Origin of the sequence: Caballeronia humi, assembly GCF_001544475.1 — a bacterium.
Classification (GTDB): domain Bacteria; phylum Pseudomonadota; class Gammaproteobacteria; order Burkholderiales; family Burkholderiaceae; genus Caballeronia; species Caballeronia humi.
This window is the reverse complement of the sequence record NZ_FCNW02000004.1, coordinates 56,264-171,069: the sequence shown is the minus strand read 5'-3', so window position 1 is coordinate 171,069 and position 114,806 is coordinate 56,264. Positions and strand designations below refer to the sequence as shown.

Below are 114,806 nucleotides of genomic sequence, written 5' to 3'. Positions count from 1 at the left end.
TTACGCTGTGCGTTTTGATCGGCAACCAACCCAGCATGCCGCGACGAATCCTGTTTCAAGCGGCATGCGACCTTCGGAGAGAGCAGTGTTCAATGCAACGCACACGATCGACGAATTCGACCCTGAACTCGGTTCTGCGATGGCGCGCGAGCGGGAGCGTCAGGAGCGTCACATCGAACTGATCGCATCGGAAAACTATGTGAGCCGGCGCGTCCTGAAAGCCCAGGGCTCCGCGCTCACCAACAAGTATGCGGAAGGCTATCCGGGCAAGCGGTATTACGGAGGATGCGAGCATGTGGACGTTGTCGAGTCGCTCGCGATCGACCGTGCGCGCAGGCTTTTCGGCGCAGCTTATGCGAACGTGCAGCCGCATAGCGGGTCGCAGGCGAACGCTGCGGTGTATATGGCGCTGCTCGAACCGGGCGATACGATTCTCGGCATGAGCCTCGCACACGGCGGGCACCTTACGCACGGCGCGAAGGTATCGTTCTCCGGGAAGCTGTATCGCGCGCTTCAGTATGGGATCGATCCGCGAACCGGTTCGATCGATTACGACGAAGTGGAACGGCTCGCGCTCGAGCACAGGCCCCGGATGATCATCGCCGGCTTCTCAGCCTACTCGCGCGTGCTCGACTTCGAGCGATTTCGCGCGATCGCGGACCGGATCGGTGCGTACCTGTTCGTCGATATGGCACATGTGGCGGGGCTCGTCGCAGCGGGCCTCTATCCGAATCCGATAGCGCATGCCGATGTCGTGACGACCACCACGCACAAGACGTTGCGCGGACCTCGCGGCGGTTTGATTCTGGCGCGCGCGAACCCGGAGATCGAAAAGAAGCTGAATGCGACAGTGTTCCCCGGCATTCAGGGCGGCCCGCTCGCACACGTCATCGCGGCCAAGGCTGTAGCGTTCAGGGAAGCGCTTGATCCGTCGTTCGTGCGCTATCAGGAACGGACGATCGCGAACGCACGGACGATGGCATCGGTATTCAAGCAGCGCGGCTACGATATCGTCTCGGGCGGCACCGATAACCATCTCTTTCTCGTGAGCCTGATCGGTCAGGGGACCACCGGAAAGGAGGCGGACCTCGCCCTCGGCCGCGCGCACATCACCGTGAACAAGAATGCGGTCCCCAACGATCCCGAGTCGCCGTTCGTTACGAGCGGCATCCGCATCGGTACGCCAGCGATCACGACACGGGGCTTCGGCGAGGCGGAAGCGGCAAGCACGGCATCGCTTGCCTGCGACGTGCTCGACGCAAAAGGACATGAGCCCGTTGTTGCGCGTGTGCGTGACGAAGTGGCTGCGCTGTGTGAACGCTTCCCGGTCTACGAGCGAGGAGGCGCAAATGCTCAAGCGATCTGAGCATCCGGCGCTGCGTCGTGTGGCGGTCACGGGTCTGGGGCTCGTCACGCCGCTCGGAGTCGGCGTCGAGCACGTATGGTCGAAGCTCGTCGCGGGGAACTCGGGCATCGGCGCTATCGATCGATTCGATACGTCGGATCTGCCGTGCCGCATCGCGGGCCTCGTTCCGCGAGGACGCTATGCGGACGGCGGCTTCGACGAAAGCGAATGGCTGCCGGCCAGGGACTCGCGCAAGATGGACCTGTTTGCGAAATATGCGATGACAGCCGCGGCCCAGGCACTCGACGACGCCGGTTGGCATCCCGCGACGGACACCGATCGCGAGCGCACGGGCGTCCTGATCGGTTCCGGTATCGGTGGGTTGCCGGGCATCTCGGAGGCCGCTGTCGCCCTTCACGAGAAGGGTCCGCGAGCGATCTCTCCCTTCTTCATTCCGTCGAACCTCGTCAATCTCGCTGCGGGACATGTGGCGATCCGGCATGGCTTGCGCGGACCGACGCACGCGGTGGCGACCGCTTGTGCAAGCGGGGCGCATGCGCTGGGCGATGCGGCGCGCATGATCATGCTCGGCGACGCCGACGTGATGATCGCAGGCGGCGCCGAAGCGGCCGTATGCCGCCTCGGCATGGCGGGTTTCTGCGCGGCTCGAGCGCTCTCGACCTCGTTCAACGACGATCCACGCGCGGCATCGCGTCCGTGGGATGCGCAACGCGACGGATTCGTGATGGGCGAAGGAAGCGGCATTGTCGTGCTGGAGGACTACGAGCATGCGCTGCGGCGCGGCGCGCGCATTCACGCCGAACTGATCGGGTACGGCATGTCGGGCGACGGCCATCACATCGCCGCACCGCGTGCCGACGGCGACGGCGCCGCTCGCGCGATGTCGATGGCGATCGGGCGCGCGGGCATCGAACCGTCTGCCATCGACTACGTCAACGCGCACGCGACATCGACACAAGCCGGCGACGAAATCGAACTGAAGGCGATCACGCGTGTATTCGGCGGGCATGCGACGCAGGGGCTTTCCGTCTCCTCGACGAAAGGCGCGCTGGGGCATCTGCTGGGTGCGGCGGGAAGCGTCGAGGCGATCATCAGCATCCTCGCGATGCGCGCGCAAATCGCGCCGCCGACGCTCAACCTTTACGAAGCGCCTCAGCAATTTCGTGACATCGATCTCGTGGCGCTTTCGGCGCGGCCGCGTCCGATCCGTTACGCCCTGTCGAATTCCTTCGGCTTCGGCGGAACGAACGCGGCGCTCGTGTTCGCGAGACCTCAATAGAACGCTGACCGATTTGCAACTTGACGATTCGATGACTTTCCCGGGGAGAACGGCATGAGCGAGAGCGCATGGCAGGGAGCAGTGTTGGAAGATGAAGCGCGGCCCCATTCGCAAGCGACGATCGACGCGACGTATCGCAAGATCACGCTGCGCCTGATTCCGTTTCTTTTCATCTGCTACGTGGCCGCGTACCTTGACCGGATCAACATCGGATTCGCGCAGCTTCAGATGCGCAGCGACCTCGGGTTCAGCGACGCCGTCTATGGGTTGGGCGCGGGTATCTTCTTCGCCGGATATTTTTTGTTCGAGGTTCCGAGCAACCTCATCCTCGAACGCATCGGCGCGCGCAAGACGCTGATCCGGATCATGCTTCTGTGGGGATTGACCTCCGCGGGCATGATGTTCGTCAAGTCGCCCGTCGCGTTCTACGTGATGCGCTTCATGCTCGGCGTATTCGAAGCCGGGTTCTTTCCGGGCATGATCTTCTACCTCACGTACTGGTATCCGTCCGCGCGGCGCGGCCGCGTCATGGCGCTCTTTCTCACTGCTGTCGCGATGGCCGGCGTCCTGGGCGGCCCGGTGTCCGGCTGGGCGCTTAATCATCTCGATGGCGTGCATGGACTGCAGGGCTGGCAATGGCTGTTCCTCGTGGAGGGGCTGCCTTCGTGCGTGCTAGGGATCGTCGCGTTCTTCTATCTCGACGACAACCCGCGACAGGCACGCTGGCTGACCGACACCGAGAAAGCCGTCGTCGTGCATCAACTGCAAAGGGATCGCGATGCTTCGTCGCTCTTTGATCAGCACACGTTCGGCAGCGCGCTCAGGAGCGCACGCGTCTACTCGCTCGCGTTCGTCTGGTTCACGTTCATCTGCGGCGTCTATGCGATCAGTTTCTGGCTGCCGACGCTGATCCGCGCGGCAGGCGTAACCGATGCCTACTCGGTCGGCATGCTGTCAGCCATTCCGTACGGCGTTGCGGCGGTCACGATGGTGCTCGTCAGCCGTCACTCCGACCGATCCCGTGAGCGCAGACGGCACACCGCGAGTTGCGCGATCATCGGAGCGATTGCAATCTCGGCGATCTCTCTCGCAGGCAACGATCTCAAGCTGGCACTCGTTTTGATCAGCGTGGCGACCGCGGCGATCTTCACGTTGCAGCCGCTGTTCTGGGCGATCACGACCGATTTCCTGGCCGGCACGCGAGCGGCGGCGGGGACGATCGCGTTCATCAACAGCCTCGGCCTGCTCGGCGGATTCGCGAGTCCCAGCATGCTCGGTTTCGTCAAGACGATGACGGGGAGCCTGACAAACGGCCTGTACGTCGTGTCGGCACTGCTGGTGGTGGGCGCACTCATCACGCTCCGATCGGCCAAAGCGCCGGTAAGATGAAGGCTCGTCGCGGAACCTGCACGGAACGATTCCGGCGACGCTAACTCACGAGCACACGGCGGCGGCACATGCGAATCGACGTTCATCACATCCGGGCTTTCCTGGCGGTCGCCGAGGCGCTGCAGTTCAGCGTAGCCGCCGACCGTCTGCACATGACGCAGCCGGCGTTGAGCCGCATCATCAAGGCGCTCGAGGAGTCGGTGGGCGCGGCGCTCCTCGCGCGCACGACGCGACGCGTCGAACTGACCAACGCGGGGCGCGTGTTCGCCGAGCACTGCCAGCTCGCGCTCACGCATATCGATCAGGCGGTGACGCTCGCCCGGCGCGCGGAGGCGGGTAACATCGGGCATCTGCGCATCGCCTACATGGACTTCGCGATCAACGGCACGTTGCCCGGTATCGTCGAGTCGTTCGGCAAGAAGTTTCCGTCGATCAGCATCGATCTCGTGCACATGCCGAGCACGGTGCAGAAGGAAGCGATGCTCGATTCGACCATCGACGTCGGGTTCATGATCGGACCGTTTTCGGCGCCGAACGTCGAGACGCGCGTCTTCGGGCGCGAGCCGATGGTGGCGCTGCTGCCCGCCGCTCATCCACTTGCTGCGAGAAAGACGCTGCGGCTTGCCGACCTTGCTGAAGAGCGCTTCGTGCTCGGCGCGCCGCATTCGTGGGAAGCGTTTCGCCATCACTTCTTCTCCATCTGCCATCGCGCGGGATTTTCTCCGACGATCGCGCAGGAAGCGTCCACCAGCGACGGGATCATCGGCCTCGTCGCGGCGAACACGGGCGTCAGCATCTATCCCGAATGCATCCGGAACATTCAGCGCAGCGGACTGTGCATCCGGCCGCTTGCGGACAAGGACACGGCGATCGATATGGTCGTCTGCTGGCGTGCGGATACGCGCAATCCGTCGGTCGAAACGTTTGTCAGCGAGTTGACGATGACGGCGCCGCGTCGCAACGCGCGATAGGTTCGCAAGTGCTGCCTGCGAGACGCGGCCGCACGGTTAGGGGGTCTGCAGCGTCCCGTCCTTCAGGCGTGTCTGCGTCCACGTCGTAATGGTGTTTTCGCACGGATACTTCGCGGCTTCTGCTTCGTCGATATCGACGCCGAGCCCTGGCTTGCCGTTGGCATAGACGTGTCCGTTCCTGAACTCAGGCAAGCCGGGAAACACATCGAGCAACGCGGCTCTTGGCCCTTTGAGTTCCTGGATCACGAAGTTGGGCGGCTCGGTACCCGACCATTCCTGCACGCCGAAATTGCGCGACGCGAGATCGATATGAATGTTCGCGGCGTGCGCGAGCGGCGACATGTCGCCGGGCCCGTGCCACGCGGTCCTGACGCCGAATTGCTCCGCGAAAATCTGCAGCTTGCGCCCGGCCGTGATTCCGCCGATCTGGCTCAAGTGAACGCGTATGAAGTCGATCAAACGTTCGGTGATCAGAAAGCGCCATTCCGATGGATTGTTGAAGAGTTCGCCTTGAGCCAGAGGCGTAGTGGTCTTTGCTCTGAGCTGCCGCATCCATTCGCCTTCTTCCAATGCGATGGCATCTTCGAGGAAGAACAGGTCGTACCGTTCCAGCTCGCACGCGAACTTGATGGCCTCGACAGGCTTCAACCGTTCATGCACGTCGTGACATAGCGCGACGTCGAAGCCTATTTTGCTGCGAAGCCCGTCGAACAGCTTGAGCGTGTCGCGCATGTACTTGCGGCTGTCGAGATACACGCCGTCGGGTGCGCCTTGTGGTGCGCCCGACGGCGCCTTGCCGAAGCCACCGCCGCCGTAGCCGCCCCTTTGGCAGCGGATATGCGTGATGCCCTGCTCGCGATATCGCTGGATGTTCTCGCACAATTCGCTGAGATCGCGGCCATCCGCATGACGATAGATCGGCACGCCTTCGCGGCACTTGCCGCCGAAGAGCTGATATAGCGGCATGTTCGCCGTCTTGCCCTTGATGTCCCACAACGCCATGTCGATGCCGGAGATCGCGTTGTTCTCGATCGGTCCATTGCGCCAATAAGCGTTCTGATGCATCAACTGCCAGAGTTCTTCGATCGCTTCAGCGTCGCGGCCGATCAGGAGCGGCCGCAGATACTCTTCGATCAGACATTTGACCGCGACATGCCGGTAAGCAAACGTCGCGCATCCGAGGCCATAGAGACCGGCCTGATTCGTCTCCACCTTCACGACGATCAGGTTGATGCCTTCCGGCGCGGTCAGGATGACCTTTACATCGGTAATCAGGGTTGCCATTTCGTGTCCGCCAGGATCGGGCGCGTTGCGCGTGCCGCGCACGAGCGCCCAGGATTCATATGTGTCATGCGCGCTTACGTGCGGCCCACGGCGAGCGGCGCATCGCGCTTTGCACGCTCGTCCGAACGCGCGGGGACGGTGATCATCAGGATGACCGAGAGCAGCAGGGCGCCTGCCATGAACATGTACGAAGCGGCAGGGCTGCCCGTCGCGCCGTTCAGATACCCGACGACCCACGATCCGCAAAACGCGCCCAGTGCGCCGCACGCATTAATGAGGCCGATCGCGCCGCCCAGCACGTTGCTCGGAATCAATTCGGGCACGAGTGCAAAGAACGGTCCGTAAGGCGCATACATCGACGCACCGGCGATGACCAGCAGCGCGAACGAGAGCCAGAAGTGCGTGCTGCCGAGCAGATACGAGCCCACGAACGCAATGGTCCCGATGAGCAGCAGCGGCCAGACGAAGAGCTTGCGGTTGCGCGTCTTGTCGGAGAGCCACGAGGCGAGCAGCATCAGGATGATCGCGCCGAGATATGGCACGGCGGCGAGCCAGCCGACCGACACGATGTCGATAGTGGACGCCTGCTTCAGGATCGACGGCAGCCACATGATGAAGCCGTACACGCCGATGCTCCACAACGCGTGGATGGCACAGAACTTGAGTACGATCGACGAACGAAACGCGGTCTTGTAGTCGCGTACCGGTGCGATGTGCGCCTGCTCGGCCTTGAGGCGCGCGGCGAGTTCGGTCTTTTCGGCTTCGCTCATCCACGGCGCATCGGCGGGGCGGTCCTTGACCGTGAACCACCAGACGATGGCCCAGGCGATCGCCGGCAGCCCTTCGATGACGAACATCTCGCGCCAGCCGAAGCTGTGCACCAGATAGCCCGACACGACCGACATCCACAGCACCGTCACCGGATTGCCGAGAATCAGGAACGTGTTGGCACGCGAGCGTTCGGTGCGCGTGAACCAGCGGCTGATGTACATCAGCATCGATGGCATCACGGCCGCTTCCACCACGCCGAGCATGAAGCGCAGCACCATCAGCATCGGAATGTTGCTGACCATGCCGGTCGCCGCCGCGCACAGTCCCCACAGGATCAGGCTGAAGAAGATCAGCTTCTTCACGCTGTTGCGCTGCGCGTAGATCGCGCCAGGCACCTGGAACAGGCAATAGCCGAGAAAGAACAGCGAGCCGATCAGCGACGACATGCCGTGCGTGATGCCGAGATCCTTGTCGATCCCGGCGGCAGCGGCAAAGCCGTAGTTCGCGCGGTCGAGGTAGGCGAGGCTATAGGTAATGAAGATGATGGGCATCAGATACCACCATCTTTGAGGTGCCACAGGTTTGACGCTTTCCATGATGTCTCCGGATCGTTACTGCAAGCGATGGGTTAGGCGCGGGCTGTTCTTCTTGTTCCCGCGAAGTCCTGGGTTCAGAGCACGGCGAGCCAGCCGCCGTCCACGTAAATGATCTGGCCGTTCACATAGCTCGATGCCTGCGACGACAGGTACACCGCTGTGCCGACGAGCTCTTCCGGCTTGCCCCAGCGTTGCGAGGGATTGCTGCTCTTGACCCACGCATCGAAGGCGGCGTTGTCGACCAGCGCCTGGTTCATGTCGGTGAGGATGTAGCCCGGGCCGATCGCGTTCGCCTGAATATTCGACGACGCCCACTCGGCGCTCATCGCGCGGGTCAGCATCTTGATGCCCCCCTTCGCCGCCGTGTAGGCACCGACCGTCGCGCGGGCGCTTTCGCTCGTCAGCGAGCCGATGTTGATGATCTTGCCGCCCGTGCCGCGCGCGATCATGCGGCGCGCCGCCTCTCTCCCGACGATGAACGCGCTCGTCAGGTTCGTGTCGATCACGCGCTGCCAGTCGGCGAGTTCGAGTTCGACGAGCGGCTTGCGAAACTGGATGCCCGCGTTGTTGATAACGATGTCGACCTGCACGCCGTCCTTGTCCCATTGCGCGAATGCGTCGGCAACGGCGGCTTCGTCGGTGACGTCGAAGGCGCGGCCTTGCGCCTTGAAGCCTTTGCTTTCGAGACGGTCCGCCGCTTCGGCAACGGTTTCGGCGCGCGTGCCATTCAGGATCACGTTTGCGCCCGCGGTGGCAAGCCCTTCGGCGAGCGCGAAGCCGATGCCTCTTGCGGAGCCCGTAACGAGCGCTGTGCGGCCACTCAGATCGAATAACGATGTCATGCGTTTTCCTTTCGGGTGTTGAGACGAGGCGCGAGTGCGCCCCTCGCGGCCGGCTTGCCGGTCGCGATGAATGTGTGTGTGGGTTGCGGTGCTTAAGACGTCAGGCGGGCTTCTCGTTGACGGTGTTGTTCAGCGCGGCCCGATCCTCGAAGTCCTTCTCGGCGCGCCGAATGAGCGTGAGGACCGCTTGTTCCGCGGCGTCCGGGTCGCCTTGCTCGATCGCGATGCAAAGCGCTTCGTGCATCGGCAGCGAACGAGCCGGCCCGCCCGCGATTTCCGAGCTGAGTTCGAAGCTCGTGCGCAGGATTGCCGACAAGGCGTTTTGCATCTGCTGCACGAACTGGTTGTGGCAGGCGGTGAGGATTGCGCCGTGGAAGGCGAGGTCGGCGGGCACGTATTCGCCGTGGCCCGCGACGGCTCGTTCCATCGCCTTGTAAGCGCGCCGCACGGCCTTGCGGTCATCGTCCGTGGCGCGCTTGGCGGCGAGCTTGGCGGCATTCGGCTCGATGATCAGGCGCAACTCCATCAGATCCTCGATAAGGCCGGGGTCGAGCGTTCCCGCTCGTGCGCGCCACGTGATCACGTCCGGATCGAACAGTTGCCACTGCGAGCGGGGGAGCACGATCGTGCCGTAGCGGCGGCGTACTTCGAGCATGCCTTTGGCGGAGAGGGATTTCATCGTCTCGCGGATCGTGATGCGGCTGACCTGCATTTGTTCGGCGAGAACGGGTTCGGCGGGCAGAATATCTCCCGGCGCGAATTTGCCGGAGCAGATTTGCTCGCCCATCTGGTTCAGAACCTGCCGGTGCAAGGTTGCCATCGATTTATCTCTCTAGGTCATACGTATGATGTAGAAAGATAGACGTACGCGTTTTTTCGCACAATCCGGGAAGACCCGAAGCGATGGGATTGGGGCCGGGCTTCGACTGGAGACGCAAGGGCGGGGTTACGGCGGGCGCAAGTCCCGGCGACGAGTGATAAGCGGGACTCGCGACACCGCACGGATGGCTCTGTTGACGCGAAGAAAGGTAAGCGTTGCTGGCTCGCTTTGCAGGCGCCCGCTACGGCCGCGGCAAATCCTGCAGCATGTTCATGAACTCGCGGACCTTCGCGCTCAAGAGACGCCGTGAGTGGTAGAGCGCCCAGATTTCCACCGGTGCGCCAGCCGCCGTCCCCCAGCAAACGAGTCGTCCCGCCGATACGTCGTGCTCGACCAGCAGTTTGGGCAAGACCGCCGCGCCCACCCCCTGCAGCACCGCGTCGCGCACCATCATCAAGGATGAGAAACGCAATACCGGTATCGGCCTGAGCACCCTCGAACCGCCGTCTGCGGTCTGCATGTTCCAGATCGCGCCAGATGGTGTCGCAGCCCGCACGACGGCCGGCACCGGCAACCCGTCTGCGTCAGAACCTGACGCCATCGGTATCGACATCGTTGGAGCCGCGACGATCAGGCGTTCGTCACCGAGGATGCGCCGTCCCACGAGCTGTTCGTCCTGCGGCGGATCGATACGAATCACGAGGTCGTAGCCGTCCTCCACCGGATCGACGATACGATCTTCCGCGATGACCTCGAGTTCGACCTGCGGATAAGCCAACGCAAAGCGCGCGGCGATCTTGCCCAGCACCACGTGCGCGAAAACGACAGGCGCACTGATGCGCAACCGCCCACGCGGAATCGGGCCGCGCGACGCTATCGCCGTGCCTGCCTCCTGAATCTCCGCCATGAGGCCTTGCGTGCGCTCATGGAGGACGCGTCCCTCTTCTGTCAGACGCAAGGTGCGCGAGCCACGCTCGATCAGCCTCACGCCCAGGGATTCCTCGAGTTCGGCCACGCGCCGCGACAGCGTGGCTTTGGGTCGATCGAGTGCGCGACTGGCCGGTCCGAAACCACCGTAGAGTGCGACCGCGTTGAAGTCGGAGAGTGACGTCAAATCCATGATCGTTCCGGAGGCGAGACGAGATGTATCGATTCTGGCACTTTCGTCCATGCCACGGAACGACTATCGTCTCTCTTACGGGCCGACCCGGCTCATCCACTTCAAGGAGTTCGTTATGGCAATTCTCGTAACCGGCAGTACGGGCGTGATCGGCAAGCAGATTCTCGAGCAACTGGGCGGTACGGGCGCGGAAATGCGGGCGCTGACCCGTTCACCAGAGAAGGCTCAATTTCCTGCTGATGTCACCGCGATCAAGGGCGATCTATCAGACGTCGACGCGGTGCGGCAAGCGATGCGCGGCGTCAGCACGTTGTTCCTGCTCGCCCCCAATGCCGCCGATGAACTGACGCAGGCACTGCAGACCTTGAGCGTCGCGCGGGAAGCCGGCGTGAAGGGCGTCGTTTATCTGTCGGTGTTCAAGGGCGCCGACTATGTCGACGTGCCGCACTTCACCGGTAAATACACGGTCGAACGAATGATCGAGCGGCTGGACGTGCCGGCGACGGTGCTGCGTCCCGCGTATTTCATCCAGAACGACGTTCGCCAGAAAGAGTCGCTGCTGACGCACGGCGTCTACGGAATGCCGATTGGTGCGAAAGGCATTTCCATGGTCGATGTCCGTGATATCGGCGACGCTGCCGCGCGCGAACTTCTGCGCCGCGAGCGTGCCGCGAGCCCGTTGCCGCGCGAGACATACGAACTCGTCGGCCCCGACGCGATCGATGCGGAGAATGTGGCATCGATCTGGGCCGAGGCGCTGGGACGTCCGATCCGCTATGGCGGCGACGATCTCGACGTGCTCGAACAGCGCCTCAAGGTGGTCGGACCCGCGTGGCTCGCCTACGACATGCGCCTCATGATGGGGCGATACCAGCAGGACGGCGCGGTCGCTTCGACAGCGGAAATCGAACGCGTGGCGACGCTGCTCGGACGGCAGCCGAGATCCTACCGGGACTTTGCCGTCGCCACGGCTGCGACGTGGGCTGATGCGTGACGCTCAGGACGCGCGTCCTCGTTTTTCGTCAGCTAATGCTCGCGACGATACTTTCGGTCTTCTGCCTGGGCTTCATCGTGTCGCGCGGTCCTGCAAGACCGAAATGACTCGCTAACGTATCGACGACATTGTCTGCCATGCGCAGGCGCGTTTCCTCGGTCGCCGAGCCGATATGCGGTGTCAGCACGAGTCTGCGATCCCGGATCAGTGCTTCAGGAACTGCTGGCTCATGTTCGAACACATCTAAAGCGGCGCCGGCGATCCTGTCGGCGGCCAGGGCAGCGATCAGTGCCGTCTCATCGATCACGGGACCGCGCGAAATATTCACGATGTACCCGCGAGGACCGAGCGCATCGATGACGGCGGCATCGACCAGATGATGGGTTGCAGGTGAAAGAGGGCAGGTCAGAATCAGCATGTCGCTGTCTTGCGCCAGCCGGACCACGTCGTCGTAATAAGGGAGGTCGATCGGCTTGCGGGTTGGACCGAAATACGCAATGCCCGACCCAAGCGCCTGCAATCGTTTGGCGATCGCCGAGCCGATCGCACCGAGTCCGACAATGCCGATCTTCATTCGTGAGATGGAGCGGCCAAGCCGGTAGTGTTTCTCTTCCGGCCAGCGTCCGGCGCGAACGAAGGCGTCGGCATTCACGAAGTCACGGGTCACGGCGAGCGCGAGTCCGAGCGCCGCATTCGCCACATCCTCGGCGAGGATATGCGAAGTCGTCTCGATCCTGATCGCTCGCGCCCTGGTTGCCTCGACGTCCACGTTGTCGAGGCCGGCGCTATAGCTGGAAATGATCTCGAGAGCGGGAACGGCGTCGAGGAATGCTGCGTCGATTTTCGTTTTGCGCAATGCGATGCCACGAATCTCACGCCCATGTTCTTTGAGAAACGCGGATGCGGCTGCGGGTTTCTTTGGCAGATCGAGGACCGTGAAAAGTTCCTTGAGCTCCGCATTCGTGCGTTCAGGCAATTCGGCCGCATTCAGGATGATCGGTTTAAGCATTTCCAGTGGTTTGCATGAGTTGGAATCGATTGAAGGCAGGACGGCTCACGCGCTCATCTTCACGCGTTCGATCTTTCCCATGAAGAAGAGATAGATCACGGCCGCGACCAGGCAATGCGCGGCAACGAAGTAGAGCCCGACGGTGTAGGCGCCCGTCGCCTGAACGATGTATCCGAAGGCGATCGGCGTCACGATACCGCCGATATTGCCCACGCAATTGAAAATCGCACCCGCGAGACCGACTGCTTCGCGCGGAGCCGTATCGCTGACGATGGCCCACGTGCCGGCGCCCGCAGCGGCCCCCTTGCCGAAGAAAGCCAGTGCCATCAAAAGCACGACTACCGTGTTGCTCTCGGCGAAGGCCGACAGGACGAGGCTGCAGCCCACCGACATCCCGACGATATACGGCGTCTTGCGAGCCCATGAGACGCTCCATCCGCGGCGAATGAGCCAGTCCGAGATGGCGCCGCCAGCGATGCCGCCGAGGAAGCCCGAAATGGCCGGGATCATCGTCGCGAAGCCTGCCTGCATGACGTTCATGCCACGCGCCTGGACAAGGTAGATTGGAAACCAGGTGATGAAGAAGTAGCTCAACGCAATGGTGCAGTATTGACCGATATAGGCGCACCACAGCATCCGGTTGCCGAGCAGCATGCGCGCCAAGCCCCGCGACAGCTTCGGACGGGCCAGCAACTCCCGCTTGGAATCGATGTCGACCATCGCGCCGCCAGCGATGATGTGGTCGAGTTCGCCCTTCGACACACGAGGATGGTTGCGCGGCTCATGCATCATGACGGCCCACGCGCCTGCCGCTGCGATACCGATCACGCCCAATGCGAAGAACGGGGCGGGCCAGCCGAACTTCGCGACGAGCCAGCCGGCGAACGGAGAGAATATCGCGACTGCAAAGTACGATGCCGATGCAAACAGCGACGTGGCAAGACCACGCTCCTGTTTCGGGAACCACATGACGGCGACGCGGCTGTTGGCCGGGAAGCTCGGTGCTTCGATCAGGCCAAGCGCGAAGCGCAGCGCAAAGAGCAGGCCGAGGGCAACGGAGACGTCCGACGTGAAATTACCGATAAAGCCGACGAGGATAGTCGCGACCGACCACAGGACAAGCGTCGAACCGTAGATCATCTTCGTGCCGAGACGATCGAGCAGCAAGCCGCCAGGAATTTGCCCCACTACGTAGGCCCAGCTGAAGGCCGAAAGTACATAGCCGAGCTGCACGTGGTTCAGGCCGAATTCCTTCGAAATTCCGGGTCCGGCGATAGAGAGAATGGCGCGATCGGCGTAGGCCACGGTAGCCAGCAACAGGATCATTGCGAGAACCGTATATCGCGTACGGGTCGTCTGATTTGAAGCGGTCGCTATATACTGCGTGGTACGTTCTGACGCCATCGATGTCTCCTTTAATGTCCCTGAATGGCTTGCAAGGGCAGAGAGTCGCGACCGATGCAGCAAGCGGCGCTGCTGTCGTCCGGACATTTCCGCGTGGCTCTTGTCAGGGGCGGTTTATGTTTTGCATTAGACCCACCCCACCCATCACGGTCAATCTTGATTGAGATAATCAATGTGAAGAACTGGATGACCCAGGAAGAAGCCTGTGAGGCCTTGGGTGTGCGCCAGCAGACGCTGTATGCCTATGTCAGCCGCGGACAAATCGAAGTTCGAGGAGACCCGGCTCATTCGAACCGCAAGCTCTATAGGGAAGCGGACATCGCGGCGTTACTCAGCAAACGCAAGCTAAGACGCGCGCGCAAGTCCATTGCCGCGAGCACGATGGCGTGGGGTGAACCCATCGTCAGCACGCAAATCTCGACGGTCGTCCGGGAACGGCTGTATTACCGTGGCGCGGACGCAATCCGGCTCGCCGGCCATGCATCGCTGGAAGCGGTCGCACAGCTTTTGTGGGACTCGTCTGCGCTGCCGCACTTTCCATCCTTCGCGCCCGATCATGGCGTCGATGCTTCCCAGGCACGCGCCTATGCTGCAATTGGGCGCGCCGCAGCAGAAGGGAGGTCGGCACACGGGCTCCCGATGCACGACATGTGTCAGGAGGCGGCGGTGTTGATCGGTCGCTTAGCAAGCGGCTTGATCGACTTGCCAGCGGAAGCGGATGCACTTCACTTGAGAATCGCTCGTGCCTGGAACGCGGAGATGCATGCGGACCTGTTGCGTCGGGTGCTGGCGATGCTTGCTGATCAGGAACTGACCAGTTCGGCGTTTGCCGCACGCGTGACGGCGTCGACGGGGGCGTCGCTCGGCGCCTGCATGCTTTCAGGTCTGGCGACGTTGTCCGGACTTTTGCATGGCAACGCCAACGTGCGGGTGCGGGCTCTTCTTGACGATGTGAAACAGTCGGGCATCGAGACCGCGGTACAACGCTGGACGGCAAGCGGCGCGGCGCTGCCGGGCTTTGGACACCCGCTCTATCCGCAAGGCGACCCGCGAGCGCAGGCGCTCTTCCAGGCCTTCGAGCCCTCCGAGCAGTCACGCGCACTGATTGCGCACGTCGAAAGTCTGACAGGGCAGAAGCCAGCGATCGATGTAGCACTGGCTTGCCTGGCGGAACACTGCCATTTGCCCGACGGGGCAGCTTATTCGCTATTTGCGATCGGCCGGAGCGTCGGCTGGATGGCCCACTCCATCGAACAGTTTCAGAGCGGCTCTCTCTTGCGCCCCAGAGCGCATTACATCGGCCCCGCGATTGCCGAGGTCAAGGATGTCGAGCGCTGAAGTTGCTTTCTTGTCGGCGGCTTCGTCGTGGACGAGGCGCGGTTCGGGCTAACGGGACCGGATGCGATCCGATACAATCAGTAACACTCCCCGCCACCCTCCGACCTTGGCCGCGCCATGTTCTCGCCTGTCCTGCCCGCTCGCACGCTGACCGCCGACGTCGCGAGCCAGATCGAAAAAATGATCCGCGAAGGGCATCTCGCCGCGGGCGCGAAATTGCCGCCCGAGCACGAACTGATCGAATCGCTGAGCGTGAGCCGCACGGTGCTGCGCGAGGCAGTCGCGGCATTGCGCGCTCAGGGTCTGCTGACGAGCCGGCGCGGCGCCGGCGTATTCGTCGCGGAATTGCCGCCGCAGCGGCCGTTCCACATTCGCCCTGAAGATCTCGCAGCCTTGCCGCGCGCACTCGATCTGCTGGAATTTCGCGCGGGCATCGAAGTGGAATGCGCGGGTCTTGCCGCACAACGGCGCACAGACGACCAGGCGAAGTCGATCAGCGCCGCGCGCGCCGCGATGTCGGCGGAGCTGAAGGCGGGACGTCCCGGCGTCGAAGCCGATGCGGCGTTTCACATGTCGATTGCCCAGGCTTCGAACAATCCTTACTTCCCCGACTTCCTCAACTATCTGAGCAACGTCGCGATGTTGCCGCGCACGCAGTTGCACGGCAACGACGAAAGCGAGGACAGGGCTTACGCGAAACTCGTCGACAAGGTTCACGTCGCGATCGAAAAGGCGATCATCGCGGGCGACGCCACCGCCGCCCGCGAAAATATGCGCACGCACTTCCTCGTCGCGGCGCAGCGTTACCGGGGCGGCAACGAGAAGTAGGGCGTTTCAGCGCTTGCTGATGCGCGTCGCGCAGTCGGGACGCTTCTTCATTGCTTCACTCAAGGACATTCCGAGGCCGGGTTCCGTCGGCGGCAGCAGCCAGCCGTTCTCGATCACTGGCAACTGCGTGACGAGCTCGCGATAGAACCCGTTCAGGTAAGCGCGCACGACCTCCTGAAAAATTGCGTTCGGCGACGCGAGCCCGAGATGCAACGACGCCATCAACACGACCGGCCCCGTGCAATCGTGCGGCGCGATGGGCTTCTGATATGCCTCCGCCAGTGTCCCGATCTTGCGCGCCTCGCTGATACCGCCGCACCACGAGAGATCGAGCATCACGTAATCGACCGCGTCCGCTGCGAGCAGATCGCGGAACGTGCTGCGCGTCGCAAGCGTTTCGCTGCCGCAGACGGGCACGCCGGAGAGCTTCCTGAAATCCGCGAGCGTCTGCATGCCGTCCATCTTGATCGGATCCTCGACCCAGAACGGCCGGTACTCGCGCAACTCGCGGGCGATGGCGAGCGCCGCCGGTCCGTTCCAGAGCGAATGCAGTTCGCACATCACCTCGATCTTGTCGCCGACCGCACTGCGGATCTTCTCGAACGGCTCCAGCCCGCGCCGGATTTCGGATGACGTGATCATCTGGCCGCCGCTTGCTGGCGCGAAGACATCGAACGGCCAGATCTTCATCGCGGTGAAGCCTTCTTCGATCAGGCTTTGCGCAAGCTCATCAGCGCATTCGACAAAGGCGACCTGATCGTCGTAGCGTTCGGTCACGCGCGTGTCGCCCTTGCCGATCGTGCGCCGTCCTTCGCCGCCCGTGTTGAACGACGTGCCGGCGCACGTGTTGTACGCGCGCATCTTCTCGTGGCACAGACCGCCGAGCAACTGGTGGATCGGCTGCGACATCGCTTGGCCGAAGATGTCCCACAGCGCGATATCGATGGCGGATGCCGCGCGCGTCTCCACGCCCGAGCCGTTGAAGCCGAGATAGCCGCGCAGCAGTTGTTTGCTGTGCGCCTCGATGCGCAGCGGGTCGCGGTTGAGCAGCATCGGTGCGGCGACGCTGTGCACGTAGGCCTCGACCGCCTCGGCGCCGCGAAAGGTTTCGCCGAGCCCGACGATGCCCTCGTCGGTATGAATTTCGATCCAGAAGAGATTGGGCAGCGCGGTGAGCCGCGTCGTTTCGATGGCGGTGATCTTCATGCTCGTGTCCCGGTTGCAAGACGTTCGCGAAGCGCATCGGCATCGCCATGAACGACGTTCTGCAATGCCTCGCCGCGGCGCAGGCGGTTGATGTTTTCGCCAATGAACGCATAGCGGCGCTCGAAAAGGCCACGCGTCCATGCGGCGGAATGCGGCGTGCAGATCGCATTTGGCAGCGCTTCGAAGCGGTGGCGCGCGGGCGGCACGACGTCGTCGGCGGCGATCGGATATCGATACCACACATCGAGAAACGCCGCACCGAGATGCCGCGTGACGAGCGCCTCGTAGAGCGCGTCTTCGTCAACGATGGGCGCGCGCGACACGTTGATCAGCACCGCATCGCGCTTCATCAGACCGAGCGCGCGGGCGTCGATCAGGCCGCGCGTGGCATCGTTGAGCGGGCAGGCGATCGCGATGTAGTCGCATAGCGGATACAGCTCGTCGATCTGCGCCGGCGCGAGCAGGCGGTCGGCGGGCAGGGCGGGCTTGTCCGGCCGCGCGCGATTGTCGATGGCGATCACGCGCATGCCGAACGCGCGCGCTCGCGACGCGATGCATTGCCCGATACGACCGAAACCGATCACGCCGAGCGTCTTGCCGTACAGTTCGCCATGCGGCACGCGGGCGCGATACGAATCGGACCAGCGCTCGGTATCAAACGACGCCTGAAGCTCGCCCAGGCGAATCTCGTGCGTGAGCATCGACAGCGCGACGTATTCCGCAATCGGGATCTCATGCTCGAACGCATTGCAGACGACGGTCGGTTCGCGTAGCGCATCGAAGGCGATGCGGTCCAATCCAGCACCCGGCACATGCAGCAGGTCCACTTCCGGTGCCGCCCCCGCGGGCCGTTGCAGGCGCATCGCGACGAGCACGTCGGCGCCTTCGATCTGCGCGTCGTAACTGGCGTCGTCGGCGGCGGCGACCGGCAGCTTCAGGAATTCAGCGGGCTCGTCGAGCACGACGGCGATCTCGTCGCTGTGCGTCGCGGCCTCTCCAATCATGACTATTTTCACTTCGATGCTCCTTCGGTCGATGCGTTTGAATGAGTGTCCTCGCGCAGTTCCAGCCGGCGAATCGGGCCGACTACGACGAGGTAGCAGAAGATCGCGCCGAACGCGTGCGCTGCCACGTAGACGAGCGCGGCCGCGAACGATCCGGTCCCCTGGATCAGGTAGCCGATCGCGATAGGCGTGACGATGCCGGCCACGTTGCCGATGCCGTTGAAGAGCGAGCCACAGAGGCCGGTGGCCTGCTTCGGAATGACGTCGGCCATCACGGCCCAGCCGAGCGCGCCGAAGCCCTTGCCGAAGAACGCCAGCGCCATCAGCGCGACTACCGCGACCTCCGAGCCGACGTAGTTGCAAAGGACCATCGTCATCGAGAGCACCATGCCCGACACGAGCGGGATCTTGCGGGCGGCCGTCAGCGACATGCCGTATTTCTTCAGCAGACGATCGGAGACATAGCCGCCGAGCATGCCGCCGCAGAACCCGGCGATGGCGGGAATCGACGCGACGAGGCCCGTCTTCAGGATCGACATGTGCCGTTCCTGCACGAGGTAGATCGGGAACCAGGTGAGGAAGAAATAGGTGAGCGTCGTCACGCAATACTGGCCGATCAGGATGCCGAGCATCATGCGGTTCGAGAGGATCTGCTTGAGCTTAGAGCGCGTGTCGCCGCGCGGCTTGACCGATGCGGACGAGCCAGCGGTGCCGCGCGGTTCGTCCAGGTCGATGAGCGCGCCGCCATCGCGGATGTAGGCGAGCTCCGCCTCGTTGATGCGCGGATGCTGGCGCGGCGGGAACATCACGCGCATCCAGATCGCAACCAGTGTCACACCGAGCAGGCCCATCACGAAATACACGTACTGCCAGCCATACGAATGCGTGATCCAGCCCATCAGCGGCGCGAACGCGACGGTCGCAAAGTACGCCGACGACGTGAACGCCGCCGCCGTGAAGCCGCGTTCGCTCGCGGGAAACCACGTCGCGACGATGCGGCTGTTGGCTGGAAACACCGGCGCCTCGGCGATCCCGATCAAGACGCGCAGACCGAACATCGATGCGATCGCGAGCGCAGCGGGCAAGCCGGCGAGCGTGCCCATTGTGAAGGTGAGGCACGACCACAGGAAGATGCTGACCGCGTACGTGCGCTTCGAGCCGAAGCGGTCGAGCAGGCTGCCGCCGGGCAACTGCGCTAGGACGTAGGTCCAGGCGAAGGCGGAGAACATATAGCCGAGCGTCACCGACGACACCCCGAACTGCGCCTTGATCGCGCTGCCGGTGATCGACAGCGTCGCGCGGTCGGCGTAGTTCATCGCGGTCATGAAAAACAGCATGACCATGATGCCGTAGCGCGCTCGGGTCGGCGCGATCGTCGCGCTCATCGAGCGTGCAACATAGCCCGCGTCGATCGTTTTCTCGTTCATGTCTCGTCTCCTGCAATGAGAGCGGAACCTGCGAATTTAGTCATGTAATACGATTACTTTTGACTGAGAAAATCGGGTTGGCGTTGAACCAGCCCGATTAGCAGCAAGTCTACTGGTAGTAATGTAATACGACTACTTTGGTTTACCCCGAGAGCGGATCGAGTGACAGGTGGAGGCGCGGGAGGGCGCTCGCGAATCTCGATATCCTCGAGCGCGAGAACCTCACGCAGAACGCGGCTGAGGTCGGCGGTTACTTGCAGATGCAACTACACGCGGCGTTCGACACGCATCCGCTCGTGGGCGAAGTGCGCGGCGCGGGTATGCTCGCGGCGCTCGAATTCATGGCGGACAAGGACGGCCGCAAGCCTTTCGATGCCCCGCTGAAGGTGGGGCCGAAGGTGTCGGCGGCGGTGCTCGAACGCGGCGTGATCGCGCGCGCGATGCCGCACGGCGATATCGTCGGCTTCGCGCAGCCGCTCGTCACGACGCGCGCGGAAGTGGACGAGATCGTCGGCATCGTCCGTCAGGCGGTCGATGAGGTGGCGAATCAGGTGATCGGGAAGGCGGTGGCGCCATAACGTTTCAAACTTCGCTCGCAATGACAAGGCCCGCATGCAAGGCGGGCCTTGTCACATCGACTTTATCCGCGTGACACGATGCAGTGGCGCAATTCCTGATAACTGCGCAATCCGGCAAGACCGAGTTCGCGTCCGATTCCGCTCAAGCCGAGTCCGCCCCAACTCACCTGCGGGAAGATCAACTGCGGCGTGTTGATCCACACGAGGCCCGCTCGCAGCGCGTTGCGATAGCGGCGTGCAGCGCCGTCGTCACGGGTCACGACCGTTGCCACGAGTCCGTAACGCGTGTCGTTGGCAAGCGCGATGGCTTCGTCGTCCGTTCGAAATGACTTCACGCACGCGACCGGCCCGAACACTTCGTCGGTCCACAACACGTTAGCCGTATTCGGTTCGGCGACTACGACGGGCGCCATGAAAAAACCTTGCGCGCAGGCATTGTCGAGCGCACCGCTGAACGCGATGGTCGCGCCGTCGGCGAGGCCTTGTTCGAGCAGCGCCTGCACACGCGCGCGCTGTGCAAGGGAAACGAGCGGGCCCATCGAGACGTTTTCTGTCTGAGGCGGCGCGATCACGAGCGCGCGCACTGCCGCTTCGAAGATGGCCATGAACTTGCGATAGACATCGTCATGCACGATGACGCGCGAGGTTGCCGAACACATCTGCCCGGCGTTAGTGAATGCGCCGCCTACCGCGAGCGCGACCGCGTGTTCGATGTCCGCGTCGGCGCGCACGATCAGCGCGGATTTGCCGCCGAGTTCGAGCGTGACGCGCTTCATGTCCTGCGCCGCGGCCTGCATGACCTTGCGCCCCACGGCCGTGCTGCCCGTGAACGAGATCTTGTCGACGAGCGGATGCGCCACGAGCAGCGCGCCCACTTCGCCTCCGCCGTTCACGAGGTTCACGACGCCGTCGGGCACACCCGCCGCCGTCATGATCTCCGCGAGAAGATGCTCGACCGGCGAGGTGAATTCGGACGGTTTCAGCACCACGGTGCATCCCGCCGCAAGCGCCGGAGCGATCTTCCACGCGGTCGTGACCATCGGGAAATTCCACGGCACGATCAGCGCGGCCACGCCGACCGCTTCGTACTGGCGCTCGCCCGTCACGGTGTCGTCGGGCAATGCGAGCGTGTCGGCGGCGAACAGCGAAGTGTCCGCGCACAGGTCCGCGTAGTAGTGGAACGTGGCGATGGCGTCGCTCACGTCGGTGTCGGCTTCGAGCGCGGGCTTGCCGCTTACCCTTTGCTGCATCGCGGACAAACGCGCGCGGTCCGCTGCGATCGATTCGGCTATTTTGCGCAGCACGTTGCCCCGCGATTCCGGCGTGCGGCTACGCCATGCATCGAGCGCGGCCCGCGCGGCACGCACGGCACGCACGGCGGCGTCGACTTGCGCGGCATCGGCGTGTTCCTGCCAGCCGATAATTTCGCCCGTCGATGCATTGTGGATTGCGTTGCCGGCTTCGCGGTTCGACGCACCGTAGCGCGTGCCCGCGATCGTCGCGGCCGGCAGCATGACTGAGCCGTCTTCGGGACGTTGCTCGAATTGAGTGGCCATCATTTTTCCTTGCATGGGCTTTGACGATACTTGACGCCTGGCATCACGCAGAGCATCTCGAACGCGAGATTTGCGCCGACGAGCGCCGTCGTCCCGACTTGATCGTAAGGCGGCGAGACCTCGACGAGATCCGCGCCTACGATGTTCAGACCGCGCATGCCGCGCACGATTTCCAGGCCTTGCTGTACGGTCAGGCCGCCCACTTCGGGTGTGCCGGTGCCCGGTGCGAACGCGGGGTCGAGTCCGTCGATATCGAAGCTCAGATACACGGGCGCGTCGCCTACTCGCGCGCGGACTTCTTCCATCAGCGGCGCGAGCGACTTGTTCCAGCACGCTTCGGCTTGCACGACGGTGAAGCCTTGTTTGCGGCACCAGTCGAAGTCGTCGGCGTGGTAGCCCGTGCCACGCAGGCCGATTTGCGTGACCTTGTCGCACTGAAGCAGACCGTCTTCCACCGCGCGGCGAAACGGCGTGCCGTGCGCGATCTTCTGGCCGAACATCGTGTCGTTGACGTCGGCGTGGGCATCGACGTGCACGACGGCAACCCTGCCGTATTTCTTATGCAACGCGCGCAGGATCGGCCAGGCGATCGTGTGGTCGCCGCCGAGCGTGATCGGCCGGCAACCGTTCGCGACGATCGCATCGTAAGCCGATTCGATCAGGCCGATCGAGTCCTTCAGATCAAAGGGATTGGTGGCGACGTCGCCGATGTCGGCCACTTGCAGCGAATCGAACGGCGCGGCGCGCGTTGCCATGTTGTAGGGGCGCAGCAGCACCGATTCCGAGCGGATCTGGCGCGGCCCGAAGCGCGCGCCCGAGCGGTTCGAGGTGCCGATATCGAGCGGCACGCCGACGAAACACGCATCGAGGCCCTCGGTGCTGCTCGCCTGGGGCAGACGCATCATCGTCGCGATGCCGCCGAATCGCGGCATGTCATTGCCGCCGAGCGGCTGGTTCAGTTGGCGCTGCATGGCAGTCTCCCGTCATCGTTATGTGGACGGGGCGATGTTAGGCGAGCGCACTGGCGCGCGAATCACGAAGTGGAAATGTTTACATCGAGACCGTTCTATGTGAACGGGCCCTCAGAGGGTCGGCGGACGGGGGCAAACCTGACCCCACGCGATCAGGTCGCGCTTGGTGCGTACACCGAGCTTCGCGAACGCGCGCTTCACATACGACTCCGCCGTGCCGACCCGCACGCCGATGATCTCCGCGGCTTCGGGCACCGTGCGGCCCGTGATGAGATGCGTGCAGATTTCGTATTCGCGCTTCGACAACAGCACCTGATCGGCGGCGATACGCGCGTCGAATTGCGCGAGCGGATGCAGGAACGACGTGGGATGCGCCACGCGCTTCGCGGCGCTCATCGATGCGTGCAATTCCAGCAGCGGAAACAGGAAATCGCTCACGTTGCGAAAGCGGTTCATTTCGGCGAGTGAGAACGGCGGCGCATCGAGCGAGCGTTCGAGCGCGATGGAATCCTGCGCGTGAGGCGTGCCGCGCGCGAGCACACATTCGTGCGCGATCAGCGCTTCGTCGAAAAGGCGCTGGCGAAATTCGCCGGGCGGTATCGCGCCGATGTCGCGCACCACGAGCAGCGTGCCGATCTTGCCACGAATGCCCGCGAAAAGCGGATCGCTATCGTAGAAGCGGTCGTAGTAGAGCGTCATGACTTCGGAAATGACGCCCGTGTCCATTCCTACGCCGCTGCTGCCGATCCACTCGCAGCGGAAGCCCGTGGGCTTGCTGCGGTCGACGCGCGAGCGCTCGATGTGCACGACGTTGAGCGGCACGACTTCATTGAGAAGCAGCGTGAGGCGCGGCACGAAATCGGGCGTGCCGACAGCTTCGATGACATCGCCGAGCGTCTTGAACGAGAGCGGAAACTCGGCTTGATTGCGATTGAGCGGGGGTACGTTGAGCAGCATGGCGCGCCCCAAAGAAAAGGCGCTCTCATTTTAGACCATGCGCCACATCCCCCGCCAGACGGGGTTTTCAACGGTATAGGTATTTACCCGCAAACGGCTAAACGCTCTTTGTCCCCCCTGCGGGGGGGCATACCGGGGCCCCTTGAGCCGGTAACTTTGGTGCACCGATTCAATTAAAACCAGGGAAGCACATGAGCAAGCTGATTCAGGACATCGCGCCGCTGGGCGAAGGCATTGGGCAGTTCACCAAGCTGGACTACGGCATGGATGAAAGCGACTGGCGCGCCGCCGAGGGACAAAGCGGCAATTACGTGGTCGGCTGGTGGGAAGGCAAGGTCGGTGCGGTCGAATTTCCCGCGACGACCGCTGACGAAGCGGTATGGCTCGTCGAAGGCAAGATCGCGCTGACCGACGTGAACGGCGGTCGCCGCGAATTCACAGCGGGGCAAGGCTATCTTCTGCCGGCCGGCTTTGCAGGCCGCTGGGAAACCATCGAGGACGCGAAGAAGTTCTACATCGTGCTCGAACCGCAGAAATAAACGTTGCAGGCAGCGCCGCTGCCCGCACGCGGCGCCGTCCTTTCAAGCAATGAAATCCATCATGAGCACCTTCGCGCATTGCATGTCGAGCGCCGGTGTCTGCACAGCGCCCGAAGAGGAGGCCCATCATGAATGAAAGCGCCCAATTTCTCGAAGCAGACGTGGCCGCGCGCACGCCCAGCCCGTCGCGCGGGACGCGCCGCGCATCCGTCGAACTGAGTGTCGAAGAAGCGCTCGCTCGCACCAAGCTCTCTCCCTACTGGCTCGACAATTCCGCTGAACCGCCCGCTGAACCGGCGCTCGCGAGCGACACGCGCGCAGACCTGCTGATCGTCGGCGGAGGATTTACCGGTTTGTGGGCCGCCGTGCAGGCGAAGGAACAGATGCCTGAACTCGATGTCGTGCTGATCGAAGCGGGCCGGGTCGCGCATGGCGCATCGGGACGCGCGGGCGGCATCATCTCGACTTCGGTGATGCACGGCTTGCCCAACGCCGTGCGGGTGTTCCCGAACGATATTGCGGAGCTGGAAGAGTTCGGCCAGCGCAATCTCGATGGTTTCGAGGCGACGCTCAAGCGCTATGGCATCGATGCCGACATCGAATGGAACGGCGAGATGACGGTGGCCGTCGAACCCGATCACATCGATCAACTGCGCGCCGATTACGATCTGCACAAGTCTTACGGCCACGACGTCGTGCTGCTCGACGCCGCGGCTACGCGCGAGCAACTCGATTCGCCGCTGTTCGAAGGGGCGCTCTGGTCGCGCAACCGCAGTGGCATCGTGCACCCGGCCAAGCTCGCCTGGGGTCTCAAGCGTGCGGCACTCGCGCTCGGCGTGCGGCTCTACGAACACAGCCCGCTGACGAGCGTGAGCGACCAAGGGTCGACCGTCTTCGTGAAAACGCCCGAGGGCAGCGTGCGCGCGACGCGCGTTCTGTTCGGCAGCGGGACCGCGAAAGTCGGTATCCCCGACATCAACCGGCGCGTTTTGCAGGTGCGCGATCACGTGCTCGCGACCGAGCCGCTCACCGACGAACAACTGTCGCGCATCGGCTGGAAGCAGCGTCAGGGCATCTACGACACGCGCACGCAGCTCAATTATTTCCGCCTCACGAAGAACAACAACATTATCTTCGGCGGCCTCGTGAGCTATCACTTCGACGGCGATCCCAATCCGCAGCGAGACCAGCAGCGTGACACGTACTACCGTCTCGCGGAAGCGTTCTACAAGACCTTTCCGCAATTGAGCGATGTGCGCTTTTCGCACGCGTGGGGTGGCCCGATCGACTACTGCTCACGCGGGTCGGTGTTCGCGAAGCGCTATCTCGGTGACAAGGCGGTGTTCGTTGCGGGCTACACGGGTTTCGGCGTGGCCGCGAGCCGCTTCGGCGCGTTCATGGGTCTGAACATCCTGTTCGACCGCGAAAGCCCCGAGCGCGCGCTCGACATCGCCAATCAAAGCCCAACGTACATTCCGCCCGAGCCGGTGCGATGGCTGGCTGCGAAGGTGACCTTCCACGCGTTCGACGGCGCCGATGCCGAAGGCGGCTGGAAGCGCGCGTGGATCAAGGGCATCAAGGCGATGGGCTTTCCGATGTAATCCACAACGCGGCGTGCCGCGACACGCATCCGGAAGCGTCCGCGCTTCGGGTTGCATCGCGACGCGCCCCCAGCGCGACGTAACGGCATGTTTTCCAATACCTCCGATCTCGACCTGCGCCTGGTGCGTGTCTTTCTCGCGGTGGTCGACGCGCGCGGCATCACAGCCGCCGAAGCGACGCTCGGCGTGCGCCAGTCGACCATCAGCTCACAGCTTGCGGCGTTGGAGACGCGCATGGGCTTCACGCTCTGCGAACGCGGGCGAGGCGGTTTTCGGCTCACGTCGAAGGGCGAGCGTTTCGTGGCGTCGGCGCGCGCACTTGTCGCTGCTGCATCGCAGTTCGTCGCACAGGTGCGCGATATCGACCGCAAGCTCGTGGGCACGCTGTCGATCGGTTTGATCGGCCAGGCGTCGCATTTCGAGAACGCGCGGCTCGCGGAAGCCATCGGCGCGTTTCGCAAGCGCGATCAGGCCGTGCGCTTCGCGATGCACGTGGCATCGCCGCAGGAACTGGAGGAAAGCCTCGTTAATCATCAACTCGATCTCGCGATTGGTTACTTCTGGCATCGCGTTGCGGGATTGTCGTACAGCAAGCTCTTCAGCGAGCGGCAGGTGATTTGTTGTGGACGGGGTCATCCGCTCTTTCACGAGAGCCCCAACGTCACGCTCGACGATTTACGCGCGCACGACTGGATCTGGCGCAGCTATCCCGTGCCCGAAGAACTCGCAAGCATCGGCGAGAGGCGGGTGACGGCGATTGCGGACAGCATCGACGCAGCCTCCGTGCTGATCCTTTCCGGCAGCCATGTCGGCTATCTGCCCGCGCATTTCGCTGAACCGTTCGAGCAGCGCGGCCTGATCCGCGTGCTGGGGCGCAACACGTTCGGCTTCGACGTGCCGCTTCACCTCGCGATGAAGCGCGGCATGAGCGACAAACCGATCATCCGGGCCTTCTGCGAAGACCTTCTCGGTGTCTATGGCACGCGTGACGTCTGCACGAATCAGCCCGAACCTGTAGTCGAGATGTGACTGCCGCCGAACATTGACGGCACCCGTTGTGAACGTTTTGAAAACGCAATATGGCGCCCATTCAAGTGCTGGAAAATCACCGCCAATAAAGACTGCGCCGGCCGGCAAACGTGCTGCAAGCGAATCGCCGGACGACGCCTAATATGGAGCGAGACAACATGGCTGACAACACGAGCATCACGCAAATCGAGACATTCGGTTTCGAGCGCATTCCTGACGCTTCGCGATACGCGCGGCCCATCGATCTGTTCCGCCTGCTGTTCGGCGGCTGCAACACGTTTTCGACTTCGGTGCTCGGCAGCTTTCCGGTTCTGGTGGGACTCTCGTTCGAAGCAAGCATGTGGGCGATCATCATCGGCGTGCTCGCGGGGACCTGCATCCTCGCGCCGATGAGCCTGTTCGGTCCGCGCAACGGGACGAGCGACCCCGTCTCTTCGGGCGCGCACTTCGGCATTCATGGCCGTATCGTCGGATCGTTTCTCGCGGTGTTGACCTCGGTCGCGTTCTTCTCGCTCGCGGTATGGAGTTCCGGTGACGCGCTCGTGGGCGGCGCGCATAGCATGGCGGGCCTGCCCGTCAACGGGTGGACGCTCGGCTCGGCATACATGGTGTTCGCCGTGCTCGTGCTGATCGTGTGCATCTACGGATTCCGCTTCATGCTGTGGGTGAACAAGATCGCGGTGTGGGCGGCGAGCCTCATGTTCATGCTCGGCGCGTTCGCGTTCGCGAAGGCCTTCGACGTGCACTACGCAGGCACGCTTCATCATGGCAGTGCGGGATTCTGGGCCGCGTTCATCGGCGCGATGCTGGTGGCGCTCAGCAATCCAGTTTCGTTCGCTTCGACGCTCGGCGACTGGGCGCGTTACATCCCGCAATCCACGCCGCGCCATCGCGTGATGGGCGCCGTGTTCGCCGCGCAGATCGCGACGTTCGTGCCGTTCTTGTTCGGCCTCGCGACCGCGACGATCATCGCCACGCAGGCGCCCAGCTTCATCAGCTCGAACGACTACGTTGGCGGTCTGCTCGCGGTGTCGCCGCGCTGGTTTCTCTTGCCGATGTGCCTCATTGCGATCATCGGCGGTATGTCGACGGGCACGACCGCGCTCTACGGCACGGGCCTCGACATGTCGAGCATGTTTCCGAAACTCCTCAACCGCGTGCGCGCGACGATGCTGATCGGCACGTTGGCGATCGGCTTCATTTTCGTCGGGCGCTTCGCGTTCAACCTCGTAGAAAGCGTGGCGACGTTCTCGACGCTCATCTGTACCTTTAGCTGCCCGTGGATGGCGATCATGGTGATCGGCTTCGTGCAGCGTGGTGGCTTCTATCTCGCCGACGATCTGCAAGTGTTCAACCGCGGCGGACGCGGCGGCCACTACTGGTTCACCAATGGCTGGAACTGGCGCGCGATGGGTGCCTGGTTGCCGGCTGCGTTTATCGGCCTTGCATTTGTAAATCTGCCGGGACAGTTCGTGGGGCCGCTTGGCGCGCTCGCGGACGGTTGCGATCTCAGTGTGCCGGTGTCGTTCGCCGTGGGCGGTGTGCTGTATCTGGCGATGCTGTGGCTCTTTCCCGAACCCGACTCCGTTTATGGTCCGCAAGGACGCCGCCTCGTGGGTGCATCCCACAAGCGTTCGCACGTTACCGCGCACGTGCCCGTGACGCCGCGCGTGCGCGATCTCGTGGGTAACCGCGAACAGGCCGAGTAACGACGCAGGCTTCAAACCGGGAGCGCGGGTTCTGCGCTCCGCTGGGCGATCTTCGCGCTCGAAACATCCTTTTCTGCATTGACGTTTCCGCAAACTGCCGCGGAGGCAGGGCGCTGCACGCGCTCGAGAAACACATGAACTCAAATAAAACCCTGATTCGCCTGCGTTATTAAAAGGTTGGAGACAAGCTGCATGAATTCGAAAATGGTTCTGGCGGTGGCACTGCTATTCGCGTCCGCCGCCGCGCAAGCGCAAAGCAGTGCCACGCTGTTCGGCGTACTGGATGAAGGTCTCAATCTGACGAGCAATGCTGGCGGGCACAAGGCGTGGCAGATGTCGAGTGTCGATATGGTGACGAGCCGCTGGGGTTTGAAGGGCAACGAAGATCTCGGTGACGGACTGCAAGCGATCTTCGACCTGGAAAGCGGCTTCATGCTGGACAACGGCGCTTCCTACTACAACGGTCGAATGTTCGGATATCAATCATATGTCGGACTGCAATCCGATACGCTCGGGACGCTCACGTTCGGACGCCAGTTCGACTCGATAACCGATGTCATCGGGTTGATGACGGCGAACGGTTACTGGGGTGGCTATCTGTTCTCGCATCCCCTCGATAACGACAATACCGACGCGACGTTTCGTCCGAGCAACTCGGTCAAGTTCACGAGCAACGATTACGGCGGCTTTTCGGCCACTGCGCTGTATGGATTCAGCAATCAGGCTGGGTCGTTCGCGGGTAATCGAATGGTCAGCGCGGGCCTGAAGTACAGGTATGCGACGTTCACGATTGGCGCCGTGTATGAGAACCTGTCGAATCCCGGCGCGACGTCGACGGGTGCCGTGGCCTCTGATGACGCGAACTTCGTCGCGGCCGGTCAGAAGATTTACGGCCTCGGCGCGAGTTATGGCGCCGGACCGGCGACGCTCGGACTTGTCTATACCCATGTGAACGTGCAGCAGCCGGTTTCGTCGGTCTATCTCGGTGATCTCGGGGTGAACAACGCCAGCTTGCGTTTCGACAACATCGAATTCAACGTGAAATATGACGTTCTAGCGGACCTGACCGTTGCCGGCATGTACACGTATACGACGGCCCATCTGAAGCAGGGCGGTGCCGACAGTGCGATGCACTGGAACCAGGTCGGCGCGATGGCTCAATACCTCTTGTCGAAGCGCACCAGCGTATATACGCAACTGGTCTATCAGAAGGCCAGTGGCGGCAATACGGGCACGCCGCTCGATACGGCGTTCATTCCCGGCGCGGCAAGCCCGTCGTCGAATTCGCATCAGATGGTGGCGCGGATCGGGATGACGCATTCGTTCTGATTGCCGCGAAGGTTCGCAGGGTCGTCGGGAATAGGCTGTGCGGACTTTCGGGCACGGACGACTTGGGTCGGCGGTGAGAACGACGCAGATGTGGACGCCGGGGCAAGCGGCGCGAACGCTGCCGTCGTCTCGATAAATATTAGTTTACATAACACAAATTAGCGAACATTTTGATGTGGGGGCTATATCCTAATGTCGTGTTCGGGGGTGCGGCGGATAAGTTGGCCTGCCAGGAGGTAGGTCAACTTATCCGCCGCACCCCCTTTGGGCTCGTTAGTTATGTCCGCTTTCACACCGCATAAGCTATCTGAACGTCAGTTCCCCGGTGCCGGAGGCTTCGTTGGCAGCACGACCGCCGCAAGCTCGTGGACGTGATGCGCATCCGTGCGTTCCTCGACAGCCCGAGTACGCGGATTACGCCGCCTGATCGTCGTCGGGCGCGTCGCTTGGCTTGTCGACGGGGCGGTCGGGCGTGGCGGGTATATCGGTGACATCGGTGCCGGGTTCGTTCTGCGGAATGGTGGACATCGTGTGCTCCTCCTTGTTCGGGTGAGCATTCTGTAGCACTCCGCGGGCCCGAACATCGCGTTTTCGGGTGTTACCCTTGAACGCCCGATCCCGACGTGAAAAAAAATGACAACGCCCACTCTCTGGCCCGCGATCCTCCGACAGACGCAGCACGCGCTCGCCTGTGGCGCTCTGCGTCCGATCGCGACGATCGAGAAGACGATCGAAGACGCGGGCGTGCCGTTTCTCGTTCGGCAGGTATCGAGCGTCGCGCGCAAGAAGGAGGCTCGCACGATGCAAACAGCCGCGCCGTCGAATCCGTTCTTTCCGTGCGATGACAACCTCGTCGTCGCGGATATCGGCGAGCGGCACATCCTGCTGCTGAACAAGTTCAACGTCATCGATCATCATCTGCTGATCGTCACGCGAGAGTTCGAGCCGCAGCAAGCGCTCCTCGACGCCACCGACTTCGACGCCCTCTTCGCGTGCCTTACGCAAATCGACGGCCTCGGCTTCTACAACAGCGGCCCCGAAGCCGGCGCGAGCCAGCCGCACAAGCATTTGCAGATCGTGCCGTTGCCGCTCGGGCGTTCAGACTCCGCGCTGCCGATCGAACCGCTTCTCGCGGCCGCTTGCTCCGGCACGGTGCCCGGCCTGCCCTTCGCGCATGCATTCGCGCGGTTGGATGCAACGGGAAAAAACGCGCTGGAGCAATACCAGGCGCTAGTAGAACCCTTACAGCCGATGCCCTACAACCTCCTCTGCACGCGCGACTGGATGCTGCTCGTGCCGCGCTCGGTGTCGCAAGTCGAGGACATCGCGGTCAATGCGCTCGGTTTCGCAGGATCGCTTTTCGTGCGCGACGAGGCCCAGATGCGCAACGTCGAGCGCCTCGGGCCGATGAACGTACTGCGCCGCGCGGGCATCGCGCCCAGTCGCTGAAAAAACCCATCTTGAAATAGCCGTCGCCGCCCCGCAACTCGGTATCCATTTTTCCGGAGCCCGACCATGGGAAGCCGTCCCCACTTCATCGACGATCTGTCGCGGGGCGTGCCGGACGAGAGCCAGCCGCTCGCGCTCGACGACCACGCCCTCCTCGACGCCTATTCCCGCACGGTCATCGGCGCGCTCGCGCGCGTGAAACAGGCCGTCGCCTTCATCTCCGTCGAGCGCAGCCTGCCCGGCGACACGCGCGGCCGCAGCGCGCGCGGCGGCACGGGCTCGGGCTTCATCTTCACGCCCGACGGCTTTCTGCTGACGAACAGCCACGTCGTGCACGGCGCGACGCAGATCCGCGTGACGCTCGCCGACGGCACCAGGTTCGACGCCGATCTCGTCGGCGAAGACCCCGGCAGCGACCTCGCCGTGCTGCGCATCGGCTCGCCCGAACCGTTGCCGCACGTCGAACTGGGCGACTCGGGGCGCCTTGCGGTCGGACAGATCGCGATCGCGGTCGGCAATCCGCTCGGCCTCGCGCAGACCGTGACGACAGGCGTCGTATCGGCGCTCGGGCGGTCGCTGCGCTCGGAGTCGGGCCGCATGATCCCAGACGTAATCCAGACCGATGCCGCACTTAATCCGGGCAACTCGGGAGGCCCGCTCATCAACTCGGCGGGACAGGTGATCGGCGTGAACACGGCCGTGATCCAGGGCGCGCAGGCGATCTGCTTCGCGATCGCGATCGACACCGCCAAGTGGGTGATCATGCAGATCTTCGCGCACGGCCGCGTGCGGCGCGCGTACATCGGCGTGGCGGGCACGACCGTGCCGGTTTCGCGGCGCAAGCAGCGCTACTTCGGCCTCGAGTCGGAGAGCGGCGTGCACGTGATGGAGATCGTCAAGGGCAGTCCGGCGGCGCTCGGCGGGCTGCGCACCGACGACGTCATCGTCGCCGTGGACGGCCTCGAAGTGGACAGCGTCGATGCCTTGCAGCGCACGCTCGATGCTTCCCGTATCGAGCGTGCGGTGAACGTCGCCGTGCTGCGTGGCGTGCAGAAGCTCGATCTCATCGTGACGCCGGTCGAACAGGCGTCCTAGAAATCGCGCGGTCCGGCCGCATGCCCGCGCCCGTTCGATGAGCCCGCCAGCCGTTCGAGCAGCGCCGACGCCTGCCGGACGACCGAGTCGGCGGCATCGGGCGAATTCATCAGCGCGTGGATGCGCTGGCGCCAGTATTCGCGCTGCATGACGGGATTGTGCGCGCCTACGCCGTGCCAATGCGCGGGCACGCGCTCGAGCTCGACGATCATCCTCTCGATGTGAGCCAGCTCTTGTTGCTGGAACGCTTCGACGCTCACATGTCCTCCTTGTCCGCGCATCCGCGTGCATGGTCCGCACACGCCTTGGGATGCCTGTCGATAAAACCAGCGCGCGAACGATGCCCGTTTGATAAACGTAAGGCGCAGCGGTTTTATTCCATTCGAGAGGAACGTGCGAATCGTATGAGAGATTGTGTGCGGTAGCAGCCAGTAGCGGCGACGGCGCTGCGGCTTAATGCAAGACATGCAGCGCGACACAAAAAAGCCGCTGCTGAAAGAAGGGAAAAGGCCCTAACAAAAGGATTGCCATGCCCATGCAAACAGACTGCCCGTCGTCCACGCGCGAAGCGTTTCGCTGCACCGGAAAACAACTTGATGACATCGTCCGCTTTGCCGAGGAACGCGGACTCGAACACCAGACCTTGCACGACGTCGTCGCGCAATGGAGCCGGTCTCAGCCAGCTTTAGCCCGGTCGTAAAGACCTTCGCTCACTGCGCTCGCAGCACGCGTTCCCTGAGCACCCAGATCGCGGTCGGCACCGCGTAGTACCCGCTTACGTTTCCAGTGACGAGCTTGCCCGTCAACTGGATGCGCGCGTTCTCGGTCGGCGTGGTGTCGATGATCTGGACGAGCGATACCGTGCTCTGTTGTCGCTGGCCTTGCGTGGCCGAAGCGGATTCGACGCAGACCGGGCTTGCGAGCGACAGCACCCAGACGGGCTTCGCGGTGGCGCTTGCGTCGCTGGCTGCCTGTCGGGCGGCCTGACGCGTCGCCGTGCCTTCGAGCGTGACGACGTCGCCATCGGAATAACAAGGGGCTGCTGATGCAGACGCCGTCAGCAGCAAGAGTGCATAAGCGCAGGCTTTCGCTGTCATTCCAACCTCGCGACGGGGCGGCCAGGGGCTGAAGACGTCTTCATGTGGCACTCATTGGAGCTTAGGTGATCGGCAGTTTAGCTGCAACAGGGCGCCGAATGCATCTGCCGTCGCTATTCCCTTTGCTTTAGAACGATCGTCAGGCATTTTCTTCGGCCTATCTTTAATCACATCGATTCGTTCATTTACCCAGATGGCGGGAATGCGCGTTGCTGTCAGTTATATGAAGAAAGGCCGCGGTAAAAAAATGTTCGACGAGAGCCGCGCCCATAACTCGACACCCGTGGGAGGGAGAGACGATGAACCAGGTGATAGTGGGAGTTTTCGCATCGTATCGGGATGGACACGAGGCGCTGCGCGCGCTGCAACTGGCGGGCCTCAAACGTGACGACGCCCATCTCTACCGCGCGGGCCATGCCGATACCGCAATCGACGACGACACCTTTGCAATCCATGAAACGCATCGCGAGGACGATGCCGAATATGCAGGACACGGCGAACATCAGGGCGTGACCGGCGCAAGCAACCGGTTCTCCGCCGCCAGCGTCAAGCTGCCCGAAGCGCTTACCCGCGATGACACGCAGACGCCCGACTGCCGCGAACGCACGCTGCTCGTGATCAAACTCAGCGACGACATCAAGGCCGCCGCCATCGGCGAGGTGCTGCACGAGCACGGCGCCGTCGCGGTGAAGGACGGCTCCGGTCACTGGCGTTTTTCGCCCTATCGAAGCACGGCTCGAACGCCGCGCTGACGGTGGGGGTTATCTGCTCAGTGCAGATCGGGACTTCGTTTCACGGTATCGATCGAATGCGGGTCGCTCGTTGCATCGGAGGCTTCGGGCGACTGCGCGGCATCCGCGTCGGCCTCGTTTTCCGCGAGGCGCATGGCTTCCTGGGTCGCCGTATACCGCAATGCCCTGCAATGCGCCGCATGCCGCATGTCCGCAAGCATCCGCACGACCTGACGCGTCCTGGTTCTCATCGCAGCCTCCCGCAACATCATCCGATTACTTGAGATTTCACTTTAAGTGTAGGTCGCAAATACCCGGAGGAGTAGCCTATTTCGCAAAATAGCAACACGGTCGAGCCGATGTAGGCGAGACTCGCCCACGATGGCTTCGGAACCCGCGCGCCACTACGGCTCAGGCGGTTTTCACCGGCTGATAAACCGTAATTGAACAATAGCGCTGACGTGCCGCCGGGTCCGTGCGCCGGTGCTCGTTCCTCTTCGCGAGTACGTTCGATTCATCACACAGCGAGCGAAAACGACACGCGCGCCTGGCGCCTTGCCTCATCTGCGAGATCACCGGACAATCGCCGGGTGCGCCGCTGAAGGCGCAGCAACGTGCGCTGCAAGGGAGAGCAGATTGACGGACAAGACATGGCAGCGATAGAGGACGGCCGCCCGCGCTTCAGGATCGACATGGACGGCCCCGGCGCCGGCATCGCGATCATGATCCTGACGACGGCTGCGTTCGCCGCCAGCGATTCGACGGTAAAAGTGATTGGCGTGACCGTGCCGCTGCTCGTGCTGCTCTGGGTGCGTTACCTGTTCCAGATGATCGTGCTCGGCACGTGGCTCGCGCGAGCCGGTGACTTCGCCTCGTTTCGCACCGCCAGCGTCAAGCTGCAAGTGCTGCGCGCCATTCTCCTGCTCACCAATTCGGCATGCACGTTCGCGGGACTGCGCTTTCTGCCGCTGCCCGTCACGACTTCGCTCGCCATGATGGCCCCGCTCATTTCGACGATGCTCGCGGCCACGCTCCTGAAAGACGACGTTCCCCGCAGCAAGTGGGCGATGGTCGTGCTCGGATTCATCGGCATGCTGCTCGTCGTGCGGCCAGGCGGCACGGCGTTCACATGGACCGTGATCTTTCCGATCGCCGCCGCGACGACCTTCGCGTGCTTCCAGGTCATATCGAGCCATCTGTCGCGCACCGAGGACCCCGTCACGACGAACTTCCTGACGGCGCTCGTCGCGACCATCGTGCTGTGCGTGCTCGTGTGGATGGACCAGGCCGAGACGATGCCTGCGATCGCGCAAGTGAGCTTCGGCACGTGGACCCTCGTTGCCCTGATGGCGACGATGGCGACCCTCGGGCAATCGCTGATGCTGCAGGCGCTAAAGCGCACGCCGCTCTCTGTGCTGACGCCCTTCGGCTATGCTCAGCTTGCGTTCGCTGCGTTTTTCAGCTGGGCGGTTTTCGGCCAGGTGCCCGACAAATGGATGGCGATCGGCATGGCCGTGATCGCGGTGAGCGGTATCGGCACGGTACTGTTGCATGGACGGACGCAGCAGCAGGTCTAGCGCCGTGACTTACGCACTGCACGTTCAAAGGAGCATCACATGGACACGCGTTCGATTCTGGGCATGCTTCACGCGGAAGAATCCCTGCTGGTTTCCATCGTCCGGTCGCTCTCGCCGGACGTACGCGACAAGATCGTCGGCGACTTCCACGAACAGGCCGCGATCGCCGAAACGTCGCATCTTCTGACCACCGATCGTGAAACGAGCGACGCGTTCAAGGCGCACGTCCGACGCCTGTCGAACGTGCTCGCGACGCTGTCCTAGAGGCCTACGCTTTCGACGCGCGGCGCCGCTTGCGACTGCCCGGTGCAGAGCCAGTGGACGTCGACGTCGAGCGTCCGCGCGATACGGTTGAACGCGTGCAGCGGCGGAACGGTGATGCCGCGCCGCCAGAACTGGACATCGTCTTCGCTGACGTCGAGCCAGTTCGCGGCCTTCGCCGAACTGACACCTGCCTTCTGCATGGTCCTGTCGAGTCGCGCCGCGATGGCGCGGCGGAGTGCGTTGTCCTCGTGACTGCGTTCCAGGTGTCCGAGGGTTTGGGAAGTTCGCCCCATTTTGCGTAATGTCTCTCGATTTATATTTATGCCATTGAGCGCTGACTTGCCGCCCAATGAAATACTGACTGCTCACGATGACTGCATCGTGACATGCTTGTTTAAATACCAGTTAAGGACCGGCTGCGTCGGAGGCCGATTAATGAGGCACTTGCTGCAGCGCATGAATTTTCGATAACCGATTTTCGGCTGTCAAGAGTGAAAGCCGTTTGAATGCCCGGTTTCGACGTAAGTGTTTACGCGGATCGATTCTGCGCGCGTCAGTATTCATAAGGCTTGGAGCGCAGTTTAGCATTCAGGCCCTGAACGCCCGTGCGACAAGCCACAGACGGCATATATAACGAACGGACGTTATTAAATATTCGTTCGTTTCATGAACATTTGTGCACCCTGGTCATTAGCAATCTGCAGTCAAGCAGGGAAAACGCAATTGACACGGGCAAATTAATCCCTAGAATGTCTCTTTTCGCTGCGCCGCAACAAACGCAGCTACAAACAAAGTAGACCATCACTTTTCTCAACCTGGAGTTTACAGATGAGCAGTCTTGCCCCCGAGCAAATCGTCGCATCACAGAAAGCGGGCTTCGACACCTTTTACGGTCTCGCCGCCAAATCGTTTGAAGGTTTCGAAAAACTGGTCGGGCTGAATGTCCAGACCGTGCGTACGTCGCTTGCGGAAAGCCAGGAACTGGTTGGCAAGGCACTCTCCGTGCGTGACCCGCAAGAACTGATCGCGCTGCAAACGAGCCAGGCTCAAGCCGGCGCCGAGCGCTTGCAGGCTTACTGGCGCGACGTGTACGCCGTCGTGAACGGTACGCGCAGCGTGTTCGCCGCCGCCGCCGAAGCGCAACTGAAGAAGTCGCAGGACGACGCGCAAGCGTACGTCGACAGCATCGCGAAGAACGCACCGGCTGGCAGCGAAGCCGTCGTGACCGCGTGGAAGTCGGCGTTCGGCGCAGCTGCCGAATCGGCGAACTCGGCGTACGAAGCCGCCAAGAAGGCCGCGAAGGATGTGGTCGAGGCAGCGGAAACGAATGCGAGCGCCGCATCGAAGAGCGCGACGCAACTGGTCGCCGCCGGCAAGGCCGCGAGCAGCAAGAAGTAATCAGCGCGCACGCGCCAATAAAAGCGAGCCTCCGTGCTCGCTTTTTTTACGGCCCCAGATTCTCCAGCACCAGTTCATGCGATCGCCCGATCCACACCGCGCGATCGCGATGATCGACCAGCGCGTCGCCGGTATTCGGATGCAGGAACACGTCGAGGCCGTCGCGATTGATCGCCAGCCACTCGACGACCTCCGTGAGCCGCGCGCTCCCGAACCCCAACTGATACGACCACATCGGATGCGGTCCGACGGGCCGCTCGTGAAAGCGTCCCATCGTCAGGGTGTCCGCGAAATGCGCTTCGATCGCTTCGCGCAGTTGCCACGCGGCATCGCGCGTCGTGGCATCGAAGTAGATGTGTGCGTGCCAGCTCGCGATTTGCGTCATTCCAGGCCTCTTTGCGTTTCGCGGCCGAGAAGAACGGCCGTCGATGCGATTCTAGCGGCGCCCTCGTCCGCCTGCCGCCGCCTTTTTTTCGTGCGATATTCGAGCCTTCCTTAAAACCACGCTCAGGCGACGCATGAAAATATCGAAGCTCTGGTTGCAGGCAGGCGCAATCGCATTCACCGTGCTGATGCACTCGGCATCGGCTCACGCCGACACGCTCGACGACATCGAAAAACGCGGCGTGCTGCGCGTGGCCGTCCCGCAGGACTTCGCGCCGTTCGGGTCCGTGGGGCCGAGCATGCAGGTCGAAGGACTCGACATCGACGTTGCCGCGCTGCTCGCGAAGAAGCTCGGCGCGAAGCTCGAACTGGTGCCCGTCACGAGCGCGAACCGCATTCCTTATCTTCAAACAAAGAAGGTCGATCTCGTGATCTCGACGCTCGGCAAGGACGCCGAGCGCGACAAGGTCATCGACTTCTCGCAGCCCTACTCGCCTTACAACAACAGCGTGTTCGGCCCGGCGAGCATGAAAGTCGACGGCCCCGCCGATCTCGCCGGCAAGACGGTCGGCGTCGCGCGCGGCACGTTCCAGGACCTGATGATCACGAAGAGCGCGCCGCCGAGCGCGACGATCAAGCGCTACGACGACAACAACGGCATGATCTCCGCGTACGTGTCGGGTCAGGTGCCGCTGATCGGCACGGGCGATTTCGTCGCGACGAAACTCGCGTCGATGATGCCCGCCGATGCGCCCAACAAGCCGGTGCTCAAGTACGTGATCCACGAATCGTCGTGCCGCGTCGGCCTGAACAAGAACGAGCCGAAGCTGCTCGCACGCGTGAACGGCGCGCTCACCGATGCCAAGAAAAACGGCGAACTGAACGCGATCGTGCAGAAATGGCTGCACGTGCCGCTGCCGCAGCAGGTCGCGCAGACGCTCGACTAGTCTCGCGCGGGACTTAGTACCCGCCTCCGCCGCCCTTGTACATCGAGCCGGATTGGCCGGTGCTCGCGCCGGTGCCGTCGGTCTGGCATCCGGCGAGCGTGACCGCGAGCGCGGCAAGCAGGATCGATACGATACGAACGAGTTTCATGCGATTTCTCCACGGGCCGGACCGTGCCGAGCCGGCGGCCCTGCGCGACACCCACCGATAAAACGCGCCGCGGCGCCGGATTATTCCGCATTCAGGCGCGCGGTTTCAGATGCATCGGCATGCGGCTTGGGACCATCGTGAAGGCGGAGATTTCGGTGATCGTCGCGGGGTCGATGGCCATCGAAATGTCGAAGTTCGCCGCGATCATCGACAATACCAGCCGGATTTCTACCGTTGCGAGGTAACGTCCAGGACAAACGCGCGGGCCGCCGCCGAAGGTCAGGTACGCGCGTTGTTCGTGCGCCCCGCGCGAAGGATCGTGGAGATGCATCCATCGGTCGGGATCGAAGCGCTCAGGGTGCGCGAAATTCGCCGGCTCCAGCATCGGCGGGCGCGTGAGGAAGAAGACCCACGTCCCGGCGGGCACGGCGATGCCGTCGAGGCACACATCCTCCAGCGGCTCGAAGCCGAGAATCACCGCGACCGGCCGGAGCCGGCTCGCCTCGTTGCTCGCTGCCTCGCATAGATCCAGTTGTTTCAGCCTCCCATAGTCCGGACACACGCGCTGGCCGCCGAACGCCGTGCGCGATGCGTCGCCAAGGCGCTGTTGCAACGCCGGGTCCGCGGCGATGTACATCAGCGACCAGGCGATCGTGTTGGCGGTCGTATCCTCGCCCGCGATCAGCAGCGTGAGAACGTTCGCGGCGACCTGCGCGTCGGTGACGCCGGAGCCAGGCGTGTCGCGCGCGACCAGCATCGCTTCGAGCAGATTGCGCGGGGCGTCGCCGGGAGCGTCGCGCATCCGTTCGCGCGCGCGTCCAATCATGTCGTGGACAAAGCGATGCACGTCGATCATCGCGCGATCGAGCTTGCGATCGCTCGGCAGGCGGACGTATCGCCAGTACGGAAACGGCGCGCTCACGCGGCGCATGACGGCGGGCAGGATCAGCGCGAGCCGTTCCTGGATGACGCCGCCCTCCTGCTCCAGCGTGTTCGGGTCCTCGCCGAACGCGAGCGAACTCGTTACATCGACGGTATAGCGCTTGAGCTCGTCGGTCATTTCAAGCGATTTGCCCTGTGCCGCCGCGCGTTGCAGGCGCTGCCGGAAGCGCTCGGTGATGCCGGCGAGCGTCGGATAGAACGCCTTGATGTTCGAGATCGACAGCGCCTGCATGATGAGCCGCCGCTGCGGTTCCCACGCGGCGCCCTCAGCGGAAAAGAGGCCGTTGATGCCGATCTCGCCGAGCACGGACTCGATCGGCGCGATGCGTCGATACAGATGCGGCCGCTCGCGCAGGACCGACTGGCACAGTTCAGCTTGCGTCCAGACGATCACATGGGTGTTGCCGACCCGGTATCGATACGGCGAGCCGAGTTTGCGCGCCCATTGCTCAAGCGTCGTATGCAGAGTGGATGGCTGCAACTGCAACGCGTTTCCGATCAGCGGCAAGCCGGACGGTGACGGCAGATCCTGCAATTGTCGCAATCGCGCATGGGCTGCCATTGCACTCGTCCTCTTGTTTGCCGTTTCGAATCAGCATAGGACATTGGGAAAAATCAATGCCTAATTAAATCGCCGATATACCCGAATTAATGTGCTCTTCAGAGGGGATTAATTTTAATTGGACGGCAATTACACTGCCTTCACATTTCAGCAGGTCGAAAGCAAATAGACAGTGAAGCAAGGCCAATGAAGTGGACCCTTTGAAACCCTACTTGGAGTACCACCATGAAGAGCAAACAATTGACGTCTCTCCTGATCGCTGCGGCCGCGATCGTCGCCACGCCGGCCTTCGCAAGCGGCTATGGCCCGGCGCCCTACTACACTGCCGATGACGGCGCGCCCGCCTCGCAACGCGGCATGAGCGCGCAAACCGTCGCCGCCGAGCAGGCAGCCACGAAGGCGCCCGACGATGCGAGTCTCGCCAAAGCCATGCGCGCCGGTGAAACGATGGAAGCGCAGCAGTAATTCGAATGCGGCCGGAAAAGCGTTTGCTTTTACCGGCCGCAATTGATTAATTGGGTATTACCGAAAAGCTTTAAATGCTAGACTACTGTGCATGCATACAGTAGTCACTCAAAAGGATACTGAACCGGACGCCGCAGACGGCTATGTCGTTGCGGTTCGCGCGCTGTGCGAATTCACCGCCAAGCGCGGCGATCTCGACCTACGCTTCACGCCCTCGCCGACCGCGCTGGAAGGCATCGCCGGACATGCTGCGGTTACGGCGCGTCGTCCGGCGGGTTATCAGACCGAAGTCACGCTGACCGACATCCACGGACCGCTGCGGGTGCGCGGCCGCGCCGACGGCTACGATCCCGCCGCCAACCAGCTCGAAGAGATCAAGACGTATCGCGGAAAACTCGATGCGATACCCGCCAATCACCGGCATCTTCACTGGGCGCAGGCGCGGGTCTACGGATGGCTTTTATGCCGAAAACTCGGCCTGACGGAAATCCGCGTCGCGCTCGTGTATTTCGATATCGCGAGCCAGAAGGAAACCGTTTTCGTTGAAACGCAGTCCGCCGAGGCGCTGCGCGTGCATTTCGTCGATCAATGCGAGCGGTTCATCGCGTGGGCCGCGCAGGAAATCGCGCATCGCGGTGCGCGCGACGCTGCGCTCACGGCCCTCGCCTTTCCGCATCCGTCGTTCCGGCCGGGACAGCGCGAACTGGCGGCGGCCGTGTATCGATCGGCGGTGGCGAAGCGCTGCCTGATGGCGCAGGCGCCGACCGGCATCGGCAAGACGGTCGGCACGCTTTTTCCGCTGCTGAAGGCCTGGCCGGCGCAGCAGCTCGACAAGATCTACTTCCTGACGGCGAAAAGCGCGGGCCGCCAGTTAGCGCTCGATGCGATGACTACGCTACAAGCCCCGCTGCGCGTACTCGAACTCGTCGCGCGCGACAAAGCCTGCGAGCACCCCGACCGCGCGTGTCACGGCGAATCGTGTCCGCTCGCGCGCGGTTTCTACGATCGCCTGCCCGCCGCGCGTGCCGACGCGCTCGACGCCGCCCGGCTGGACAAGGCCGCGCTGCGCCAGGTCGCGCTGAATCACGACGTCTGCCCCTATTACCTGAGCCAGGAGATGTCGCGCTGGAGCGACGTGATCGTCGGCGACTACAACTACTACTTCGACTCCAGCGCCATGCTATACGCGCTCGCCGAGGCGAATCGCTGGCGCGTGAGCGTGCTGGTCGACGAGGCGCACAACCTCGTCGACCGGGCGCGCGGCATGTATTCCGCGACGCTCGACCAGGCGGCCTTCGACGCGATGCGCCGCGGCGCACCCGCGCCGCTCAAGCGCGTGTTCTCGCGCATCGCGAAAAACTGGAAGGAAATCAAGGCCGAACAGACGGCCGAATACACCGCCCACGCGACCCTCCCCGAGCGCTTCATCGCCGCGCTGGAACAGGCGATCTCGCAAATGACGGATTTCGTCGCCGAATACCCCGACGCCTTCGCCCCCGAGACGCTGCGCTTCTATTTCGACGCGATGCATTTTGTGCGCATCGCCGAGCGTTTCGAGTCGCATTCGATCTTCGACGTGACGCTTGGCTCCCGCACTCGCTCGACCGCGCCGAACGCCGTGCTGTGCCTGCGCAACGTGATACCGGCGCCGCATCTGGCGCCGCGTTTCGCGCGCGCGCACTCGGTCGCCCTCTTTTCCGCGACGCTCACGCCCGCGCATTTCTACAGCGACACGCTCGGCCTGCCGGAATCGAGCGCGCGCGTCGATGTCGCGTCGCCGTTCGCGGCGGAGCAATTGCAGGTGCGCGCGATCGCCGACATATCGACGCGTTTTCGCGACCGCGAGCAGTCGGTGGCGCGCGTGGTCGACCTGATCGCCGCGCAGTACGAGCGCGCGCCCGGCAACTACCTGAGCTTTTTCAGCAGCTTCGACTACCTTGCCCAAGTCGCGGGCGCGTTTGCGGCGCGCCATCCGTCGGTGCCGGTTTGGGAGCAGGCGCGCGCGATGAACGAGGCCGACCAGCAAGCGTTTCTCGCGCGTTTCGCGCCGGACGGGCGCGGCATCGGCTTCGCGGTGCTGGGCGGGTCGTTTGGCGAGGCGATCGATCTGCCGGGCACGCGGCTCGTTGGCGCGTTTGTCGCGACGCTCGGCCTGCCGCAGCTCAACGCCGTCAATCAGCAGATGAAAGCCCGAATGCACGCGGTGTTCGGAGCGGGGTACGACTACACCTATCTTTTCCCCGGCCTGCAGAAGGTTGTGCAGGCGGCTGGCCGCGTGATTCGCGGCCCGGACGATCGCGGCGTGCTTTATCTCATCGACGATCGCTTTGCGCGGCCCGAAGTCCGGCGCCTCCTGCCGGCATGGTGGCAAGTCGACGTGATGCGCCAGCGCGACGCCTGACCCCCGGGCACTCGCTTTGCTGTGGTCAGGCACCCACAACAGACAGAGGAGCCGCCATGAGCACCGCCAATTCGACGTCGCAACAAGACGCACTCGCCGTTCTCGAAGCCGATCACCGCGCCGTCGAGCAGCTTTTCGACGCCTTCGAGCGCGCCGAAAAAGACGACCTCGAGCGCAAGACGACGCTCGTGCAGCGCGCCTGCGAGCTGCTGACCATCCACGCGATGGTCGAGGAAGAACTGCTTTATCCGGCGGCGCGCGGCGCGCTGGAAGGCGAAGACAAGGACGACGTCGACGAAGCCTATGTCGAGCACTTTCTCGTCAAGACGCTGATCGAAAAATTCACGCAGTTGCGCGCCGGCGACGACGGTTTCGATGCCACGTTCAAGGTGTTGTCGGAGAACGTGAATCACCACGTCGAGGAAGAAGAGAAAGAGCTTTTTCCCGAGCTGCGCAAGGCCGGTATCGACCTGATGGCGCTTGGCGCAAAAATCGTCGCGCGCAAGGAAGCGCTGCAGAACAAGATCACCGAAGTCGCGACCGCGCATTGAGCGCGTGATCGATTCCGGGCCGGCGGGCCGGCTGAGCGGCCGGACTGCCGGAAGGGACACGGAGCGCGCTTCATGGCTTATATCGTGTATGTGAACACCGGTGGCGAAGAGAGCGTCCTCGAAAGCGACCTGGTCGACATCGACGCCGCCGGGTTTCTCGTCGACATGAGCGCGGTCGTCTCGGATTCGTGCGGCATGTCGACCGCCGCGGAATATCGTCCGGCGTTACAACGCGCGCTGCGCCGCGTCGCCGAGGGCGACACGCTGCTGGTCACGCGTCTGCATTACTTCGGCAACAGCATCGGCGACATCGTGGGCACATTGAGATCGCTCGCGAACCGCAACGCGCACGCCGTGTGCCTCGAATTCGGCCGCGCGAGCCTCACTGCGAGCGGTGCCGATTCGCCGTTGCGCGCGCTGGAACTAGCGGTCGAAGTCGAGCGCATGGCGAAGCGCGCACGCGCCCTTGCCGCTGCAGCGGAAGCGAAGCGCATGGGTTTGCCGCAAGGGCGGCCCGCGTCGCTGACGCATGCGCAGCGCGCGCAGGCGCTGCGTGCGCTCGCGGCGGGCAAGACGGTGACGGCCGTCGCGCAGGCGCTCAACACCTCGCGGCAGACGATCATCCGTTTGCGCAACGCCAACGCGCGCAACGAGCCGGATACGCCGGGCGAATCCTGATTTCCCGAATGTCACAGCAAGACCCGGCTTGTTCCTGTCCAGACGACCAGCGACACTGCACGCATTCGAAACGAGCGGCAGGAGCTGACAATGAATGATGTGGCGGAAGTATCGATCGCGGATCGCGTGAAGGCGATCGACTGGCCGCGCGTGGAAGATGACCTCGACCAATTCGGCTGCGCGGTGATCGAGCGCCTGCTCGCACCATCCGAGTGCGACGCGCTCATCGATCAATATCCGCGCGACGCGCTTTACCGCAGCCGCGTCGTGATGGAGCGCCACGGCTTCGGGCGCGGCGAGTACAAGTATTTCGGCTATCCACTGCCGGATCTGATCGAAGGACTTCGCACGGCGGTCTATCCGCATCTCGCGCCGGTGGCGAACCGCTGGAACGACATCATGAAGATCGATGCCCGCTATCCGGCGCGGCACGCGGACTTCATTGAACGCTGTCACCGCGCGGGGCAGACGCGCCCGACGCCGCTGATCCTCCAATACCACGCGGGCGACTACAACTGCCTGCATCAGGACCTATACGGCGAACACGTCTTCCCGATTCAACTCGCGATCCTGCTCTCGGAGCCCGGACGCGATTTCACCGGCGGCGAATTCGTGATGACGGAGCAGCGGCCGCACATGCAGTCGCGCGCGGAAGTGGTGCCGCTGAAACAGGGCGATGCGGTGGTTTTCGCGGTGCATCACCGGCCGATGCAGGGGACGCGCGGCGCGTATCGCGTGAATCTGCGGCATGGCGTGAGCCGGCTGCGCTCGGGGCATCGGCACACGCTGGGCGTCATTTTTCACGACGCCCAGTGACCACGCTCATTCGTTTTCGTCGAAGTAGTGGCCGAAGCGCGCTTGCTTCGTCTTGATGTAGCGCTCGTTCTCCTCGCGCATCGGAATTGCCAGCGCAACGCGTTCGCACACCGGAATACCGTGCTTGAGCAGCGTGTCGAACTTCGACGGATTGTTGCTCATCAGACGCACTGATTTCACGTTCAGCGCCCGGAGGATCGCGGCGGACGAATCGTATTCGCGGGCGTCGTCGGGGAGGCCGAGGTGCAGGTTCGCATCGACGGTATCGAGCCCCTGCTCCTGCAGCGCATACGCGCGAATCTTGTTCGCGAGGCCGATGCCGCGCCCCTCATGCCCGCGAAGATACAGCAAAATGCCGCGATCCTCGGCGGCGATATAGCGCAGCGCGAGGTCGAGTTGCTCGCCGCAATCGCACCGGTACGAACCGAACACGTCGCCCGTCACGCACTCCGAATGCAGGCGCGTAAGCACGGATTCGCCGCCGCGCACATCGCCCATGACGAACACAATGTGCTCGATGTCCGTGCGCTTCACGCGATAGACATACGACGCGAACGTGCCGTAGCGCGTCGGGATCGTCGCGGTGGCGGCGAGTTCGACGTCTTCATTCGGATGACACTGGCCGAAGCGGGGATCGGCGTCCTGCACGGCTTGCGCGTCTTCCGCGGCTTGTGCGTCTAGTGAATCGGAAGCGGTTTTCATGGCTCAGTCGGTAGTTCTAGGCGCCGGCAATTACGGCTGCCCGGGACGTCATGTTAAAGCCCCTCGGGAAAGTTTGCAGCCTTTCGGCCGATGATAGCGGGTATTCGACGGCCGCCGCGATGCGCCTATCGAAAGCAGAAACCATCGGTTCAGACAAAATTCATCGCTTGGTAGAGTACGGGGCGACCCCGCCCGCCCGGCGGCTTTCCAACTTCCAAACGTGCGCACAAGAACAATGCTCCGATCACGTCATTTCCGCCTCGGCGCCCTCGCCGTTTCCCTCTTCGCGACTCTCGGCGTAATGCCTGGAGCGGCATCGGCTGCGACCAAAACGATCGTTTTCTGCTCCGAAGGCAGCCCCGCCGGCTTCGATTCCGCGCAGTACACGACGAGCACCGATTTCGACGCAGGCGCGCACTCGGTCTACGACACGCTCGTCGAATTCAAGCGCGGCTCGCTCGATCTCGTGCCGGGCCTCGCCGAAAAGTGGGACGAGGCGCCGGACGCCAGGAGTTTCACGTTCCATCTGCGACGCGGCGTGAAATTCCAGTCGACGGCGTATTTCAAGCCGACGCGCGACTTCAACGCCGACGACGTCGTGTTCACGTTCAAGCGCATGATCGACCCGAACGAGCCGTTCCAGAAAGCGCATCCCGTCAGCTTTCCGTATCTGACCGACCTCGGTTACGACAAGAACATCGCCTCGGTCGAGAAACTCGACGACTTCACCGTGCGCTTCACGCTGAAAACGCCCGATGTCGTGTTCGTGCGCAACATCGCGATGGAATTCGCATCGATCGTCTCTGCCGAGTACGTCGCGCAACTGCTCAAAGCCGGCAAGCCCGAGGACATCAACCAGAAGCCAGTCGGCACGGGCGCATTCGTGTTCCGCGACTATCAGAAGGACGCGACGATCCGCTACGACGCGAACCCCACGTACTGGAACAAGAAGGACCTGCACATCGACAAGCTCGTCTTCTCGATCACGCCCGATGCCGCCGTGCGCATGCAGAAACTCGCGAGCGGCGAGTGTCAGTTGACGTCGTTCGCGCGTCCCGCCGATATCGCGACCGCGCGCAAAGATCCGAAGCTGGCCGTGCTGTCGGGCGTCGGTTTCAACGTCGCGTACGTCGGCTACAACACGACGCACAAGCCACTCGACAACGTGCTCGTGCGCCGTGCGCTCGACATGGCCGTCGACAAGCAGGCGATCATCAAGACCGTCTACGAGGGCGCGGCGACCGTCGCGACGAATCCGATGCCGCCGTCGCAGTGGTCGTACAAGGCGCTGAAGGACGCGCCGTACGATCCCGCGAAGGCGCGCGCCCTGCTCAAGGAAGCGGGCTTCCCCGACGGCTTCGCGATCACCCTCTGGGCGATGCCCGTGCAGCGCGGCTACAACCCGAACGCGCGGCTGATGGCGCAACTGATCCAGTCGGACTGGGCGAAGATCGGCGTGAAAGCGAATATCGTCAGCTACGAATGGGCCGAGTACAACAAGCGCGCGAAGACGGGCGGCGAGCACGACGCGATCCTCTACGGCTGGCTCGGCGACAACGGCGACCCGGACAACTGGCTCGGCACGACGCTCGGCTGCGACGCCGTGCACGGCAGCAACATGGCGAAGTGGTGCAACAAGCAGTTCGACGATTTGCTGGCGAAAGCGCGCCTGGTCCCCGATCAGAAAGCGCGCACGCGGCTTTACGAGGAAGCGCAGGTCGTCTTCAAGGATCAGGTACCGTACACGCCGATCGCGCACGCCAACACGTACCAGCCGATCTCGAAGCGCGTGCACGGCTATCTGATCAGCCCGCTCGGCGGACACCGCTTCGACGGCATCACGCTGGACTAGGCTGCCGCACGCTTAGGCTGGATTTTCGAAGTCACCGGGGCTTTTGTCGGTGGCGCGCCAATCCGGCTTGCGCGCCGGGTCGGCCTTCGCCAGCGCGGCCTTCACGCCTTCCGCATCGAAATCGCCGGTATAGACGGGCGACGCGGGCTGCTGGCGCCACGATTCGTCGATGGTGCCGGCATCGACGGCATCGAACCCCACTTCATCGACGAGCTTCAGCACAACCGCCTTCGCCTGCGGATCATCGCCCGCGACCGGCAGCGCGACGCGCCCCGACGTGCCGGCCGGCGCGCCCTTGTTGCGCAGGTGCGCCGCGTAGATGTTGTTGAACGCCTTCACCACCGGCCGGCCGATCTGCTGCTCGACCCAGCGGCTTTCGGTCGCGCCCTCCTCGATCCCCGCGAGACGGCCGTCACGCTGACGCGGATAGTAATTGCCGGTATCGATCACGACGACGTTCGCCGGCACGTCCGCGAACAGGTCTTTCGGCAAGTTCGGCACCTTCGCCTCCGGAATCGTCACGACGATCACGTCAGCGCCCTTCACCACGTCCTTCAGTTCGGCCGCCTTGGCGCCAGTCTCCTGCTCGACGTCGCCGAGCGTCGCCGGCCCGCGCGAGTTGCCGATCCTCACGTCGTGCCCGTGCTCGACGAAACGCAGCGCAAGCACCGCGCCGATATTGCCCGCCCCGATGATGCCTATCTTCATTGCGACCTCCAGATGGATTTCGGCCAACCCGCGCCACACGGCGCAGGACCGGTGCGACCGATCTTACTGCCGGTCCGGTTTTCGAGCAGGACTGAACCATGGCAAATCGGGGCCATAGTGAAATCGTATGACGTTCATAAAATTAATCGATTTCCTTAAATCGATAGGTAAAACGCATAATTTATTCACTTCTTCGACACCCACTTAAGGATTCACGCAATGCCGATCATCAACAGCCAAGTCAAACCGTTCAAGGCAACCGCTTACCACAAGGGCGATTTCGTCCACGTGACGGAGGAGAACTTCAAAGGCAAGTGGTCCGTCGTCGTGTTCTACCCGGCCGACTTCACGTTCGTCTGCCCGACCGAACTCGGCGATCTGGCCGACCGTTACGCGGAATTCAAGAAGCTTGGCGTCGAGATCTACGGCGTGTCGACCGATACGCACTTCACCCACAAGGCATGGCACGACACGTCGGACACGATCGGCAAGATTCAATACCCGATGATCGGCGACCCGACGCTCGCCCTCTCGCGCAACTTCGACGTTCTGATCGAAGAAGAAGGCATGGCGCTGCGCGGCACGTTCGTGATCAACCCGGAAGGCGAGATCAAGCTGTGCGAAATCCATGACAACGGCATCGGCCGCGACGCGGGCGAGTTGCTGCGCAAGGTGCAGGCCGCGCAATACGTGGCGTCGCATCCGGGCGAAGTCTGCCCCGCGAAGTGGACGCCGGGCGCCGAGACGCTCACGCCGTCGCTCGATCTGATCGGCAAGATCTGAGCGTCTTGAGTCACTCGCACGACGCGGGCCGGTTGGAAGCAGCCGGTCCGCGCATCACACGCCTCGTCACGGAATTCGAAAACGCCATGCTGGACGCCAATCTCAAGACTCAGTTGAAAGCCTATTTGCAGAATGTCAGCCGGCCGATCGAAATCGTCGCCTCCCTCGACGATGGCGAAAAGTCGCGCGAATTGCAGAGCCTGCTCGAGGAAATCGCTTCGCTGTCGGACCGCATCGCGGTGATCGAAAAGCATAGCGATGACGAGCGAAAGCCGTCGTTTTCCATCGGCGAACCGGGCAAGGACGCGGGTATACGCTTCGCCGGCATTCCGATGGGCCATGAATTCACGTCGCTCGTACTGGCGCTGCTGCAGGTCGGCGGCCATCCGGTCAAGCTTGACGATGCCGTGATCGAACAGATCCGCAATCTCGACGGCGACTACGAATTTGAAACGTATATCTCGCTCTCATGCCAGAACTGCCCGGAAGTCGTGCAGGCGCTGAACGTGATGAGCATCATCAATCCGCGCATCCGTCAGGTGACGATCGACGGCGCGCTGTTCCAGGACGAAGTCGAGGCGCGCGAGATCATGGCGGTGCCGACCGTCTATATGAATGGCGAACTGTTCGGGCAGGGCCGCACCGGCGTGAAGGAAATCCTCGCGAAGCTCGACAGCAACGCCGGCGCCCGGGCCGCGAAGGAACTCGAAACGAAACCGGTTTTCGACGTGCTGATCGTCGGCGGCGGTCCGGCGGGCGCGGCGGCGGCGATCTACGCGGCGCGTAAAGGCATCGCGACGGGGGTCGTCGCCGAGCGCTTCGGCGGGCAGGTCCTCGACACGCTCGCGATCGAAAACTTCGTCTCGGTGCAGGAAACCGAAGGGCCGAAGTTCGCGACCGCGCTCGAACAGCACGTGAAGCGCTACGACGTCGACATCATGGACGTGCAGCGCGCCGACGCGCTGATCCCCGGGCGCATCAACGAGGTGCGGCTCGCGAACGGCGCGGTGCTGAAGGCAAAGACGATCGTCCTCGCGACCGGCGCGCGCTGGCGTGAAATCAACGTGCCGGGCGAGCGCGAGTATCGAAATCACGGTGTCGCGTATTGCCCGCACTGTGACGGCCCGCTCTTCAAGGGCAAGCGCGTCGCGGTGATCGGCGGCGGCAATTCGGGCGTCGAGGCGGCAATCGATCTCGCGGGCATCGCGAGCGCGGTGACGCTGATCGAGTTTGGCGCGGAGTTGCGCGCCGATGCCGTGTTGCAAAAGAAGCTGCGCAGCCTGGCAAACGTGACGATCGTCACGCAAGCAGCGACGCAAGAGATCACCGGCGACGGCAAGAAGGTCGATGGTCTCGTGTACAAGGACCTGCGCTCCGGCGAAACGAAGCGCATCGATCTGGAAGGCGTATTCGTGCAGATCGGGCTCGTGCCGAACACGGAGTGGCTCAAGGGCACGGTAGAACTGTCGCGTCATGGCGAAATCGTCGTCGATGCGAAGGGCGCGACTTCGGTGCCCGGCGTGTTCGCCGCCGGCGACGTGACGACCGTGCCGTTCAAGCAGATCGTGATTGCAGTCGGCGAAGGCGCGAAGGCATCGCTCGCTGCGTTCGATCATCTGATTCGCAGCTCGGTCGATGAAGAAGAAATGCAGATCAAGGAAGTAGTGAGCTAAGAACGTTTCGCGCTCCAAAGGCAACGAGCCGCGCACCTTCGGGTCGCGGCTTTTTCGCGTATTGAGCGCTTATTTCACATCAAATCCCCTCGTTCCTCGCCCTTCTCAAGAGGGCTGTCCAGCCTCCGCTCCCCGCTTTAACGTTTGCCTACGCACTTCAGCTTGTGCGTGCGGACCCATGAAGTCCGTCGACGGACGCGGCCCACGCCACGTTCGGCGCAAACGCAACAAGGCCGGCACGGCGCGCAGCATCGCCTGAACCGGCATCGGTTCGCTTTCCACGTTTCGGCTTGAACATGCGGCGGCGCGACGCGCCTGCCGGTGGCATCGCTCGTCTTGCGGAAAGCGGCACATCCACTAAAGCAAACCAAGGAGCTGGACATGAAAGCAAGACTGTTGATCGCTGCGACCGCCGTCGCCCTGTGCGCCGTCACGGGCGCGGGCTATGCGCAGGAAGCTCAGGACGATGCGCTCGCGGGCGCGCAGGAAAAGACCGTCGAAGCACCGCGCCCGCTTTCGTCCGACGACTGGACGTCTTATGGCGGCGCGCAGGACAGCAAAAGCATGGCTGCGTCGGGGTATCGTCAGGGGAGTTGCAGCGCGCCGGCGTCGTGCGATACGTTCTTCGGGCAGTAAGCGCGATGGAGTGGCGCTTCGGCTTCAAACCGATGCGCCACCAGACTCACGCTTCGGGATCGAGCTTCACCTCCCAGAGCGACTTGCCGTCGAGATCGTGCAGCGAGACGGTCATCGCGCGGCTCGCCGGATCGATTTTTGCGCGGCCGTAGTACTGCTGCCGCGCAGCCGGCGACTGATTCTGCGGATTGTCCTTCGGGATGCTCACGTAGCGCAGTTCGGGGCCAAACGTCATGTCGAGCTCGTTCGGGCCGAACGTGCCCGCGTTGATCGGCCCGCCGACGAATTCCCAGAACGGCTTGAATTCCGAAAACTTCGCGCGCGACGGATCGTAATACGTCGCCTGCGCGTAGTGCACGTCGGCCGTGACCCACACGACGTTCGCAATGTTCTCGCGTTTGATGAAGCGCAGGATGTCCATCAGTTCCAGCTCTCGGCCGGACGGGGCGCCATCGTCCGCGTTGGCCCACGCTTCGTAGGTGCCCTTCGGCACGTCCGGATTGCCATCGGGGACGACGAGCGAAATCGGCATATCGCTCGCGATCACCTTCCACGCCGCCTTCGATGCCTTCAGCGACTGCTTGAGCCATGCGGCCTGCTGCGGCCCGAGAAACTGCGAGTCGGTGTCGAGCTTGGTCTGACGGTTTGGCGAATTCGGCCCGCGATACGAGCGCTCGTCGAGCATGAACACGTCGAGCAGCGGCCCGAACTGGAAACCGCGATACACCTGCTCGGGATCGAGCTGATTGATGCGAAACGGGTTGTATTCGAACATCGCCTGCTTCGCGCGCGCGGCGAGCAGCGAGATGGCGCGCGTCTGGTAGCGCTTTTCCTCTGGCCCGATCTGCTGGCCCGGATACCAGTTGTTGCGCACTTCGTGGTCGTCCCACTGGACGAGAAACGGCACTTCCGCCATGAAGCGGCGCTTGTTCGCATCGAGATGGTTGTAGGAGAAGGCGCCGCGATAATCGTCGAGCGTTTGCGCGACGTGCGACTTCGCCTCGGTCACGACATTGTTCCACAGCGAGCCGTCGGGCAGCTTGACTTCGGCCTGGATCGGGTTGTCCGCGTAGATCTGGTCGCCCGAGTGGATGAAGAAATCGGGCGACTCGCGACGCATCGCTTCGTAGATGCGGTAGCCGCCGAAGCGCTCGTTGATGCCCCAGCCCTGCCCCGCTTCGTCGCCGGAAAAGACGAATGTGACCGGGCGGTCGGCGCTCAGCGTGGCGGTGCGCAGGCGTCCTGTAACCGGTTCGCTGAACGCCTTGTCGTTGACGAGGTCCTGGAAGCGCACGCGATAGAACACGTCGGCGCCCGGTGGCAGGCCCGTCAGGTCCATGCGCGCGGTGAAGTCGCTGCTTTCGAGCGCGGCGGGCCCGATGCGGCGCTCGAAGCTCTTGAAGCTTTCGCTCATCGAATATTCGACGATCATCCGCGACGGCCGGTCCGCGCGGCTCCAGACGATGCCGCTCGTCGCGGTGACGTCGCCGCTCATCACGCCGCTCGGCACGAGCGGCCGCAGCCGGTTCGACGTCACGGCCGCGGGCGCGGTGCCCTGCGCGAGCACGTCGCCGATGCGCGAGCCCGCGAGCGCAAGCCCCGCGCCGCTTGCAAGACTTTTGAGAACAAGGCGGCGCGACGGCCTGACGACGTGCTCTGACATGACAAGTTTCCCCGGATGATTGGCGTTTTCACGAGGTTGTCGATGGTAGAGGCAAACGATGTCGGTTTTGTTTCAGATCGCGCCGGGCGAGGCATCCGGTGCATTCGCCTCGCCGTCGACCGCAAGCGTCACCGGAAACGTGACCTCGAACACGCTTCCACTGCCCTTGTACGACTGGAACCGCAATTCGCCCTTCAGCGCGCGCGACAACTCCTTCACGATCGCGAGCCCCAGGCCGGTGCCGGGGATATCGTCGGTGGCGGCGCGCTCGAACTCTTCGAACACGCGCTCGTGGTCGGCCACGCCGATGCCCACGCCCGTATCCGACACGCGCAGCTTCCACAGGCCCTCGCCCGCCGCGAGCATCGACAGCCCGACCTCGCCGGACGCCGTGTACTTGATCGCGTTCGACAGCAGGTTGTACGCCACCTGCTTCACCTTCAGCCGGTTCGAGGTGACGATGCCGAGCGCCGGATCGATGTGGCCCGAGAACTTCAAACCCTTCGCCTCGGTGGCGCCGTGGCTCGCCTGCACCAGTTCGTCGTAAAGGGCGGGAAGCTCGAACGGCTCGACGGTCAGCGCCGAATCGTCGCCGAGCACCTTCGAATATTCCACCATCTCGTCGACGAGCAGCGCCATGTCGGCGACTTGCCGGTTCGCGAGCGCGAGCGCGGTGTCCTTCTTCGCGGGCGAGCGGCCGACGAGCTGCAACGCCGTCGAGAACACGTTCAGAAAATTGCGCAAGTCGTGGGAGACGCGCCGCGTCACCTGCATCCGCGACTCGTATAGATCGCCGATCAGCCGCTGGCGCAGCGTCAGTTCGTGATTCGCGCGCTCCAGCATGCCGGTGTATTCGTCGATCTTGCGGTCGCGTTCGCTGACCGCCTCGCGAATCGACGCGAGCGTCACGAAACTGACGATTTCATCAGTCATGAGCCGCGCATGCTCTTCCGACGCGCGCTCGAAGTCCGCGTGCTCGTGCGCGTATTCGCCGATGGCGGCGTGCAGCACCTGCCGGAAGAGGTCGAGTTCGCGCACGAGTTCGTCGATCCGGTAGCCCTGTTGCCAGCGCCACTGGCCGTGCTGGCGCGCATTGCGCTCGATCGCGACTTCCTGTTCGCGCAGGTTGCGCCGCTCCAGCACGATGCAGATTTCTTCGAAAATGCTAGGTAGATGATCCGCGAGCTGTCGATACGTGAGCTGGTCGGAATGTTCAACGTCGAGGTCGCCGAATACGAGCTTCATCCACCGTTCGGTGAGCGTCGTCTGCTGCGCCCGCAGCGTTGCGACGAGGCCGTCAAGCCCGCCGGCAGAGGTGTCACTCATAACCGATTCCCGCTCGCTATGGCGCGTGGGCGCCCGTTGATGATCATTGAGGGTCCGCGCGAACTTTTTGTGACGGCGTGCCGGGCGCGAACCAAAAGTATAGGCCGACACAATTGCGGATCAACTAAACCCGACAAAGGCACCTTAAACGGTTCCTTAAATGACGGCAGCCTTCGCCAGCCGGCTTCGGTCGCGCAGCAACTGCACAAACTGCGTCGCCGATGGCGACAGCGCCCCGCCCTTGCGCGTCACGATCCCGAAGGTCTGCGACTTCGATTTCAGCTTCACCGGCAGGATGCGGAGCATAGCGTGTTCGGCGAACAACTGCGCGACGTCGGTCGGCAGGATCGACACGAGATCGGAGCCGTGCTGCAGCAACGCGACGGTCGCGAACGTGGAAGCGGTCGAAAGCGGATTGGCGGGCATCGGCAAACCGGCCAGATCGAGTTCGCGAGCGAGCAGCGCGTTCATCGGCATCGCGCTCGGGTACGTGATCCAGCGATGCCCGGCCAGATCGGCGAGCGTCAGCGCGTCGTCCTCCACCGCCGGGTGATTGTGCGCGACGACCACCGACAGCGGCTCGTCGTAAAGCGGCTGATAGTGATATTTCGACGGCTGTTCCGACACGCTCGCGCGGCCGATCACGAGGTCGAGATGGCCGTCGTCGAGCAGGGTGAGCATGCGCGCGCTCGTGTCCTCGACGATTTCGATCGACAAGCCCGGATGGCTCGCGTGCAGTTCGTTCGCGGCCGGTGCGACGACGTCCGGAACCGCGCCCATGATCGCGCCGATCGCGAGCCGCCCGCCCGTGCCCGCGCGCATGTCGGCCACTTCCTGACAGAGCGACGCGAGATCGGTCGCGAGCACGCGCGCGTAGCGGATCACGCAGCGCCCGAACGGATTCGGCGTCAAACCGCTCTTCGCGCGCTCGAAGAGCGGCGCTTCGAGCATCGCTTCGAGTTCGGCGAGCGCCTTGCTGGCGGCGGATTGCGTCATCGCCATCGCGCTCGATGCCTTGTGAAGCGACTTGTGGTCGTCGAGTGCGATCAGCAGTTGAAGCTGCTTCATGCGCAGCCGCGTCATGAGGACGTCGAGCGTGGTTTTCATGAGCCTGACCTGTGCGCGGTGTGAGTCGTAAAAGCGATCACGCGATGGAAAGGATTCACTATACAGCGCGGCCCGCACGGTCGTATAGTCGGCGCACACCAACATCAAGGAGACGAGCGCCATGGCCCAAGCGCAACCCTATCGCGGCGTGTTCCCGGTCGCTCCGACCATTTTCGACGACGCAGGCCGCCTCGATCTCGAAGGCCAGAAGCGTGCGATCGATTTCATGATCGACGCCGGATCGGACGGTATCTGCATCCTCGCGAACTTCTCCGAGCAGTTCGCGCTCACCGACGACGAACGCAGCGCCGTGCAGAAAACGGTGCTGGACCACGTCGCGGGACGCGTCCCGGTGATCGTCACGACGACGCATTTCAGCACGCACATCTGCGCCGAGCGCAGCCGCGCCGCGCAGGACGCGGGCGCCGCGATGGTCATGATCATGCCGCCGTATCACGGCGCGACGATTCGCGTCGGCGAGCGCGGTATCCACGAGTTCTACAGCCGCGTGTCGGACGCGATCGACATCCCGATCATGATCCAGGACGCGCCTGTCGCCGGCACGCCGCTCTCGGCCGCGTTCCTCGCGAAGCTGGCGAAGGACATCGCGAACGTGTCGTATTTCAAGATAGAGACGGCGCAGGCGGCGTCGAAACTGCGCGAGCTGATCGAACTGGGCGGCGACGCGATCGTCGGCCCCTGGGACGGCGAGGAAGCGATCACGCTGATCCCCGATTTCGATGCGGGCGCGACCGGCGCGATGACGGGCGGCGGTTATCCGGACGGCATCCGCCAGATCGTCGATGCATATTTCGCCGGAGATAGCGAGAAAGCCGCCTTGCTCTATCAGCAATGGCTTCCGCTCATCAACTATGAAAATCGTCAGTGCGGGCTTGCCGCCTGCAAGGCGCTGATGAAGGAAGGCGGCGTGATCCGCTCGGAGGCCGTGCGCCATCCGCTCGCGCCGATGCATCCGGCCGTGCGCGAGGGCTTGCTGAAAGTCGCGCGTCGCCTCGATCCGCTTATCTTGCGTTGGGGCAAGTAAACCCTCATCCCGTTTTTCTGGCGATGCGAACCGGCCGCGGTCGGTTCGCTGTCGCACAGTTCTTTTTAGCATTGCGTCCCCTCACTACCCCCCGTCCGCTACCGCATCGAAACGAATGCGGCCTTGTCTTTTTAAAGCTGGAAATTGGCGGTTCAAAGCCGGCGCTCGGCGCTCAATATGTTGGAAAGCATGAATCCGACAGAAGTGCGGCGTTTTTGGACTGATCGCAGCGACTGTTTCAGCTGACGTTATGGTCGGAGAAGCGCTCGACGACACCCCCTTTTGATGTAGTCCTTTAACACGGCTTTTTGCCGTCCATCAGTACGAACCGTGATTGACGTCCTTTACGAGTTGACACATATTTGACCTGTCGCTTCCCACTGTCAGTGCACGTGGCGCATGGGGAGAACGAAGGATTGCTGCTCGCGAGAAAGCGTGGCGACGACCCGCTTTCCGCATGCATGGCGGCATGGAAATAAGCACATGTCCTTCGAGGGCTTCAGCATGACTACCCGTCTTACCTTTCCTGCATCCATGTTCTCCGTCGTCTGCCAGCGCTGCGGCAGCACGTTGCGCAAGAACGCCGACAGTTGCCCGAATTGCGGCGCCGACCGCGCTGCCGCGTTCGGCGAGGAACGCACGAAAGAGCGCGTGAAAGAGCCGTCCGGCATGTTTTCGATGGCATCGGCTTCAGCGCCGCTTGCTTCTGAAGCGGCGGCGCCCGACTGGGCCGCGCCGGTCAAGGCGGATAGTCGACCGCAGCCCGAGTTCGACGCCGATCCCGATGTCCTCCCCGAATCCGAAGGATGGAGTCGTCGCAAGACGGCGATCGCCGCCGTGTGCGCGGCCGGGCTGATCGCGGGCGGTGTCGCTTACCTGATGCACGACAGTACCGACGAAGAACCGGCGGCGCCGTCGACGCAACACAGCGCGTCAGGTTCCATCGATTCGAAATCGGGTGGCTATGTCCAGAGCGACTCGCCGCCGGTTTCATTGCCGCCAGCCGTGGCGGCTGCCATCGACAAGGTAGTGCCCACGGAGAACCGGCCGCTTTCCACCGGCGATGCCGTGCTGGCCGCGCGCGGCGCGATGGAGCAGCACGACCTCACGGCGGCGCGCACCCGGCTGAAGGGGATTTCGCCGTCGTTGCAGTCGCGGCCCGACGTGCAGCGTCTCAAGGATGAACTCGCGCAGCACGAACTCGAACGCGACGCCGCGCTGCAACTCGCGCGGGCGTGCGAGAAGACGTCCGCGTGGGCGTGCGTGCAGCAGAACGCGGGCGAAGCGCTGGCGATCGACGGCAGCAACACCGAATCGCAGGCGATGCTCGAGCGCGTCATCTCGCACGCGGGCTGGCTTGCGGGAACGCCGCCGATTGCTGCGCTCAAGAAGAAAGCGGCTCCGGCACCGGCTCCTGCGCCGGCCGTCGCTACGACTACGCCTGTGGTATCTGCGACTGACGCCATCATGTCGGCGATTCCCTCGGCAGCACCGCCCGCTCCGTCTGCGGTATTTGCGCCCGCCCCCGCGCCTGCTCCCCAAGCGAAAGTCGCGACTGCGAAGCCTGCTGCGGCGCCGCCGAAGCCATCGGTTGCAGCGGCGCAGCCCGCCGAAACGCGCGCGACGGCCCGCGAAAGCCGGCGCTCGTCGGCATACGCCCGCAGCGCACCCGCAACCGATTCGTCGACGAACAGCGTCAAGGTGATGCCGGCCCCGGCCATCTCGCCGCCGATGCTTTCCACGTCGCCCTCGACCGCGAGCGCCCATCCCGCGACGCCAGCCGCTACCACGACGCCCACGACGCCGAGCACCAGAATCACGTCGACCGCGGCTGCGATGACGCCGCCGCCCGCCGTCGTTACTACCGCCGTCACTGCGCCCGCTCCCGCGCCCGTGGCGACGAAAGCGCCGTCATACAGCAGCGCGCAGGCGCCGGTGCCGGCACGAGCCACCCCGACCGCCGTAGCCGCCACCACGCCGGCCCGTGCCGCGGCGACTTACGGCGCATCGGCGACGGATGTGCCGACGACCGGCAACGCCGACGACATCGAGCGCGCGATCAAGCAGTTTGGCTGGAGCGGCGGCGATTCGATGCCGAAAGCCGCGCGCTGAACCATCGCCACGAGGGCCGCCGGAACGTGGGGTCCGGCCATTTGAGACGTGAGCGCCGCACCGAACGCGCCGCGCCTCGTCGCGCGAGTTTCGTAACACCCGTCCAACTCCGACACAAAGGGTAAAACATGGTCTCGTCGAAAATCATGCGCTGGGCAATGGCGTTCCTTGTCCTGTGCGGCCTCAATGGCGTGGGCCAGGCGCTCGCCGCCGACGTCGCCTACAAGATCGTGACCGGCCCCGAGCGCGGCACGTATATCCAGATCGGCCAGGATTTGTCGAAATGGGTCGCCGACCCGGCCGGTATCGACCTTGAAGTGCTGGCCTCCAAGGGATCGGCGGAGAACGTCCAGCGCATGCGCTATGAACCGAACGTGAAGTTCGCGCTCGTGCAGTCGGACGTGTATCAGGCCTATGTCGACATGGCGACCTCCGGCAACGCCGATGCCGGCAAGATCATCCAGCCGCTTCGGCTCATCATGCCGCTCTACGACGAGGAGATCTATTTCGTCGTGCGCTCGGATTCGCCGCTCAAATACATCCATGAAATCAAGGACAAGAACATTAGCGTCGGGCTGATCGGCAGCGGTACGGCACAGTCGGCGGCGACGCTTTACCGGCTGATGTTCGGCGAGCCGATCCCCGAGCAGAACGCGCAGCACTTCAGCAACGAAGACGCGCTCGCGAAGCTGATCGTGCGCAAGATCGACGTGGCGATCGTCGTGGCCGGCCAGCCCGCGAAGCTTTTTCAGGACATGAACCCGGAACTCCTGCAGCAGATCAAGCTGCTGCGCCTCGATCCGAGCGCACCCGAAACCGCGCGCGCGAAGCAAACCTACTTCCCCGCGACGATCCGCACGACGAGCTATCCGAACTGGATTCAGGAAGAAACGCCGACGCTGACCGTGAAAGCGTTCCTCGTGACCTACGACTATGGGCTGAAGGGCACGGTCGGCACGCTGACGAAGTTTGCTGATTCGCTGTGCACGAATTTCGACAATTTGCAGGCCAACGGCCATCCGAAGTGGAAACAGGTGCATCTCGAATTGCCTGCGCTCGGACGCGGCTGGAAATACTATCCGCCGATGGAAAAGCGGCTGCGTTCCTGCATCGCGCACAGGACGGCCGCCGCTGCCGCCGATGCGGCGCCGAAGAGCGCGGCGCGCCAGCAGGCGGATACGACGCAGCGCGTGCGCAAGCAGGCTTGTACGGCGCAAGAGAAGGTGCTGATGCTGTGTGACTGAGGTGGTTTAGCGCCTGAGCGCCGGCATCAACTCGGCCAATCGGCTAAAGCCGGCGCGAATCGTTTCGACGTTCGCGCCGCCGTAGCCGATCAGCACGCCCTGCTCGCGACGTTCTCCCGCATAAAACCCGCCGATACCGTAAATTCCGACCGACACGCCGTGCGCGGCGTTCACGACGTCGTCTTCCTGCCACGGCGCGGCTAAACGCGCGACGAGATGGATTCCGGCCGTCGCGGGCATCGGTTCGAACGAATCGGCGAGTTCGCCCGTCAGCAGACCGATCAGTGTTGCCCGCCGTTCCGCATACGCCTTGTGCATTCGGCGCAGGTGTTTCGCGAACTCCCCGTTGAGCATGAAGGTGCCGAGCGCCGTCTGCGTCAGCATGCAACTGTGCCAGTCGCCGGTGCGCTTGGCCGTCCAGAGCGGTTCCGACAGCGATGCCGGCGGCACCACGTAGCCGATCCGCAAGTCGGGGAAAATCGTCTTCGAAAACGTGCCGACGTAGGCCACGAGACCCGCGCGGTCCAGGCTTTTCAACGATTCCACCGGCCGCCCCTCGAAACGAAACTCGCCGTCGTAATCGTCCTCCACGATCACGGCCTGGCGCCGCTTCGCCCATTCCAGCAATTCGATGCGTCGATCGAGGCTCATCGGCATGCCGAGCGGAAACTGATGCGACGGCGTCACGTAGACGAGCCGCGTGTTCCTCGGCAGCCGCTCGACTACGATCCCCTCGCGATCCACCGGCACGTGCGCGATTTTCGCGCCGAGCGCGGCGAAGAGCGCGCGCGCCGGCGGATAGCCCGGCTCTTCCAGCGCGACGGTATCGCCCGGCTGCAGCACGACGCGCGCGAGCAGATCGAGCGCCTGCTGCGCACCCTGCGTCACGACGACGTCCTGCCAGTTGCACACCACCGCGCGACTGAACGCCAGATAGCGCGCGATGCCGAGCCGCAACTCCTGCTCGCCGCCCGGCTCGCGATACCCGCCCACGCCGCTGCCCGCGCGCTGCTGCGTGCGCAGCCCCTGGTTGATGCAGCGGCGCCAGACGTCCCACGGGAAAAGCGTCTTGTCGGTGACGCCGCCCTTGAAGTCGTAGGCGAACGCGGGGCCCGAAACTGGCAGCGGAATCGACATATCCTGTGGCATCGCGCTCCAGATCCCGGCCGCGCGCGCCTTCGCCGACGATGGCTCTTTTGGCGCGGTCGGCAGGCGCGTGAGTCCTTCGGCGACGAACGTGCCGTCGCCGGCGCGCGTCGTCAGGAAGCCTTCGGCGATCAGGCGCTCGAAGACGTCGAGCGTCGTTTTTCGGGATACGCCGAGTTGCGTGGCGAGATCGCGCGTGGACGGCAGTCGCGCGTTAGCGGCGAGCCGCCCTTCGATGATGCCCGCGCGTAACTGCCGGTAAATCTGGCCAGTGAGATCGCGCCTGCCTTCCAGCGTGACGTGGATATCCATTTCAGTGAGGCGGTCCGCCGAAAATCTGCGAGCAGAGGATTTTGCCCATGTCGGTCAGGCGCGCGGTGCCGGTGCCCTCCTCGCTGAACGTCGTCTCGACGATTCCGCCATCGGCGAGCGCGGTGAGTTGCCGGCGCAGCGCGCTCATCGGCAGGTTGGCTTGCTTCGAGAGCTTTGCTAGCGACCAGGCGTCGTTGGGCTTTTCTCGTTCCGCGCGCCAGAGTTGTGAGAGCAAGGCGGCGAGGGCTGGATCGATTTCTTCGGTCATTCGGATCGGTTCCTTTGTCGTCTGGAGTTAGCGCCGTTGATTGGAGTTGGCGCTTGAGTCTCAGTCTGGCCCCATGCGCTTATTCCACTTTCATGCGACGAAGTTGCGGTCGGCCTCGACGCCTTACTTTGGTCCAATGCGCCCCAAATTCGGCCCCATGCAACGAAGTTGCCGTCGGCCAAGTTGGTGCTTTGGCGCTTGCCTTCAGCCATGCGAGCCTTACTTTGGCCCTAGCAACGAAGTGCGGTCGGCCGGAGGTTAGCGCTTTAGCGCATGCTTCGGCCCTATACACAAAGTTGCAGTCGCTTCAATGCTTGCTTCTCCCGTGCAACGAACTTGCTGTCAACCGGGGGCAGGCGCTGTTGGCCGCAGCCGGCGCGCTAGCGCCTTAATCTGATCCCATGCGCTTTGCTCCCGCCCCTTGCAACGAAGTCGCTCAAGCCATCTGCGCCACCAACTCACCGAGCGTCCGCAGCGCGCTTTCCGTCTGCGACGTCCACGGATAGCTGTAGTTCAGCCGGATAAAGTGGCGAAAGTCATTTTTCGTCGAAAACATCATGCCGGGGCCGATCGTGATGCCATGCCCGAGCGCCGCCTGATAAAGCCGCATTGAATCGACGCGTTCGGGCAATTCCACCCACAGCACATATCCGCCCTGCGGCGACGAAACACGCGTGCCCGCCGGAAAAAAGCGCAACACCATCGCGCTCATGATGCGCGCCTGCTGGCGATACGCCTTGCGCACCTGCCGCAGATGGCGGTCGTAGCCGTCCTGTCGCAGATAATCCGCGACCGCGACTTGCGGCACCGAAGGCGTCGTAAGTGTGTTGAGGAACTTGAGCTTTTCGACCTGCGCGCGATAGCGCCCCGGCATCGCCCAGCCGATCCGATAGGACGCCGTCAGGCTCTTCGAAAACGACGCGCAATGCAGCACCAGGCCCTTCGCATCGAAATTCTTGAGCGTCGAAGGCCGCGTCTCGCCGAAATAGAGCTCCTGATAGACATCGTTTTCGATCACCGGAATCTCGTGCGCGGCGAGCAGCGCGACGAGCCGCTCCTTTCTCGCATCCGGCATCTGAAAACCAAGAGGATTCTGAAAATTCGGCATCACCATGCAGGCGGCGATCGCCTGCTTTTCGATGATCTGCGCGAGCATGTCGATATCGATGCCGTCGGCGGGATGCGTCGGCACTTCGATCGCGCGCATGCCGAGGCGCTCGATCGCGTGGAGCATCGCGTAGTAGGTCGGCGACTCGACGGCCACCGTATCGCCCGGCTTCGCGACCGCCTGCAGGCTCAGGTTGATCGCTTCGGTCGCGCCGACAGTGATGATGATCTCGTCCGGATCGACCGGCACGCCGTTCTCGGCATAGCGGCGCGCGATCTGGCGAATCAGTTGGGGATTGCCTGGCGGCAGGTCGTCGATCAGGTTCCAGCTCGCGTGGCGTCGCGCGATCGCGTTCGCGTATTGGTTGATACGGCGCCAGGGAAAAAGCGTCGGATCGGGATACGGCGAGCCGAGCGGCACGGCGTCGTTCGCGCGGATGCTGCGCAACGTGGAAAGCACGAGCCGGCTCACATCGACCTCCGACGCGACCGCGCTCGTCTGCGCTTTCTTCCCAGCAGCACGCGGCGCGGCGAGTTCGCGAACGAAGTAGCCCGACTGCGGTCGCGTCTCGACGATGCCCCGGCTCTCTAGTAGCGCATAGGCATGCAGCACCGTCTTGATGCTCACGCCGTGCTGCTGGCTCGCATGGCGCACTGATGCGATCCGCTCGCCGGGCGCGAACACGCCGCGCTGTACGGCTTCCTCGATTTCGTTGGCAAGCTTTTCGTAGAGATTCAAGGTTTCTCGCGTACTCGGGATAACGCCAGTCTATGACAAATATCAACGAACTGTATCCCTCGGTTTTGCGGATTTCTGTGCGCCGCGGGAATTTCGGAACACAGTAGTCTTGAATCCATTGGCTATTTCGCCTGATCCCGGCCTCAAGATCATGAAAAAAACAGAAGCTCGCATCGAACCCTATACCCACCCGGCGGCTGGCTGGGGCGCGCTCAAGTATGTCGCGATCAACCTCATCAAGGAAAAGGTGACGGGCGGCAACTACCGCACGTTGTTTTCCCAAAACCAGCCGGACGGTTTCGATTGCCCGGGCTGCGCGTGGCCGGATCGCGAGCATGCATCGACGTTCGAGTTCTGTGAGAACGGCGTGAAGGCAGTGGCCGCCGAAGCGACGAGCAAGCGCGTGACGCCCGCGTTCTTCGCGCAGCACACGGTTTCGGAATTGATGGCGCAATCGGACTTCGAACTGGAGCAGCACGGCCGGCTGACCGATCCGCTGCTCTACGACGCCCTGAGCGATCGCTATGTGCCGATCGCCTGGGACGACGCGTTCGCGTTGATCGCCCGCCATCTCAACGCGCTCGACGATCCCGACCACGCCGCCTTCTACACCTCTGGCCGCGCGAGCAACGAAGCGGCGTTTCTGTATCAATTGTTCGTGAGAATGTTTGGCACGAACAACTTCCCTGACTGCTCGAACATGTGCCACGAAGCGACGAGCCGCGGCCTGCCGCACACGGTAGGCGTCGGCAAGGGCACGGTCACGCTCGACGATTTCGAGCACGCCGACACCCTGCTCCTCTTCGGCCAGAATCCAGCGACGAACCACCCGCGCATGCTCGGCGAACTGCGCGAGTGCGCGAAACGCGGCGCGACGATCGTCTCGATCAATCCGCTCAAGGAGCGCGGGCTTGAGCGCTTCGCTAGTCCACAGCACCCGGTCGAAATGCTCACGATGGGCAGTACGAAGATCAGTTCCGTGTTCATCCGGCCGAAAGTCGGCGGCGATTTTGCGCTGATCAAGGGAGTCGCCAAGCGCGTGATCGAACTCGACGACGCCGCCTTGCTGACCGGTACCGAACGCGTGCTCGACGTAGAGTTCATCGCCGAACATACCGTCGGGTTCGACGCCTTCGCCGCCGACCTGCGCGCCGAAAACTGGGCGTCGATCGTCGCGGAGTCGGGTGTGCCGATGGACGACATCCTGCAACTCGCTGATATCTACGCGAAGGGGCGTGCTGTCATCGCGACGTGGGGCATGGGCCTCACGCAGCACAAGAACTCCGTGCCGACGGTGCAGATCCTGTCGAACCTGATGATGATGCGCGGCAATATCGGCCGGCGCGGCGCCGGGCTGTGCCCGGTGCGTGGGCATTCGAATGTTCAGGGCGACCGGACGGTGGGTATCGAGGAACAGCCGACGCAGGAATTTCTCGACCGCCTCGGCGAGGTCTACGATTTCGAGCCGCCGCGCGAACACGGACTCGACGTCGTCAACACGATCCAGGCGATGCTCGACGGCCGCGTTAAGGTATTCATCGGCTTGGGCGGCAATTTCTCGATCGCGACGCCCGACACGCCGCGCTCCTGGCAAGCGATGCGCGCGTGCGACCTGACCGTTCACATCACGACGAAACTGAACCGCAGCCATCTCGTCCACGGTCGCGACGCGCTGATCCTGCCGACGCTCGGACGCACTGAGATCGACTGGCAGCGCGGCGTGGCGCAAGGCGTGAGCGTCGAGGATTCGATGAGCATGGTTCATATTTCGTACGGCATGAACAAGCCTGCTTCGCCGAATCTGCTGTCGGAAATCGCGATCGTCGCGGGGATGGCGCACGCGACGCTCGGCAGCGGCAAGGTCGACTGGCTCTCCCACGCCAACGACTACGCGCTGATCCGCGACGGCATTGCGCAGGTGATTGACGGTTTTCACGACTACAACGAAAGGCTGAAGCATCCTGGCGGGTTCCATTTGGGTGTGGCGTCACGCGATCGCGTCTGGAAGACGCCAAGCGGCAAGGCGCAATTCCTCGTGCATGCGATTTCCGTTGATACGCCGATCCATCGGGCACGCGCGCAGCACGGCGAACGCCTCCTCACATTGATGACGACACGCTCCCACGATCAATACAACACGACGATCTACGGTCTCGACGATCGCTATCGCGGCGTCTACGGCCAGCGGCGCGTGCTGTTCGCGAACCGCGAGGACATCGACATACTCGGCTTCGAACCCGGCGAGCGCGTGGACATCACGAGCGTGTGGGACGATGGCATCGAGCGGCGCGTCGACGGGTTTTTACTCGTCGAGTACGACATTCCCCGCGGCTGCCTCGGAGCGTACTACCCGGAAACGAATCCGCTCGTGCCGCTTTCCTCCATTGCAGATGGAGCCGGCACGCCGACTTCGAAATCAATTCCGGTGCTGTTGACGAGGGCGCTGGAGGTACTGGCGGCTTGAACAAGCAAAGCGGGAACCTCCTTACTTCGCCGGCGCGAGTTCCTTCTGCTCCTCGACATCGCCCGGAACCGGCACCACGCCCGACGGCCCGGCCTCGCGCGGCTGCAGCAATAGCGCGACGAGCCCCGTCCAGCCGGTCTGATGCGATGCTCCGACGCCACGGCCGTTGTCGCCGTGGAAGTATTCGTGGAACAGCACGAGATCGCGTGAACGCGCGTCGGCCTGAAGCAGCGGATAGGCAGCCATCACCGGGCGCTCGCCGTTCTTGTCGAGCAGGAATAGCGTGGTGACACGGCGCGCGAGTTCATCGGCGATTTCGGAGAGCGAGAGCGTCGTGCCCGACCCGGTCGGATACTCGACGCGAAACTCGTCGCCGTAGTAGCGATGGAATTCGTACAGCGATTCGATCAGCAAATAGTTGACCGGCATCCACACCGGACCGCGCCAATTCGAGTTCCCGCCGAACACGCGCGAATTCGATTCAGCCGGCAGATACCGCACGCAGAAGCTGTCGCCGTTGTGGTGGAACACGAACGGCTCGTCGCGATGTACCCGCGACAACGCCCGCACGCCGTGCGCCGACAGAAATTCCGATTCGTCCAGCATGCGCTTGAGCAGCGCCTTCATCCGATGCCCGCGCAACAGCGACAGCAGGAGGCTATTGCCTTTGCCCGGTTGATTCCACCGAGACACGAGCCGCGCGAGATCTGGCCGATGTTCGAGGAACCACACGAGGCGGTCGCGCAGCCCCGGTAGATCGCCATGGACGCTCTGCTCCAGCACATGAACGGCGAAGAGCGGAATCAGCCCGACGATCGAGCGGATGCGCAACGGATAATTCGTGCCGTCAGGCAGGCGCAGTTTGTCGTAGAAGAATTCGTCCGGCGTGTCCCATAGTCCGGTGTCGCAGCCGTCCTCGCAACTGACTGCTTCCGCGATGTACAGGAAATGCTCGAAAAACTTCACAGCGATATCGACGAAGACATGGTTTGCGTAGGCAAGTTCGAGCGCGATACGCATCAGGTCGAGCGCGTAGGCCGCCATCCACGCGGTGCCGTCGGCTTGATCGATGTGGCCACCTGTCGGTAGCGGCGACGAACGGTCGAAGATGCCGACGTTGTCCAGGCCCAGGAAACCGCCTTGGAAAATGTTGTGACCGTCGGCGTCCTTGCGGTTGACCCACCACGAGAAGTTAAGCAGCAACTTGTGGAACACCAGTTCAAGGAAGTCGCGATCGCCTTTTCCGGTGATCGCACGATCGATTTCGTAGACACGCCACGTGGCCCACGCATGCACTGGTGGATTGGCGTCGCTGAACGCCCATTCGTAAGCCGGCAACTGGCCGTTCGGATGTTGATAGCGGTCCTTCACCAGCAGCAGCAACTGACGCTTTGCGAACGCCGGATCGATCAGCGCGAACGCCGCCGCGTGAAACGCGAGATCCCATGATGCGTACCACGGGTATTCCCACTTATCGGGCATCGACACGATGTCCGCGTTGCACAGATGCCGCCAATCGGCGTTACGCCCATGCCGGCGGCCCTTGGGCGGCTTCGGTTGCGCGGGATCGCCGTCCATCCAACGTGTGACGTCGAACTGGTAGTACTGCTTCGACCACAACATACCCGCGAGCGCTTGCCTTTGGACGAGGCGTGCGTCGGCATTGTCAATATCGGCTTGCAGTGCCGCGTAGAACGCGTCGGCCTCCGCGATGCGGCGCGCAAAAAGCGTGTCGATATCGAGCGGCACGACGTCCGGCGCCGACTCCGGCCGCCAGCGCATCACCACGATTGCGCGGCCGTGCGCTTCCAGCGTCAAATGCACATGCGCCGCTGCGCGCGTGCCCGACGTGCGGCTCACGGCGTCTTGATCGTGCTGCACGATGTAGTCGTTGAAGCCGTCCTTGAACGGGCCCGCGCCGTCCATGCTGAACAGGCGCTTGACGTTGGTTTCGTTTTCGCAGAAGAGCCACGTCACGTCCGCGCCATTCGCCGATGCCGTGACGATCATCGGCTCGTGCCCGTCATGCCGCGCGACGAGGTGCGGCTCTGAATTCGTCATCATGGTCAGCGACGGCTTCTTCGACGCAGCCTTCCACGACCACGTATTGCGCGCCCAGATGATCGGCAGCACGTCGATCGCGGCTTCGTCCGAGGCGCGGTTCTCGACGGTCACGCGCATCACAATGTCGTCGGCCGTGTGCTTCGCGTATTCGACCTGGACGTCGAAGTAGCGGTTGTCATCAAATACGCCAGTGTCTAGCACCTCATACTCGGGCAGATCGGGACCGCGACGTGCGTTTTCGCGAATCAGGTCATCATACGGATACGCGCCCTGAGGGTACTTGTAGAGCATGCGCATATACGAATGCGTGGGCGTGCCGTCGACGTAGAAATACAATTCCTTCACGTCTTCGCCATGGTTGCCCTGCGCGTTGGTGAGTCCGAAAAGGCGCTCCTTCAGGATCGGGTCGCGGCCATTCCAGAGCGCGAGCGAGACGCACCAATTCAATTTATCGTCACCGAAGCCGGCGATGCCGTCCTCACCCCACCGGTACGCCCGACTGCGCGCGTGATCGTGCGGAAAATAGTCCCATGCGGTGCCGTTCTCGCTGTAATCCTCGCGGACGGTACCCCACTGGCGCTCGCTGAGATACGGCCCCCAGCGCTGCCAGCGGGCGCACTCGCTGGAATGGAGCCGGGCACCTTCGATGGTGTCGAGAAGGCTGGTGGCGCGCAGAGGTGGCATGGATATCTCCTTCGTACTGAACTTCAGGGTTTCCCACCGCGGAAAGACCCACAATCTAGCGCTTTTGGCCGGTGACGTGTTTGACCAATGCTTAACGGAAAACTTAGCGAAGCCGCAGTGTCGCTCATAACACTGGCGAACGGGTATCGATGAAAACTCATAACCGCCATGATGAAATTTCGCTGGACAGCCGAAAGCTCGGTATTGCTAACATCGGCCCCGTCGATTGAACAAGGCACGCACATGAACACAGGCACCCCTCACGCACATCGGTCATCGTCTGCCGATCAGCTTCTCCATTCGCAGCAGTTCCCCGAGCGACCACGCCTGGCACGGCGTGCCGCCGGGCATATGCGGTGCGTCGCCATCTGCCACTTCGCAAATGTGATCGAGGCCGCCATGATCCAAATGCGCGTAGAGCGGCGCGAGGAAGCGCTCGCACACGCCTTGCGTCCCATGCAGCCTGATCCACGCTTCGATGAACGGGCCGATGAGCCACGGCCACACCGTGCCCTGGTGATAGGCCGAATCGCGTTCAAAAAGACCACCACTGTAGAGCCCGCGATAAGCCCGGTCGGAGGGCGCGAGTGTGCGCAGCCCAAGCGGTGTGAGCAGGTGCGCTTCGACTTGAGCGACCACGGCATTTGCGGCCGCGCCGTTGAGCAACGCGAACGGCAAGCCGCCCACAGCGAAAATCTGGTTCGGACGAATCGAGCGGTCGATTTTTCCCGGCTCGTGATCCACATCGACGACGTCGAACAGCGCACCGGTCGACGGATCGACGAAACGCTGTTCGAACGAGCGCCGGGCGCGCGCTTCGAGTTCGCTCCAGTTCGGGTTCCAGCCGCACGCGATGCGCAGCGCATTGATCCAGAGCGCTTGCACTTCGACCGGCTTGCCGATGCGCGGAGTCACCACCCAGCCGTCGACTTTCGCGTCCATCCACGTCAGTTGCACGCCCGGCACACCGGCGCGCACAAGGCCGTCGTCATCGACCGCGATGCCGAAGCGCGTGCCGCGCGTGTAACCGTCGAGAATGGCGTCGACGGCGCGTTGCAACCGGCTACGGGTCGCGGCGAGCGCGTGATCTGTCGCGAGGTAGTCGTGCACGGCCACCGCGAACCACAGCGATGCATCGACCGAGTTGTATTCCGGCATTCCGCCGCGGTCGGGAAAGCGATTCGGCAGCATGCCGTCGGAGAGCATGTCGGCCCATTCGAGCAGGATCGATTCGGCGTATTGAAGCCTTCCCTGTGCGATCAGCAGGCCGCGCATCGAGATGAACGTGTCGCGGCCCCAGTCGGTGAACCACGGGAAGCCCGCGAGGATCGTGTGCCCGTCGCCGCGCGCGATAACGTAGGCATCGGCGGAACGCTGGAGGCGCGAGCCAAGCGCGGCGCGGCGATCCTGTTCGTTTTCGGCCAGTTGGGCTACGCGGTCGCGCACGGGCCTCGCCGTGCCTGTCTCGGCACTCAGTACCATTACCGCCTCGCCTTGCGTCAGGTCGAACGAAAAGACGCCAGGCGTCGCGAGATCCTCGGTGAATTCGAGGCCCCGCTCCCGCTCGCGCACATAGCAGAAATTGCGATACCAGTCGGGCGCATGGACATACACGCCATTCGTCGATGCCACGACGATAGGCAAGCCGCCGTACGGCCGCCAGCTCACGCGCTCGCCGTCAACATGCGCGTCGAAGCCGAACGCCGGATTCTCGTGATGCATCGAGTGATAGTCGCGGCACGAGAGGAGCGGACGTACGTGCAGCGTCGCGGAGCCAGGTGCGTCAGCGCCTTCAAAGCGCCATCTCAATACTGTTTCGCGACTCTCTTTGGCGACAAACACTTCCGCGATGACCACGGACCGCTCGTTGATTCGGAAACGCCAAGTGGGCCAAGGCCTGGTGTCAAAGGAAAGGAGGCTGGCGGAGCCGTCGGGATAGATCACATCCGGCGCATAGCACTGCATCGTCAGCGGAAAGCGCGTGCCGTTCAAGTCGAGCCAGGCCTCGACGCCGTTCACGAGCACGACGCGGCCCGTCGGCGGCTGCGTCGCGGTGAGCAGCAGCGCGTGATAGCGGCGTGTGCGCATGATGCCGACCGTGCCCGAAGCGAAGCCGCCGAAGCCATCCGCTTCGAGCCATTCGTCCTCGAGGCGTGCGCGATCAAAAGGCTGTTCGACGCGCGTCATGACGCGGCCTGCCTGCGATATTCGGCCAGACCTTTGCGCGCTTCCTGGCGGATCTTGTCTTGTACGAACGACGTCCCGCCGAGCAGCCAGCCTTTCAGGCCCAGCGCCTGCCGGCTCCAGCGCCAGAGATCGAAGGTATCGGTGTGTTCGACGATCAGGCCCTCGCGGATCGCAAACTTCGAGTGGATTTCGTTGATCACCTTGCGTCTGGTGCGCGAAAACAGATATGTCGCGACGCAGCTCGCGGTAGCCGTCTGGCCCGAAGCCCTGATGTCGCTGTACGTCAGAGAAAAGTCCGACGCGCGTGCGAGCAGCATGCGCCACATGTCGCCCGCTTCGCGGCCGCGCAGGGTGCCGAACACCGGGTCTTCGAAGCGGATGTCGTGCGCGTAACACGCCGCCATCGCTTCGGCGTCGAGGTCCTGAAACGCGCGGTAGAAGCGCTCGATCAGTTCGGTGTTCGGATTGGCCATATTCATCGAGCTCACGAAAATGTTCGAAACCCCTACGACCGCGCGATTCGTCTCAAACGGTCAAAAGCGTCACCGCGTGAATCAGCAGCCCGACCGCGCCGCCTACCAGCGTACCGTTCACGCGGATAAACTGCAGATCGCGGCCGATGTTCAGTTCGACGTCGCGTACGAGCGTGGCATCGTCCCATTGGCGAACAGTCGTCGCGATGTGCTTCGCGATGCCTTCGCGCAGTTCAGGCGCCAGCGCCTTCAACGCATCGCGCATGTGCTCGTTGATCGAGTCGCGCAGCGCCGGATCGCTGCCGAGCGCCTGCGCGAACGTCGCCGCCACGCTGACCACCTTGGCGTGAAGCGTCGAATCCGGGCGTTCGAGATCGGCGTGCAGCCAGGCGGTGAACTCGTCCCACAGGCCGTTGACGTACGCGCGCAGTTCCGGCCGCTCAAGCCATTGCCGCTTGTGCTCGTCGATGCGCGACTTGAACGCCGGATCGGACTTCAGCCGTTCGACGAACCCTTCCACCGCGCGGTCGAATGCCTTGCGGCGCTCGTGTTCCGGGTCGCTGCTGATGTCGTGCAGCCACGTGTTCGCGCCGCGCACGAGGCCCGCCGCGAACTTGTTGCCGAGTTCCTCGGCGTTCAGTCCGATGAAGCCAAGCGCGCCAACGAGCTTCGGATACTCCTCGCCCGCCACCTGCACGATCTTGTCGGCGAGCATCTGCTGCACTTCGCCGCGGTCCAGCCAGTCGGCCAGTTCGCGCAGGCCTTCGTCGAGCAGCAGTTGATGGCGCTGGTCGGCAGTCAGCGTGGAGAGCAGGCCACCCGCCGCGCCCGCGAGGTCGAATTTTTCGGCGCGGCGGCGCAGCGCGTCGTAGAGCATCGTCTTGATGCGCGCGTCGTCGATGAAGTTCAAGAGCTGGCTTGCCGAGGTCACCGCCTTCCTGCCAAGCAGTTCGGCGTTCTTCGGCTCGGCGAGCCACATCGAGAGACGGCCGGCGGGATCGAACGCGTTCACGCGATCGACCAACGCGTCGGTGCCGAGAAAGCGGTCGCGCACGAACGCGGCGAGGTTGTCGGCGACGCGTGCCTTGTTCGCGGGCAGGATCGCCGTATGAGGAATCGGCACGCCGAGCGGATGGCGAAAGAGCGCGACGACCGCGAACCAGTCCGCCAGCGCGCCGACCATCGCCGCTTCCGCGAACGCCGAGACCCACGCCCACGCGCCGGCGTCGTGCTGGCTCCTGGCGAGCGCGAACAACGCGCCGGCCGCCACCAGCAAGGCCGCCGCGAACCACTTCATTCGTTTGAGTGCTGCTGCTTTATCCTGCGTTTCCATCTTGGAGTTTGTTCTGGTCCTGATTGGTCGAGGGGGCAAGCATACCAGCGTGTAGCGCGCGCTTCATTCTCTCGCCGAAGCGCGTTTTTGGAGCGCTTCGAGCGCGGCCAAGGCGCGCCCGGCATCGTCGACGGGAACGAAGATATGGTCATGAAACGCGGCCGCGACGACATTGCAACTGATGTTCGCATCGCCGAGCGCGCGGGCAAAGGCGGCGGTCAGGCCAACAGCGTTCAGGTCGGAGTGAACCGTCAGCGTAATCCAGGCGGCGCGAAAGAGCGGTGTCAGCCCGGCTTTCGACGCTTCGCTTTCCTCGACGATCATGGTCAGCCCTTCCCGTTCGCGGAAAGTAGCGATCGCCTCCACACCGCGCAGGTCGGCATCGAATGGCACGGACGCGAAAACATACACGCCCGCTTGCAATTTGGGTTTCATCGATGCAAGCAGCACGTCGAGAGTCGAGATCGCCTGGGTCATGATTTTTGTCCACCTAAACTCAAGCGGATTTTTCCACGGAGTGACAGCGATGATTTCAGATCGTAGCGAAGTGACGCGGATGATTCTCACCGCGAAGGTCGGCAAGGGGCTGAAATGGGCCGATGTCGCGCAAAAAGTCGGCCTGAGCAAGGAATGGGTGACGGCCGGCTGCCTCGGCCAGATGACCTTCACCAAGGAACAGGCGACGACCGTAGGCGAAATATTCGAACTTTCCGATGAAGCCGTCGCGTGGCTTCAGATCGTTCCGTGTAAAGGCTCGCTGCCGGGCGCCGTGCCTACCGATCCGCTGATCTACCGCTGGTACGAGATCGTGAACGTCTACGGAACGACGATCAAGGAACTGATCCACGAAGAATTCGGCGACGGAATCATGAGCGCGATCGATTTTTCGATGGACATTCAGCGCCAGCCCGATCCCAAGGGGGATCGGGTCAACGTCATTCTGTCGGGTAAGTTTCTGCCCTACAAGAGTTACTGAACAGTGAACCAACCGCAGTCAGGCGGCGTTTTCCTCCGCCGCCACCCGAGCCAGCACTGGCCGCAATGCCGCGCCGGTGTGGCTGCGCGCGTTTCGGGAAAGCGTCTCCGGATCGGCGGCCGCGACGATCATTCCGCCGTTCACACCGCCTTCTGGGCCGAGGTCCAGCACCCAGTCGGCTTCGGCGATCACGTCGAGATCGTGCTCGATCACGACGACGCTATGCCCGCCGTCCACCAGCCGATGCAGCACGCGGATCAATTTTGCGACGTCTGCCATATGCAGGCCGACTGTCGGTTCGTCGAGCACGTAAAGTGTGTGCGGCACCTTTTGCCCGCGCCGCGTGACGTCGTCGCGCACCTTGCTCAGTTCCGTCACGAGCTTGATGCGCTGCGCCTCGCCGCCCGACAGCGTCGGCGAAGGCTGGCCGAGCGTCAGATACCCGAGCCCGACGTCCTTCATCAACTGCAGCGGATGCGCGATGCTCGTCATCGAGCCGAAGAACTCGACGGCCTCGTCGATTTCCATCGTCAGCACTTCGCCGATGTTCTTGCCGCGCCACGTCACCGCGAGCGTTTCCGGGTTGAAGCGCTGGCCGTGACAGACATCGCACGGCACTTTCACGTCGGGCAGGAAGCTCATCGCGATCGTGCGTACGCCCTGCCCCTCGCACGCCGGGCAGCGGCCGTCGCCGGTGTTGAAGGAAAAACGCGACGGCGTGTAGCCGCGCGCGCGAGCTTCGAGCGTATCGGCGAACAGCTTGCGGATCGTGTCCCACATGCCGATATAGGTCGCCGGACACGAGCGCGGCGTCTTGCCGATCGGCGTCTGGTCGACTTCGAGCACGCGATCGATCGATTCCCAGCCGGTCACGCCCGAGCAGCCCTGCCAGTTGTGCGCGACGTCGAATTTGGGGCGCGGCGCCTCGCGCGACAAAACGCTCGCGCGGTTGCGCACGGGCGCGTCCGCCTGAGCGGCTTTGCGCGCGCGGCGCGTCGCGGGCGACGACAGCACCGAACGGCCGACCGCATCGAGGAGATTTGTCATCAAAACGTCGCGGGCGAGCGTCGATTTGCCGGAGCCGGAGACACCCGTAATCGCGACGAGACGCGTAAGCGGCATGCTCGCCGTGACGTTGCGCAGATTGTGCAGCGTCGCGCCTTCGACTGTCAGCCAATGCTCGGGCGTCGCCGCGCGCTTGGCAGTGCCGGCGCGCACGTCGCGGCGGGGTTTAAGCGGATGCACGATCGGGTTGGCGAGAAACTGGCCGGTCAGCGAATCCTTGTGCGCCGCCAGATCGTCGACGCCGCCCTGCGCGACCACCGTCCCGCCGCGCTTGCCCGCGCCCGGCCCGATATCGATGATGTGATCGGCGCGCCGAATCGTGTCCTCGTCATGCTCCACGACAACGAGCGTATTGCCCTTGTCGCCAAGCTTTTTCAACGCGTCGAGCAGGATTTGGTTGTCGCGTGGATGCAGGCCGATGGTCGGTTCGTCGAGCACGTAGCAAACGCCCTGCAGATTACTGCCGAGCTGCGCCGCGAGCCGGATGCGCTGCGCTTCGCCGCCGGAGAGCGTCGGCGCAGCGCGGTCGAGGCTCAGATAGCCAAGTCCGACTTCTTCCAGAAACTGCAGGCGCCCTTCGATTTCGCTGACGACATCGCGCGCGATATCGGCGTCGCGGCCTTTCAACGCGAGCTTCTGCACCCACTGGCGCGTGTCGCTGACGGTCCAGCGGCCAACGTCCGTGATCGGGAAGTTGCCGAACGTCACGGCGCGCGCGACCTCGTTCAGGCGCGTGCCTTCGCAATCGGGGCACGGCACGTCCACGACGTCGTCCGGTTCCTGATCGACCGAGCCGATGGTCTGCTCGCGGCCGCGGTCGTCGCCGGCGAGGATTGTGTCGTCGTAGGCGGCGCGTTGTTCGCGCGTGAGCTTCAGGCCCGTGCCGACGCAGGTCCCGCACCAGCCGTGCTTGCTGTTGTACGAAAACATGCGCGGATCGAGCTCCGGATAGCTCGTGCCGCACACCGGACAGGCGCGTTTTGTCGAGAACACGCGCGTTTCTTCCTTCCCGCGACGATGCCCGTTGCTGAGCGCGCCGTGCAGGTCGTCGAGCGGCGCGAGCAGATGCATCACGCCTTTGCCGACTTCGAGCGTCTCGTCGAGCAGCTTGCGCAGCGCCGCTTCGTCGTTCGCCGACACGACGAGATCGCCGACCGGCAGTTCGATCGTGTGCTCGCGAAAGCGATCGAGCTTCGGCCACGGGCTGACGGGCAAAAACTCGCCGTCGACGCGCAGATGCGTATTCCCGCGCGCCTTCGCCCATTTCGCGATATCGGTATAGACGCCCTTCCGGTTCACGACGAGCGGCGCGAGCAGCCCGACGTGCTGGCCCTTGAAATCGCGCAGGATTTGCGCGGCGATCGATTCGGCGCTCTGCGCCTGGACCGGCGCGCCATCGTGGACGCAGTGCTGGATGCCGAGCTTCACGTACAGCAGCCGCAGGAAATGCCACACCTCGGACGTGGTCGCGACCGTGCTCTTGCGCCCGCCGCGCGACAGACGCTGTTCGATCGCGACCGTCGGCGGAATTCCGTAGACCGCATCGACTTCGGGGCGGCCCGCTGGCTGAACGATCGAGCGCGCATACGCGTTCAGCGATTCGAGATAACGGCGCTGGCCTTCGTGAAAAAGGATGTCGAACGCGAGCGTCGATTTACCGGAGCCGGACACCCCCGTAATGACGTTGAACTTGCCGTGAGGAATGTCGACGTCGAGCGATTTCAAATTGTGTTCGCGCGCGTTGACGATGCGCACCACGTCCTCGCCCTGCAACGCGCGACGCGCGCTCGCCACTTCCGCAGCAAGCTGCAGCGGCACGCCCGACGCGCGCTTTTCGGCAGCGCCGGGCGCCATCGATTCTTCATAGTCGAGGAGTGCGCGGCCCGTGTGCGACTGCTCGCACGCGGCGACGTCGTCCGGCGTGCCGACGCACACGACTTGCCCGCCACCGTCGCCGCCTTCGGGGCCGAGATCGATGATCCAGTCGGCGGCGCGGATCACATCGAGGTTGTGCTCGATCACGATCAGCGAATGGCCGCGCTCCAGCAAGCGGCGCAGCGCCTGCATCAGCTTGGCGATGTCGTCAAAATGGAGGCCGGTCGTCGGTTCGTCGAACATGAAGAGGCGGCCCTGCTTTCCGCCCTTCGCTTGAGACGTTTCCGCGAGGAAGCCGGCCAATTTGAGACGTTGCGCCTCGCCGCCGGAAAGGGTTGGAACCGGCTGGCCGAGTTTTACGTATTCCAGCCCGACATCGACGATCGGTTGCAGCACGCGCAGCACTTCGGCATCGTTGGCGAAGAGCGCGACGGCCTCGCTCACCGTCAGTTCGAGCACGTCGGCGACGCTCAGATGACGCCCGCTGCGCTCGATCTTCACTTCAAGAACCTCGGCGCGATAACGCCGTCCGTCGCAATCCGGGCAGCGCAGGTACACATCGCTCAGGAACTGCATTTCGACGTGCTCGAAGCCCGAGCCGCCGCAGGTTGGGCAGCGGCCGTCGCCCGAGTTGAAGCTGAACATGCTGGCGCCGTAGCCGCGCTGGGCGGCGAGCGGCGCCTTCGCGAACAACTTGCGGATTTCGTCGAACGCGCCGACGTAGCTCGCCGGATTCGAGCGCGCCGTGCGCCCGATCGGCGACTGGTCGACGAAAACGACGTCGCTCAACTGATCGGCGCCTTGCAGCGCGCGAAACGCCCCCGGCGCTTCCGTCGCCTTGCCGAAATGGCGGGCGAGCGCGGGCGCGAGCACGTCCTGAATCAGCGTCGACTTGCCCGAACCGGATACGCCTGTCACGCAGACGAGCCGTTGCAGCGGGATCTCGACCGTGACCTCACGCAGGTTGTGGTCGCTCGCGCCTTCGAGAATCAGGCGCGGCGTGCTGTCGTCGACCAGACGGCGCAGCCAGTTCGACGCATGCGCCACATGTTTCCTACCGCCGAGATAGGCGCCGGTCAGCGTGTCGCTGTTCTGGATTTCGTTGGGCGAGCCGTCGTAGACGATGTCGCCGCCGCGCTCGCCGGGGCCCGGGCCCATGTCGATCAGGCGATCGGCGGCCAGCATCACAGACGGATCGTGCTCCACCACGACGAGCGTGTTGCCCGCGTCGCGCAGCCGGTGCATCGCCTCGACGATCCGGTTCAGGTCGCGCGGATGCAACCCGATACTCGGTTCGTCGAGGACGAACAGCGTGTTGACGAGCGACGTGCCGAGCGCGGTCGTCAGGTTGATCCGCTGGACCTCGCCGCCCGATAGCGTGCGGCTCTGGCGATCGAGCGTCAGATAGCCCAGGCCGACGTCGCACAGATATTTGAGACGCGTGCGGACTTCGGCGTGCAGCAGCTTCAGGGCTTCGTCGAGGAGCGTGCTCGGCAGCGTCAGCGAATCGAAGAAGCGGCGGATGCGTTCGATCGGCATCAGCATCAGGTCGTGCAGCGTGAGGCCGGGCATCGCCTCAAGCTGCGGACGCGTCCATTCGACGCCGGTCGGCATGAAGCGATCGGCCGGCGAAAGCACCGCGTCGGCCTGTTCCTTCGTGCCGAGGCGCCAGAGCAGCGCCTCGGTTTTCAGGCGCGCGCCGTCGCACGCGGGACATTTCGTGTAGCTACGATATTTCGACAGCAGCACGCGGATGTGCATCTTGTACGCCTTCGACTCCAGATAATCGAAGAAGCGCTGCACGCCGTACCACTGGTTACCCCACTTGCCCGTCCAGTCCGGCGAGCCCTTGATGACCCAGTCGCGTTCCTTTTGCGTCAGTTCGCTCCACGGCACGCCGAGACGAATGCCCGCCTTCGCGCCGTAGCGCATGAGATCGTCCTGATTTTCCTTCCACGCGGGCGTCTGCAGCGTCTTGACCGCGCCTTCCTTGAGCGTCTTGCGCTCGTCCGGGATCACGAGCCCCAGATCGACGCCGATCACCCGGCCGAAGCCGCGGCACGTCTCGCACGCGCCATAGGCCGAATTGAAGGAAAAGAGCGCGGGCTGCGGATCGGCATAGCGGATATCGCTCTCCGGGCTGTGCAGGCCAGTCGAAAAGCGCCAGATCTCGGGCTCGCCTTCGTCGGCGAGCACGTAGACGTTTACACGCCCCGTACCCCGCAACAGCGCGCCTTCGATCGCCTCCAGCGCGCGCGAGCGCTCGGTGTTCTGCAAGCGGAACCGGTCCGCAACGACATCGAGCAACTGTCGCGCGCCGCTCTCCGTCTCGACGTGACGCTTTGCCTGCACGCGCGTGTAGCCGCTCGCGGAGAGCCACTGCGTGACTTCGTCGTCGCTGGCGGTATCGGGGAGTTCGACCGGGAACGTGATCGCGATGCGCGGATCGCCGGCGCGTGTGCGTTCCAGTAGCTCGGCGTAGATCGTTTCCGGCGTGTCGTGCCGCACCTGATGCGACGTCTTTCGATCGAACAGTTCGGCGGCGCGCGCGTAAAAGAGCTTCAGGTGGTCGTTCAGCTCGGTCATCGTGCCGACCGTCGAGCGCGAACTGCGCACCGGATTCGTCTGGTCGATGGCGATGGCGGGCGGCACGCCGTCCACGCGGTCCACCTGCGGCCGGTCCATCCGGTCGAGAAACTGGCGGGCGTAGGCGCTGAACGTTTCGACGTAGCGACGCTGGCCTTCCGCGTAGAGCGTGTCGAACACGAGGCTCGATTTACCCGAGCCCGACGGGCCCGTAACCACCGTCATCTGGCCGGTGAAGAGGTCGAGATCGAGGTTCTTGAGGTTGTGCTGACGGGCGCCGCGAATGCGGATTGCGTTATTCGATGCCACTTTTTTGCTAACCGGTTCAATGAGTTATGTCGCTCAGTTCCGGCTCGGTGTGCACACGGCTTATGCCATCCGCAGGCTCCCGGCCGCCAAGCTCGACACTGTACACTCATACAGTGTTTGTCGCAAAAAGTGCCGAGCACGCGGTAGTCCAGCAGAAGCCGTTCCGCTCCGGCGGAATCCACGAAAAATAGTTTGCCGCTTGCCGGCAAACGGCATAAAATGACGACCAATGATTGTTGCTTTCGAGTGCGCCGAAACGAGGGCGCTGTTTGAAACCGGGCGCACCCGCCGCTTCGCGAACATTCTGGCCGCAGCCGAGCGCAAACTCACGCTGCTCGACGCCGCCGCCACGCTCAGCGCGTTGCGCACGCCGCCGGGCAATCGGCTCGAAGTATTGCGCGGCGATCTCGGCACTACGTACAGCATTCGCGTGAACAATCAGTGGCGCCTCCTGTTTTCATGGACGCCGGACGGACCCGCCGAGGTGCGGATCATCGACTACCACTAAGCGACTATCACCAAGCGAGGCTACATCAATATGGCCAATTTCAAGAACGGCATGCGTCCGGTCCACCCGGGCGAAGTGCTGCGCGAGGACTATCTCGTGCCGCTCAACATGACCGCGAACGCGCTCGCCCGCGCGCTCGACGTCACGGCGAACCGCATCAACGACATCGTGCTCGAACGGCGCGGGATCACGCCCGAAACGGCGCTGCGGCTCGCGCGCTACTTCGGCGGCGACGCCCAGACATGGCTCAATCTGCAAGTGACGTACGACCTGAAGATCGCCGAGCGGGAGCACGCGGAGGAGATCGCGCGGACGATTTCACCGCGCGATACGGCGTGAACGGGCAATCGGCTGGTCAGCGTTTGGCGAGCGGGTGAAACGCCGAATCAGTGACTTCAATCAAGCCTGCGGTCTGCACCGCGCGTTCGCGTGGCAGCGCCAGCAGATTGAACGACGCGATGTTGTTATAGATATTCTCGGACTTCGCAAAATAGTTGTCCGGATTGAAAAGCGCCGGGATGTGCCACCAAACCCTGTAGTCCTGTGACCATATCCATTCGATCAGCGCGGGTGATCGATCCATGCGGTCGTTTTCCACATACAGCACCGGACGGGAGCGCCCGATAGTGCGTTGCGCCCCCTGCAACGCGGACAATTCGAAGCCTTCCACGTCAAGTTTAATGAGGCTTACGAGTGCGCCGCCCAACATCTCGTCAAGCGTTACGCACGGAACAACGACCGTGTTCGCGCCGGCCTCGGTCTGCATTGACACGCCTCCGAAATTGCCCGGCGAATAGTAGTCTTGTGACGGAAAGTGGAGTTCGCCCTTCTCCGCCCCGCAGGCGAAAGGCCAAGCCCGAACATTCTGGATATTGTTCAGCGCGAGATTTGCGCACAGGTTCTGAAAAATGACGGGCTGAGGCTCGAATACCACCATCGTCTGGTGGTTTTGAGCCGCGGTCTTCGCCATCGCGATGCTATGAGCGCCGATATTGGCCCCCACCTCAACCACAAGTCCGGAACCGCCGACCAACTGCATGATGAACTGCGACTCGATTTCGCTGAATTCGCCATACTCCAGCAGCGCCCTTCCGATGAAAAAGTCGTTACCGTTTGCCAGCATCGAACCGTGACGCGTCTGAATTAGGTACATCGGCGGCGTCAGTGGGGTCGGCGAAGCGTTCTGCATGGTTTTTCCTGTTTTCTGTCAACAAAACATCACTTATACGCGTGATATGCTCCACTGTGTCGCTGGATTTGTAGAAAAGTGCGCATAAGTGAGTGTTTGCTTCCGACCCTAACATCTGCCCTGCTCACTTCGATCAATATTGGAAATTCTCCGCAGCAGCCTGTCGCTGCAAGACCTCGTACACCGTCGTTCAAGGCGATCGCGCGACTTTCGGTAAAGGTAGACGTCCACCCGAAAATGATCCGCGAGAACGCTCCTAGTGATTTTCCGAGAGCCGGCTAAAGGAAGCAGCTCTCGACGGCCCCGACCAGATCAGCGGTCGATGACGAGCAGCGTCGAGGTCGCGGAGGCGTGCAGGCGGCCGCTCGCGTCCTTTAGCGTCGCCTCGGCGAACGCGGCGCGCCGTCCGATCGACAGCACGCGGCCCTCAGCGCGCAGCAGGCCCGAGTCGCGCGTAATCGCCTTGTGGTATGAAACCTTCAGTTCGAGCGTGGTGTAGGCCTGCGCCGGTGTGAGACACGAGTGCACGGCGCATCCGCACGCCGAGTCGAGCAGCGTGGCCGCGTAACCGCCGTGTACGGTGCCGATCGGGTTGTATGCGTGTTCGCCCGCGATGCCCGCGAACACCGCCCTGCCCGCCTCGACTTCCACGAAGTCGAAATCGAGCGCGACGAGTATTCCGGGCTTGCGTCCCGAGGCGATCAGCGCGCGCAATTGCGAGAGGCCGTCGAGGCCGGCGCCGGTTTCTTCGATCAGGCTCATATCCCCGTTCTCCTTACTTGACCGCTTCGACGAGCGACGGCGTGCGGCTCGCGAGCGCATCGGCATCCACGGGCGTCTGGCTCCAGCCACCGCCGAGCGACCGGTACAGCGCCACCGCCGCCAGCGCATGCTCGCGCTTCGCCAGATTCAACGAATCCGCGTCCTGCAGATACGACTCCTGCGCCGCCAGCACGTCCAGGAAGCTCGCCGCGCCGCCTTTGTAGAGCTGCGTCGAAAGTGTCAACGACTTGTCTGACGCGGCGAGCGCATCAGTGAGACGCGCGGACTGCTCGGTCGTGCTGACGAGGTCGCTCCTCGTATCCTCCACTTCCTTCAGCGCCTGCAGCATCGTCTGCCGAAGGTTCAGATCGGATTCGCGCAACCGGCTCTCGCTCTGCTCGATCCCAGCCGTGATCCGGCCCGCATTGAAAATCGGGCTCGTCGCGTTGAGGGCGGCGCTGAAGAGGTTGTCGGTGAGGGTCGGCAGGCCGAGATACGACGACGCCAGCAAGCCGTCCGTCAGACGCAACGAAAATTTCGGATAGCGCTCCGCCCGCGACACCCCGACCTCCGCCGCGCGCTGCTGGACGGTCGCGTAGGCGGCGAGCACGTCCGGGCGGCGCAGGAGCGCATCGGACGGCAGCGTCTGCGGCACGCCGCTCGCGGGCACCGGGATCACGGGCGCGTCGCCGGCGTTCGCGAGCATCAGCCGGTCGACGGATTCGGGCGTGCGACCCGAGTACACGGCGATCAGGCTCAACTGATGCTGAATCGTCGACTGAACGCGCGGAATGCGTGATTGCAGGTCGCTCAACTGGTTCTGCGCGCGCGAGACGTCGAGCTGCGTCGAGAGGCCGTATTGCAGGCGGCGCTGTGTCAGCCGCAGCGCGCGTTCGCGGATCGCGAGATTGTCCCGCAGGATCTTCAGTTCCGCCTGCGCCCAGCGCAAATCGACATACGCCGACGCCGTATCGGCTGCGAGCGCGAGCCGCAACTGATCGGCGGCATGTTCGCGTCCGACGAGTTGCGCCTGCGACGCCAGCAATTCCAGCCGCTCGCCGCCGAACACATCGGGCGTCCAGCTCAGCGACAACCCGATCCCCGCCTGACGCACGTAGCCGAGCGGCGGCGGCGTGTTCTGACGGGCATCGGAGGCGCCGGCGTTCGCGTCGAGTTGCGGGAGGAGCGCGGCGCGGCGCTGCGTCGTGAGCGCCTGCGCCTGCTTCACGCGCTCGACGGCGGCTTGCAAATCGAGATTGTCGTTCAGCACCGACGCCACGAGTTCGTGCAGCACCGGGTCGCCGAACTGGGTCCACCACGCGGCGGGATCGGCGGGATCGCGCGGCACGTCCACGCTCCATGCGGCGGGTGCCGTGGCAGTAACCGTGGCGGGCAAATCGGCGTGCGTCGCGGGTTGCACCGCACACGCGGCCAGCGACAGACAAGCCAGGATTTCAACGAGAAGTTTTCTCATGATCGTCTCAAATTTCCGCTTGGAGGCTCAATGCGCGTCGGAAGGCGGCGCGCTGGTAATCGGCCGCGAGAACAGAACGCTGACCACGCCCACCGTGAAACACAGCGCCAGCAAGTAGAAGCAATCGGCGAACGTCAGCACGAGCGCCTCGCGGAACACGAGCGCGTGCAAGTTCGCGAGCCCGGCCTGCGTGGCGTCGAGCGCATCGCCCGCCACCGACGCGAAGTGCCCCGCACTGCGCGCGAGCAGCCCCTCGACCTGCGGATTGCCGACCGTCACGCTCTCATTCAGCCGCAGATAGTGGAGATTCAGGCGATCGTTGAGCATCGTCGCGCTGACCGCGATGCCGATCGCGCCGCCGAGATTGCGCATCAGGTTGAAAAGCCCGCTCGCCGATTTCAGCCGCGACGGCGGCAACGAGCCGAGTGCCATCGTGACGATCGGCGGTACGGCGAACTGCTGGCCGATGCCGCGCAGTGCCTGCGGCAGCAGCAGTTCATGCCAGCCCCACTGGTTCGTGAGCGGTGTGTATAGATAGCAACCCGCGCCGAAACACACGAGGCCGAAAACCAGCAGCACGCGCATATCGATGAACTTCGTCGCGAGCGCGTAGGCGCCGAGCGCGAGCAGCTGGAAACATCCGACCGACAGCAGCGCGATCCCGATTTCCAGCGAATCGAAGCCCCGCACGCGGCTCAGGAACACCGGCGTCAGGAACACCGATACGAAAATTCCGATGCCCGTCACGAACGACAGCAGGCTGCCGATCGCGAAATTGCGCACCGCGAGCGCCTTCAGATCGACGATCGGGTCCTTCGCCGTGAACGCGTGCACGAAGAACAAAAAGCCACAAATCGCCGAAATCCACGTACACGCGACGATGACGTGATCGCCGAACCAGTTCTTGCGCGGCCCTTCTTCCAGCACGTATTCGAGACAGCCGAGAAAGCCCGACATCAGCACGATGCCGAGGTAGTCGCCCTTTTTCAGCAGCGAGAGATCGGGCTCGTCGATGTGCACGAACTTCGGCACGAGCGCCGCGACCACGATGCCCGGCACGACGTTCAAATAGAACAGCCAGTGCCACGACCATTGCGACGTGATCCACCCGCCGATCACCGGGCCGATGGCCGGCGCGAGCGAGGCGAGCGCGCCGATCGTCGTCGATGCGATCAGGCGCTGCTTGCCGGGGAACAGCACGAACGCGGTCGTAAAGACGGTCGGGATCATCGCGGCGCCGAGCGCGCCCTGCAGGCCGCGAAAGAGGATCATCGAGTTGATGTCCCACGCCATGCCGCACAGCATGCTCGTGATCGTGAAGCCGACCGCCGATGCCACGAAGAGCCAGCGCGTGGAGAACACCTTCGAGAGCCAGCCGGACATCGGGATCACGAGGATTTCCGCGATCAGGTACGACGTCTGGACCCACGAAAGCTCATCCTGGCTCGCCGACAATCCGCCGCCGATGTCCTTCAGCGACGACGCGACGATCTGTATATCGAGCGTCGCCATGAAAAAGCCGAGGCACATCAGCGCGAACGCGAGCACGCGCTGCTTCGTGGGCTGGCTGGCGGGATCTAAGGGAAGGGTCGCGGTCATGTCAGTTCGCGCCGGAGAGATGCACTTTCACCGTCGCCGACAAACCCGGGCGCAGCACCGCCTGCATCTCCTTCGGTATGTCGAGTCGTACGCGCACTGGCACGCGCTGCACGATCTTCGTGAAGTTGCCGGTCGCGTTTTCGGCGGGGAGGACGCTGAAAGTCGCGCCGGTCGCCGGCGCGAGGCTTTCCACGCGGCCGTGGATCGGCGTGCTGGAGGCGTCGAGATCGACGTCGACTTCATCGCCGACGCGCATCTTCTTCAACTGATCCTCCTTGAAATTCGCGTCGATCCAGAGTCCCGACGACGGCACGATCGTCAAGAGCGCCACGCCCGTGTTCGCCAGCATCCCGACCCGCGCCGTGCGATTGCCGACGTAGCCGTCCACCGGAGAGCGGATCGTCGTGTACTCGACGTTCAGTTCCGCGACGCGGCGCGCCGCCTCGGCCGTCGCGACGCGCGCATTGGCGTCGGCGATCTGCGCTTCGATCACGGCCAACTGACGCTTTGCCGCGACGAGTGACGCCCCGCTGCGCTCGACGGAGGCGCTCGCCTTCGTGTAATCGGCGTCCGCGCGTTCGACGATCTGGCTCGATACGGCGTCGTCCTTCACCAGTTCGCGATAGCGCACACGGTCCGATGCGCTGCGCGTCAATTCCGCCGACGACGCCCGCACTTCCGCCTGCTGCTGGTTGATCACCGCGGCCTGCAAGTCACGCTTCGCCTGCAATTCGGCGACGGCGGCCTGTGCGCTCGACACTTCCGCGCCTGCCTGCGCGAGGCGCGCGTCGTAGTCGCGGGCATCGAGGCGCACGAGTTCCTGGCCCGCGGTCACGCGCTGGTTGTCCTGCACGAGCAGATCGGCGACGAAGCCGTTGACCTTCGGCGCCATCACCGTCACGTTGCCGCCGACGTAGGCATCGTCGGTCGTCTGGACGAAGCGCAGCACGAGCGCCCAGTACGTCGCGGCAGCGATCACCACGACACCAATCGCGCCGAGCGCGAGCAGCATCCACGGCGTGCGTCGCGCCGCTTTCGGTAGCGCTGGGGTTATTACCGGTGAAACGTCAGTTGAGGGGCTGGACATTGTCGTATAAAGTGCATATGCACCATAGAGATTGGAAGAAGTGCCTTTCAATGACACTTGTGGTAGGCGACAGGCTAGTTGTGCATATGCACCAAGTCAACCCGCATCGCGCACATGAGTGAATAACGCGGCCGGCAACAATCCGCTCGGAGCCTTGGCTGGCAAGCCTCCGCGCCGATTCAGGCCGGTCCGCCGTCGCCGAAGAAGTCCGCCGCGAGATCGACGAATGCGCGCACTTTGGCCGGCAGCAGTGCACGCGTGCTGTAAGCGAGCCGAATTTCGATCGCGCCACTCATCAGTTCAAACGGGTCGAGCAGCGTCACCATCCTCCCCGACGCGATTTCCCCCTGCACCAGCCCAAGCGGCAAGATCCCGATTCCGAAGCCTTCCAGCACCATTTGCCGGTTGAAATCGGCGCTGTTCGACGAGATGTCGAACTTGAGCGGCACCGTGATTTCCTCCCCGCCGATGCGAAACGTCAGCTCGGGCTTGCGTATCGACGCCGACATCGGCACGAATTCGTGATCCACGAGTTCCGACGGATGCCGCGGCGCCGGATGGGTGTCGAGATACGCGGGCGCCGCCACCAGCACGAGCGGAATGCGCTCCAGAAGACGCGTGATGACGTTATCGGTCGTCAGCATGAAGGGCAGCACCAGCGCGAGGTCGTACCCTTCCGCGACGAGATCGACCGGGCGCTCGGTCAGCGTCACGTCGAGCCGCACCTGTGGATGCCGCCGCCGGAACGCGGCGATCAGCGGCACGAGCCGGTTGACCGTCGCAGTCGTATGCGCGACGAGCCGCAGCACGCCGGTCGCCTCGCTCGCGCGGGTCGAGGCGCTTGCTTCGAGCGCGTCGAGTTCGTCGAGCAGGCGCGAGCAGCCCGCGAAGAAATGCTCGGCCGTCTCCGTCAGTGAAATCTGCCGCGTCGTGCGGTTGAACAGGCGGCTGCCGAGGCGCTGCTCGAGCGTCGAAATCGCACGCGAAACGACGGGCGGCGTCACGCCGAGAATGTCGGCCGCACGCGTGAAGCTCTTCGCCTCGACCACCGTGCAGAACACCTTCAGGGTCGTCAGGTAGTCCATGGAGTTCCTTTGTTCTTGCCGACCGGAGTATCGCGCTGTTATCGGGAGTTGGCGCTTTAGCGCGTACGCCCGTCCCATGCAAGGCAGTGCGGGCTCATGAGCCGATCGAGCATGTTTGCGATTCCGTCGCGCATTCACGCGCCGGGCGCCGCGCCATAAAGTTCACTCACGCCATACGGATGGCTGTCCAACGAACCAGGAGCTCACCATGTCACGTTTTTCCCAAATCAACGTCAACGATGCAACCGGCGTCACCGCCGACCTCTTCGCCGGCATCAAGCGCGCGATGGGCCGCGTGCCCAACGCCTACGCGACCGTCGGCACGCACAGCGCAGCCGTGCTTGCCGCCGCGCTCAACGGCGATGCCGTGCTCGCCAAGAGCAGCCTCGACAAGCGCGACGTCGAAGCGATCAAGCTCGCCGTCAGCGAAATCGCCGGCTGTGACTATTGTGTGGCCGCGCACACCGTCGTCGGCAAGATGGTGGGATTGTCGCTCGATGAAACGAAACAGGTGCGCGCGGGCGACGCTACCGGCAACGCGAAGCGCGACGCGCTCGTGCGCTTCGTGCGCCACGTCGTGACGACGAGCGGCACCGTCGATCAGGCGCGCGTCGACGAAGTGCGCGCGGCCGGCTACAGCGAAGCGCAAGTGGTCGAGGCGCTGTTCGCGATCAGCGTGATCACGTTCACGAACCTGCTGAACCGCGTCAACGACACGGAAATCGATTTTCCCGCGGTCGACTGAGCGGCTAGTCCTTCCTCAGCTTGTCGAGGAGGGACGTAATCAGGTCGATCGGCATCGGGAAGACGATCGTCGAATTCTTGTCGCCGGCGATCGTGGTCAGAGTCTGAAGGTAGCGAAGCTGCATTGCCTGCGGCGCCTGCGCGAGCATCTGCGCCGCCTGCAGCAGCTTTTCCGATGCCTGCAACTCGCCCTCCGCGTGGATGATCTTCGCGCGCCGCTCGCGCTCGGCCTCGGCCTGGCGGGCGATTGCGCGGATCATCGTCTCGTTGATATCGACGTCCTTGATTTCTACATTCGACACCTTGATGCCCCACGCGTCGGTCTGCGCATCGAGCACGCGCTGTATATCCGCGTTCAGGCGCTCGCGTTCGGCGAGCAGTTCGTCGAGTTCGTGCTTGCCGAGGATCGCGCGCAGGGTCGTTTGCGAGAGCTGGCTCGTCGCCTCCAGGAAGCGCGCGACCTGGATCACGGCCTTCTCCGGATCGACCACGCGAAAATACACGACCGCGTTCACCTTCACCGAGACGTTGTCGCGCGTGATCACATCCTGCGGCGGCACGTCGAAGACGACGGTGCGCAGGTCCATCCGCACGACTTGCTGCACGGCCGGAATGATCAGCACGAGCCCCGGCCCTTTCACCTTCCAGAAGCGCCCCAGCATGAACACGACGCCGCGCTCGTACTCGCGAAAAATCCGTATCGACGAAAACAGCAGCAGGATGATCAGCGCCACCAGCACGCCGCTGAAACCGAATGTGAAACCCATCATCGTTGCTCTCCTTCGTTCAATGGCTCGACCGTGAGTGTGAGGCCCTGGCGGGCCGTCACCCGCACGCGTGAACCGCGCGCGGGAAGCGCGCGCGGCTCGGCGGTACGCACGCGCCAGCGCTCGCCGTGGACGCGCGCCCAGCCGGCGCCGTCGCCCTCCTCCAGCATCACGCCGACGCTGCCGAGCATCGCCTGATCGCCCGACACGACCGGCCGCCGGCGCGCCCTCAAAGCGAACGTCGACACGCCGAAGATGAAGAGCGCGCTCACGACGGCGAGCGTCACGACGACGCCCACCGGAATGCCGAAGCCGGGCACGTCGGTATCGATCAGCATCAGCGCGCCGATCGAAAACGCGACGATCCCGCCGATGCCGAGCGTGCCGAACGTCGGCAGGAACATTTCCGCGACGAGAAAGCCGATGCCGAGCACGATCAACCCCAGCCCGACGAAGCTGATCGGCAGGAGTTGCAGCGCGAACAGGCCGACCAGCAGGCAGATTGCGCCCGCGACGCCCGGCAGCATGAAGCCCGGATTCGCGAACTCGAAGAAAAGGCCGTACATGCCGATCATCACGAGGATCAGCGCGACGCTCGGGTCTGTGATCGTGGCGAGGAAGCGGCTGCGCCAGTCGGGCGTGAACGAGATGATCTGAGCGTTTTTGGTCGAAAGGACGGTTTCGCCCGAGAGCGTGCGCACGCGGCGGCCGTCGAGTTTCGTGAGGAGATCGGGCACGTCCGCGGCCGTGAGGTCGATTACGCGTTGCGCCAGCGCCTCGCTCGCCGACAGGCTGACGGCTTCGCGCACCGCGCGTTCGGCCCATTCGGCGTTGCGGCCGCGCATTTGCGCCAAACCGCGAATGTAGGCGGCAGCGTCCTGCACTTGCTTGCGCGATTCGGTCGTTTGCGTGTCCGCGCCGGATGCCGGCGCGTCCGGCTTGCCGCCCGCGCTGATCTGGATCGGCGTCGCGGCGCCGAGGTTGGTGCCGGGCGCCATCGCGGCGATGTGGCTCGCATAGACGATATAGGTCCCCGCGCTCGCGGCGCGCGCCCCGCTCGGGCCGATGAACGCCACGACCGGCACCGGCGACGCGAGAATCGCCTTGATGATCGAGCGCATCGAGAGATCGAGGCCGCCGGGGGTGTCGAGTTCGAGGACGGCGAGCTGGACGTGGTCGTCGGCGGCGCGCGCGAGCGAACGGACGATGAAATCGGCGCTCGCCGGGCCGATCGCCCCCGCGACCGCGATCACCGCCACTGGCGCGCTAGCGGCGTGCGCCGCGCGCGGGACTGAACCGGCGGCGAGTGCCAGCAGCAGGATCGCCAGGGCACGCAGCACGACGCCAAGCCGGCCGAAAGGGTTCGTTTTCATCGATGAAAACCGACGGCTCGCGAGCGCCGTGGTTCCTGTTTTAACGAGGCTGGTCTGTTATCAAGCTTATGCCAAATTGGCTCACTTGCCCGAAAACACCGTCCGGTCGATGACCTTTTCGACGTCCGCCGTCTCGCCGAGCTGCGAGATAAAGCGTGCCTTGTCGAAATCGCGCGCGACGCAGCCGTCAAGGTAGATAAAGCGGCGCTGCACCGTCAGCCAGAGGCTCGTTTTCTCTCTCCATTGCGTATCCAGGTTGAGCGAAGCGAGCCGCCGCGTGACGCTTTCCGCGATTTCCTTGTCGTACGCGTAGCTGTTCGACAGCCGGCAGCGCCCCGCGATCCAGCAGCTATTTCCGCGCTCGATGCGCCAATGCGCCTCCGCAAGCCATTCCCCCTGCGTTTCGAACGGACCGCGCGGCGCGGGGCAGCCGGCGATTGCCGTCGAGACGTGCAGAAAGGGGTCGTTGCCGTGGTTTTCGCGCGGTTCGTCGGCGAGCGCGTTCGTCACCGGCAGGCAAAGAAAAAGGAGCAGCGCACACTTCGAATAAGACATGTCGGTCGGCTTATCGCTGAAACATCCACGAACAGGATAGACGCGCCGGACGCCCTGTCAAAACGCTTTGCAGCCGATAAACTGGAAAGACGGCATCCGCGAGAAACCGACATGAAACAGGCTCTGCAACATTTGACGGTCGCGACGCGCACGCGCGGCCTGCACGAATTCACCGCCGAGATCGACAACTGGATCGACCGGCAGGACGTCCGCACCGGCATCCTGACGGTGTTTTGCCGGCATACGTCGGCGTCGCTGCTGATCCAGGAGAACGCCGATCCCGATGTGCGCACCGACCTCGAACGCTTCTTCGAGACGATCGCGCCGGAATCGCCCGAGCGTTACGTCCACGACGCCGAAGGTCCCGACGACATGCCCGCGCACCTGCGCACCGCCCTCACGACCGTGCAGCTATCGATTCCGGTCGAAGCGGGCCGGATGGTGCTCGGAACGTGGCAGGGCATTTATCTCTTCGAACACCGGCGCGCGCAGCATCGGCGGGAAGTCGTATTGCATCTGATCGGTGAGTGACATAGTATACGCTCCGCGTACACAAACGATACCGGAGCGACACATGGCCGTTCAACAGCAAACTGTCCTGCGCGACGCAATGCGCCGTCTCAACATGACGCGCGATGTGTTCGCGAGCCGCATCGGCGTGACCCGCCGGGCGCTCGATACGTGGCTCCTGCCCGACGGTTCGCCTGAATCTCGCGCGATGCCGGAGATCGCCGGGCGTTACGTGGCCGAGATTCTTGAACGCGCGCCTGATGGCGGAGAATATACGCAACGCGTACAGCCGGCGATTGCGTTCGAAGGCCGCTCGCAACTGCTTTCCGTCGACCAGTTTTCGCGCGATTCGGCCGAAGCGCTCTTTCGCGTCGCCGACGTGATGCAGCCCATCGCCCGGCGCCAGAAGATCACCCGCGTGCTCGAAGGCGCCGTGCTCGCCAATTTGTTCTTCGAAGCCAGCACGCGCACGCGCGTAAGCTTCGGCGCGGCGTTCTGCCGGCTCGGCGGCTCGGTGTGCGACACGACCGGCTTCACGTTTTCATCGATGGCGAAGGGCGAATCGATCTACGACACGAGCCGCGTGATCAGCGGTTACGCCGACGCGCTCGTCGTGCGGCATCCGGAGCAAGGCTCGGTGGCCGAATTCGCGCGCGCCACAAATATCCCGGTGATCAACGCCGGCGACGGTCCTGGCGAGCATCCGAGCCAGGCGCTGCTCGACCTCTACACGATCCAGCGTGAGTTTTCGCGCATCGGGAAGATCGTCGACGGCTCGCATATCGCGATGGTCGGCGACCTCAAGTACGGCCGCACCGTGCATTCGCTTGCGAAGCTGTTGTCGCTGTATCGCGGGCTGAAGTTCACGCTGGTGTCGCCGCGTTCGCTCGAGATGCCCGACTACATCGTCGAGAAGCTCGCGCGAGGCGATCACGTGATCGAACAGACCACCGACTTGCGCGCCGGGCTTACAGGCGCGGACGTGGTCTATGCGACGCGCATCCAGAAAGAGCGCTTCGCGAACGAATCGATTGAAGGCTACACGCCCGATTTCCAGATCAACCAGGCGCTGGTGAACGCGGTTTGCGGCCCCGACACGCTGATCATGCATCCGCTGCCGCGCGACGGCCGCCCCGGCGCCAACGACCTCGCCACGGACCTGAACCACGACTCGCGGCTCGCCATTTTTCGCCAGACGGACAACGGCATTCCGGTGCGCATGGCGATTTTCGCGATCCTGCTGGGTGTCGAGCATCAAGTCCAGCATTCGATGCGCGACGCCGCGTGGCGTTCGCCCGCCTACGTCGGCCCGGACGATGCGGTGTTTCACGGCATCGACTGAGCCAGGTTTATACGCCGGCGACGCGCTTCTTTTCGCGGCGTCTGCGCACTCGCGCCTATGCTTCGGAGCGTTCACTTCTGGAGCGTGCCGTCTATGGAAAGGATTCCTTCACCGCAGCGCGTGCTGGTGTCGGCGGTCGTGCACGGCGTACACGACGGCGATCGCATCCGCCGTCTCTTTCACTCGCCCCTGGTGTTTTTGTGAGCCACGCGTCGCGCGATCACGCGCACCTGGGCCTCGAATTCGATGTCGCATGCGAGGATCTAACCTTTACGATCCGCACGCTGAGGCAGGTGCTGCCCGAGGCTGCGATCGAAGAGGTGCGGCCGCGTGTGTTCGGTCAGCGCTTGATCCGCAGATAAGCGCGGCTGAGCGCCGGGCGGCTGTGCACCCACAACCGGCTCGCCAGCCACGACGCGGGGCGGTCACGTACTTCCAGGCGGTTGATCGAGCGCTCCACGCCTTCGCGTCGCGTCACGTTCGTGCCCGCATCGCAGGTGTAGAAATGCCGGAAGCCGGCATCGAGCGCGATGTCGCGGTAATCGTCGTCGTAATAGCCTTCCGGCCAGCACAAATGGTCCGACACAGCGCCCAGGCGCGCATAGAGCGTCGCGCGGGCGGCGCACAGGTCGTCGCGCAGGCTCGCGCGCTTTTCCTCACGGCTGCCCGCCACGCGATCCCAGCGCACGTGCTCGTGCGTATGGCTGTGAAATTCGAACGTGCCGGCGCGGCGCATTGCGTCGATTTCGGACCAGCGCAGGATCACGTCGTCGGCGTGGCCCGCTTCGATCGCGAGCGCGCCATCGTGATGATTCAGCAGGCGCGGCAATTCCCCGGCATCCGACGTGTTCGCGCGCGGCGCGCCTGCGCCCGGCCAGCCGCTGACGAGAAAACAGATCGCCGTGAAGCCGTGCCGCCGCAGCACGGGGTGCGCATGGACCCAGTTGTCGAGATAACCGTCGTCGAAGCTCAGTACGACGGATTTCTGCGGCACAGGTTCTTCGCCCGCCAGAAAGCCCGCGAGTTGCTGTGCGCCGATCGTCCGGTAGCCCGTCTCCGCGAGATACGCCATTTGCGCCGCGAAATGCGCGGGGCTGACGGTAATCATTCCCGGCGACGTGCTGACATGGTGGTACATGAGCACAGGCACGGCGCGCGCACTGCGTTTCATGCGAAGAGCCTCCGCTCGCTCAGGCTGCGCCGGTAAAAATCGACGGTTTCATCGGCCATGCCGCCGATCGTAAAACCGCCTTCCGTAATGCGTCGCCCTTCACGGCCGAGCCGCGCGCGCAGTTCCGGATCGTCGATCAGTTTCAGAATCGCCGCGCGCAGGGCGCCGGGGTCCTTCGCGGGCACGAGCATGCCGTTGACGTCCTCCTCGATCAGTTCCGGCACGCCGTCGACGCTCGTCCCGATCACCGGCAGCCCCGCCGCCATCGCCTCGATGAACGACTGGCCGAGCGCTTCCTGATGCGTCGGCAGCACGAACAGATCGCAGCCGCGCAGCACGTTCGGAATATCGGAGCGAAAGCCGAGCAGATGGATGCGCTGTGCGAGGCCGCGTCGCACGACGGTCGCTTTGACGCGCGCGAACGTGTCGCCGTCGCCGGCCATCACGAAGTGCAGGTTCGGACGCATTGCAAGGAGCGGCTCGGCGGCCTCGATCAGGTCCTCGTGGCCCTTCTTCTCACGCATGATCGCGACCATGCCGCCGATCACGGCATCGGGACCGAGGCCGAGTTCCGCGCGCAGCGTCGACTGCGCGATCGGCTCGTGCCGCGGGATGCCGTCGTAGATGGTCTGCACGCGGCCCGCCACCACGCCCGCCGAGATCAGGTACTGGCGCACGTAGCGGCTCACCGCGATCACCCGGTGCGGTATCCAGTTGTAGGTGGCGAGCGAACTGATCGGCAGCGCGAGATGGCGCGTGCGCACGATGAGCGGCGTGCCCGCCAGCCGCGCAGCCGAGCCCGCGACGATGCTGTCGTGGCCGCTGTGCGTATTGAGCACATCGAACGCCTTGCGGCGCAGGAGCGCCTTGATCGAGATCATCGAGCGGACGTCGCCGCCGCCGCGCATGCGCGAGTGATGCACGGCAAAGCCGAGTTCCGACGAACGCAAGCCGATGCACGCATCGGAAGGACACACGAGTTCGACCACGTGTCCGAGTTCGCGCAACGCCACCATCTCCTTTAACGTTCGGACTTCCTGCCCGCCCCATCCCCTGGATGATTCGCTATGCAATATCTTCAATGACTTCATGGACTTATCTTGGCGAAACTTCGGATTGTCTTAGGGCGGGTCGGAAATATATCGTAATAATCGAGTCGGAATCTTAGGACTTGCTTTCTTTACGGGAATGTCCTGACGGTAAATTTGGGAAGCCGAAATGGCAGATCGGACGCTAGCGTTGCCCTAAGCCATAGAAGCTTTCATGAGATTACGAAAGAAGGCTTATGGAAAGGTAAGAACTCGTAAGACGCTACGCGCTATAACGAAAGCCATCGACGGCGCGTTGACATGCGTTTAGCGATAAGTACGCGTCTTAGCGCGCAAACGTTTGGGACCTTGGTGATGGCCAAGAGGAGAATTGCGTTGCGGGACTACGGGACAAAAACAAAGAAGCCGCTGGGCCATGCCCAGCGGCTTCTTTCGATACTGAACGTCAATCGGTCAAGCTGCCCGATGCGTCTGCAACCACTCGCGCAGCGCGTTATTCATGCGCGTCTGCCAGCCTTCACCCGTCGCCTTGAATGCCTCGACCACATCGGCGTCGTAGCGGACCGTCAACTGCACTTTGGGCGATTCAAGACGCGGACGGCCCAACGGTTTCATCCGTGCGAACTCTTCGTCGGAAGGGATATATGCGTCCGGATCTTCTGCTATCTGGCGGTTGATCTCCGCTTCTTCTTCGGGCGAGTGCCTCAATATCTTTACTTTCTTGAACATAGCGATCTACCTCCCTGTAGTTTGCTTTACGCAGACTGATGATGCGCAACGATAAAACGCGCTGCGTGAATACCACGCAGTAAAGCCGGCTTTCGATCGGCCCATAGCCGACCTCGCGGACTTCACCGTAATCCCGACGGGAGTCGACGTACGTCAGAACCGCCGACCAATCGATCTGCCGGGCGAATTCCAGAGATATGCCGTGGCGCCGCCGATTGGCTTCATCCTTCGCAGGATCAAACAAGATCTCGATGAGCATTATTGTAGTTACAGAAAAGTGGTTGCGCAAGTGGACTTGCCGGCGGCACGGCGCCACATGGCGCTTCCAAGTCCCTCGGCTCATGGTGCCGCCGGCTTGCGCTGCGCGTTGTCACTTTTCATCGCTTCGAGTCATCGAGTGTTCGAGTGTTCGAGTCGATGCCATCGGGTTCGCGCGCGATCGCGCACGTGTGGTCCTGCAGTTCCTCGGATGACGCCCAGTCGCCCGGCTGGACGTGGTCGTTGAGCAGATAGAACGCCGGCGTGCCGTCGCGCAGGACGGCGCCCGCGAGCAGCAGCGTCTGCTCGCCCATCACCTGTCCTTCACGCGCGACATCCGGCGCGAGCACCTTGAAGGGATCGGTGTGACGGAGGTCGGCGTCGTCGATACGGCGTATGCGATACGCATGACCCCGCAGCAGCACGGGCAGCATCGTCCACTCGGTGCCAACGCGCGGTCCAGCCTCGCGCAAGGTCTTCACGACATCGGGCGCAAGGCAGTCGATATGGATATGCAACTGGTTCTGCGTGCGTCCGTGCGCGGAGTTGATCGCAAGCGACAGCGTATCGCGCGGCATCTCGCGATGCAGCGCCTGTTCGGTGTAGCGGCGCGCTTCCCAGGCCGCGCGCCAGTAATTGGGGGCATCGGGCATCAGCAGCTCGGGGCTTTCGATCCCGCCAATCCGCGCAGTGGGAATCAGCAGATACTGCGCGATGCCGACCAGATCCTTCAGCACGGCATAGCCGCCCGCCAGATTCACGTCGATGCATTTCTGCGCGACTTTCTCCCCTTGCGCCGCTGGGACGCAGCTATCGTGGACGATCTCCCAAAGCGCGTTCGGATCGTAGGCGCGCGCTTGCGGCGCGCCGCAAGCGGAGGCGATGGCGACGCACAAGGTCGCGAGCAGTGTCGATGTTTTCTTCATGGCGACCTGCATCGTAGCCGCGTTTCGTGACTTTACGCAGACGCCGCGCTCACATCACCGGCGAATGCAGATGATGCGGATGTTCGAGCGTATCCGCGATCATGCGCAGCGCGTCCTCGCATTCGCCGAGCGTCTTCGGCCCGCCGAGGCACACGCGCACCGCTTCGGGCGGATTGCCGTCGGTGGCGAACGCAGCAGCCGACACCGCGCCGATGCCACGCGTGCGCAATTGCATCGCGAGTTCGGACGCCTGCCAGCCGGTCTCGCGCGGCACCGGAAGCCACAGGTGGAAGCCGTCGCGGTCGGCATCGAACGGCCGGTCCGACAGCACCCGCGATGCCGTCGCCTGCCGCGCATTCGACTCCGCGCGGATCGCGGCGAGCATGTCGGACGCGGTCCCGTCGATCACCCATTGTGTCGCGAGCAGCACGGTGAACGGGCTTGCCATGACGGTCGTCGCGCGCAACGCACCTGCGAGATGCTGCGCGCGTCGCGTGTTCGGCGCGCGAATGTATGCGACACGCAAGCCCGCGCCGAAGGTCTTCGAAAACCCTGTCACGTAGTAGGTGAGATCGGGCGCGAGCGCGGCGAACGCTTCCGGCGGGGCTTCGGGCAACAGGCCGTAGGCGTCGTCCTCGATGATCGGCACGCTGTAGCGCAGCGCGACGTCGGCCAGGGCCTCGCGGCGCTTCGATGAGAGCGTGACGGTGCTCGGGTTCTGGATCGTCGGATTGATATAGAACGCGCTCGGCTTCTCGGTCTTGCACAGCGCTTCGAACGCATGGGCCAGTGGACCTTCGTCGTCGCGAGCGAGCGCTTGCAGGCGCACGCCGAGTTGCGCGGCGATCGCCTTGATGCCGGGATAGGCGAGGGTATCGAGACAGATCGTGCCGCCGGGACGCGCGAGTTGCGATACGAGCGCGACCAGCGCGCCGTGAATGCCGGGGCATACGAGCACCTTGTCTTCATCGCAATCTGTGAAACGGCGCTTGAGCCATTGCGTCGCGGCCGCGCGGTCCTCGCTGCTGCCGCCGAAGTCCTGATAGCGCAGCAAGCGATACGGATCACTCGACGCCATCAGCCGCGCCGACGATTCGCGCAGGCGCGAGGCAAATTCCGCAGGCTCGGGCGGCATGTTCATCGTCATCTCGACGCTGCTGCCGCCCGCAAGCGGCAACGTCGCCGTGCGGCCACGCACGAAGGTGCCGCTGCCCGCGTGCGAATCGAGCAGGCCGCGCTTGCGTGCTTCCGCATACGCGCGCGCGACGGTCGTGTAATTGAGCTGCAACTCCTCGGCGAGATCGCGCAAACCCGGCAAACGATCGCGCGGACGGAGTCTGCCGTTAGCCAGATCATCTTCTATCAATTCCGGAATCAACAGATAAGCCGGCTTGCGACTTTCCGACAGCTTTTTTATCCAGTGATGTGTAATGCTCGCCATGATTTTTATTCAGCTTGAATCAGTTCAAAAACAATAGCACGAATAAAGCATCGAAATAAAAAATGATCGCATTGAATGATCGCATGGTATCGGACGACGAGCTGCGCCATGCACAGTTGCCGCGCGCGCCGCACCAGGCACGAGCGTTCGCACCGCGACGGATCATCCACGTTGGTGCGCAGCCTTGTCGTGCAAGGCTCCAGGCCCGGCGTAGTTTCGAGCCTGTTCAAACTTTTTTCATCGCGGCGATGCACTCACCTTGGAATTGATCGCATGTTGATCGCATTTAAATTAATGCGAATGGCATGGCGGTTGCATTAACTGGTTTGTGTCACTCGCTACTTGCGCCGCAACCCGATATGCGCATCGATTTAATCAGCCTGATCAACTGGAGATTTTAAAATGCCCGCAGTCAATAGACCAATGCATCAGAAAGGCGATTATCTGGTCGATTACGAAGACAAGGTCTTCGAGGACGTCAAGGCCGAACCCGGCGAAAAGGCGCTCGTCACGTTCCATACGGTGGCCTTCGAAGGGTCGATCGGTTTCGTCAACATGCTTCAGGCCACGCGCCTGCAACGCAAGGGCTTCGAGACGTCGGTGCTGCTCTATGGACCGGGCGTCACGCTAGGCCTGCAACGCGGCTTCCCCACGCTCGGCGACGAAGCGTTCCCCGGCCATCTGAACTTCAACAAGCAACTCACGAAGTTCATGGAGGAAGGCGGCAAGGTCTATGCGTGCCGCTTTGCATTGCAGGCGCTGTATGGACACGGCGAAGCATCGCTGATCGAAGGCATCAAGCCGATCAGCCCGCTCGACGTGCTGGATATCCAGCTTCTGCATCGCAAGGACAACGCGCTCGTCATTCATACGTGGACGGTGTGAGCCCGTCATCACCACAGGAAGCGACCATGCCCGCAAAACGAATCGTCCGAGCCGCCGCGGTGCAGATCGCGCCGGATCTCGAACGGCCGGGCGGCACGCTGGAGAAGGTGTGCGCCGCCATCGACGAAGCCGCGCGCGAGGGCGTGCAGCTCATCGTGTTCCCCGAGACCTTCGTGCCGTATTACCCGTACTTCTCGTTCGTGCGGCCGCCGGTTGCCTCGGGTGCGGAGCACATGCGGCTCTATGAGGAAGCGGTCGTCGTGCCCGGCCCCGTCACGCAGGCGGTGGCCGAGCGCGCGCGGCGGCACGGCATGGTCGTCGTGCTGGGCGTGAACGAGCGCGATCACGGAAGCCTCTACAACACGCAGCTCGTCTTCGATACCGATGGCGAACTGCTACTCAAGCGTCGCAAGATCACGCCGACGTTTCATGAACGCATGATCTGGGGCCAGGGCGATGCGGCCGGATTGAAAGTGGCGGAGACGCGTATCGCGAAGGTGGGTGCGCTCGCGTGCTGGGAGCACTACAACCCGCTCGCGCGCTATGCGCTGATGACGCAGCACGAAGAGATCCATTGCAGCCAGTTCCCCGGCTCACTCGTCGGCCCGATCTTCGCGGAGCAGATCGAAGTGACGATCCGGCATCACGCGCTGGAGTCGGGTTGCTTTGTCGTCAACGCGACGGGATGGCTCACCGAGCAGCAGATCGAATCGGTGACGAGCGATCCCAATCTGCAAAAAGCGCTGCGCGGCGGCTGCAACACGGCGATCGTCTCACCCGAAGGACAGCACCTGGCGCCTCCGTTGCGTGAAGGCGAAGGCATGGTGATCGCCGATCTCGACATGTCGCTGATCACGAAGCGCAAACGCATGATGGATTCGGTCGGTCATTACGCGCGGCCCGAGTTGCTGAGTCTCGCGATCAACGACCGCCCCGCAATGACGTCCTCACCGATGACCGATTTTTATGACGGGAGCATGAACCTTGAACGCCAACGCGAGCATGTCGGCCGCGAGCCGGCAATTGATGACTGAGTTGCAATCGACGGGGCTGCGCCTCATCGATCCCGCAGCGGGCGCGAGCGTCGCGAGCCGCCGTGGCGGCGCGGGTCCGTCGGATCACAAGGCGGTCACGATCGACGGCGTGACGATCATGGTGCCCGTGCATACGAACACGGCATGGCACTCGCCGTTCGTCGCTTCGACACCGGACGGCAATGGTACGAGCGCCCTTTTGCGCGGCACGATTCCGGTCGCGAACATCAGCTTTCCGAAGACGCCGCGCTTCTACAAAATGCAGACGTTCGACGGCGTGCCGTATTCGCACATCGCGATGCTGCATGGATCAGACGTGCTCGCGACCACGGTTCTGCAAACCTGCATCCGTTATGAAAGCCGCCGCAAGACATGCAAGTTCTGCGCGATCGGGCAATCGCTCGCGGCGGGCCGCACGATCGCGCGCAAGACGCCCGAGCAGCTCGCCGAAGTCGCGCGTGCCGCGGTTCTGCTCGATGGCGTGAAGCACATGGTGCTCACCACGGGCACGCCGCCCACGAGTGATCGTGGCGCGCAGATCCTGTGCGAGAGCGCGTTCGCGATCAAAGCCGCCGTCGACCTGCCGATTCAGGCGCAATGCGAGCCACCCGACGACGATCGCTGGTTCGAGCGCATGAAGGCGAGCGGCATCGATACGCTCGGCATGCATCTGGAAGTGGTCACGCCCGCGCTGCGTGCAGAGATCATGCCGGGCAAGGCGAGCGTGCCGATCGCGCGCTATATGGAGGCGTTTAGCGCGGCCGTTGCCGTGTTCGGTCGAGGCCAGGTCAGTACATACATCCTGGCGGGCCTCGGCGACACGGCCGAAGCGATCCTTGCAATCTCGCGCGAACTCGTCGATATCGGCGTGTATCCGTTCGTCGTGCCGTTCGTGCCGATCAGCGGCACGCCGCTCGAGGATCACCCTGCGCCCTCGCCCGAGTTCATGAGGTCGGTATTGCAGCCGCTCGGCGCGATGGTTTCGCAAGGCGGCATGCGTTCCTCCGACATCAAGGCTGGCTGCGGAAAATGCGGCGCGTGTTCGTCCCTTTCATCCTACGAGGCGTGATCATGCTCGCCGATAGCGAAGACCTCGCGACGCTCTACGCGCCCGCTGGATACATCGTCAAGTGGACGACGCTGCCCTGGGAAGCAGACGAGGCGTACAAGCTGCGCCGTGCCGTGTTCTGCATCGAGCAAGGCATTTTCATAGGCGACGATCGCGATGAGATTGACGATCGCGCGCAGTTGCTCGTCGCGGTGAGTTGCATCGCGGGGATGCCCGAGCAAGTGGTCGGCACCGTGCGCATTCACGAAGAAGAACCGGGGCTGTGGTTCGGCTCGCGGCTCGCCGTGCATGCTGCGTTCCGTCGTCACGGCAAGCTCGGCGCGACGTTGATCCGCCTTGCGGTAAGCAGCGCGCATGCGCTCGGCTGCGAGACGTTCCTCGCGCATGTGCAAAGCCAGAACGCGCCGCTCTTTCATGCGCTTCACTGGACCACGCTCAAGGAAGAAGCGATGCACGGACGGTCGCATCATCTGATGCAGGCCGACCTCGATTTCTATCCACCATGCCGGACGCCGCATAGCGGCTTCGTCACGAAGGCGCTGCCTGTGCGGAGTGCTGCATGAGCGTCGCGGAACTCGTCAAGGCGCTGCGTGAAACACGCGGCTTCAGGCATAAGACCGATATCGCGGATGTCGTTTCGACGCTCGCGCGCCATTTGCCGCGTGGCACGAGTGATCTCGCGCAAGCGGTCGCCGTCGGCGACGACTGCGCGGCCATCGCCGATCGCGACGGCTATCTGCTCTTCGCGATCGAAGGCCTGGTGAGCGACTTCGTGCGCGACATGCCGTGGTTCGCGGGCTACAGCAGCGTGATGGTCAACGTGAGCGACGTCTATGCGATGGGCGGCCGGCCGATCGCCGTCGTCGATGCGATGTGGAGCGACGGCATCGGAATGGCTGAAGACGTGCTCGCGGGGATGGCGGCGGCATCGTCGGCGTATGGCGTGCCGATCGTCGGCGGCCATAGCAACACGCGCAGCGATCAGGCGCAACTGGCCGTCGCGATCCTCGGGCGCGCGTCGAAGCTGCTCTCCAGCTTCGATGCAAAGCCCGGTGACGTGTTGATGATGGCCGTCGATCTGCGCGGCGCATTCATGGACCCGTACCCGTTCTGGAACGCCTCCGTCGATGCCCCGCCGATGCGCTTGCGCGACGATCTGGAGTTGCTTCCGATCATCGCGGAGAGCGGCCTTTGCCGCGCGGCGAAGGACATCAGCATGGCGGGTGCGTTAGGCACTGCGCTGATGTTGCTCGAATGTTCGCAAGCCGGCGCGACTATAGATCTGGCGCGGATTCCGACGCCGCCAAATGTCCCCGTACTGCGCTGGCTGAGCGCGTTTCCAAGCTATGGCTTCGTGCTGTCAGTGGCGAGTGAGAACGTCGATGCAGTCGAACGGCTCTTCACCGCGCGAGAAATTGCATGTGCAACTATCGGCACCGTCGATGCCTCTCGCGAGGTCGTGCTGCGTAAAGGCGACGATGCCGCCGTGTTGTGGAATTTCAACCAACACGCTTTCATCAAACCCTAATGAGGTAACCGCGATGCCCGTCATGCACTTTCGCATCCGATGGCCCGACAGCAAAGAGGACATTTGCTACTCACCATCGACTGTCGTCGGCGATTTCCTCACGCCAGGCACTCACTATCCGCTCGACGATTTCCTGAAACGTGCGCGCGAAGCACTGGGCGTGGCGTCGGAACGCGTGCGGCAGAAATACGGATTCGCGTGCTCATCCGCGATGGATCAGCTCGCGCGCATCGAGATGGAAGCCGAGCGCTTCACGAGCGATCCGCACGCGAAAGTCTTGGTGATCGACCTCGGCTAAATCAATCTCAAGACAAGGACGCAACATGTCGCAGACATCGAATCATTACAGCGTGATCGTCGTGGGCGGCGGTCAGGCGGGGCTGTCGCTCAGCTATTACCTGAAGCAGGCTGGCATCGATCATCTGGTGCTTGAAAAGAACACGGTCACGCACACATGGCGCACGCAGCGCTGGGACGCATTCTGTCTCGTCACGCCGAACTGGCAATGTGCGCTGCCGGGCTATCCGTACCGAGGCGACGATCCGCACGGCTTCATGAAGAAAGATGAAATCATTGCTTATCTCGATGGCTTCATCGAGATGGTCGAAGCTCCCGTGCTCGAACATGCGGAAGTGCGGCGCGTAAGTTCGACGGATGGTGGCGGCTTTACTGTATCGACATCGCAAGGTACGTTCACCGCCGATCAGATCGTGGTCGCATCGGGTGGCTATCACACGCCGATCGTGCCGCGCATGGCCGAGCGTCTGCCCGCTTCGATCGTGCAGATGCAATCGTCGGAGTATCGCAACGCGGATGCGTTGCCCGAGGGTGCGGTGCTGGTCGTCGGGTCGGGGCAATCGGGCGCGCAGATCGCGGAGGACCTGCACCTCGCCGGACGCAAGGTCGTGCTCGCGGTGGGCGAAGCGCCGCGCTGTGCGCGCTTTTATCGCGGACGCGATGTCGTCGATTGGCTTGCGGACATGAAGTATTACGACATGCCCGTCGATCAGCATCCCCTGCGCGAAGGCGTGCGCGACAACACGAATCACTATGTAACCGGCCGCGATGGCGGACGCGATATCGATCTGCGCCGCTTCGCTTCTGAAGGTATGGAGCTATATGGAAGGCTTGAGGATTTGCAGGACAGCGTGCTTCACTTCGCACCGAATCTCGCAGCGAATCTCGATAGCGCCGACGGCGTTTATAACCGCATCAACGCGGGCATCGATGCATTCATCGAAAAGAACGGGATCGATACGGAAGGCGGTGGTGTTTATGAGCCGCGTTGGTGGCCGGATAGAGAACGCACGACGCTTGAGCTTCAAGGCAGCGGCATCGGCTCAATCGTGTGGTGCATCGGGTTCACGCCGGACTTCAGTTGGCTCGACGCGCCGGTGTTCAATGGCCGCGGTTATCCGGCGCACCGGCGCGGCGTGACGCAGTTTCCAGGGCTTTACTTCTTGGGACTGCCGTGGCTTCACACATGGGGATCGGGGCGCTTCTCAGGCATCGCGCGCGATGCCGAGCATATCGTCAAGACGATTTGCTCGACGCGGGAAGCAAGCGCCGTTTCGGTGGATGCGTTGACGGCTTGAGCGAGAATCGCGATCAAGCATTCATTCAGTATCGACTTCGGGCCATAGCCGGGGAAACAAAAAGCGCAGGCTTTTCAGCGGCAACGCGAATGACAGCGGGTCTTTATGCGAAGCGGATTGCAATACGCCGAAGTCGAGCAGGCTGCGCGTGATGCGGCGGACGGTCGCCTCGCTCTCGCCGATGATCTGCCCAAATTCCGCTCGCGACAGCGGACGCAAGAGCGCTACGGTTTCGAGCGCGAGTAACGCCTTGTCAGGCTTGACGATGGATTTATCCGAGCCTATGCGCCACGGATTTGCATCGAGATAGATCAGCAGGTCGCGCAGCCGCGAACGGACACCATCGAACGCCGTCATGCCGAGCATGAAATTGACCTGATCGAGACAGCAGTCGAGGAAGTAGTGAACGAACTTCACCAGTTCCTCTTGCGATAAGTTGCCGCGACCATCAAGGTCGTTCCTGCGCCGCGAATCGGCTGCTGCAAGCCGAGCGTAGTACTCGTCGTGAGTTCGCGCGAATCCACGCAGCGGCGACCAAAGGCCGTCGGTCAAACCCAGTGCGCGCAGTGTCAAGTGTGAATGCAGCCGGCAAACGCGTCCGTTTCCATCGATGAACGGATGCACCCACGCGAGGCGCTGATGCGAACAAGCCGTCGCGATGAGTTGACCTTCTGAGCCTTTCACGCGTTTGTATCGCTTGCCCCACTCGTTCAGCAGCGCGGGAATCAGGTCTGCTTCGGGCGCAAGATGGTTACCAACCTTAACCATCTCTTCCCTGAAAGCGCCCGGGATGATCGGCTTCTGGTCGGACGTGATGCAGTACTCATCGGGCAGATTCGCAAAGAACAGCCGATGGATTGCGGTGACTTTTTCGGCATCGAATAGTTCTTCTGCACGCAAATCACTCCACACCGTTTCGAGTGCCTCTTCTGCCCGGATATGCGCGATCGCCGCGAACTGCTTGCCCCGCTCGCCTGAATCCGGCGAATAGTGCGTCTTTAGCGCTTGTTCGATGCTGGCAGGCGTGGTGTGTTGTCCCTCGATCTTGTTGGAGTAGTAAGAGTTCATGTTGCGCAACAGCGGGGTCATCGCGGTCGCCATCGGGCCGCGCTCTTTTGCGAGCAGTGCACGCGACTTCGTGGTGAGTTCGGATGCTTTGTCGATCAACGGACCGAGTACGCGGTCTTCAGGGAAGAGGGGCTGAAAAGAGGTGACATCTGTCATATGGAAATGCTCCCTTGCTGCGCAAACATGATCGGCACGTATATCGTTTTCGCTGGGTTATTTGTAGGGTTTTACGTAGGGATTGTATCTTGCTTATTTTGTTATAAATCAATTGTTTATAAAATATATCCAAGGCTCTCATGTAGGGTTCATTGTCGGGTCTACGGCCGGGCTTGGCAGTTCTTTCTGCAACTGTCTGTCCTGTACAAATCACGGGCATCCTCAAGTCGCCCTCCCCCTCCGCCGTAAACAAGGAAGCCCAGGCCTCGAGCGCCTGAAATCGCTTAAACCCGCCCAAGCAATGCGTTCAATAACAAAAAGCACCCGACTGGCCGTAGCCACTGCCGCACTATTGTCGACCTCCGTCCCCGCCTTCGCCGATGTCCCCGACGTCCCTGTCACCGGCGGCAAACTGCTGCTCACTGGCGGCGTTTCCGAAGTGGAAGGCGCGGCGGGCGGCGGCCTTACACCGTGGGCCGTAATCGGCGGATACGGCACCGCTGGCCAGTTCGGCGGCAATGTGCACGGCACGTATGTACACACGCAGGATTTCGCGCTGTCCACCTACGGCGTCGCTGTCGGCGTCGCGAATCGCGTCGAGCTTTCGCTCGCGCGCCAGACCTTCGATACCCGCGACGCCGGTGCGCAACTCGGCCTCGGTTCGAACTTCAAGTTCAACCAGAACATCTTTGGCGTGAAAGTGCGCGTCCTCGGCGACGCCGTGCTCGATCAGGACACGTGGCTCCCGCAAGTTTCGGCGGGCATCCAGTTCAAGCACAACGAACAGGGCGACGTCGTGAAGGCTGTCGGCGCGACGAGCAACTCCGGCACCGACTTCTATCTCTCAGCGACGAAACTGCTGCTCGCCCAAAGCCTGCTGCTCAACGGCACCTTGCGCTTCACGAAGGCAAACCAGTTCGGTTTGCTCGGCTTCGGCGGCGACAAGTCCAACGACTATCACGCCGAGTTCGAAACCTCGCTGGCGTACATGCTTTCGAAGAACGTCGTGATCGGCGCCGAGTATCGCACCAAGCCGGACAACCTCGGCTTCGCGCGCGAACAGAACGCCTACGACGCTTTCGTCGCATGGGCGCCGAACAAGCACGTTTCGCTGACGGCTGCCTACGTCGCGCTAGGCGACATCGCGACGATTAACAATCAGCGCGGTCTCTATGTCTCTCTTCAGGCGGGGTTTTGATGCAAGCGTTCTTTAGTCACGCCATGAAAGCAGCACTGCTCCTCTCGGCGATCTTCAGCGCCAACGCGCACGCCGACGATGTGCTCTATCGCGAGTTCGGTGAAAAGCCCGGCCTCGCGAAAATCGTCGACGATCTCTACGACAACGTACTCGCCGATCCGCGCACGCAGCCGTACTTCGAAGACGCGCCGATCAAGCGCATCAAGCAGAAGCTCGTCGAGCAGTTCTGCGTGCTGCTCGACGGCCCATGCGAATACACGGGCCGCACGATGAAGCGAACTCACGAGGGGCAGAACATCGATCGTGCGGCATTCAATGCGCTTGTCGAGGATTTGCAAAAAGCGATGGACAAAAACGGCGTGCCCTTCCATTCGCAAAACAAGCTGCTAGCGAAGCTCGCGCCGATGTATCGCGACGTGCAGGACAGGGAATAAAAACCGGCGCCTCAAGTTCGAGATACGTCTGCCGTTATTAGCACTTGCGTGCGCATATCGCGTGCGACGAGCACAATAGAATTTATCCAATGCGATTCAGCACAACCGTATTCGCAGCACTATTTTGCTGCTTGTCGAGCGTGACCACACTCGACGCTAGCGCCACAAGCGTGCGCGTGCAGGTGGTCGATCAAGCGGGCGTGGCCGTCACCGACGCCGTAGTCTACGCGATGCCCGTCAGCGGCAAGCTGCCGCCCGCAAAACCGGCAGGCACCATCATCGATCAGGTGAAGCGGAAATTCGTGCCGCTCGTCTCCGTCGTGCAGACGGGCGCGTCGGTCACGTTTCCGAACAAGGACAACATCGAGCACGACGTCTATTCGTTCTCGCCGCCCAAGCGCTTCGAGTTGAACTTGTATCACGGCATTCCCGCGAGCCCGATTGTCTTCGACAAACCCGGACTCGTCGTGATGGGCTGCAACATCCACGATTCGATGCTCGCGTACCTGCTGATCGTTGATACGCCCTGGTTCGCCAAGACCGATGCGAGCGGTCGCGCAAGCATCGACAATCTTCCCGCCGATAGCTACCGCGTCATCGCGTGGCACCATCGCCTGAGCGATCCGAACGCGCAGCCGTCGCAGAAGATTGGCCCCGGCACGGACGACGCCGGGAAAATCACGTTGCAGTTGAAGGCCGAGTAAGCGCGCCATGCGACTCCACAGCCTGCGTGCGCGGATCACACTCGTCTTCGTCCTGCTGATGCTCGCGGCTCAGGCGGCGGCGTTCATCGTCATCAATTCGGTGATCACGTCGATCGCGCATCGAAATGCGGACGAGCAGTTGGCCGTTGCCCAGCGCGTGTTCAAACAGGTCTTGCGCTCGAACAGCGAAATGCTGACGCAGGCCGCAGGCGTCGTCGCGGCGGACTTCGGCTTTCGGCAGGCCATCGCCTCGCATGACGAGAAGACCGTCGCATCGGCGCTCGCGAATCACGGAGACCGTATTCATGCGGACATCGTGATGCTCGCAGACCTCGACGGCAAGTTGATCGCCGATAGCAGCAGCCCCGTGCACGCGGGCATGGCCTTTCCGTTCCCAAAGCTGTTGCACGCGGTGGAACGCAACGGCGATGCTTCGACTATCGGCATGATCGACGGCAAGCCCTATCAGATCGTCGCGGTGCCGATCAAGGCGCCGCTCGTCATCGCCTGGGTCGCGATGGGCTTCCTCATCGACGACAGTATGGCAAGCGACATGAGCAGTCTGACCGCACTCGATGTCTCGTTCCTCGATGTTCACGCCGATGGCCGCTGGAGCGTGCTCGCCAGTTCGTTGCCAGCAGCGGCGAGGCACAGGATGCAAAACGCATCCACGCTCTCCGACGACAACTACGCGACGCGTCTCGTCAAGCTGCAATCCGATGGCGAGCCCATCGCCGTGATGTTGCAGCGGTCGTTGAGCGAAGCGATGGCGCCGTTCCATCGCCTGCAAAGCACGCTGCTGCTGATTACGCTCGTGGGCGTGCTGATATCGATCATCGGCAGCATGTTCACCGCGCGCAGCGTCACGCGCCCGATCGCGGCGCTCACGCAATTCTCGCGACGTATCGGGCAAGGTGATTACGCGGAACCGATCGATGTGACTCATCAGGACGAGATCGGTGAACTCGCGAGCGCGTTCAATCAGATGCGGGAAGGTATCGCGGAGCGCGAGCAGCGCATCACCGAACTTGCCTACATGGACCGCCTGACGAGCCTGCCGAATCGCGCGCTCTTCAACGATCGGCTGCAACAGGCGATCGGTGTCGCGTTACGCGCGGAGCATCCGTTGTCCGTCATGATGATGGACCTCGACCGCTTCAAGTATGTGAACGACACGCTCGGCCATCCGATCGGCGACCTGCTGCTGTGCGAAGTGGCGAAGCGTTTGCGCGGCGCGCTCCATCGCAGCACGGACACGGTCGCACGCCTGGGCGGCGACGAGTTCGCGGTCCTGCTGCCGACCGACGACACCGACGCCGCGAAGCTCATCGCCAACCGCATGCTGAAGGCGCTCGAAGAGCCGATCACGATCGAAGGGCAACTGGTCGACGTGGGCGCGAGCATCGGCATCGTGACGTGTCCGCATAACGGCGCGGACATGAACGTGCTGCTGCGCCGCGCGGACATCGCGATGTATGTCGCCAAGCGCACGAATACGGGTTACGCGCTCTACGACGAAAAGCACGACCAGAACAGCGCCGAGCGCCTCTCGCTGATGAGCGAATTGCGCCAGGCCGTCGAGCACGATCAATTGACGCTCTACTACCAGCCGAAGGTCGATCTGTGCACGCAGAAGGTGAAGTACGTCGAGGCGCTGGTTCGCTGGGACCATCCGACGCGCGGCTTCGTCTCGCCCGACCAGTTCATTCCGTTCGCCGAGCAGACGGGCTACATCAAGACGATTTCGCGCTGGGTCGCCGACAAGGCGATCCGCCAATGCGCGTTGTGGCATGAGCAAGGGCTCGAACTCGCGGTGTCGGTGAACGTGTCCGCGCGCGAGTTGATCCAGTCATCGTTGCCGGATACCTTTAGCGCGCTCTTGCGGAAGTACGGCGTGGCGCCCGAGTGGATATGGATCGAGATCACTGAAAGCGCGATCATGGACGATCCGAATCACGCGATCGAAACGCTCGACCGTTTGCACGCGCTGGGGATTCGCCTGTCGATCGACGACTTCGGTACGGGCTATTCGTCGCTCGCGTATCTGAAGCGCATGCCCGTCGACGAGATCAAGATCGACAAGTCCTTCGTGATGGGCATGTTCGACCACAAGGACGACGAGACCATCGTGCGCTCGACGATCGACCTCGGGCACAACATGGGCCTGAAGGTCGTCGCCGAGGGTGTCGAGACGGAAGAGATGCTGATGCGGCTCAAGGACCTGCGCTGCGATCTCGCACAGGGATACCATCTGAGCCGCCCGCTGCCGCCCGAGAAACTCGAAGCGTGGCTGCACGAGTGGCAGGAATCGGCAGAGGCGGCATGAGTTTCCATCAGGTCGTTCGAGCCTTGTCTCCTTCACGTTCGACCGGGTGCGGCTCCTTGAGCTTGTTCGCCACGCGCGTCGCCTCGAAGTAGCCGGGATTCGGCGGGCGCTTCAGGTATTGCCCTGCGCCACGAACCGCGCGCAGATCGCCATTGGACCACGCGAGTGCGCCACGCGTGAGCGTATGCGTCGCGACACCCTGCACCGTCATGCCTTCGAACACGTTGAAGTCAACCTTCTGGTGATGCGTCTTTACCGAGATCGTCTTGCTCGCCCCCGGGTCCCATACGACGAGGTCCGCATCCGCGCCGACCTGCACCGCGCCCTTGCGCGGATATAGATTGAAAATCTGGGCCGCATTGGTCGACGTGACCCGCACGAATTCGTTTGGCGTGAGACGCCCCTTGTTCACGCCGTGATGCCACAGCACGGACATGCGATCCTCCACGCCACCGCAACCGTTCGGGATCTTCGTGAAGTCCTCGCGGCCCATCGCCTTTTGCGATGCGCAGAACACGCAGTGATCGGTGGCCGTCGTGTGGAGCTGTCCCGATTGCAACCCGCGCCACAAAGCCTCGCGATGTTCGCTCGATCGGAACGGCGGGCTCATTACATGAGCGGCGGCACGCGTCCAGTCTGGATCGCGATACACCGATTCGTCGATCACGAGATGCCCCGGCAGTACTTCACCGAACACGCGCTGGCCTTCGTTGCGTGCCCGCGCGATGACGTCGACGGCATCCTTCGACGATACATGCACGATATAGATCGGCACGCCGAGCACCTGCGCAATACGAATTGCACGATTGGCCGCCTCGCCTTCGACTTCCGGCGGCCGCGACAACGGATGCGCCTCGGGTCCGGTGAAGCCGCGTGCAAGTAGTTGCTTCTGCAACTGAAACACGAGCTCACCGTTTTCCGCATGCACGGTCGGCAGCGCGCCGAGTTCGAGCGAGCGCGTGAAGCTGTTCACGAGCACTTCGTCGTCGGCCATGATCGCGTTCTTGTAGGCCATGAAGTGCTTGAAACTCGATACGCCGTGCTCATGCACGAGCGTGCCCATGTCGCGATGCACCGACTCATCCCACCACGTCACCGCGACGTGAAAGCCGTAATCCGCCGATGCCTTCTCGGCCCAGCCGCGCCACTCCTTGAACGCCTGCATCAGCGGCTGCTTCGGGCTGGGGATCACGAAGTCGATGATGCTCGTCGTGCCGCCCGAGAGACCCGCTGCGGTGCCCGTGTAGAAGTCGTCGCTTGCGGTCGTGCCCATGAAGGGCAACTCCATGTGCGTGTGCGGATCGATACCGCCTGGCATCACGTACTGCCCGCCCGCATCGACGATCTGCGCGCCCGCCGGCGCTTTCAGATCGGTGCCGATCGCGAGGATCGTACCGCCGTCCTGCGGGTCCGCGCACAGCACGTCGGCGCGATAGGTGCGATCGGCGTCGATGACCGTGCCGCCGCGAATCAGGATCGTCATGTTGCTGTCTCCCTTGCAAAACCGTTGATCATGCGCTCGCCACGCGGGCGCTCGGGCTCTTGCGCGCCTTCATCCAGACGCCATAGACGACCGATGCCAGCGCAAGTCCCACGAACCATGCATACGTGTAGAGTGTATTGAAGAATGCCGGCACGTTCGGGAACGCGGCCGGAAATGCGGTGTGCAAAAAGCCCGGCAGGTTTGGCAACACGCCGACCACGAGCGCGACGACCGCCGCGATGTTCCAGCCACCCGTATAGCTGTATTCGCCGTTTTCATCGAAGAGTTCGCGATGCGAGAGGCGCGTGCCGCGTATCAGGAAGTAATCGACCATCAGGATGCCGGCGACTGGACCCAGCAGCGCCGAGTATCCAACGAGCCACGTGAAGATATAGCCCTGCGTGGTCGCGAGAATCTTCCACGGCATCATCACGATGGCGATGGTCGCCGTGATCATGCCACCCGCGCGATACGAAATCCCCTTCGGCCACAGGCTCGAAAAATCGTACGCGGGACCGACGAGGTTCGCCGCGAGATTGCAGCACATCGTATCGAGCGTGAGGATGATGAGCGCGACGCCCACGCCGATGCCCGTCATGCGGCTCGTGAGATCGATCGGGTCCCAGATCGCCTTGCCGTAGATCACGACCGTCGCCGACGTAACCACCACCGATATTACCGAGAGCAGCGCCATCGGTGCGGGCAGGCCGATCGTCTGGCCGATCACCTGGTCGCGCTGCGAGCGGGCGAAGCGCGTGAAATCGGGGATATTCAGCGCGAGCGTCGCCCAGAAGCCGACCATCGCGGTCAGACCCGGCCAGAACGTGGCCCAGAACAGCCCCTCCTTCTTGCCGCCCGCGACGAACTGCGAAGGCGCCGACAGCATCGAGCCCAGGCCGCCCGCCTTGGACGTCGCCCACCAGACGAGCGCGATGCACATCACCACCTTGATCGGCGCGGACCAGCTTTCGAGCCATCGGATCGAATCGGTGCCATGCACGATGAAATAGATCTGCAGCGCCCAGAACACGAGGAAGCACGCAAGCTGGCCGATCGAGATGTCGAGAAAAGGCAGCGCCGCGCCGTGCAGCGCGTTACCGGTAAGGATGTTCAGAAGCGTATATATCGCGCTGCCGCCGAGCCACGTCTGAATGCCGTACCAGCCGCACGCGACGATCGCACGCAGCATCGCGGGCAGCTTCGCGCCCTGCGTGCCGAACGACGACCGCACGAGCACCGCATACGGTATGCCGTGCTTGGCGCCCGCGTGACCGATGAGAAGCATCGGCACGAGCACGATCAGGTTGCCGAGCAGCACGGTAACGACGGCCTGCCACGGCGACATACCCTCTTCCGTGAGCCCGGCCGCAAGCATGTACGACGCGATGTTCATCACCATGCCGACCCACAGCGCCGCGAAGTGATACCACTTCCACGTGCGCTGCGCGGGACCGGTCGGCGCGAGATCGTCGTTGTAGAGGCTGCTGTCCTGTGCGCCCGCCGCGAAGCTGGGATCGACGGAATGCGCTTTCTGGTTCATCGGTGCATCTCCACGAGAAATATTGCGTGAACGTGCTTAGGCGGCCTTCGCGGGTTCTTCTACATCGACGCGTGACGGGTTGTTCGGATGCGTGGTCCAGTTCGCATACTCGCCGGCGTCCACGCGCTCCATCGTGATGCATTGCTCGACCGGGCATACGTGCATGCACAGATTGCACCCGACGCATTCGGAGTCCACCACTTCAAAATGACGCACGCCATCTTTTTCGCGCGTGATCGCCTGGTGTGATGTGTCTTCGCAGGCGATATGGCACAGGCCGCACTGGATGCACTTGTCCTGATCGATGCGCGCCTTGATGTCGTACTTCAGATTGAGGTACTTCCAGTCGGTGACGTTCGGCACGGCGCGGCCGCGAATGTCGTCGAGCGTTGCGTAACCCTTCTCGTCCATCCAGTTCGAAAGGCCGTCGGCGAGATCGGACACGATGCGAAAACCGTAGTGCATCGCGGCCGTACACACCTGCACGCTGCCCGCGCCGAGCACGATGAACTCCGCCGCGTCGCGCCAGTTCGTGATGCCGCCGATGCCCGATATCGGCAGGTTCGGCGTCTCTTGATCCCGTGCGATTTCGGCGACCATGTTGAGCGCGATCGGCTTCACAGCGGGACCGCAATAGCCGCCGTGCGTGCCCTTGCCGTCGACAGTGGGCATCGGCGCCATTTCATCCAGATCGACCGCGACGATCGAGTTGATCGTGTTGATGAGCGACACGCCGTCCGCACCGCCCTTGTAAGCGGCACGCGAGCCGACACGAATGTCGCTGATGTTCGGCGTGAGCTTCACGAGGCAAGGCAGCTTCGAGCTTTCCTTGACCCAGCGCGTGACCATCTCGACATACTCGGGCACTTGCCCGACCGCCGCGCCCATGCCGCGCTCGCTCATGCCATGCGGGCAACCGAAGTTGAGTTCGACCGCGTCGGCGCCGGTGTCTTCGACGAGCGGCAGAATCCACTTCCAGTCGGCCTCATTGCAGGGCACCATCAGCGAGACGATCAATGCGCGATCCGGCCAGTCGCGCTTCACTTGCGCGATCTCACGCAGGTTCACATCGAGCGGACGATCGGTGATCAGTTCGATATTGTTGAGCCCCGCCATGCGCTGCCCGTTCCACTGCACCGCGCCATAGCGCGAACTGACGTTCACCACATGCGGGTCGAGGCCCAGCGTTTTCCATACGACGCCGCCCCAGCCCGCTTCGAACGCGCGGTTGACGTTGTACGCTTTGTCGGTCGGCGGCGCGGACGCGAGCCAGAAGGGGTTCGGTGAATTGATGCCTGCAATCGTGCAGCGAAGGTCGGCCATGTGGGGCTCCTTATCCTGGGGTCTTGTTGGTCA

General features: G+C 63.2%; 102 protein-coding genes and 2 pseudogenes (1 of these 104 cut by a window edge). 50 read left to right on the top strand and 54 right to left on the bottom strand.

The window, feature by feature from the left end:
- Window positions 1-85: 85 nt before the first annotated feature.
- The 4 genes from glyA (at window position 86) to AWB65_RS07075 (ending at window position 5,005) form a co-directional block, all read left to right on the top strand.
- Window positions 86-1,366: a serine hydroxymethyltransferase gene (gene glyA / locus AWB65_RS07090; protein ID WP_200821677.1), complete on the top strand. Its 1,281-nt coding sequence runs from the start codon at window positions 86-88 to the stop codon at window positions 1,364-1,366.
- Complete coding sequence (gene fabF / locus AWB65_RS07085) at window positions 1,350-2,645, top strand: beta-ketoacyl-ACP synthase II (protein ID WP_087666462.1); 1,296 nt, start codon at window positions 1,350-1,352, stop codon at window positions 2,643-2,645. The genes glyA and fabF overlap by 17 nt, the downstream gene beginning before the upstream one ends.
- Before the next feature lie 54 nt (window positions 2,646-2,699).
- On the top strand, window positions 2,700-4,034 hold the full coding sequence (locus AWB65_RS07080; protein WP_087666461.1) for an MFS transporter: 1,335 nt from the start codon (window positions 2,700-2,702) through the stop codon (window positions 4,032-4,034).
- 68 nt (window positions 4,035-4,102) lie between these two features.
- Entirely contained in the window at window positions 4,103-5,005 is a 903-nt protein-coding gene (locus AWB65_RS07075; protein ID WP_087666460.1) for a LysR family transcriptional regulator, read from the top strand.
- 36 nt (window positions 5,006-5,041) lie between these two features.
- Here AWB65_RS07075 and AWB65_RS07070 read toward each other — a convergent pair whose 3' ends face one another.
- The 5 genes from AWB65_RS07070 to AWB65_RS07050 form a co-directional block, all read right to left on the bottom strand.
- The gene (locus tag AWB65_RS07070; RefSeq protein WP_087666459.1) at window positions 5,042-6,289 is read right to left on the bottom strand and encodes an enolase C-terminal domain-like protein; all 1,248 of its coding nucleotides are present in this window, start codon (window positions 6,287-6,289) and stop codon (window positions 5,042-5,044) included.
- A gap of 74 nt (window positions 6,290-6,363) precedes the next feature.
- Window positions 6,364-7,656, bottom strand: a complete 1,293-nt coding sequence (locus tag AWB65_RS07065; RefSeq protein WP_087666458.1) for an MFS transporter — start codon at window positions 7,654-7,656, stop codon at window positions 6,364-6,366.
- A 74-nt stretch (window positions 7,657-7,730) separates the two neighbouring features.
- A complete protein-coding gene (locus AWB65_RS07060; protein ID WP_087666457.1) occupies window positions 7,731-8,498 on the bottom strand; it encodes an SDR family oxidoreductase in 768 nt (255 codons plus the stop codon).
- Between the two features lie 100 nt (window positions 8,499-8,598).
- Window positions 8,599-9,318: a FadR/GntR family transcriptional regulator gene (locus tag AWB65_RS07055; protein ID WP_087666456.1), complete on the bottom strand. Its 720-nt coding sequence runs from the start codon at window positions 9,316-9,318 to the stop codon at window positions 8,599-8,601.
- 241 nt (window positions 9,319-9,559) lie between these two features.
- Window positions 9,560-10,438, bottom strand: coding sequence for a LysR family transcriptional regulator (locus tag AWB65_RS07050; RefSeq protein WP_087666455.1), 879 nt, complete (start codon window positions 10,436-10,438; stop codon window positions 9,560-9,562).
- A 115-nt stretch (window positions 10,439-10,553) separates the two neighbouring features.
- Here AWB65_RS07050 and AWB65_RS07045 point away from each other — a divergent pair, with 115 nt between their 5' ends.
- Entirely contained in the window at window positions 10,554-11,432 is an 879-nt protein-coding gene (locus tag AWB65_RS07045; protein ID WP_087666454.1) for an NmrA family NAD(P)-binding protein, read from the top strand.
- Window positions 11,433-11,460: 28 nt separating this feature from the next.
- Here AWB65_RS07045 and AWB65_RS07040 read toward each other — a convergent pair whose 3' ends face one another.
- Together AWB65_RS07040 and AWB65_RS07035 are read right to left on the bottom strand one after the other, a co-directional pair.
- On the bottom strand, window positions 11,461-12,441 hold the full coding sequence (locus AWB65_RS07040) for a 2-hydroxyacid dehydrogenase (RefSeq protein WP_087666453.1): 981 nt from the start codon (window positions 12,439-12,441) through the stop codon (window positions 11,461-11,463).
- 45 nt (window positions 12,442-12,486) lie between these two features.
- The gene (locus AWB65_RS07035) at window positions 12,487-13,845 is read right to left on the bottom strand and encodes an MFS transporter (RefSeq protein WP_087666452.1); all 1,359 of its coding nucleotides are present in this window, start codon (window positions 13,843-13,845) and stop codon (window positions 12,487-12,489) included.
- A gap of 186 nt (window positions 13,846-14,031) precedes the next feature.
- Here AWB65_RS07035 and AWB65_RS07030 point away from each other — a divergent pair, with 186 nt between their 5' ends.
- Both AWB65_RS07030 and AWB65_RS07025 read left to right on the top strand, forming a co-directional pair.
- Window positions 14,032-15,183: a citrate synthase family protein gene (locus tag AWB65_RS07030; RefSeq protein ID WP_087666451.1), complete on the top strand. Its 1,152-nt coding sequence runs from the start codon at window positions 14,032-14,034 to the stop codon at window positions 15,181-15,183.
- Between the two features lie 117 nt (window positions 15,184-15,300).
- Window positions 15,301-16,011 carry a FadR/GntR family transcriptional regulator gene (locus tag AWB65_RS07025; RefSeq protein ID WP_087666450.1) on the top strand — a complete coding sequence of 237 codons (711 nt, stop codon included), beginning with the start codon at window positions 15,301-15,303 and terminating at the stop codon, window positions 16,009-16,011.
- A 6-nt stretch (window positions 16,012-16,017) separates the two neighbouring features.
- Here AWB65_RS07025 and AWB65_RS07020 read toward each other — a convergent pair whose 3' ends face one another.
- The 3 genes from AWB65_RS07020 to AWB65_RS07010 are packed head-to-tail and all read right to left on the bottom strand — an operon-like array spanning window position 16,018 to window position 19,606.
- Window positions 16,018-17,217 carry a mandelate racemase/muconate lactonizing enzyme family protein gene (locus AWB65_RS07020; protein ID WP_087666449.1) on the bottom strand — a complete coding sequence of 400 codons (1,200 nt, stop codon included), beginning with the start codon at window positions 17,215-17,217 and terminating at the stop codon, window positions 16,018-16,020.
- Window positions 17,214-18,233, bottom strand: a complete 1,020-nt coding sequence (locus tag AWB65_RS07015; RefSeq protein WP_087666448.1) for a 2-hydroxyacid dehydrogenase — start codon at window positions 18,231-18,233, stop codon at window positions 17,214-17,216. The genes AWB65_RS07020 and AWB65_RS07015 overlap by 4 nt, the downstream gene beginning before the upstream one ends.
- The gene (locus AWB65_RS07010) at window positions 18,230-19,606 is read right to left on the bottom strand and encodes an MFS transporter (RefSeq protein ID WP_087666566.1); all 1,377 of its coding nucleotides are present in this window, start codon (window positions 19,604-19,606) and stop codon (window positions 18,230-18,232) included. The genes AWB65_RS07015 and AWB65_RS07010 overlap by 4 nt, the downstream gene beginning before the upstream one ends.
- A 227-nt stretch (window positions 19,607-19,833) precedes the next feature.
- Between AWB65_RS07010 and AWB65_RS07005 the strand changes: the two are divergent.
- A pseudogene (locus tag AWB65_RS07005) lies at window positions 19,834-20,226 on the top strand (aminotransferase class III-fold pyridoxal phosphate-dependent enzyme); the annotation flags it as partial.
- Window positions 20,227-20,288: 62 nt separating this feature from the next.
- On the opposite strand, the gene AWB65_RS07000 reads toward AWB65_RS07005, so the two are convergent.
- The 3 genes from AWB65_RS07000 to AWB65_RS06990 all read right to left on the bottom strand — a co-directional run bounded on the left by AWB65_RS07000 (window position 20,289) and on the right by AWB65_RS06990 (window position 23,710).
- Window positions 20,289-21,782 (bottom strand): aldehyde dehydrogenase family protein, encoded by a 1,494-nt coding sequence (locus tag AWB65_RS07000; protein ID WP_087666447.1) that lies wholly within the window; start codon window positions 21,780-21,782, stop codon window positions 20,289-20,291.
- Window positions 21,782-22,753 (bottom strand): agmatinase, encoded by a 972-nt coding sequence (gene speB, locus AWB65_RS06995; RefSeq protein ID WP_087666446.1) that lies wholly within the window; start codon window positions 22,751-22,753, stop codon window positions 21,782-21,784. The genes AWB65_RS07000 and speB overlap by 1 nt, the downstream gene beginning before the upstream one ends.
- 111 nt (window positions 22,754-22,864) lie before the next feature.
- Window positions 22,865-23,710: a helix-turn-helix domain-containing protein gene (locus tag AWB65_RS06990; protein WP_087666445.1), complete on the bottom strand. Its 846-nt coding sequence runs from the start codon at window positions 23,708-23,710 to the stop codon at window positions 22,865-22,867.
- A gap of 191 nt (window positions 23,711-23,901) precedes the next feature.
- On the opposite strand from AWB65_RS06990, the gene AWB65_RS06985 reads away from it, so the two are divergent.
- From AWB65_RS06985 to AWB65_RS06955, 7 genes are all read left to right on the top strand, one after another.
- Window positions 23,902-24,249 carry a cupin domain-containing protein gene (locus AWB65_RS06985; protein WP_087666444.1) on the top strand — a complete coding sequence of 116 codons (348 nt, stop codon included), beginning with the start codon at window positions 23,902-23,904 and terminating at the stop codon, window positions 24,247-24,249.
- A 128-nt stretch (window positions 24,250-24,377) separates the two neighbouring features.
- Window positions 24,378-25,850 (top strand): NAD(P)/FAD-dependent oxidoreductase, encoded by a 1,473-nt coding sequence (locus AWB65_RS06980; protein ID WP_235007531.1) that lies wholly within the window; start codon window positions 24,378-24,380, stop codon window positions 25,848-25,850.
- 87 nt (window positions 25,851-25,937) lie between these two features.
- Entirely contained in the window at window positions 25,938-26,879 is a 942-nt protein-coding gene (locus AWB65_RS06975) for a LysR family transcriptional regulator (RefSeq protein ID WP_087666443.1), read from the top strand.
- A gap of 158 nt (window positions 26,880-27,037) precedes the next feature.
- Complete coding sequence (locus AWB65_RS06970; protein ID WP_087666442.1) at window positions 27,038-28,588, top strand: purine-cytosine permease family protein; 1,551 nt, start codon at window positions 27,038-27,040, stop codon at window positions 28,586-28,588.
- 192 nt (window positions 28,589-28,780) lie between these two features.
- Entirely contained in the window at window positions 28,781-29,917 is a 1,137-nt protein-coding gene (locus tag AWB65_RS06965; RefSeq protein WP_087666441.1) for a porin, read from the top strand.
- Window positions 29,918-30,550: 633 nt separating this feature from the next.
- Entirely contained in the window at window positions 30,551-31,366 is an 816-nt protein-coding gene (locus AWB65_RS06960) for an ATP adenylyltransferase family protein (RefSeq protein ID WP_087666440.1), read from the top strand.
- A gap of 66 nt (window positions 31,367-31,432) precedes the next feature.
- Window positions 31,433-32,461, top strand: a complete 1,029-nt coding sequence (locus AWB65_RS06955) for a S1C family serine protease (RefSeq protein ID WP_087666439.1) — start codon at window positions 31,433-31,435, stop codon at window positions 32,459-32,461.
- Here the strand turns inward: AWB65_RS06955 and AWB65_RS06950 are convergent.
- Complete coding sequence (locus tag AWB65_RS06950; protein ID WP_087666438.1) at window positions 32,458-32,721, bottom strand: hypothetical protein; 264 nt, start codon at window positions 32,719-32,721, stop codon at window positions 32,458-32,460. The genes AWB65_RS06955 and AWB65_RS06950 overlap by 4 nt on opposite strands.
- A 450-nt stretch (window positions 32,722-33,171) precedes the next feature.
- A complete protein-coding gene (locus AWB65_RS06945; RefSeq protein WP_087666437.1) occupies window positions 33,172-33,558 on the bottom strand; it encodes a hypothetical protein in 387 nt (128 codons plus the stop codon).
- A 299-nt stretch (window positions 33,559-33,857) separates the two neighbouring features.
- Here AWB65_RS06945 and AWB65_RS06940 point away from each other — a divergent pair, with 299 nt between their 5' ends.
- Window positions 33,858-34,310, top strand: a complete 453-nt coding sequence (locus tag AWB65_RS06940) for a hypothetical protein (RefSeq protein ID WP_087666436.1) — start codon at window positions 33,858-33,860, stop codon at window positions 34,308-34,310.
- Window positions 34,311-34,327: 17 nt separating this feature from the next.
- Here the strand turns inward: AWB65_RS06940 and AWB65_RS35450 are convergent, their stop codons facing one another.
- On the bottom strand, window positions 34,328-34,540 hold the full coding sequence (locus AWB65_RS35450; protein WP_125474077.1) for a hypothetical protein: 213 nt from the start codon (window positions 34,538-34,540) through the stop codon (window positions 34,328-34,330).
- A 399-nt stretch (window positions 34,541-34,939) separates the two neighbouring features.
- On the opposite strand from AWB65_RS35450, the gene AWB65_RS06935 reads away from it, so the two are divergent.
- Both AWB65_RS06935 and AWB65_RS06930 read left to right on the top strand, forming a co-directional pair.
- Window positions 34,940-35,866: a DMT family transporter gene (locus tag AWB65_RS06935; RefSeq protein WP_025527748.1), complete on the top strand. Its 927-nt coding sequence runs from the start codon at window positions 34,940-34,942 to the stop codon at window positions 35,864-35,866.
- A gap of 39 nt (window positions 35,867-35,905) precedes the next feature.
- Window positions 35,906-36,130, top strand: coding sequence for a hypothetical protein (locus AWB65_RS06930; RefSeq protein WP_087666435.1), 225 nt, complete (start codon window positions 35,906-35,908; stop codon window positions 36,128-36,130).
- On the opposite strand, the gene AWB65_RS06925 is transcribed toward AWB65_RS06930, so the two are convergent.
- Window positions 36,127-36,330, bottom strand: a complete 204-nt coding sequence (locus tag AWB65_RS06925) for a helix-turn-helix domain-containing protein (protein ID WP_235007530.1) — start codon at window positions 36,328-36,330, stop codon at window positions 36,127-36,129. The genes AWB65_RS06930 and AWB65_RS06925 overlap by 4 nt on opposite strands.
- Window positions 36,331-36,958: 628 nt before the next feature.
- On the opposite strand from AWB65_RS06925, the gene phaP reads away from it, so the two are divergent.
- The gene (phaP, locus tag AWB65_RS06920; protein ID WP_087666434.1) at window positions 36,959-37,528 is read left to right on the top strand and encodes a TIGR01841 family phasin; all 570 of its coding nucleotides are present in this window, start codon (window positions 36,959-36,961) and stop codon (window positions 37,526-37,528) included.
- Between the two features lie 46 nt (window positions 37,529-37,574).
- Here phaP and AWB65_RS06915 read toward each other — a convergent pair whose 3' ends face one another.
- On the bottom strand, window positions 37,575-37,913 hold the full coding sequence (locus AWB65_RS06915) for a DOPA 4,5-dioxygenase family protein (RefSeq protein ID WP_087666433.1): 339 nt from the start codon (window positions 37,911-37,913) through the stop codon (window positions 37,575-37,577).
- Window positions 37,914-38,046: 133 nt separating this feature from the next.
- Here AWB65_RS06915 and AWB65_RS06910 point away from each other — a divergent pair, with 133 nt between their 5' ends.
- Window positions 38,047-38,859, top strand: a complete 813-nt coding sequence (locus AWB65_RS06910) for a transporter substrate-binding domain-containing protein (protein WP_087666432.1) — start codon at window positions 38,047-38,049, stop codon at window positions 38,857-38,859.
- A gap of 13 nt (window positions 38,860-38,872) precedes the next feature.
- On the opposite strand, the gene AWB65_RS37615 is transcribed toward AWB65_RS06910, so the two are convergent.
- Together AWB65_RS37615 and AWB65_RS06905 are read right to left on the bottom strand one after the other, a co-directional pair.
- Window positions 38,873-39,007 carry a hypothetical protein gene (locus tag AWB65_RS37615; protein WP_268808237.1) on the bottom strand — a complete coding sequence of 45 codons (135 nt, stop codon included), beginning with the start codon at window positions 39,005-39,007 and terminating at the stop codon, window positions 38,873-38,875.
- A 91-nt stretch (window positions 39,008-39,098) separates the two neighbouring features.
- The gene (locus tag AWB65_RS06905; RefSeq protein ID WP_087666431.1) at window positions 39,099-40,511 is read right to left on the bottom strand and encodes a cytochrome P450; all 1,413 of its coding nucleotides are present in this window, start codon (window positions 40,509-40,511) and stop codon (window positions 39,099-39,101) included.
- 225 nt (window positions 40,512-40,736) lie between these two features.
- Here AWB65_RS06905 and AWB65_RS06900 point away from each other — a divergent pair, with 225 nt between their 5' ends.
- From AWB65_RS06900 to AWB65_RS06880, 5 genes are all read left to right on the top strand, one after another.
- Entirely contained in the window at window positions 40,737-40,976 is a 240-nt protein-coding gene (locus AWB65_RS06900; RefSeq protein WP_087666430.1) for a hypothetical protein, read from the top strand.
- A gap of 91 nt (window positions 40,977-41,067) precedes the next feature.
- A complete protein-coding gene (locus AWB65_RS06895; protein ID WP_087666429.1) occupies window positions 41,068-43,377 on the top strand; it encodes an ATP-dependent DNA helicase in 2,310 nt (769 codons plus the stop codon).
- A gap of 56 nt (window positions 43,378-43,433) precedes the next feature.
- Window positions 43,434-43,928, top strand: coding sequence for a hemerythrin domain-containing protein (locus AWB65_RS06890; RefSeq protein WP_087666428.1), 495 nt, complete (start codon window positions 43,434-43,436; stop codon window positions 43,926-43,928).
- Window positions 43,929-44,000: 72 nt separating this feature from the next.
- Window positions 44,001-44,606 carry a recombinase family protein gene (locus tag AWB65_RS06885; protein WP_087666427.1) on the top strand — a complete coding sequence of 202 codons (606 nt, stop codon included), beginning with the start codon at window positions 44,001-44,003 and terminating at the stop codon, window positions 44,604-44,606.
- Between the two features lie 90 nt (window positions 44,607-44,696).
- Window positions 44,697-45,422, top strand: a complete 726-nt coding sequence (locus tag AWB65_RS06880; RefSeq protein WP_087666426.1) for a 2OG-Fe(II) oxygenase — start codon at window positions 44,697-44,699, stop codon at window positions 45,420-45,422.
- A 6-nt stretch (window positions 45,423-45,428) separates the two neighbouring features.
- On the opposite strand, the gene ribA is transcribed toward AWB65_RS06880, so the two are convergent.
- Complete coding sequence (gene ribA, locus AWB65_RS06875) at window positions 45,429-46,124, bottom strand: GTP cyclohydrolase II (RefSeq protein WP_087659313.1); 696 nt, start codon at window positions 46,122-46,124, stop codon at window positions 45,429-45,431.
- A 235-nt stretch (window positions 46,125-46,359) separates the two neighbouring features.
- On the opposite strand from ribA, the gene AWB65_RS06870 reads away from it, so the two are divergent.
- Complete coding sequence (locus tag AWB65_RS06870) at window positions 46,360-47,976, top strand: ABC transporter substrate-binding protein (protein WP_087666425.1); 1,617 nt, start codon at window positions 46,360-46,362, stop codon at window positions 47,974-47,976.
- Window positions 47,977-47,988: 12 nt separating this feature from the next.
- On the opposite strand, the gene AWB65_RS06865 is transcribed toward AWB65_RS06870, so the two are convergent.
- Window positions 47,989-48,684, bottom strand: a complete 696-nt coding sequence (locus tag AWB65_RS06865) for an NADPH-dependent F420 reductase (protein WP_087666424.1) — start codon at window positions 48,682-48,684, stop codon at window positions 47,989-47,991.
- 219 nt (window positions 48,685-48,903) lie between these two features.
- On the opposite strand from AWB65_RS06865, the gene ahpC reads away from it, so the two are divergent.
- The 3 genes from ahpC to AWB65_RS06850 all read left to right on the top strand — a co-directional run bounded on the left by ahpC (window position 48,904) and on the right by AWB65_RS06850 (window position 51,776).
- Window positions 48,904-49,467, top strand: a complete 564-nt coding sequence (gene ahpC, locus AWB65_RS06860) for an alkyl hydroperoxide reductase subunit C (protein ID WP_087666423.1) — start codon at window positions 48,904-48,906, stop codon at window positions 49,465-49,467.
- Between the two features lie 86 nt (window positions 49,468-49,553).
- Window positions 49,554-51,140 (top strand): alkyl hydroperoxide reductase subunit F, encoded by a 1,587-nt coding sequence (gene ahpF, locus AWB65_RS06855; protein ID WP_087666564.1) that lies wholly within the window; start codon window positions 49,554-49,556, stop codon window positions 51,138-51,140.
- A 381-nt stretch (window positions 51,141-51,521) separates the two neighbouring features.
- Entirely contained in the window at window positions 51,522-51,776 is a 255-nt protein-coding gene (locus AWB65_RS06850; protein ID WP_087666422.1) for a hypothetical protein, read from the top strand.
- Window positions 51,777-51,822: 46 nt separating this feature from the next.
- On the opposite strand, the gene AWB65_RS06845 is transcribed toward AWB65_RS06850, so the two are convergent.
- The 3 genes from AWB65_RS06845 to AWB65_RS06835 form a co-directional block, all read right to left on the bottom strand.
- Entirely contained in the window at window positions 51,823-53,439 is a 1,617-nt protein-coding gene (locus tag AWB65_RS06845; RefSeq protein ID WP_087666421.1) for an alkaline phosphatase D family protein, read from the bottom strand.
- A 72-nt stretch (window positions 53,440-53,511) separates the two neighbouring features.
- Window positions 53,512-54,765 carry a sensor histidine kinase gene (locus tag AWB65_RS06840; RefSeq protein ID WP_087666420.1) on the bottom strand — a complete coding sequence of 418 codons (1,254 nt, stop codon included), beginning with the start codon at window positions 54,763-54,765 and terminating at the stop codon, window positions 53,512-53,514.
- A gap of 156 nt (window positions 54,766-54,921) precedes the next feature.
- Entirely contained in the window at window positions 54,922-55,872 is a 951-nt protein-coding gene (locus tag AWB65_RS06835) for a LysR family transcriptional regulator (RefSeq protein WP_087666563.1), read from the bottom strand.
- A gap of 121 nt (window positions 55,873-55,993) precedes the next feature.
- Between AWB65_RS06835 and AWB65_RS06830 the strand changes: the two genes are divergently transcribed.
- The 3 genes from AWB65_RS06830 to AWB65_RS06820 all read left to right on the top strand — a co-directional run bounded on the left by AWB65_RS06830 (window position 55,994) and on the right by AWB65_RS06820 (window position 60,273).
- Entirely contained in the window at window positions 55,994-56,917 is a 924-nt protein-coding gene (locus AWB65_RS06830; protein WP_087666419.1) for a dihydrodipicolinate synthase family protein, read from the top strand.
- Between the two features lie 504 nt (window positions 56,918-57,421).
- The gene (locus tag AWB65_RS06825; protein WP_087666562.1) at window positions 57,422-59,029 is read left to right on the top strand and encodes a zinc ribbon domain-containing protein; all 1,608 of its coding nucleotides are present in this window, start codon (window positions 57,422-57,424) and stop codon (window positions 59,027-59,029) included.
- Between the two features lie 158 nt (window positions 59,030-59,187).
- On the top strand, window positions 59,188-60,273 hold the full coding sequence (locus AWB65_RS06820) for a TAXI family TRAP transporter solute-binding subunit (RefSeq protein WP_374729734.1): 1,086 nt from the start codon (window positions 59,188-59,190) through the stop codon (window positions 60,271-60,273).
- Window positions 60,274-60,279: 6 nt separating this feature from the next.
- On the opposite strand, the gene pdxR is transcribed toward AWB65_RS06820, so the two are convergent.
- The 3 genes from pdxR to AWB65_RS06805 form a co-directional block, all read right to left on the bottom strand.
- Window positions 60,280-61,731: a MocR-like pyridoxine biosynthesis transcription factor PdxR gene (gene pdxR, locus AWB65_RS06815; protein ID WP_087666418.1), complete on the bottom strand. Its 1,452-nt coding sequence runs from the start codon at window positions 61,729-61,731 to the stop codon at window positions 60,280-60,282.
- Between the two features lies 1 nt (window position 61,732).
- On the bottom strand, window positions 61,733-61,999 hold the full coding sequence (locus AWB65_RS06810; protein ID WP_087666417.1) for a helix-turn-helix domain-containing protein: 267 nt from the start codon (window positions 61,997-61,999) through the stop codon (window positions 61,733-61,735).
- Between the two features lie 436 nt (window positions 62,000-62,435).
- A complete protein-coding gene (locus tag AWB65_RS06805; protein ID WP_087666416.1) occupies window positions 62,436-63,845 on the bottom strand; it encodes an aminotransferase-like domain-containing protein in 1,410 nt (469 codons plus the stop codon).
- Window positions 63,846-63,996: 151 nt separating this feature from the next.
- Between AWB65_RS06805 and AWB65_RS06800 the strand changes: the two genes are divergently transcribed.
- On the top strand, window positions 63,997-66,309 hold the full coding sequence (locus AWB65_RS06800; RefSeq protein WP_087666560.1) for an FdhF/YdeP family oxidoreductase: 2,313 nt from the start codon (window positions 63,997-63,999) through the stop codon (window positions 66,307-66,309).
- 21 nt (window positions 66,310-66,330) lie between these two features.
- On the opposite strand, the gene AWB65_RS06795 is transcribed toward AWB65_RS06800, so the two are convergent.
- The 5 genes from AWB65_RS06795 to AWB65_RS06775 all read right to left on the bottom strand — a co-directional run bounded on the left by AWB65_RS06795 (window position 66,331) and on the right by AWB65_RS06775 (window position 73,527).
- Window positions 66,331-69,057, bottom strand: a complete 2,727-nt coding sequence (locus AWB65_RS06795) for an MGH1-like glycoside hydrolase domain-containing protein (RefSeq protein ID WP_087666415.1) — start codon at window positions 69,055-69,057, stop codon at window positions 66,331-66,333.
- A gap of 273 nt (window positions 69,058-69,330) precedes the next feature.
- Window positions 69,331-71,244, bottom strand: coding sequence for an amylo-alpha-1,6-glucosidase (locus AWB65_RS06790; protein ID WP_087666414.1), 1,914 nt, complete (start codon window positions 71,242-71,244; stop codon window positions 69,331-69,333).
- Window positions 71,241-71,717 (bottom strand): nuclear transport factor 2 family protein, encoded by a 477-nt coding sequence (locus tag AWB65_RS06785; protein WP_087666413.1) that lies wholly within the window; start codon window positions 71,715-71,717, stop codon window positions 71,241-71,243. Before AWB65_RS06785 ends, AWB65_RS06790 begins: the two co-directional genes overlap by 4 nt.
- Before the next feature lie 52 nt (window positions 71,718-71,769).
- Window positions 71,770-73,014, bottom strand: a complete 1,245-nt coding sequence (locus AWB65_RS06780; protein WP_235007529.1) for a DUF445 domain-containing protein — start codon at window positions 73,012-73,014, stop codon at window positions 71,770-71,772.
- A gap of 99 nt (window positions 73,015-73,113) precedes the next feature.
- A complete protein-coding gene (locus AWB65_RS06775; RefSeq protein ID WP_087666411.1) occupies window positions 73,114-73,527 on the bottom strand; it encodes an ACT domain-containing protein in 414 nt (137 codons plus the stop codon).
- 49 nt (window positions 73,528-73,576) lie between these two features.
- Here AWB65_RS06775 and cynS point away from each other — a divergent pair, with 49 nt between their 5' ends.
- Window positions 73,577-74,026, top strand: coding sequence for a cyanase (gene cynS, locus AWB65_RS06770; RefSeq protein ID WP_087666410.1), 450 nt, complete (start codon window positions 73,577-73,579; stop codon window positions 74,024-74,026).
- Between the two features lie 18 nt (window positions 74,027-74,044).
- Here the strand turns inward: cynS and uvrA are convergent, their stop codons facing one another.
- A complete protein-coding gene (uvrA, locus tag AWB65_RS06765; RefSeq protein ID WP_087666409.1) occupies window positions 74,045-79,861 on the bottom strand; it encodes an excinuclease ABC subunit UvrA in 5,817 nt (1,938 codons plus the stop codon).
- A gap of 229 nt (window positions 79,862-80,090) precedes the next feature.
- Here uvrA and AWB65_RS06760 point away from each other — a divergent pair, with 229 nt between their 5' ends.
- Window positions 80,091-80,369, top strand: a complete 279-nt coding sequence (locus AWB65_RS06760; protein WP_087666408.1) for a type II toxin-antitoxin system RelE/ParE family toxin — start codon at window positions 80,091-80,093, stop codon at window positions 80,367-80,369.
- A 30-nt stretch (window positions 80,370-80,399) separates the two neighbouring features.
- Window positions 80,400-80,708: a HigA family addiction module antitoxin gene (locus AWB65_RS06755; protein WP_087666407.1), complete on the top strand. Its 309-nt coding sequence runs from the start codon at window positions 80,400-80,402 to the stop codon at window positions 80,706-80,708.
- Between the two features lie 16 nt (window positions 80,709-80,724).
- On the opposite strand, the gene AWB65_RS06750 is transcribed toward AWB65_RS06755, so the two are convergent.
- From AWB65_RS06750 to AWB65_RS06725, 6 genes are all read right to left on the bottom strand, one after another.
- Entirely contained in the window at window positions 80,725-81,558 is an 834-nt protein-coding gene (locus AWB65_RS06750; RefSeq protein ID WP_087666406.1) for an FkbM family methyltransferase, read from the bottom strand.
- 312 nt (window positions 81,559-81,870) lie between these two features.
- Window positions 81,871-82,320, bottom strand: a complete 450-nt coding sequence (locus AWB65_RS06745) for a PaaI family thioesterase (RefSeq protein WP_087666405.1) — start codon at window positions 82,318-82,320, stop codon at window positions 81,871-81,873.
- A gap of 13 nt (window positions 82,321-82,333) precedes the next feature.
- Window positions 82,334-83,794: an efflux transporter outer membrane subunit gene (locus tag AWB65_RS06740; protein ID WP_087666404.1), complete on the bottom strand. Its 1,461-nt coding sequence runs from the start codon at window positions 83,792-83,794 to the stop codon at window positions 82,334-82,336.
- Between the two features lie 27 nt (window positions 83,795-83,821).
- Window positions 83,822-85,393 (bottom strand): DHA2 family efflux MFS transporter permease subunit, encoded by a 1,572-nt coding sequence (locus AWB65_RS06735; protein WP_087666403.1) that lies wholly within the window; start codon window positions 85,391-85,393, stop codon window positions 83,822-83,824.
- A gap of 1 nt (window position 85,394) precedes the next feature.
- On the bottom strand, window positions 85,395-86,480 hold the full coding sequence (locus AWB65_RS06730) for an HlyD family secretion protein (RefSeq protein ID WP_087666402.1): 1,086 nt from the start codon (window positions 86,478-86,480) through the stop codon (window positions 85,395-85,397).
- Between the two features lie 179 nt (window positions 86,481-86,659).
- Entirely contained in the window at window positions 86,660-87,565 is a 906-nt protein-coding gene (locus AWB65_RS06725; RefSeq protein ID WP_087666401.1) for a LysR family transcriptional regulator, read from the bottom strand.
- A 208-nt stretch (window positions 87,566-87,773) separates the two neighbouring features.
- Here AWB65_RS06725 and AWB65_RS06720 point away from each other — a divergent pair, with 208 nt between their 5' ends.
- A complete protein-coding gene (locus AWB65_RS06720; protein ID WP_087666400.1) occupies window positions 87,774-88,310 on the top strand; it encodes a carboxymuconolactone decarboxylase family protein in 537 nt (178 codons plus the stop codon).
- A gap of 4 nt (window positions 88,311-88,314) precedes the next feature.
- On the opposite strand, the gene AWB65_RS06715 is transcribed toward AWB65_RS06720, so the two are convergent.
- The 3 genes from AWB65_RS06715 to AWB65_RS06705 form a co-directional block, all read right to left on the bottom strand.
- On the bottom strand, window positions 88,315-89,079 hold the full coding sequence (locus AWB65_RS06715; protein ID WP_087666399.1) for a slipin family protein: 765 nt from the start codon (window positions 89,077-89,079) through the stop codon (window positions 88,315-88,317).
- Window positions 89,076-90,449, bottom strand: coding sequence for an NfeD family protein (locus AWB65_RS06710; RefSeq protein WP_087666398.1), 1,374 nt, complete (start codon window positions 90,447-90,449; stop codon window positions 89,076-89,078). The genes AWB65_RS06715 and AWB65_RS06710 overlap by 4 nt, the downstream gene beginning before the upstream one ends.
- Window positions 90,450-90,530: 81 nt before the next feature.
- Complete coding sequence (locus AWB65_RS06705) at window positions 90,531-91,004, bottom strand: BON domain-containing protein (protein ID WP_087666397.1); 474 nt, start codon at window positions 91,002-91,004, stop codon at window positions 90,531-90,533.
- Window positions 91,005-91,115: 111 nt separating this feature from the next.
- On the opposite strand from AWB65_RS06705, the gene AWB65_RS06700 reads away from it, so the two are divergent.
- Together AWB65_RS06700 and AWB65_RS06695 are read left to right on the top strand one after the other, a co-directional pair.
- Window positions 91,116-91,535, top strand: coding sequence for a secondary thiamine-phosphate synthase enzyme YjbQ (locus AWB65_RS06700; protein WP_087666396.1), 420 nt, complete (start codon window positions 91,116-91,118; stop codon window positions 91,533-91,535).
- A gap of 43 nt (window positions 91,536-91,578) precedes the next feature.
- Complete coding sequence (locus AWB65_RS06695; protein ID WP_087666395.1) at window positions 91,579-92,856, top strand: aspartate carbamoyltransferase; 1,278 nt, start codon at window positions 91,579-91,581, stop codon at window positions 92,854-92,856.
- Window positions 92,857-93,196: 340 nt separating this feature from the next.
- Here the strand turns inward: AWB65_RS06695 and AWB65_RS06685 are convergent, their stop codons facing one another.
- The 6 genes and pseudogenes from AWB65_RS06685 to AWB65_RS06660 all read right to left on the bottom strand — a co-directional run bounded on the left by AWB65_RS06685 (window position 93,197) and on the right by AWB65_RS06660 (window position 98,430).
- A complete protein-coding gene (locus AWB65_RS06685; protein WP_087666394.1) occupies window positions 93,197-94,027 on the bottom strand; it encodes a polysaccharide deacetylase family protein in 831 nt (276 codons plus the stop codon).
- Window positions 94,024-95,118 carry a glycosyltransferase gene (locus tag AWB65_RS06680; RefSeq protein ID WP_087666393.1) on the bottom strand — a complete coding sequence of 365 codons (1,095 nt, stop codon included), beginning with the start codon at window positions 95,116-95,118 and terminating at the stop codon, window positions 94,024-94,026. Before AWB65_RS06680 ends, AWB65_RS06685 begins: the two co-directional genes overlap by 4 nt.
- Before the next feature lie 411 nt (window positions 95,119-95,529).
- Window positions 95,530-95,805, bottom strand: coding sequence for a BrnA antitoxin family protein (locus tag AWB65_RS06675; protein WP_181505608.1), 276 nt, complete (start codon window positions 95,803-95,805; stop codon window positions 95,530-95,532).
- Window positions 95,792-96,058, bottom strand: a pseudogene (locus tag AWB65_RS06670) (BrnT family toxin); the annotation flags it as partial. The gene AWB65_RS06675 and the pseudogene AWB65_RS06670, both read right to left, overlap by 14 nt.
- Window positions 96,059-96,182: 124 nt before the next feature.
- Entirely contained in the window at window positions 96,183-96,989 is an 807-nt protein-coding gene (locus AWB65_RS06665) for a CDP-diacylglycerol diphosphatase (protein WP_235007528.1), read from the bottom strand.
- A gap of 49 nt (window positions 96,990-97,038) precedes the next feature.
- Window positions 97,039-98,430: an aminotransferase-like domain-containing protein gene (locus AWB65_RS06660; RefSeq protein WP_087666390.1), complete on the bottom strand. Its 1,392-nt coding sequence runs from the start codon at window positions 98,428-98,430 to the stop codon at window positions 97,039-97,041.
- A gap of 402 nt (window positions 98,431-98,832) precedes the next feature.
- Between AWB65_RS06660 and AWB65_RS06655 the strand changes: the two genes are divergently transcribed.
- The 7 genes from AWB65_RS06655 to AWB65_RS06625 are packed head-to-tail and all read left to right on the top strand — an operon-like array spanning window position 98,833 to window position 104,541.
- Window positions 98,833-99,315: an MSMEG_0572/Sll0783 family nitrogen starvation response protein gene (locus AWB65_RS06655; protein WP_087657306.1), complete on the top strand. Its 483-nt coding sequence runs from the start codon at window positions 98,833-98,835 to the stop codon at window positions 99,313-99,315.
- Between the two features lie 26 nt (window positions 99,316-99,341).
- Window positions 99,342-100,349 (top strand): Nit6803 family nitrilase, encoded by a 1,008-nt coding sequence (locus AWB65_RS06650; protein WP_087666389.1) that lies wholly within the window; start codon window positions 99,342-99,344, stop codon window positions 100,347-100,349.
- Complete coding sequence (locus AWB65_RS06645; protein ID WP_087666558.1) at window positions 100,342-101,418, top strand: MSMEG_0568 family radical SAM protein; 1,077 nt, start codon at window positions 100,342-100,344, stop codon at window positions 101,416-101,418. The genes AWB65_RS06650 and AWB65_RS06645 overlap by 8 nt, the downstream gene beginning before the upstream one ends.
- Window positions 101,419-101,420: 2 nt before the next feature.
- Window positions 101,421-101,981 (top strand): MSMEG_0567/Sll0786 family nitrogen starvation N-acetyltransferase, encoded by a 561-nt coding sequence (locus tag AWB65_RS06640; RefSeq protein WP_087666388.1) that lies wholly within the window; start codon window positions 101,421-101,423, stop codon window positions 101,979-101,981.
- A complete protein-coding gene (locus AWB65_RS06635) occupies window positions 101,978-102,946 on the top strand; it encodes a sll0787 family AIR synthase-like protein (protein ID WP_087666387.1) in 969 nt (322 codons plus the stop codon). Before AWB65_RS06640 ends, AWB65_RS06635 begins: the two co-directional genes overlap by 4 nt.
- Before the next feature lie 13 nt (window positions 102,947-102,959).
- Window positions 102,960-103,244 carry an MSMEG_0570 family nitrogen starvation response protein gene (locus AWB65_RS06630; RefSeq protein WP_087666386.1) on the top strand — a complete coding sequence of 95 codons (285 nt, stop codon included), beginning with the start codon at window positions 102,960-102,962 and terminating at the stop codon, window positions 103,242-103,244.
- 25 nt (window positions 103,245-103,269) lie between these two features.
- Window positions 103,270-104,541: an MSMEG_0569 family flavin-dependent oxidoreductase gene (locus tag AWB65_RS06625; protein ID WP_087666385.1), complete on the top strand. Its 1,272-nt coding sequence runs from the start codon at window positions 103,270-103,272 to the stop codon at window positions 104,539-104,541.
- Between the two features lie 21 nt (window positions 104,542-104,562).
- Here AWB65_RS06625 and AWB65_RS06620 read toward each other — a convergent pair whose 3' ends face one another.
- Window positions 104,563-105,765 (bottom strand): Fic family protein, encoded by a 1,203-nt coding sequence (locus AWB65_RS06620; RefSeq protein WP_087666384.1) that lies wholly within the window; start codon window positions 105,763-105,765, stop codon window positions 104,563-104,565.
- A gap of 352 nt (window positions 105,766-106,117) precedes the next feature.
- Here AWB65_RS06620 and AWB65_RS06615 point away from each other — a divergent pair, with 352 nt between their 5' ends.
- The 4 genes from AWB65_RS06615 (at window position 106,118) to AWB65_RS06600 (ending at window position 110,427) form a co-directional block, all read left to right on the top strand.
- Complete coding sequence (locus AWB65_RS06615; protein ID WP_235007527.1) at window positions 106,118-106,963, top strand: DUF3034 family protein; 846 nt, start codon at window positions 106,118-106,120, stop codon at window positions 106,961-106,963.
- Between the two features lie 23 nt (window positions 106,964-106,986).
- A complete protein-coding gene (locus AWB65_RS06610) occupies window positions 106,987-107,397 on the top strand; it encodes a group I truncated hemoglobin (RefSeq protein WP_087666557.1) in 411 nt (136 codons plus the stop codon).
- Window positions 107,398-107,537: 140 nt separating this feature from the next.
- On the top strand, window positions 107,538-108,101 hold the full coding sequence (locus tag AWB65_RS06605) for a methylamine utilization protein (protein ID WP_235007526.1): 564 nt from the start codon (window positions 107,538-107,540) through the stop codon (window positions 108,099-108,101).
- 7 nt (window positions 108,102-108,108) lie between these two features.
- Window positions 108,109-110,427 carry a putative bifunctional diguanylate cyclase/phosphodiesterase gene (locus AWB65_RS06600; protein WP_087666381.1) on the top strand — a complete coding sequence of 773 codons (2,319 nt, stop codon included), beginning with the start codon at window positions 108,109-108,111 and terminating at the stop codon, window positions 110,425-110,427.
- A gap of 7 nt (window positions 110,428-110,434) precedes the next feature.
- Here the strand turns inward: AWB65_RS06600 and hydA are convergent, their stop codons facing one another.
- The 4 genes in view from hydA to AWB65_RS06580 are tightly spaced (at most 36 nt apart) and all read right to left on the bottom strand, a layout consistent with a single transcriptional unit that may run on beyond the window.
- A complete protein-coding gene (gene hydA, locus AWB65_RS06595; RefSeq protein WP_087666380.1) occupies window positions 110,435-111,910 on the bottom strand; it encodes a dihydropyrimidinase in 1,476 nt (491 codons plus the stop codon).
- 28 nt (window positions 111,911-111,938) lie between these two features.
- The gene (locus AWB65_RS06590) at window positions 111,939-113,450 is read right to left on the bottom strand and encodes an NCS1 family nucleobase:cation symporter-1 (RefSeq protein ID WP_087666379.1); all 1,512 of its coding nucleotides are present in this window, start codon (window positions 113,448-113,450) and stop codon (window positions 111,939-111,941) included.
- Between the two features lie 36 nt (window positions 113,451-113,486).
- Complete coding sequence (preA, locus tag AWB65_RS06585) at window positions 113,487-114,773, bottom strand: NAD-dependent dihydropyrimidine dehydrogenase subunit PreA (RefSeq protein ID WP_087666378.1); 1,287 nt, start codon at window positions 114,771-114,773, stop codon at window positions 113,487-113,489.
- Window positions 114,774-114,803: 30 nt separating this feature from the next.
- Window positions 114,804-114,806, bottom strand: partial view of an NAD(P)-dependent oxidoreductase gene (locus AWB65_RS06580; protein ID WP_087666377.1) — the 3' end only. The gene runs 1,332 nt beyond the window's last position; only the last 3 of its 1,335 coding nucleotides appear in the window; the start codon falls outside the window, past its right edge; its stop codon occupies window positions 114,804-114,806.

Coding starts and splice junctions, on each gene's coding strand:
- fabF (WP_087666462.1), top strand. CDS start 1,350: ATGCTCAAGCGATCTGAGCATCCGGCGCTGCGTCGTGTGGCGGTCACG.
- AWB65_RS07080 (WP_087666461.1), top strand. CDS start 2,700: ATGAGCGAGAGCGCATGGCAGGGAGCAGTGTTGGAAGATGAAGCGCGG.
- AWB65_RS07075 (WP_087666460.1), top strand. CDS start 4,103: ATGCGAATCGACGTTCATCACATCCGGGCTTTCCTGGCGGTCGCCGAG.
- AWB65_RS07070 (WP_087666459.1), bottom strand. CDS start 6,289: ATGGCAACCCTGATTACCGATGTAAAGGTCATCCTGACCGCGCCGGAA.
- AWB65_RS07065 (WP_087666458.1), bottom strand. CDS start 7,656: ATGGAAAGCGTCAAACCTGTGGCACCTCAAAGATGGTGGTATCTGATG.
- AWB65_RS07060 (WP_087666457.1), bottom strand. CDS start 8,498: ATGACATCGTTATTCGATCTGAGTGGCCGCACAGCGCTCGTTACGGGC.
- AWB65_RS07055 (WP_087666456.1), bottom strand. CDS start 9,318: ATGGCAACCTTGCACCGGCAGGTTCTGAACCAGATGGGCGAGCAAATC.
- AWB65_RS07050 (WP_087666455.1), bottom strand. CDS start 10,438: ATGGATTTGACGTCACTCTCCGACTTCAACGCGGTCGCACTCTACGGT.
- AWB65_RS07045 (WP_087666454.1), top strand. CDS start 10,554: ATGGCAATTCTCGTAACCGGCAGTACGGGCGTGATCGGCAAGCAGATT.
- AWB65_RS07040 (WP_087666453.1), bottom strand. CDS start 12,441: ATGCTTAAACCGATCATCCTGAATGCGGCCGAATTGCCTGAACGCACG.
- AWB65_RS07035 (WP_087666452.1), bottom strand. CDS start 13,845: ATGGCGTCAGAACGTACCACGCAGTATATAGCGACCGCTTCAAATCAG.
- AWB65_RS07030 (WP_087666451.1), top strand. CDS start 14,032: ATGACCCAGGAAGAAGCCTGTGAGGCCTTGGGTGTGCGCCAGCAGACG.
- AWB65_RS07025 (WP_087666450.1), top strand. CDS start 15,301: ATGTTCTCGCCTGTCCTGCCCGCTCGCACGCTGACCGCCGACGTCGCG.
- AWB65_RS07020 (WP_087666449.1), bottom strand. CDS start 17,217: ATGAAGATCACCGCCATCGAAACGACGCGGCTCACCGCGCTGCCCAAT.
- AWB65_RS07010 (WP_087666566.1), bottom strand. CDS start 19,606: ATGAGCGCGACGATCGCGCCGACCCGAGCGCGCTACGGCATCATGGTC.
- AWB65_RS07000 (WP_087666447.1), bottom strand. CDS start 21,782: ATGGCCACTCAATTCGAGCAACGTCCCGAAGACGGCTCAGTCATGCTG.
- speB (WP_087666446.1), bottom strand. CDS start 22,753: ATGCAGCGCCAACTGAACCAGCCGCTCGGCGGCAATGACATGCCGCGA.
- AWB65_RS06990 (WP_087666445.1), bottom strand. CDS start 23,710: ATGCTGCTCAACGTACCCCCGCTCAATCGCAATCAAGCCGAGTTTCCG.
- AWB65_RS06985 (WP_087666444.1), top strand. CDS start 23,902: ATGAGCAAGCTGATTCAGGACATCGCGCCGCTGGGCGAAGGCATTGGG.
- AWB65_RS06980 (WP_235007531.1), top strand. CDS start 24,378: ATGAATGAAAGCGCCCAATTTCTCGAAGCAGACGTGGCCGCGCGCACG.
- AWB65_RS06975 (WP_087666443.1), top strand. CDS start 25,938: ATGTTTTCCAATACCTCCGATCTCGACCTGCGCCTGGTGCGTGTCTTT.
- AWB65_RS06970 (WP_087666442.1), top strand. CDS start 27,038: ATGGCTGACAACACGAGCATCACGCAAATCGAGACATTCGGTTTCGAG.
- AWB65_RS06965 (WP_087666441.1), top strand. CDS start 28,781: ATGAATTCGAAAATGGTTCTGGCGGTGGCACTGCTATTCGCGTCCGCC.
- AWB65_RS06960 (WP_087666440.1), top strand. CDS start 30,551: ATGACAACGCCCACTCTCTGGCCCGCGATCCTCCGACAGACGCAGCAC.
- AWB65_RS06955 (WP_087666439.1), top strand. CDS start 31,433: ATGGGAAGCCGTCCCCACTTCATCGACGATCTGTCGCGGGGCGTGCCG.
- AWB65_RS06945 (WP_087666437.1), bottom strand. CDS start 33,558: ATGACAGCGAAAGCCTGCGCTTATGCACTCTTGCTGCTGACGGCGTCT.
- AWB65_RS06940 (WP_087666436.1), top strand. CDS start 33,858: ATGAACCAGGTGATAGTGGGAGTTTTCGCATCGTATCGGGATGGACAC.
- AWB65_RS35450 (WP_125474077.1), bottom strand. CDS start 34,540: ATGAGAACCAGGACGCGTCAGGTCGTGCGGATGCTTGCGGACATGCGG.
- AWB65_RS06935 (WP_025527748.1), top strand. CDS start 34,940: ATGGCAGCGATAGAGGACGGCCGCCCGCGCTTCAGGATCGACATGGAC.
- AWB65_RS06930 (WP_087666435.1), top strand. CDS start 35,906: ATGGACACGCGTTCGATTCTGGGCATGCTTCACGCGGAAGAATCCCTG.
- AWB65_RS06925 (WP_235007530.1), bottom strand. CDS start 36,330: ATGCAGAAGGCAGGTGTCAGTTCGGCGAAGGCCGCGAACTGGCTCGAC.
- phaP (WP_087666434.1), top strand. CDS start 36,959: ATGAGCAGTCTTGCCCCCGAGCAAATCGTCGCATCACAGAAAGCGGGC.
- AWB65_RS06915 (WP_087666433.1), bottom strand. CDS start 37,913: ATGACGCAAATCGCGAGCTGGCACGCACACATCTACTTCGATGCCACG.
- AWB65_RS06910 (WP_087666432.1), top strand. CDS start 38,047: ATGAAAATATCGAAGCTCTGGTTGCAGGCAGGCGCAATCGCATTCACC.
- AWB65_RS37615 (WP_268808237.1), bottom strand. CDS start 39,007: ATGAAACTCGTTCGTATCGTATCGATCCTGCTTGCCGCGCTCGCGGTC.
- AWB65_RS06905 (WP_087666431.1), bottom strand. CDS start 40,511: ATGGCAGCCCATGCGCGATTGCGACAATTGCAGGATCTGCCGTCACCG.
- AWB65_RS06900 (WP_087666430.1), top strand. CDS start 40,737: ATGAAGAGCAAACAATTGACGTCTCTCCTGATCGCTGCGGCCGCGATC.
- AWB65_RS06895 (WP_087666429.1), top strand. CDS start 41,068: ATGCATACAGTAGTCACTCAAAAGGATACTGAACCGGACGCCGCAGAC.
- AWB65_RS06890 (WP_087666428.1), top strand. CDS start 43,434: ATGAGCACCGCCAATTCGACGTCGCAACAAGACGCACTCGCCGTTCTC.
- AWB65_RS06885 (WP_087666427.1), top strand. CDS start 44,001: ATGGCTTATATCGTGTATGTGAACACCGGTGGCGAAGAGAGCGTCCTC.
- AWB65_RS06880 (WP_087666426.1), top strand. CDS start 44,697: ATGAATGATGTGGCGGAAGTATCGATCGCGGATCGCGTGAAGGCGATC.
- ribA (WP_087659313.1), bottom strand. CDS start 46,124: ATGAAAACCGCTTCCGATTCACTAGACGCACAAGCCGCGGAAGACGCG.
- AWB65_RS06870 (WP_087666425.1), top strand. CDS start 46,360: ATGCTCCGATCACGTCATTTCCGCCTCGGCGCCCTCGCCGTTTCCCTC.
- AWB65_RS06865 (WP_087666424.1), bottom strand. CDS start 48,684: ATGAAGATAGGCATCATCGGGGCGGGCAATATCGGCGCGGTGCTTGCG.
- ahpC (WP_087666423.1), top strand. CDS start 48,904: ATGCCGATCATCAACAGCCAAGTCAAACCGTTCAAGGCAACCGCTTAC.
- ahpF (WP_087666564.1), top strand. CDS start 49,554: ATGCTGGACGCCAATCTCAAGACTCAGTTGAAAGCCTATTTGCAGAAT.
- AWB65_RS06850 (WP_087666422.1), top strand. CDS start 51,522: ATGAAAGCAAGACTGTTGATCGCTGCGACCGCCGTCGCCCTGTGCGCC.
- AWB65_RS06845 (WP_087666421.1), bottom strand. CDS start 53,439: ATGTCAGAGCACGTCGTCAGGCCGTCGCGCCGCCTTGTTCTCAAAAGT.
- AWB65_RS06840 (WP_087666420.1), bottom strand. CDS start 54,765: ATGAGTGACACCTCTGCCGGCGGGCTTGACGGCCTCGTCGCAACGCTG.
- AWB65_RS06835 (WP_087666563.1), bottom strand. CDS start 55,872: ATGAAAACCACGCTCGACGTCCTCATGACGCGGCTGCGCATGAAGCAG.
- AWB65_RS06830 (WP_087666419.1), top strand. CDS start 55,994: ATGGCCCAAGCGCAACCCTATCGCGGCGTGTTCCCGGTCGCTCCGACC.
- AWB65_RS06825 (WP_087666562.1), top strand. CDS start 57,422: ATGACTACCCGTCTTACCTTTCCTGCATCCATGTTCTCCGTCGTCTGC.
- AWB65_RS06820 (WP_374729734.1), top strand. CDS start 59,188: ATGGCGTTCCTTGTCCTGTGCGGCCTCAATGGCGTGGGCCAGGCGCTC.
- pdxR (WP_087666418.1), bottom strand. CDS start 61,731: ATGGATATCCACGTCACGCTGGAAGGCAGGCGCGATCTCACTGGCCAG.
- AWB65_RS06810 (WP_087666417.1), bottom strand. CDS start 61,999: ATGACCGAAGAAATCGATCCAGCCCTCGCCGCCTTGCTCTCACAACTC.
- AWB65_RS06800 (WP_087666560.1), top strand. CDS start 63,997: ATGAAAAAAACAGAAGCTCGCATCGAACCCTATACCCACCCGGCGGCT.
- AWB65_RS06795 (WP_087666415.1), bottom strand. CDS start 69,057: ATGCCACCTCTGCGCGCCACCAGCCTTCTCGACACCATCGAAGGTGCC.
- AWB65_RS06790 (WP_087666414.1), bottom strand. CDS start 71,244: ATGACGCGCGTCGAACAGCCTTTTGATCGCGCACGCCTCGAGGACGAA.
- AWB65_RS06785 (WP_087666413.1), bottom strand. CDS start 71,717: ATGGCCAATCCGAACACCGAACTGATCGAGCGCTTCTACCGCGCGTTT.
- AWB65_RS06780 (WP_235007529.1), bottom strand. CDS start 73,014: ATGAAGTGGTTCGCGGCGGCCTTGCTGGTGGCGGCCGGCGCGTTGTTC.
- AWB65_RS06775 (WP_087666411.1), bottom strand. CDS start 73,527: ATGACCCAGGCGATCTCGACTCTCGACGTGCTGCTTGCATCGATGAAA.
- cynS (WP_087666410.1), top strand. CDS start 73,577: ATGATTTCAGATCGTAGCGAAGTGACGCGGATGATTCTCACCGCGAAG.
- AWB65_RS06760 (WP_087666408.1), top strand. CDS start 80,091: ATGATTGTTGCTTTCGAGTGCGCCGAAACGAGGGCGCTGTTTGAAACC.
- AWB65_RS06755 (WP_087666407.1), top strand. CDS start 80,400: ATGGCCAATTTCAAGAACGGCATGCGTCCGGTCCACCCGGGCGAAGTG.
- AWB65_RS06750 (WP_087666406.1), bottom strand. CDS start 81,558: ATGCAGAACGCTTCGCCGACCCCACTGACGCCGCCGATGTACCTAATT.
- AWB65_RS06745 (WP_087666405.1), bottom strand. CDS start 82,320: ATGAGCCTGATCGAAGAAACCGGCGCCGGCCTCGACGGCCTCTCGCAA.
- AWB65_RS06740 (WP_087666404.1), bottom strand. CDS start 83,794: ATGAGAAAACTTCTCGTTGAAATCCTGGCTTGTCTGTCGCTGGCCGCG.
- AWB65_RS06735 (WP_087666403.1), bottom strand. CDS start 85,393: ATGACCGCGACCCTTCCCTTAGATCCCGCCAGCCAGCCCACGAAGCAG.
- AWB65_RS06730 (WP_087666402.1), bottom strand. CDS start 86,480: ATGTCCAGCCCCTCAACTGACGTTTCACCGGTAATAACCCCAGCGCTA.
- AWB65_RS06725 (WP_087666401.1), bottom strand. CDS start 87,565: ATGGACTACCTGACGACCCTGAAGGTGTTCTGCACGGTGGTCGAGGCG.
- AWB65_RS06720 (WP_087666400.1), top strand. CDS start 87,774: ATGTCACGTTTTTCCCAAATCAACGTCAACGATGCAACCGGCGTCACC.
- AWB65_RS06715 (WP_087666399.1), bottom strand. CDS start 89,079: ATGATGGGTTTCACATTCGGTTTCAGCGGCGTGCTGGTGGCGCTGATC.
- AWB65_RS06710 (WP_087666398.1), bottom strand. CDS start 90,449: ATGAAAACGAACCCTTTCGGCCGGCTTGGCGTCGTGCTGCGTGCCCTG.
- AWB65_RS06705 (WP_087666397.1), bottom strand. CDS start 91,004: ATGTCTTATTCGAAGTGTGCGCTGCTCCTTTTTCTTTGCCTGCCGGTG.
- AWB65_RS06700 (WP_087666396.1), top strand. CDS start 91,116: ATGAAACAGGCTCTGCAACATTTGACGGTCGCGACGCGCACGCGCGGC.
- AWB65_RS06695 (WP_087666395.1), top strand. CDS start 91,579: ATGGCCGTTCAACAGCAAACTGTCCTGCGCGACGCAATGCGCCGTCTC.
- AWB65_RS06685 (WP_087666394.1), bottom strand. CDS start 94,027: ATGAAACGCAGTGCGCGCGCCGTGCCTGTGCTCATGTACCACCATGTC.
- AWB65_RS06680 (WP_087666393.1), bottom strand. CDS start 95,118: ATGAAGTCATTGAAGATATTGCATAGCGAATCATCCAGGGGATGGGGC.
- AWB65_RS06675 (WP_181505608.1), bottom strand. CDS start 95,805: ATGTTCAAGAAAGTAAAGATATTGAGGCACTCGCCCGAAGAAGAAGCG.
- AWB65_RS06665 (WP_235007528.1), bottom strand. CDS start 96,989: ATGAAGAAAACATCGACACTGCTCGCGACCTTGTGCGTCGCCATCGCC.
- AWB65_RS06660 (WP_087666390.1), bottom strand. CDS start 98,430: ATGGCGAGCATTACACATCACTGGATAAAAAAGCTGTCGGAAAGTCGC.
- AWB65_RS06655 (WP_087657306.1), top strand. CDS start 98,833: ATGCCCGCAGTCAATAGACCAATGCATCAGAAAGGCGATTATCTGGTC.
- AWB65_RS06650 (WP_087666389.1), top strand. CDS start 99,342: ATGCCCGCAAAACGAATCGTCCGAGCCGCCGCGGTGCAGATCGCGCCG.
- AWB65_RS06645 (WP_087666558.1), top strand. CDS start 100,342: ATGACTGAGTTGCAATCGACGGGGCTGCGCCTCATCGATCCCGCAGCG.
- AWB65_RS06640 (WP_087666388.1), top strand. CDS start 101,421: ATGCTCGCCGATAGCGAAGACCTCGCGACGCTCTACGCGCCCGCTGGA.
- AWB65_RS06635 (WP_087666387.1), top strand. CDS start 101,978: ATGAGCGTCGCGGAACTCGTCAAGGCGCTGCGTGAAACACGCGGCTTC.
- AWB65_RS06630 (WP_087666386.1), top strand. CDS start 102,960: ATGCCCGTCATGCACTTTCGCATCCGATGGCCCGACAGCAAAGAGGAC.
- AWB65_RS06625 (WP_087666385.1), top strand. CDS start 103,270: ATGTCGCAGACATCGAATCATTACAGCGTGATCGTCGTGGGCGGCGGT.
- AWB65_RS06620 (WP_087666384.1), bottom strand. CDS start 105,765: ATGACAGATGTCACCTCTTTTCAGCCCCTCTTCCCTGAAGACCGCGTA.
- AWB65_RS06610 (WP_087666557.1), top strand. CDS start 106,987: ATGAAAGCAGCACTGCTCCTCTCGGCGATCTTCAGCGCCAACGCGCAC.
- AWB65_RS06600 (WP_087666381.1), top strand. CDS start 108,109: ATGCGACTCCACAGCCTGCGTGCGCGGATCACACTCGTCTTCGTCCTG.
- hydA (WP_087666380.1), bottom strand. CDS start 111,910: ATGACGATCCTGATTCGCGGCGGCACGGTCATCGACGCCGATCGCACC.
- AWB65_RS06590 (WP_087666379.1), bottom strand. CDS start 113,450: ATGAACCAGAAAGCGCATTCCGTCGATCCCAGCTTCGCGGCGGGCGCA.
- preA (WP_087666378.1), bottom strand. CDS start 114,773: ATGGCCGACCTTCGCTGCACGATTGCAGGCATCAATTCACCGAACCCC.